Origin of the sequence: Micromonospora sp. DH14 (assembly GCF_029809455.1) — a bacterium.
GTDB lineage: Bacteria > Actinomycetota > Actinomycetes > Mycobacteriales > Micromonosporaceae > Micromonospora > Micromonospora parva.
In genome coordinates this window covers 113,392-228,734 of the sequence record NZ_JARVKT010000004.1, presented here as the reverse complement: position 1 = coordinate 228,734, position 115,343 = coordinate 113,392, and the positions used below count along the sequence as shown (strand labels likewise).

Below are 115,343 nucleotides of genomic sequence, written 5' to 3'. Positions count from 1 at the left end.
GCTGGATCTCACCGGGGACGGCCGGCCCGACCTGCTGCTCACCGGGGACACCGTGCTGACGTGGCACGAGTCGCTGGCCGAGGCGGGGTACGGCCCGGCGCGATCCGCGCTCTGGCCCGCCGACGAGGATCGCGGCCCACGGCTGCTGCGCTCCGACGACCGGCAGAGCGTCTTCCTCGCCGACATGTCCGGCGACGGCCTCACCGACCTGGTCCGGGTCCGCGACGGATCCGTCTGCTACTGGCCCAACGTCGGCTACGGGCGGTTCGGCGCCAAGGTCGAGATGGACGACGCGCCGTGGTTCACCGGGCAGGACGAGTTCGACCCCGCCCGGGTGCTCCTCACCGACGTGGACGGCACCGGCATGATGGACCTGTGCTACCTGGGCCGACGGGAGATCCGGCTCTGGTACAACCAGTCCGGCAACAGCTGGTCCGCCCCCGCCGACCTGCCCGACCTGCCGCATGTCACGCCCGACTCGACGGTGACGGTGACCGACCTGCTGGGCACCGGCACCGGCTGCCTGGTCTGGTCGTCGCCGCTGCCCGGCGACGCCACCGGTCCGGTGCGTTACCTGGACCTGGCCGCCGACGGCAAGCCCCACCTGCTCAGCCGGGTGGTGAACAACCTGGGCGGCGAAACCACCATCCGGTACGCCGCCTCCACCGCCTTCCACCTCGCCGACCGGCGAAACGGCCAGCCGTGGGTCACCCGGCTGCCGTTCCCGGTGCAGGTCGTCGAGCGGGTGGAACAGGTCGACCGGATCGCCGGGACCCGGCTGGTCACCGGCTACCGCTACCACCATGGGCACTACGACGGCGTCGAGCGGGAGTTCGCCGGCTTCGGCATGGTCGAGCAGTTCGACGGCGAGTCGTTCGTGGACCACGTGCTCGGCGTCGAGGCGGTCGACGGGAATCAGGACACCTCGCCCGAGCTGTTCCAGCCACCGGTCACCACGAAGACCTGGTACCACACCGGAGCCCCGGTCGACCTGTCCGCCGAGTGGTACGCCGGCCGGCACCTGCCCACCGTGGAGCTGCCGGTCGGAGTCTCCGCCGCGGAGCTGCGGGAGAGCCTCCGGGCGCTGCGCGGCCTGCCGCTGCGGCAGGAGGTGTACTCGTACGACGGCACTGCCGCGCAGGAACACCCGTACGGGGTGGTCGAGCAGACGTACGAGGTGCAGCGGCTGGACGCGCGGGTGTTCGTCGCCGTCGAACGGGAGGCGGTCAGCCTCTCCTATGACCGGGAGCCGGATGAGCCCCGGATCAGCCACCGGCTCAACCTGGTCCTCGGCCCGTACGGCACCGTCGTGCAGGCCGCCGCGGTGGTCTACGGCCGCACCACCCCCGACCCGGACCTGCCCGCCGAGGTGACTGCCGAGCAGCGGCGCCGCCACGTCACGTACGGCGAGCAGAGCTACACCCCGGACATCGACGACACGGTGCCCGTGCCGGCGTACCGGATCCGCACCGCGTACGAGGCGGTCGGCCACGAACTGACCGGGCTGGCCCCGGCCGGCCTGCTGTTCACCCGCGCCGAACTGCTCGCCGGGATCGCAACGGCCACCCCGATCGGGTACGAGGTGGTGGCCGACGGCCTCAGCGCGCAGCGGCGGTTGCTGTCCCGGTCACAGGTGCGGTTCCGGGACAACGCGTTGGCGCCGCTGCCGGCCGGGCAGTGGGACAGCCTGGGGTTGGGACACCAGACGTACCAGCTCGCCTTCACGCCGGCCGCGCTGGCTGCCGGCTACGGCACGGCAGTCACCGGCGCGGACCTGGCCGCCGCCGGATACGTGCAGCTCGACGGCGGCCCGGACTGGTGGATCCCCTCGGGCGAGCTGCGCTATCCCGCCGATGCGGCCGCGCACTTCTACCTGTCCAACGGGGCCCGGGACGCGCTCGGCCTGGCGACGGCGGTCACCTTCGACGACTACCACCTGCTCACCGAGCGGGTGACCATCGACCAGGCGGCCTGGTCGGTCACCACCGCCGTCAACGACTACCGGGTGTTGGGCCCGAGCCTCGTCACCGACCCGAACGGGCAGCGCCGCGCGGTGCGCTACGACGAGTTGGGCCGGGTGGTGGCCTCGGCGCTGCTCGGGCGGCCCGGCGCCGGGGACGGTGACACGCTCGACGATCCGACGTTGACGTTCACCTACGACCCGTTCAACTGGATGGTCAACGGCCAGCCCGCCTACAGCCGGGGCCTGCACCGGGAACGGCACGGCCCGACCAACACGCGCTGGCTGGAGAGTTACGAGTACAGCACCGGCACCGGTGGGGTGGCGATCACCAAGTCGCGGGTGCATCCCGGCAGGGCCCTCGAGGTGGGGGAGGACGGGGTGGCCGTCGAGGTGGACGCCGACCCACGCTGGGTCGGCACCGGCCGCACGGTGGTCAACAACAAGGGCAACCCGGTGAAGCGGTACCAGCCCTACTTCAGCACCACCCACGAGTACGAGGACGCGGCGGCGCTGCGCGAGATCGGCGCCACCGCGATCCGGTACTACGACCCGTTGGGTCGGGCCGTGCTGACCCGGTATCCGGACGGAACCCTCAGCCGGGTCGAGTCCACTGCCTGGTCGAACCGGTTGTTCGACGCCAACGACACGGTGCTCGACAGCCAGTGGTACGCCGAGCGGGGCAGCCCTGCCGTCTCCGATCCGGAACCGGTCGACCCGGCCGTCCGCGCCGCGTGGCTCGCCGCCGCGCACGCCGACACGCCGTCCGTGGTCCACTTCGACAGCCTGGGTCGGGCCGTCTACTCGGTGGCCGACCGGGGCGCCGGTCAGCGCTTCGGCGTACGCACCACCGGAGACCTCACCGGCCGGTCCTCGGACGGGTACGACGCGCTGGGTCGGCACATCGCCAGCGCGGCCACCGCCATGCACGGCGCGGGGGTGCGCTCGTGGAGCGCGGAGAAGGGCGAACGGTGGGTGTTCCAGGATGTGCTCGGCGGGGTGCGCCGGATCTGGGACGAACACGGTCGGACGTTCCGCACGACGTACGACGCCCTGCACCGGCCGGTGGGCGTGTACGTCACCGAGTCCGCCGGCGCGGAGCGCTGCGTGCAGTACGTGGTCTTCGGCGACCGGCACCCGGACGCGGCGACGCTGGGCCTGCACGGCGTGCCCTATCTCGTGTTCGACCAGGCGGGCCAGGTGCGGGTCCCCGCTGTCGACTTCAAGGGCAACCCGCGGCGGGCCGAACGCAGGCTCGCCACCGATGACGTCGCGGGCCCGGACTGGTCGCCGGTGGCCGCCGCGCCCGACCACGCCGCGCTGCTGGCCGCCGCGGCGCCGCTGCTGGAGAGCGAGGTCTTCGGCACCGCCGCCGAGTACGACGCGCTCAACCGCCCAACACTGGTCACCCTGCCCGACGCCACCGAGCTACGACCGACCTACCTTGAGGGCGGCATGCTGGGCCGGCTCACCGCGCGGCTGCGTGGCCAGGGCGCGGAGGTGGAGTTCCTGTCCGAGCAGGACTACGACGCGCTGGGCCGGCGGCGGTTCGCCCGGCACGGCAACGGCCTGGTCACCGAGTACTTCTACGACCCGATGAGCTTCCGGTTGGAGCGGCTGCTCACCGCCGGGGTACGCGACCTGCGCTACACGTACGACCCGGTGGGCAACCTGACCCGGGTGGCCGAGCCGGGCGCGCCCACCTTCTTCGCCAACGCGGCGGTGCCGGCCGGCAGCGACTACGCGTACGACCCGCTCTACCAGCTGGTCCGGGCGAGCGGGCGGGAGCTGGCCGGGGCGCCGAACGACGCGATCCGCGACCACACCGACGTGCCGCCGGCCGGCAGCCTCACCGACGCCGGGGCGGTACGTGCCTACACCGAGGAGTACGAGTACGACCCGCTCGGCAACCTCACCGTGCTCCGGCACCGCTTCCGGACGCAGGCCGGGGTGGGTGCCGGCTGGACCCGGCACCACCGGTACGCGTACCAGGACGACCCGGCCGACGCCACGAACCGACTGGCCGCCACGAGCGTCCCCGGTGACGCCGAGGGTGGCCCCTACTCGGCCGGGTACGCGCACGACGCCGTCGGCAACCTGACCGTCATGCCGCACCTGCCGGCGCTGGAGTGGAACGTCCGTGACCAGCTCAGCCGGGTCGACCTCGGCGGCGGCGGTGAGGCCCGGTTCGTCTACGCCGCGAGCGGGCAGCGGCTGCGCAAGATCGTGGACCGGCCGGGCAGCGTCCAACTGGAATGGATCTTCCTGGGTGCGGTCACCGTGTTCCGGCGGCGCAACCGGGTCACCGGCACCCTCCAGCACGAGCGCTGGACCACCACGATCGCCGACGACACCGGCCCGGTCGCCCAGGTGGACGTCAAGACCGTCGACGTCGGCGGCTTCGACCCGGCCAACCCGCTCGGCGTTCCGCTGATCCGTTACCAGCTCACCAACCACCTCGGCTCGGCCGCGCTGGAGACCGACGCGGCCGGGGTGATCATCTCCTACGAGGAGTACCACCCGTACGGCACTACCGCGTACCGGTACGGCCGGCCGGGCGTCGACCTCAGCCTGAAGCGGTACCGCTTCGGCGGGCACGAGGCGGACGACGAGACCGGCTTCTGCTATGCCGGGGCGCGGTACTACGTGCCGTGGCTGGGCCGGTGGGCGAGCACCGACCCGGGTGGCTTCGTCGACGGGGGCAACCTGTTCCGGTACTGCCGCAACAATCCGGTCGGGATGGCCGACCCGGCGGGGTTCAAACCCATCACGGTCAAGGGGCCGGAGACCCACGACATCTCCATCTCGGAGCCCCACTTCACCGGATCCGAGAACCCCACGGTGGAGGACTTCCGCCGCTATCTCAGCAGCCACGGCGCGACGCTCGATCCCCGGATCAACAACAAGAACTCGGTCATCTACTACCAGCCCAACGTCACCCTCAACCTGGAGGGGGGCACCTGGTCCGAGCACCCGGGCGGCACCTGGGTGCTGCACGCCGTACTTCCGCCGCCGGCACCGCCGAAACCGAAGCCGGCGCCGCCTCCGCCCCCGCCGGAGCCCCCACCGGCCGAGCCGCCACCACCCGCACCGGCTCCGCCACCCGAACCGCCGCCGGCCGCGCCGCCGGCCGACCCCGGCGGCGAGACGCCGGCCGCACCCGGCGTCACCGGTGGCGCCGCCGCGCACACCGCGCCCGCCGCCGAGAAGTTCATCTGGAACTTCAAGTTCAAGGGCGGCCGGGGGACGTTCCGCGGCAACATCCTCGAATGGCTGTACGGCATGCCGTGGCGCGACAACACGGCGGACTTCGACCTGGAGACCGCGACCACCGTCAAGCAGATCAAGTCGACCGACGTGTACGACAAGGCCGGTGACATCGCCCGGGCGGCGACCCGGGACGCGGACGCCGCGATCCAGGCCAACCCGAGCGGCACCATGGCCGGCAAGCGGTCCCAGGCCGTCATCATCACCGAGACCGACGCGCCGGCCAGCGTGGGAAACGCGATCCGCACGGCGACCAACCCGGGACGGGGACGGAAGATCCCGGCCACCGCCACGGCGCCGGAGCACGTGCGCGGACTGCCGGGCCGGACCGGCATGGCCGGCAAGGGGCTCAGCGTCGTCGGGTTCGGCCTGTCGGCGTTCGCCCTGTGGGGTGACTACCAGCAGGGCGACTGGGAGATGGGCGTCGGTGACGCGCTCGGCGCGGTCGGCGGTGGCCTGGAGTTGTACGCCATCGCCGTGCCGGGCGCCACGGTCGCCACCGTCAGCGCGATGACCGCCGGACTGGTGATCGGTGGCATCGGTCTGGCCGCCGTCTCGTACGTCAGCATGAACCGGGCCGCCGAGGCTGGCGACACCCCGGGGGTGGTGGCCGGCGCCGTCGGCATCGGCGCGGGTCTGGCCATCGCCGCTGGTGCCATCGGCGTCGCGGCCGGCAGCGTGGTGATCGCCCCGGTCGTGCTCGCGGTCGGCATCGTCGCCGCCATCGGTGTGGGGATCTTCCACGCCGGCCGCTACTTCGACTGGTGGTGACCGACGGCGCGTACCGGGACGCGCGCGGCCGAGGGTCTAGGCCCGGAACCGTCGCCTACGGGCGGCGACGGTTCCGGGCGCGGGCATTGACGTTCTTGACAGGCTCCAGATAGTACGGTTAACATCACCGAAACCTTGTTAGCGCTAACAGCTGCCCGTCGCTGATCCTCGCTCGCTGGGCGAGACCGAGCCCATGAACGTGCGCGCTGAGCGCCCAGCTGGTCGAGCGGACCCGCCTTCTCCCACCCTTCTCGGCTATTCGAAGGGTGCCTCACACCCAGCAACCGACCACGTGAAGTCGGTTGTCCGAAAATCGGGCGACGCCGTTTGTTGTTAGCGCTATCACGACCAGAAGGAAGGTGGGACCTGATGGTTATCGAGAGGACCGCCGGGAAACGACGTCGAGGGTTGGCAGCCATTGGCCTCGCTCTCCTGGTGGGAATTGGGGTGGGTCAACTGGCACCGATCGTGCCGGCCGCGGCGGAGAAGCCCGTGCCGTCGGCACCGCCGGGCGTCGGACCGCAGACCCCGTCCGCCAAGGTGCCACTGGCCGGTGTCGACATGGCCCAGACGTACGTCAACCCGATCAACCTGCCGGGGATGGCGGTGCGCAACATCGTGGGGACGATGCCACCCACCGACGCGAACGTCGCGAACACGTCGCAGATCCCGGCCAGCTTGAACCTGGAGACGTGGACGGCAGCGTCCGGGCGGACGCTGGCGGGCCGATCCACAGTTGGCTTCAGCAGGATCTCGGAGAACTCCGCCCGGACCGGGGCGGACTGGTCCGCGCTGAACGTCGACGGGACCATCTACCTCTACGCGTCAGGTGCCATGCAGAACGCACCGAACAACAACCGCACCGTCTGGTCCACCACCGACTACCTCACGTGGACACCCCACCAGATGAACCTGGGCCTGGTCGCGCCGACCGTCGTCCAGCTCGGCGACAAGTTCTACATGGCCGGCAACAACACGCCGGTCTATCAGGCCGACTCGCCCACCGGGCCGTGGACCAGCATGGGCAACTTCCTGCGCCCGACCGGCCAGACCCTGAGCGTCGGCGACGTGCAGTTCTTCCCGGACACCGACGGTCGGCTGTATCTGACGTACAACATCGGCTCACCGATCATGGGCGCCGAACTCGACCCGAACAATCCTCGCCAGCTCATCAGCGACCCGGTCGTGCTCTGGACTTTCGACCCGCGCCAGGAGTGGCAGCACATCGGTGACAACAAGGCCACCTACACGCACGGGTACGTGGAGGGCTCGCAGCTGTTCAAGGTGGGGGACACCTACTACCTCTCGGTCGCGTCCGGCGGCACGGAGTTCACCACGTACGCGACCGGCGTGATGACCTCGGACAAACCGCTTTCCGGATTCAAGGTCACCCAGCAGAACCCGATCGGCTACGGGAACAACCACCCGAGTGCGGTGTACCCGAACGCCGGGCACGGCAGCTTCGTCCTCGACAACTCCGGAAACCTGGTGTTCTTCTACACCTATGTCATCGCCTACGAGGAGTTCTTCGAGCGGCGACTGGGCATGGACGTCTGCACCGTGATTCCCGCCGGTCCGAAACGGGGAGCGATCGACTGCGAGTTGTCCAACACGCCGCAACTGGCCCCGGGGAAGAAGATCTCGGGCCGGGACGATGTCGGGCTCTACAACGTGGCCACCAACAGCCAGGCGTACTGGGCAAGCAGCTATGCCCCCGGGCGTAACCCGTACTACGGATCGGACCGTTCCCTCTCCACGTGGTGGGAGCCGGCGGACAGCGACGCCGCGCCCACGTACATCAGGGGCTTCGGGACCGTCTTCCACATCTCCGCCGCGCAGATCCAGTGGAAGGAGCTCGGGCGCACGTTCACCAGTGACAACGCGGTGCGGTACACGCTGGAGTACAAGGACATCCCCACCAACACGTGGCGGCCCCTGGTCGACAGGAGCACGAACACCACCGCGTACACGGCTGACTACGTCACCTTCGACCGGGTGCTGACGAACGCGGTCAGGCTGAAGGTCCTGGGTACGACCGAGAACGTCAAGGTCGGCGTCCACGAACTCAACGTGTTCGGCGAGAACTACAACCTGGCCGTCTCGAAGGGCATGATCACTCCGTAGTCCGGTCGCGGGCCGAGCACGAGGGGAGCGGGCGGGATGATCCCGCCCGCTCCTTCCCGCGCCACCCCTCAGCGGTGCGGGTTCCTGGGCTGGCTACCGCACCGTCAACTTCTGATAGTCACCGGCGTGGGGCTGGTAGGTCGGGTTGCCGGAGTAGGCGACGTGGACCCGGTACGACCCGCGCCGCAGACCAGCGGTCGGCAACTCGACGACGGCCTTACCGTCCGCCAGCGGCACGACCTGCACGGTGCCACCGAAGGTGACGGTGACCTCGCCGGTCGGGGTCGGAGCGTTCTTCTTGGGCCCGCCCGCCGGCCCCACGCTCACGTTCAGCGTGAACGTGTCCCCGCGGACAACCGACGCCGGCGTGGCCTTCGCGTGGACCTTGACGGCGGCCGTACCGGAGGGCACCTCGAACGACGCCGTGGCCTCCGACGCCTTCAGGTAGTCGAAGCCCAGGTATTCGGCCTTGACCGTCCGGGCACCCGCAGGCAGGCCCGTCGGCAGCGTGACCGTGGCCGCGCCGTCGCTCAGGTGGGCGAGCGTCGACCACGAGCCGACGCTGAGCCGCACCTGACCGCCGGTCTCGAACCCGTCGGCTGCCGTGACGGTCACGGTGGCCGTGGTCGCCTGGGCACCGCTCGCGTACGGCTGGACGGCCACCTCGGTGGTGGTCGCGACGTCGCTGTTCGGGATCCCGCGGATGTCGTTCCACTCGCGCACGGTCAGCGGGATCACGGTGCCGTGACGCGGACGGACGACACCCGCGTTGGTCATCGTGATCGCCTTGGCGTTCCAGGTCGGCGCCTCGATGTTCTCGTGGCACGCGGCCTGGTACCCACCGCCGTTCGTGTACCGGTCACCCCAGAGGTAGAACTGGCCGGGGCAGGCGGTGTCACCGGGGTTGGCCTTGAAGATGACCGGTCCCTCGTACCCCTGGTTGGCGACCCACGTCGTGCGCCCCAGCGCCGGCGCGACCAACGTCCAGTTGTCGATGTTGCTGTCCAGGAAGTCGGTGTGCTTCTCCGAGAAGATGTCCGAGCCCTGGTTGCCGGCCTCGTTCTTGGTCACGCGGTAGTAGTTGTCGCCGACCCGGATCGCTGTCGTGTCGATCCGCGACAGCGGGGCCGGGTTCTGCCAGACCTGTGGAGCGGAGAACGTCTGGAAGTCCCGCGTCGTGGCGTACCACATCTGCGCGTTGCCCTGACCCGTGCGGTTCACCGGGTCGCTCCACAGCGACTGGGCCCAGAACACGACGTAGGCGCCGATCTCCTCGACCCACAGCGACTCCGGCGCGAAGGCGTTGCCCGCGTTGTCGGGCGCGACCTTCACGTGCCGCTGCGGGGTCCAGTTCACCAGGTCGTGCGACTCGAACACCTCGATGTACTGGGTGTCGTTGATGGCGTATCCGCCCTGGTCGTACCAGTTCAGGTCGGTGGCGATCATGTAGAACGTGTCGCCGTCGGGTGAGCGGACGATGTGCGGGTCACGAAGGCCCTGGTCGCCCAACTGGGAGATGAGCGACGGCCGACCACCGGTCAGGCCGGTCCAGTCCAGCGCGGTGTTCCCGTTGGATGTCGCGAACATGATCTGCTCGCCGTCGGCGATCCCCTCACCCTTGAAGTACCCCATGAAGTACCGCTCGTACTCCTCGGAGCGCGGCATGGCGACGACGCGCACCGGGAACGACTTCGTCTGCGAGGTCGCGCCCTTGGTGATGGTCGCGGTCAGGGTGGCGGCAACATCCGCACGGCCGAAGGCCGGGCGGGTGACCACACCCGTCGGGGTGACGAGGTCGGTGGTCGACCTCCAGGTGATCGTGGAGCCGAACTCGCCGCTGGCGGCAAGGTCGAGGTTTCCGCGTACGTCGTTGGTGGTGTTCAGGGCCAGGTCGAAGGTGTCACGGTCGACAGCCTGCGCATCGTCGAACTCGGCCTTCACCACGACGGGGATGTCCCGCGTGCCGACCTCCTGGGCGCCCTTGCGGACAGTCGCCGTGAGCGTGGCCGTCGCGTCCGGCTGCCCCTGCGCGGGCCGGGTGATCCTGCCGGTCACCGCCACCTTGCGGGCGCTGGCGACGGCCGGCGGGGTGTGGACCGCGACGACCGACGGGTCGGAGCTCGTCCACGTGATGGTCGAGCCCGCCACGGAGCCCACCTTCGGCAGCGTGATGTCACGGACGATCGCACTGGTCAGACCGAGGTCGATGGCGTCGGTGTCGGCGCGGACGCCGTCGGAGACGGTCCGCTGCGCGAGGGCGAGTGTCTCGTCGAGACCCACCGCCCGGTCGTACACCCGGAAGTCTCGGATCGTCCCGCGGAACGAATAGTGGCCGGACGTCTGCGAGCGACCCAGGAAATTGCAGTTCGTCCCCGCGGCGTTCACCGAGGGCGGCGTGGTCAGGTTCGTCGACGTCGCGTGCAGCACGCCGTCGAGGTAGAGCCTGCCGGTCCAGCTCGTACCGGTCGAGTTCAGTGACTGGGTGAAGGTGACGTGCGTCCACGCTCCCTCCAGCATGCGGACGCGGTTCTGCTGGACGTTCGCCGAACCCACCGCGACGCGGAACCGCTGGGTGTTCGACGCGAAGATGGAGCCCTCGGCGCCGGTGTCGACGTCGCAGGAGCCGGACTTGCGACCAAAACCCCACATCTGGTGCTCGCCGACGTTCGCCGGGTCAACCCACACGTCATAGTCGACGGTGAGGTTGGACATGCCGGCGGTGATGTCGTTCGGCAGCTTCACGTACGCGCCGTCGAGGGCGCTCTCGTAGGAGCCGGGGTTGAACCTGACTCCCTCGCCGGTCAAGGTCGCCTTCCCGGGGTTCACCAGTGTGGCGTTCGCCGCCGAGCCCGCGCTACCCGAGTTGACCAATGTCGTCCCACTGGTCTCGTCGAGCGCGAAATGGTGCACCAGACCGTCGTCGAGTTGCTCCTCGGCAGCGTGCGCGGGCACCGTCGCGAACGAGACCGAGAGCAGCGCACCCAGTGCCAGGACCGCGACACCTCTACCTCTCCGACTCAACCCGAGACGTGGCCTTCGCTGTCGCAGTCTCAATGGACCCTCCTTGACCGGTGGATGGCTCCCTCTGATGTGGACGGGGGTTGTTAACGCTAACTACGCTGTGCTGCCGGGTCAACGCAGCACGTTGCGGCCCGGCGCCACGGACTGCGTGGTTGACGGTGGGCACTCGGGGTCGGCCTCACCCAGAGCGACGAGGAGGCCCATCCCGCGCCGGCGACGACGGCCGAGGGTCAGGGCAGCGGCTGACCGGCGGCCAGGCCGCCCTCGTCGCCGGGCTCCGCCAGCCCGCGCGACACCGGTGCGGGTGGTGCCAGCCGCGCCGCAGGCGGCAGCGGCGAGGCATCCGGGCTGGCGCGGAATGCCTGGATGGCGAGCGCGGCGAAGCGCCGGGACGCGGCGACCCTGGCGGCCGGCGACGGCGCGTGGATACCGCTGTTGGCCATGAGTACGAGGATGACGTCGTCCAGGGCGAAGTCGGGGCGCAGACGACCGGCTTCCTTCGCCCGGCGGGCCAGCTCGGCGATCGACCGAAGAGCGTATTCGCGGCGCGCGTCGAAATCCACGGCATTGGGAAACGTCGAGATCAAAGCCGCGGTAAAACCCCCGTCGCGGGCGTTCAGCTCACACATCTTCTCAATGACAAGACAGAAACCGTGCCACGGATCCGGATCGGCGAGACCCTCGTCGACGACGGCGCGGCAGGCGTACATCTGCTCTGCGAAGGCCTCGGTGACCAACGTCTCCTTGGTCGGGAACCGGCGGTACAGGGTGGCCGGCGCCACTCCGGCACGCCGTGCGACCTCCCGCATCGGCACGTCCAGACCCGCAACGGCGAAGACCGCGCGGGCGGCGTCGAGGATGCGCTCGCGGTTGTCCAGCGCGTCGGAGCGAAGGGTGTGAGACAAACGGGCGGTCACTGCTCTCACTTTAGCGAGGTGAACGGCGCAGGCGCGTTAGCGTCCCCGCACATGAGGGCTCTGCAATTTTCCCAGTACGGTCCCGCCAGTGTGCTTGCCGTCTCAGAGGCACCGGAACCGCACGCCGGACCCGGGCAGATCCGGGTGGCGGTTCGGGCCTCGGGGGTCAATCCGGCCGACACATACGTCCGCGCTGGCCGATTCCAGGAGTGGATTCCGCTTCGTCTGCCGCACGTGCCCGGCGTCGACGCGGCCGGAGTGGTGGATGAGATCGGTGACGGGGTGACCACGGCTCGGATAGGCGACGAGGTGTTCGGGATCACGGACTACGCCCAGATGGGCGGAGCGAACGCCGAATACGCCGTCCTGGCCGCGTGGGCACCGAAGCCGGCCGCCCTGAGCTGGGAACAGGTGGGCGGCGCGGCCGGCAACATCGAGACGGCCACCCGCGTGCTCGACCTGCTGGGCGTGCGGGCCGGCACCACGCTGTTGATCGAGGGTGCGGCCGGCGGGGTCGGCACGACGGCGATCCAACTCGCTGTCGCTCGCGGCGCGGCCGTCATCGGCACGGCCAGCGACCGCAACCATGGCTTCCTCGCCTCGCTCGGGGCCATCCCGACCACCTACGGCTCCGGGCTGGCCGGGCGGGTCGACGCGCTGCTGCCGGGCGGAGTGGATGCGGTACTCGACTGTGCCGGCTCCGGCTCGATACCCGACCTGGTCCGGCTGGTCTCCGGCCCGGACAGGGTGGTGAGCATCGCTGACATCAACGCCCCGGAGTACGGCGTACACCTGTCGCGGGGCTCTGGTCCCGGCGCGGACTCACCGGCTCTCGAAGGCATCGCCGCCGCCGGCGAACTCGCCGAGCGGGGCCGCTTCATGGTGCCGGTCGCCGCCGTCTTCTCCCTGGAGGAAGCGGCCGCCGCCCACGAGTTGAGTGAGTCCCGCCACGCCCGAGGAAAGATCGTGCTGAAGCCGTAGCGCGCCCGACCGCCCGCCCCCTGGGGCGGGCGGTTCCGGAGTTCTGCTACTCAACGGCCAATCCATCAAATCCGCTTGATGCATCACTTCTGCTTGATGTACCTTCCGGTCATGGTGCTGTCGAGTCAAGCCGCCCCGGCGTTCGTGCGTCTCGCCGCCCATCCGCTGCGGTGGAGGCTGCTGACCGCGCTCGCGGCCAGCGACTACCGGGTCCGGGAACTGGTGACGCTCGTCGACGAGCCACAGAACCTGGTCTCCTACCACCTGCGGCTGCTGCGCGACGGCGGGCTGGTCACCACCACACGCAGCAGCTTCGACGGCCGCGACAGCTACTACCACCTGGACCTGGAACGCTGCGCCGAGGCGCTGACCGAAACCGGCAGCGCGCTGCACCCGGCGCTGCGCCGCGAGGCCCTCGTGCCCCACCTGGACCTGCGGCGCGTACCCCGCCTTGACGTGCTGTTCGTCTGCACCGGCAACAGCGCCCGCTCACCGATCGCCGAAGCCCTGCTCCGGCAGCACACCGGTGGTCACGTCAGCGTGGCCAGCGCCGGCAGCCAGCCCAAGCCGCACCTGCACGCCAACGCCGTACGGGTGGTGCGCGAGGATTACGACCTCGACATCACCGACCAGCGCCCCCGGCACTGGGACACGCTGACCGGCCGCCGGTTCGACTACGTCATCAGCCTGTGCGACAAGGCCCGCGAGGCCTGCCCCGACTTCCCCGACCACCCGCGCAGAGTGCACTGGAGCATCCCCGACCCCGCCACTGCCGGCGACACTGAGCAGGCCAGCTACCCCGCCTTCCAGCGCGTCGCGGCCGACATCGACACCCGCGTCCGACACCTGCTGCCTGCCCTCAACGCCACCCGAACCTAACGGAGAGATGCCGCCATGACAGCGACTGAGCAGCACGCCAGCGTCCGTTACATCGTCGATGACGTCCAAGCGGCCCTCGGCTTCTACACCACCCATCTCGGCTTCACAGTGCACACCAGCGCCGTGCCCGCCTTCGCCGACGTCGTACGCGGCCCGCTGCGGCTGCTGCTGTCCGGACCGGCCAGCTCCGGCGCCCGCGCCACCCCCGACGACGCCGCGGACGCCGGACGCAACCGCATCCACCTCACCGTCGACGATCTGGATGCGGAGATCGACCGACTACGCGGCGAGGGAGTGTCGTTCCGCAGCGACGTGATCGCCGGCCCCGGCGGGCGCCAGATCCTGCTCGCCGACCCCGCCGCCAACCTCATCGAACTGTTCCAGCCCGCCCCCCGCCCCGCCACCCAATGACCTCGTGGTGACCGGCCGGCGACACGGTGGACCCTGCCAGCGCGCGTCGGCGCTGCCAGGCCGTACGCGCTACCGGCCGTGGGGCCGGATGTTGTGGTTGAGGTGGAACACGTTGTGGGGGTCCCAGACCGTCTTGAGGGCGGTGAGCCTGGCGAGCTTGGCGGCCGGGTACGCGCGGCGTACCCCGTGTTGCCCCTCGTCGGCGGCGAGTGAGTTGACGTAGACGCCGTCGGCGTACGGGCCCAGTGCCGCTCCGGCACGGCGCGCCGCTGCCATCCGAACGTCGTCTTCGGACGGATCGGTCCAGCGGGAGCCGGCGCCGAACTCGAACGCCGTACCGCGGTGACTGAATGCCGCGTCGGCATCCGCGACGTCAGCGATCGCGCCACCGTACGCCTGCAGGCCGACGCCGGGCAGGTGGGCGCCGGCGTGCAGGTCTGCCGCACCGCGCAGCAGGAACGCCTCGATCGCGGCGGTGGGGAACTGCCGCAGGTAGTGCGCGCTGGAGTACCGGCGGTAGGCGTGGCCGCCGACGGTGTCGTCGCGTTGCTGCAACTGCAGGTACGACGGGGTGGTGACCCGCTCGGCGACCGGGCGCCCGAGGGCGCGCATCGCCGGCAGCAACCGGAGACCCGGTGCCGGGTCGCCGACCCACACGAAGCCGACGGTGGCGATGGGGCCGCTGGCGGCGTCGTGGACATCAGCGGTGAAGGTGGCCTGCCGTGGCGCGACGGCGTTGAGGTCCCGCCAGCCTTCGAGCACCGCCACGGCGTCCTCGGCGCGGAAGTCGAACTCGGCCACCAGGGTCCGCGTACCGATGTGGTGCAGTTGGAACTCGAAGTCGGTGACGATGCCGAAGTTGCCGCCCCCGCCGCGCAGGCCCCAGTAGAGGTCGGGGTTCTCGCTTCGGCTCGCGGTGACCACCTCCCCGTCCGCGGTGACCGTCGTGTAGGAGACGACGTTGTCGCAGGCCAAACCGTGCTGGCGGGCGAGCCAGCCCATGCCGCCGCCGAGGGTCAGGCCGCCGACCCCGGTGTGCGAGACGTTGCCGGCAGTCGTGGCGAGGCCGTACGGCTGTGACGCCCGGTCGAGTGCGCCGAGCAGCGCGCCGCCCTGGACCCGGGCGCGTCGCCGGATCGGGTCGACCCGAACGCCGTTCAACGGGGTCAGATCGATCATGAGGCCGTTCGCGGGGACGGCGAAGCCGGCCACGTTGTGCCCGCCGCAGCGTACGCCGATCTCCAGGTCGAGGTCGCGGGCCAGGCGCACCGCGGCCACCACGTCGGTGACGCTCGCGGCCTGCACGATCATCAGCGGTTGCCGGTCGATCATGGCGTTCCAGACGGTACGGGCCGCGTCGTAACCCGGATCACCGGGGATGAGGACGCGGCCGTCGAAGCGAGGACTGGTCGTTGTCGTCATACAACTGAGCCTGGCGGAAATCGGTACACCCGGTAAGGTCCGATTCCATGGGGCGAACCAGGACCAATTCGAGCACCGCGGAGGACCTGCTCATCCATGTCGACCGGTCCGCCGGCGAACCGCTGCACCGCCAGATCGCCGCCTCGATCCGGGGCGGCATCCGGGCCGGCCGGTTGCGTCTCGGAACGTCACTGCCGCCCACCCGCACCGTCGCCGCCGATCTGGGCGTCGCCCGTGGGGTCGTCGTCGAGGCCTACCAGCAACTCGTCGCCGAGGGCTACCTCACCAGTCGGGCGGGCGGGTACACCCGGGTCGCGGTCGAGCCGGCCCCACCGCCGGCAGGTCGGAGCGGCGAGGACCGACCGGCGGCACAGATCGACTTCGGGTACGGCCGCACCGACGTGTCGTCGTTCCCTCGGGCCGCCTGGCTGCGTTCGGTGCGAACGGTCCTCACCACCACCCCGAACGAACGCTTCGCCTACCTCGACGGGCGCGGCGTACCCGAACTGCACGTCGCCCTGACCGACTACCTCAACCGGGTCCGCGGCACATCCGCCCGTCCGGAGAACGTCGTGATCTGCAGCGGCTACGGCCAAGGCGTCGCGCTGATACTCCAGGTGCTCGCGGCGCGCGGCACCCGCAGGGTGGCCGTCGAGGACCCGTCCGCCGACGACGACGCCCGCCTCGTCGCGGCCGTGGCCGGCCTGGACGTGATCGGCGTCCCGGTCGGGCCGGACGGCCTCCTCGTCGAGGAGCTGGAACGGACCGACGCGGACGTCGTCGTGCTGACGCCCTCGCACCAGTGGCCCACCGGCGGCGTCCTGTCGGCCACCGCGCGGGCCCGGGTCATCGGCTGGGCCCAGCGCCGCGGCGCCGTGGTGATCGAGGACGACTACGACGCGGAGTACCGCTACGACCGGGCGCCCGTCGGCGCCATGCAGGGGCTGGCACCCGACACCGTCGTCTACTGCGGCACAGCGAGCAAGACCCTGGCGCCAGGGCTGCGCCTGGGATGGCTGCTCGCGCCGGCACACCTGGTCGACGAGATCACGGCGGCCAAGGTACGGGCCGACCGCGGTTCTCCGGTCATCGACCAACTGACCTTCGCCGACTTCCTCACCCGCGGCGAATTCGACAGGCACCTGCGGCGCATGCGCCCGGTCTACCGCCGCCGCCGCGACGCGCTCCTGGCCGCGCTGCGCGCACGCCTACCCGAACTGGAGCCGGTCGGTGTCGCGGCGGGCCAACACGTCGTGACCTGGCTCCCGCAGGACCTCGACGAGGCCTCGGTCGTGGCCGCTGCCGCCCGGCGCGGACTGGTCGTGCAGGGCGTCTCCCGGTACCGCGTGAGCCCTGCCGGGCTCGGCGGGCTGATCTTCGGCTACGCCACCCTCACCGAACGCTCCATCGCCGACGGAGTGGAAGTCCTGACCGACGCGATCGCAGAGGTCCGCGCGCAGGTCCGCCCCGAGGTGCCCGCCACCGGCAGTGGCGTGGTCGCGGGTTCCTGAGCGAGCCGGGACCACAACCACTGACGACTGTCGATGTTGCCCGAACGGTCGCAGCTGTGCTGGAATGGCGACCATCGCTGCAGCGCGGGGGCAACCGCGCTGGGAACGGTCAGCGCGGGAGCAGCACAGTGCTGGCAGAGCGCCGCCCCGGCGGACGCGCGCCGCACCGCCGAACCATCTCCACGACGACGGGCAGATGCCTGCCGTGAGGTCCGAAAGCACTGATCCGGCCCTGCCCGCGCGGCAGGGACCCAACGCCATGAAGGATGACCATGCGCCGTTCCCTCGCGGTGATCACCGCTGCCCTGATCCTCGGCACCACCGCCGGCAGTGTCCCGGCCGGCGCGTCGGGTGCCCCCCACCGCTCGTGCGCCGGTGGCCTGCTCTTCTGTGAAGACTTCGAGCGCCTGCCGCGAGGTGGCGCCAGCACGTTGGACTGGGGCGTCGACACCCGCAACGGCACGCTCACCGTCGAGCGTGCCCGCCACGGCAACCAGGTATTGCACGTGCACACGGTCGACAACGGGCGGGCCTTCCTGCGGGTCGACGATTTCGCCGCGCCGGGCAACCGCTTCTACGGCCGGATGCGGCTGCGCGTCGATGCGTTCCCCACCGCCCCCGACTGGGCGCACTTCACGCTGGTGGAGGCGACCGGCACCGGTAGTGCGGAGGTCGTCCGGCCGGTCGGCGGCCAGTACGCGCCCACAGTCCCCGGCATCTTCTGGGGCGTGGGCGCCGACGGTGGCCCGACCGGCGACTGGACCAACTGGCGGGAGTCCGCCCCGGTTGCCGAGGACACCTGGCAGTGCTTCGAGTGGAAGCTCGACCCGACCGACAACCGCGTCACGGTGTGGATCGACGAGGTGGCGATCCCGGGGCTGACCGCGTCGACGACCGATCACGGCGGCAACGACGTGCCCTTCGTCCTGCCGACGGTGAACACAGTGAAGATCGGCTGGCAGCTCTATCAGGGCGGCACCACACCCCGCGACTTCGACCTCTGGATCGACGACATCGCGCTCTCCACCAAACGACTGGGCTGCTGACGTCGCTCGTCACCGGGGGCGTCGAGCGTCTCGACGCCGGCGCCCCCAGGACTGCCGTCGGCTTTCCGACTCACCTGCTCGGACCCTCACCGCTCTGGCCACCGTCGCCGCCTTCGCCGGGCACCGTCATCACCCGACGTGGCCCAACCGTGCCATCCGCGCCTCGCGCCGATGCACGTGGACACGACTCCCACCTGCGACTACGTCAGGTGACGCCGGTGCCCGGCCGGTCAGCCCGGCACGACGACCTGGACGGCCTGTGCGCCGTCGCCGGTCCTGTTCACCTCGAAATGGCCGTGACCTGGGCTCCGCCGGGACCGGTCATGGGGTCGAAAACATCGCCCAATCAGACGTTTCTATGCCGAGTCCCCTCCAATCACAATGGTTCCCTTGGATACGGGGGGTGATCGCCGCATGACAACTCTGATCTTCGTGCACGGTACGGGCGCGCGCACCCAACGGTACGAACCGGTGCTCAAGAGGTTCGATGCCGCGATGCGTGACCGGTGTCCGGACACGACAGTCATCCCGTGTCTCTGGGGTGACCGGCTCGGCTCTCCGCCACCGGCCCCGCGCAGGTCCATCCCCCGATACCGGCCGAGCGCCACCGCGCAGTCCCCGGTGTCCGGGTGGCCGACCGCCCGATGGACCATCCTGGACCTGGATCCCTTGCACGATGTCCGGGTCTGCGCGGCGGTCAGCGCTCGTACCCGCCCGGCGCCTCGCCTGCCGGGGCAGCCCAGTAACGCGGACCGCATCTCCCGCGCCGTGGCCCAGATGTCCCAGGCGGCCACGCTGAAGGAGGATCTGGTCGCGACCGGGCTCGCCGAGGGGTTCGACATGGCGGTGGACTCGGTGCTGCGTTCGGCACCGGCCCGCGAGGCGATCGCCCAATCCCAGGGCGACGCCGCCTGGGGTGAACTGGTCGACGCGCTGGCCGAAGCGATCATCGCGGAGACGTTGCGCCACCAGTCCTCCACGACACGCCTGGCGCCCGCCGATCGGCGGCGGCTGGTCGAGTCGGTGATCGACGCCTTCCAAGGCGGTCAGCTCGGCGTACTGGGCACCGCGGCCAGGATCAGCGCGGAGCTCGCCATGCGGATGGGTGGCGCGTGGGCGCTCGACCACTGGCGCGGCCCGCTCAGTGACAGCGCCCACCCGTTCGTGGGCGACATCCTGCGTTACCTCGCCCGCGGCGAAGCGATCCGGCGGCTCATCGCCGACTGCGTCCGGGACGCCGCCGGCCCGGTCGTCCTCGTGGGGCACAGCCTGGGCGGCATCGCGGCGCTGGACACGCTCGTCCTTCGGTCGCTGCCCGCTGTCGCGGCGCTCGTCACGGTCGGGTCCCAGGGGCCGCTCCTGCACGAGATGGGCGCACTGCCGAGTCTCGACGCCGGCGAGGACCTGCCCGGATCGGTGCCCCGCTGGCTCAACGTCCACCACCGACGGGACCTCCTGTCCTACCTGGCCGAACCGATCTTCCCGGGGCGGGTGGAGGATGTCGAGATCGCCGGAAACGAGGTCATGCCGGAGGCCCACAGCGCCTACTTCGACCGGAAGGACTTCTACGACCTACTCGCGTCACTCGTCGAGGAGGTGGGGAGGGTCGCCCCATGAGCACCGCGCCGGCTCTCGTACCCGGGGGCCTTTCCCAGCGGACGTTCGCGCTCGTCGTCGGGGTGCAGGACTACCCGGATCTCGGCCCTGACTTCGCCCGCAAGGGCATCGCCGACGACGCCGTCGGCTTCGCCGAGGTCCTGGTGAGGTTCGGTGTTCCGGCGGCCAACGTCCGGCTCCTGCTGTCGGCCGAGGAGATTCCGCCGATGCCGCACGCCCTGGAGGTCGCCGGTCCGGCGACGTCCGCCGCAGTTCGTGCGGAGATCCTCCGGTTGCCGCAGCACGACGGGGACCTGCTGTGGGTGTTCTGGGCCGGCCATGGTTGGTACGCCGACCTGCAGTCGCGTCTCCTCCTCGCCGACGCCACAGCGGCACACCAGATCAATATCAGCTTCGAGGAGTTGGTGACGCTCTGCGGCTCCGAGTTCCTGCCCGGCTTCGGCCGGCAGATCTTCACCGTGGACGCGTGCCGCCTGCCGAACGCGCGGCTCCCGAGGCCCGAGTCGCTGCCGGAGAAGGAGGAGGGCAAGAGCGAGTGCTGGCAGGCGATCATGTACGCGGCACCGCCCCGTCGCGCCGCCGGGTACTCGTACGGTGACCGTGGTGGGCTCTTCTCCCGCTCCCTGTTGGACGCGTTGAGGCGCGCCGACACGGCGGTGTGGCCCCCCTCGCTCGCCGACCTCTCGACCACGGTGCTGGCCGGGATGAAGGACCGGGGATCGTCCGACAGTGAGCCGACCACCTGCTACTTCAGCCCAGAGACCGGAGTGAACGAACCCGGCCGCCAGCTTGTCGCGGGCCCGGCGGCCGACGCTGCCAAGGCCTACGAGCTGGCGGGGTACGTGATCCCCTCCGGCTGGTCGCCGGGACGGCTGGTGCCGGGTTGCAGCGAACGAACGGCGGTCCGGCTCGACCTGCGGTGGATCCTGGACCGCGCACCGGCCCATGCAGTGGTGGCGGAGCCGTCGAATGCCGACCTGGCGACCGACCTGAACGGCGCGGAGCTGGTGCTCCGGGAGCACTCCCGGATCACCGTCACGCAACGCCGATGGCTCACCGTCGAACCGGGACGGTCGGGCGATCCATGGCGGCTGTCCGACGCCGACTCCGCGTTTCTCGACGCGGGCGGGCCTGACGAGGATCGGGCCTTCGTGCTCCGCGTCGACGTCGAGGTGGCCGCGGAGGGCCCGGACGCCGCGACGGCGAGCCTGTGCCGTGCCTGGACGGCGTACCTTCGGGACCGCTTCCCCGCGTCGTCGGTGGTGGTCGCCGTACGGGCCCCGACGCCGGTCGACGCCATGCTCACCGCACAGCGGTTGGCCGAGGCGCTGACCAGAGACGGGACCGGCTGGTTGACGGTGACCCGCTTCCGGCCGGGCGAGCGACCGACCACCGCCACCCCGCTCCCGTCGGGCAGCACCCCCGCGACGCCGGTGCTGCCCGCTGTCGTGCACCGGCTGCGCCAGGAGGCCGTCCGACGTGGGCTGAAGCCCGTGCTCCCGCCGCTGCCCGGCTACGCCGGGCCGGACCTCGACAGCGTTTCCCCTTCGCTGCTGGCCGATCTGGTCATCAGCGAGTTGGAGGACGGCGACGGCCGGCTGGTGGAAACCGACCTGATGTGTGCCGTCCGCGACTTCCTGCCGGGCTGGTATCCGCAGTTCCTGACCGCTTCCGGCGCCCGGCGCACCGGCGCCGGCTGGGTCGCCGGGCTGACCGTGGCCTGCGCCTTCGACGCCGACGTTGTCAGGTGGCTGGACTCAATCGGTGATCGCCGGGTGGCACCGACCGACCTGCCCGCCCCGCTGACCGAATCGGTCGTCGAGGCGCTGGTGCTGGCGGCCCTCCGCGATCCGGCCGCACGCCCGAAACTGCCCGGCTGGGAGTCCGCCTTCGCCGGCCGCGCCATAGCGGACCTGGTCCGGGTCATCGCCGGCCACCCCGCCACCCCGGGCGACGGCACGGCGTCGGCGCCGACACCGGCCGAACTGAGCCGGGAAGCGGCACTTCTCACCGGGCGCATCGGCGTGGCCGCCGCGATCGTGCGCGCGGCCCGACCCGCGGACCGGCTGACCGACGCCTACATGGCTGCCCTGCGCGCCTGCCCGATGAGCGCGGATCTGATCGAGCTTCTGACCGGGCCGCCGGACGTGCCGTCCGCCGTGGCGATGGCGGTGGGACTGCGGCCGGTGGATCCCCGCACCGAACAGGTGCTCATTGACCGTATCGCCGAACTCAGACGCGTCCTTCACTACCTTCCGGCTCACCCCGACGGAGAATGCGCATGATCGAGACCTGGTACTTCTGTTCGGCGGTGCACGCGTCGCCGCACCACGCGGAGGCGTTCATCTCCGTCACGGAGGCGCTCACCTCGCGGCACTCCGGCGCTGACCTGCTGAACGCGGCTCTGCGTCAGCTCGCCAACTGTGAACCGGCAATGCGCCGGTACGCCGCCCCGCAGGTGCTGGCCGTCGCCGTGCGGCCCGGTGTCGAACCGGGCACGGCGGCCCTGGCGCGCAGTGCGCTCGACGACACGCTGGCCGTGCTGGACGGGTCGATCCGCACCGCGGTGGCGCAGGCGGTGGAAGCCATCTTCACGGCCCGGTCGGCCGAGACCGTCGCGGGTCATCTGTCGGAGGCGGCGCGACGAGCGCTGGCGCGCGTGCGTCCCGGCCGCGCGGCGCACCCCTATCTCGACATCGAGAGCTTCACCGCCGAGGTGGTGGTGCTCGCCGCCTGCGTCGAGGCGGCACGGCGCATCCCGGCGTCCGCGCGACTCGTCGTCGACGAGACGATCGGCAAGCTCAGCCGGGACGCGCTCGCCGGCCACTGCGGCCGCCGAGCGCAACTGCTCGCCGTGGAACTCGCCGCCATGGTCGGCGACGAGCTGATGAGCTCCGACGACGTCGTCACCCAACTCCTCGATCCGCGCATCGGCGCGGCGTTCCAGGAGCCGGACCTCCTTGCCGCGATCGCCCGGCTCACCTTCGGATTCCCCGGGACGTCCGCTCCGGCCGGCCCGGCGCCCGGTGCGGCCGGCCTGATCTCGAACGAGGTCGTGACGCTGTCGCACCTCCGCCGGCTGCGGCGCGGGCGACCCGATCCGTCGACCGCGTCGGAGGCCCTGTCACGGCTGGGACTGTCCGGTCAGCACCCGGCCACCATCGCCATGGTTCTCTGGCAGGCCGTCCTGGACGAGCTGTCGGCCGAGATCGATCCGCAGGGGACGGCGGACGCGCTGGCGCACCGGTGGATCGCACCCCACCGGGAGATCAACAAGCCGATCCGGGTACGGATCCCGCTGCCGACCCACGAACTGAACGCGTGGCAGACGAGCGCGGCGTCGCTCGCCCGACTGCGGACCGGGAACGAGAAGCCGGTGGAGTTCGTCGTCCGGTCCGGGCCCCTGCAACTGTCGAGCTGGTTCTCCGTCGCCGTGCTGTCGCCGTGGTTCAACCGCCAGAACAGCGCGTACAACGCCCGCTTCACCCGAGATCCGGACGAGCAGATCAGGGACTCGCTGTTCCCGATGGGTGGTGACTCCGTCCTGCTGCTGCGGCTGATGCTCGCGGTGTGCACCGCCGTACGCCTGCTCCGCAGCGTCGAGACCGGCCGGGCCGAACATCTCGCCGCACTCGCCCTGCACGCCGCGGACGTGCTGTCCGACACCCGGCACCGGTCCTTCCTGAGCGAGCTGGCGTACCGCCTGGAGTCGCCGAACCCCTCGATGTCCCTGCCGCTGGCCGGGCTGGCCCTGCACACCTACCGGGAATACGAGCGGGCCGGCGACGGCAGGTACCCCGAGATCGAGCCGTCGGTCTTCGCGGATCTGCTGCTCGCCGACCACCACGAGGAGGCGCTGCCGCAGCAGGAGCGGTGGTTGCGCGGCCGACCGGGGGTGTCCCTGGTGACCGGCTGGATCGAGAACGCCCTCAGCGGCACGGTGCCGGACCTCGACACCGGTGGCCAGGGGCGATGGCGGCAGCCGGTCGCCGGTGGGCTCAGCCTCGCCGAGCGGGTCCTGATCCGCGCCGTCCAGATCCTGCCGCCGTCGCTGACCAAGCGACCGGCAGCCCTGTTACGGCTGCACTTCGGGCGCGACGAAGAGGGCGCCGCCCTGACGCCGTGGTACGAGCGCGACGTTCACCCGTCCCGCGTCTCGAACCAGTGGGAGGTCCTGGCCGTTCCGCCGCTCAGTGCCGACGGCTGGCGACGCTACCCCAGTCTCGTCAACGATCGGCACGGCGTTCAGCTCGCCCTGCTGACCGAGCGTCTGGCGGCACTCCTCGCCGAGCCGGACCTGATCTCTGAGGCCGAGCGCACCGACTGGGTGGAGCAGTGGCGCACCGCGATCAACGCCGTGACCAAGGTGCGCGAGCTGTCCCGGCCGGTCCGGATGCGCCTGCTCGCCGCGCTCGACCAGGACATCGAGGGCCACTCCTGGCAGCGGTTGATCCTTGAGGACATCATCGACACCGAGATCGAGTTCGGCCTCGGCACCCCACTCGACCGCTGGCTCATGTTCGAGCGGCTCGGGCCGACAGCGGTGCTCCCGCCGTACCTGGCCGAGGCTCTCCGGCATCGTCTGCTTCGCGGCCTGTACCAGCGGCAGTCGGTGGACCAGCAGGAGCGCCTGCTCAACAACCCGTGGCTGTCACTCGGTGTTCGGCGGAGCAACGCGCTGCTGACCATGCTGATGCAGCGACTCGTCTTCGAACTCGGTCCCGCCGACGTCGTCATCGGTGGGCACACGCTGTCCGACTTCGTCCTGCAACTGTGGCAGGACGCCCATCAGAACCTCCGCCTGACGGAGCTGAGCATCCCGGTGGACGAGGATGAGGGGGCACACGGCCTGGTCGACCCCCGGCTCCTCGCCGGGCTCACCGTCGACCCGGTGGACGGCGTGCTCCGGGTCCACTCGCGACGATCGCCGCAACTGCGGACGTTCTCGGGGGCGAGCGTCGAAGACCCGTTCCGGCTCTCACCCGAACAGTTCGGGCGCCTGCTCGGCAACGACCCCTCGTACGTCATCGGCATGGTCTGCGCGGCCAGGGACGGTCAGGTCTGGGTGAACTGCGGCCTGGCCGACCCGCTGGCGGTGCCTGCGCCGGTCGACGTCGTCCGGGTCGGCGACCAGGTGGCGGTTCCGCTGCGCCGGAGCATCGCCGGACCGGCGGCAGCGGGTCCGATCGAGCGGCTGGCGTCGTTGCCGGTCGTCGGCGACCTGCGGCCCGCGACGATCGAGCGGCCGGCCAACGGACGCCTCGTCGTCCGGGTGGCCGACGCCATGCCGTTCGATGTGGCGGCCCTTCCGCAGCAGGCACGGCGGAGCTGGGATCCCGATCTCCTCGGTGAGCTGGAGGAGCTGCCGGTGGGCGAGTACCCGGCCCTCGCGCGATGGGAGGGCGAGCACTGGCTGCCCGTCGACCGTGAGTACGTCGAGTTCCTGGCGATCCTCACCGGTCGCGGCGAACCAGCGCCGATCCGGCTGGTGGTGATCGAGCTTGTCCGGCAGGGCCGCTCGATCCGGTTCTCGGCCGGCCCCGGCTGCAACGTGGTGCTGGACAACCAGGTCTGGGACGACGGTGACCGCGCGGACCTCCTCGCCGCCGTCCGCGAGGCCGCCGGTGACCCGTGCGGCCTTGTCGTGACGGCCGATCTGCACGGCGACGACGTCGGCGCGCCGCGGCTGCGCCTGCGCCGGGAACCCGGCCGGCCGGCCGAGGATGCGCTCGACGTGCGCGCGTTGCGGTGGCGTGACCTGTTCCGGGACGGCTCGGACCACGAGGCGCGCCTCGTCGACGGCACGTGGCGGTTCGACCCCCGGTTGGCGGACCTTCCGGACGTCGTCGTCACCGGGCTCGACGCGCCCGGAACCCTGTGCCGCTTCACCCCCTCCGCCTGGGGGGAGGAGCAGCAGCGGCGGCGGCAGGTCGCCGGGCGGGTCGTGCCGGCCCGTCATCTGAACCTGCCGGATCGGCCGGATCGGGAGCTGTTCGAACGGCTCGTCGATCTGGCCGACGGGCATGTCGTTCACCTCCGCACCACCGTGGCGGAACCGCAGTGGGGCATGCGGCGCGGCTACACCGTCGAGGGGATCGCGGTCGACGTGGAGGCGGAGTCGATCTGGCTCGGGCCGGTCTCCGCCCGACACAGGGTGCATCAGCGCCTGCGACAGAACCGTCAGTCCCAGGTCTGCGACGTGCGGACCTTCGAGCTGCCCACCGGTGACGGCGAGCCGGCGCCGGTACCCAACATCAACCTCACCGCGGGCCTCGCCGAGGCCGACCGGGAGGCCGGCGAGGACGCCCTGGTGCGGCAGCACGAGTTGCGCGGCATCGTGGTCGACGCGCCGATCACCCGGAGCCGGGCCGACGTCTACACGGTCCTGCTCGACCTCGGAGTGGACATCGCGGTCTGCTCTCTGCGCCGGGAGAACTTCGACCGCCCGCCGACCGGCGTCGGCGCGATCGTGCGTGGCCGCCGCAGCCGGCACGGCTGGATCTTCACCGCGTACCGCCGGCGTATTCGCGTCCGGGCGGTCTGGGAGTACCAGAACGAGGTTCCTCCGTCGGACGCGATCGGCCTCGGCGTCGTGCAGTGGCGAGGACAGCGCAAGGCGCTGGCCCAGTCGACCAACCGGCCGGTCCTCTACCTGTACGACGACCTGTCCGCCACGGCGCATCTGCGACCGGTCGGAGCGAACGGCGAGGAACCCGCGCTGAGCGCCGGCACTGTCGAGATGTCCCGGGTCTACCCGGACCGCGACCGGCGTCGCATGGCGGTCCGGTATGCGGACCGGCGTGGATCGGCCGAGGTGCACGGTGAGACGCGCTACGTCCAAGCCGGTCCGTTCTCCCGGGTCGTCGGTGTCGACGTGGCGCTCGAGGACGTGGATCCGGGACATGTCGTGGTCCGGCGCAGCTTCAGCCTGTCCACCGGGGTCGCGCAGCAGCCAGCCGCCACCCCCGCTCCGGGGCAGTCGAGCACCGACGGTTACTACCGCTATCTCGCCGGTGAGCGCTCCCCGTTGACGGCGACGCTCAGCGGCTCCACGGTGACCCTGCAGACGGAGTGGACGGTGCCGACGCCCACCGGAGGGTCGACGTGGCAGATCCCGCTCGCCGAAGGCGAGGAACCCTGGGTGGCCGTCGCGTACCGCAGCAACGACGTGCGGGTCGTTCTGCTGGAGTTGGCCGGCGGCGTGTTCGCCAGCTACCGGACCGCGCCCGCGCTCTCCATGGCGGAGTTCTTCCGGCACTTCCAGCGACAGGGCATCCGCCTCGGGATTCGTTCGGATCTGCGCGGGGCGCGGCTGCACTACGTCGACCGCCGGGAGACGGCGCAGGGGGTGATGCACCGGTTCGAGTGGGGCTACGGCCACACGCTGGAACTGAACGAGCAGGCCCTCACCATCGACGGCAGACCGGCGGCGGACAACGCCGTCTCCCTCTTCCACGGCGACTTCGTCACCGACGTCCTGATCGACCAGCGCGCCGGCACCCAGGACCTCGTCCTGGACATCCGGATGGAACACATCCGCTGGGGTTGGTACGCGCAGCTCCACCGGGAGGCCGCCAACCAGGTCATCCACCTCGCCGACATCGTCGCCGACCAGGACGGTGGCCGCCCACGCATCAAGGCGCTGCACGTGCGCTGGCGCAAGCAACCCGCCGACGGCCCGGTCTACCGGGACACCCAGACGGTGGTGCTGCGCCGGCTGCGGCTGGCGCCGGAGGCCAGCCGCCGCATCACCGACGCCTGGCAGGCGGAACGGCGCGAGGCCCGGCCGGACCGCCCGAACCAGGCCCTCGTCCGGCTCGACGTCGACAAGTTCAGGCGCAGCGGTGGCGCGCAGGTCGAGTTCCACTTCATCAGTCCGACGTTCGACAACGGCGAGCTTCCGCAGGGATGCCGCCTGTTCCTGACCGCTGACGAGATCCGCCCGCTGCCCAACGACGTCGCCCTCACGCTGCGCGGTGGCGATCTCATCGGCGGCGGATCGCGGACGGGTTTCGAGGTCGCGGTGCTGCGCCGTGACTTCTCCCGCCGGCAGGCGCTCCTGCAGCACATCCACCGCAACGCCGAGCCGGGAACCCACCCGCTGCGTGGCGCCGTCTACCTCGTCAAGCTGACGCGCATTCATCCGGCTGACAATCGCGCCGAGGGCTCGATCGTGGGCGGCCCCGGACGCCCGCACGCCGCCCTGATGAGCCGGCTTGCCAACGACGAGACCCCGTGCTTCGCCACAGTCGTCCGGCAGGGCGACCGGATCGAGCTGGAGGTACGGCCGAACGTCGTGTTCCGCTTCAGCGCCGATGCCGTCGCCAACGCGGACGAGGCGCGCAACGGATCGATCGTCCGTCTGCTGCGTGGGCCGGACCGGTCACTCATGGTTCGCCAGGCGCTGCTCGGTGACGCGGCGTATCTGCCACGCGAGGGCCGGCCGGTCCAGCTGCTGCCGATGCAGAACCTGCTGAGCCGGCGCGATGACGGCGCGACAGCGCTCGGTCGGGGCTCGTACACCGTCGTCGGACTCCCGTCGGTCATCGTGCCGGCCTCCCGCCGGGGTCGTGCGCCGGACGCCCAGGCCCGGGAGTTGATCGCGACGCCACATCCGAAGCTGGGCATCGTCCGGCGGGAAGCCCGCAACTCCTACCACCTGGAGCGGATCGGCAGCGACGTTCGCGTGGGCATCCTGCGCCGCGAAGCCGATGGCACCCTGTCCGCCACTGGCAGGGGCGCCGATGGGGTCGCCTGGCGTACGCGGGTCCGCTGGGCGCAGGTGTCCTTCTTCGACCGTGGCGCGAATGGAATCCGGGAGTGGTGCGACAAGTCGTCCTGGGAGTACCACGACAGCACGACCGGGTACCGCGAGGGCGAGCGCCTGGAGACGGTCACCACCGAGCGGCTCAATCCGTCCGCCACGGTCTGGACCGACCCGGTGTTCCTCGGCAGCGGCGGGATGCTGCGGTACAGCGCTGACGAGCTACGGCAGTACGGTCTGCCCGCCACCGAGCTGGTCGACGGCGGCGCCGGTCGGAAGGTCGGTCGCCCCCGTACCTACGCGGTCGGCGGCGTCACCCACCGCGGCGGCCGCCCGAGCGGCCTCTGGATCGAGGTCGCTCCGGGCCGCCTCATCGAGGTAACCGGTCCCATGATGTCCACACCGGACGGAAACAGCCTCGACGGTGTGGACTGGTCGAGCTTCGCCCCCGGCGACCGCGTCACCCTGTCGGTGCAGCGGCACGATCCCACCGAGATCGGCGGCCTGGTGCTGCACGAGTGGATCTCCGGCCCCCGGGGCGCGCTGGGGCGGCGCGCGCTGCTGCCGATCGGGCAGACCGACACCGCCCGCCGCAGCGTACGGATGGGGGTCGGGATCTGGTCGGCCACCCTGCCCACGGAGCCCGACGAGGCTCACCGAAAGGACTCCCTGGTCTGGCTCACCGACCGGAACGAGGTCACGCCGGCAGGCGAGAGACCTGTGGTCGGTCGCGGTGACACGGTCCTTCTCGCCGAGGGCGAGGCCGGCCTCAGCATCGTTGGCCTGCCGGATCGTGTCCCCGTGGTGGCCGGGAGCGACTCCATGGCGGGATGGCTCGTCGCGACGTTGAAGGACCCGGCGGATCGTCGGGCGCTGTTCGAGCTGTGCGAGGGTGCTCTGCCCGTCACGGTCGAGGAGGTGTCCGGGACGACGATCCGCTGTTCCCGGCGCCGGCACGACCGCGACCTGAGCCCGGGTGAACTGACAGTGCTTCAGCCGCTCGGTGTGCTGCCGTCCGGTGAGCTGCTGCTGCGCCGGGGATTCCGGCTGGCTGTGGGTGCCGTCGGTGACCTCGTTCCGGGTCTTCCGCTTCCCCTGGTCGACCAGGCCATCCAGACGATCCGCCGCACGAGGCAACCGCTCTGGGCGTACGCCGACCGGTCGACGGGAGTCCGGCTCGGGTTGCCCGACGAGCCGAGCCGACCCGCCGAGGAGATCACCGTCAGGCCGGTGGGAGTGATCGGCACCGGTGCCGACGCCGGCATCATCTGCCTCGAACGGCGCACGAACCGGCCCCGCTGGCTGCCCGCCACCGAGGTCGGCTGGACCCCTCTGGACGCCGAACACCTGCACCACTACCTGGGCCGACCGAACAGCCGGCAGCGCCTGCGCGAGCTGTCCTGTCGGCTGCTACCGGACGGCACCGTCTCGCTGGTCCGCACGGCGGCGAACCTGCAGCGCTTCGAACAGCTGAGGTTGGGCGACCCGCTCCGGGTGGAGGTGGTCGGCGAGGAGGCGACCGATCGCCTGGCGGACGGACGGCACCGGTACATCGTCCGCGCGTACATGTCCGACATCCTGCTCGACATGCGGCTGGAAGGGTCGGCTCCTCCGCTGACCGCCGAACCCCGCCTGTGCGAGGTCGACAGGCGTCTTCTGGACCGTGGTTCCCCACGGATCAGCGTCTGCGACCCCGACCAGCGTCACCTCGCTCTCGACCTGCCGGCGTGGTTGATCCCGCAGGCGCCGGACCGGTCATCCGCGGTGGATCCGTCGGCACGGGGCGAGTACCAGGCGTTGCTGGCCGGCGCGGGTGCGGTCGTACACGGGGACGCCGGGCCCAGCGAGGACCATCAGGCTTCCCTCGGGCGCTGGCTCGCGACTGACGCGGCGGCCGCTTTCGGGCTGGGCGCACCCCGCGACATCGAGCTGGCGCCCGCGGTGGCAGCCGCGCTGCTGCTCGACGCAATGCGCGGGCACCCGTCGGTCGGGGCGACCGCCGCGGCCGCGGCCGTCCACCTGTGCCGACAGTTGGCGCTGCGGGCGATCCGGTCCCGGCACCTCGAGCCGCTCCTGCACGACTGGATCGGTGACCCGGACACGGCGGTCAAGACCGACCTGTGGCGGCGGTTGGATCAGGTGAATCTGGGCCCGGTGCTCAAGCCCGCCGATTTCCGGACCATCAAGGACGTGCAACGAGGCATCCGGGCCCGGACCGCCCTTCGGCCGGACCGGGCGCTCAGCATCGTCATGGAGAGCCTCGCCGCGAGCGCCGGCGCGCACGTCAGCTATGACGAGATCGAGGGGTACGAGGGCGTACTGGGCAGCGTCGCCGCGCTGGGCCGGCCGCTGGCGCCGTCGCCGGGGCAGGTGACGGCGCAGCGGGAGCTTCTCCCGGCGCAACGGGACGCGCTCGGGCGGGTGTTGTGGGGGTCGATGCAGCGATGGCATGGCCTGACGCTGCTTCCGGTCCCGCCGATCGTGCAGGATCCGGACTGCGCTCGCAGTGCGCAGCTGCTCGAGGGTCTTGTGGGGGTGATACCGGCAGCGGAACCACCGGCCAGCCAGGCGTGACGGGCTGAGTCCGTCCGCCACGACGCTTCCGATCGACATGCCGTCGTGCGCGAGCTGATCGATGGAAAGACGGGGCTCGGACCTCGATAGCTGTTCTCCCTCGACCGTCGCCGAGAAATTTCCTGCGAAAGGCGGTAACCAAATCAGCTGACCAACCCGTCTGGTCAGCGACGGATCACCGCAGCGGGTGGTCGGCCGGGGAGAGGGGTTCGGGACATGGGTGACGTCCGTGTGCGTTTCACTGACGATTTGGCCCGGCACCCCGCCCCGCCGTTGGGTGATCTGGTTCAGCAGTCGATGGTCCAGGGCCGCCGGCTGCGCCGTCGGCGCCGCCTGGCGCAGTTCGGCGCGGGCGGCTCGGTGTTGGTGATGGTGCTCGTGGTCGGGCTGGCTGTCGGGCCGTTCGGCGTCGGCGCGAATGACGTCGGTCCACCAGGCGGCGCGGCCGGTGGCTCGCCGGCCAGGCCGACCGGCTCCGCCCCGCCGTCCCCGGTTCAGCGCTCCGATGGGCCGCCGGGTCCCATGGGCGTCGACGACGAGGGGCGGGCGAACCCCTTCCGGGCGGGCCTGCCGACTTCCTCGACCACGGTGATCGGCACTGTGCGGATCGGCGCGGTGCCGGACGGTGACCTGCTGCCCACCACACCGCAGGGGGCCCTGGAACTGCTCACCCGGCTTCTGCCCGAGGGCAAGACCAGCGGTTACGCGAGTCTGCAGGGCAGCGGGGCGGGCCCCGGCACGCCGTACGTGCAGCTCTACCTGGATCGGGGCGCTGGCCCGGGGATGCTGCGGCTCTCCGTCTACCAGGGCGGCCTCGGCGGCGCCCTTGCCCCGGGGACGGTGGAGCTGACCGAAGTGCCCGACAACTGCGTACAGAACAAGATGGTCACGGTGCATCACCCCAGTGGTGTGCAGGTCAACGTGATGATCTCGTCGTGTGTGGACTAGGGCGCCAAGGGGACCTTGCCGGCACGACCCGTCCTGTCCGTGGACGAGGCGACCGCTGTCGCCGCGAGCCCGATGTGGGGGACGAAACTGCCGGCGGAGTTCGTCGTCACCGGTTCCAAGAGGTTCCCGTCGCTGGCCCGGTCGAATGGCTGACGAGGAGTTTGTCGAGTTCGCGCAGGCTGCCGCTGGCCGCCTGCGCGACGCCGCGTTCCTGATGTGCCGCGACTGGCATCTCGCCCAGGACCTCACCCAGACGGCGCTGGCCAAGGTGTACGCCAACTGGCGGCGGGTCCGCCGCGCCGACGACCCGCACGCGTACGCCCGCAAGGTGCTGCTGCGGTGTCTGATCGACCAGCAGCGTCGTCGTTCCAGCCGTGAGTTGGCGATGTCGGCTCCGCCGGACCGGGGCGAGGAACATCCGGCCGAGCTGCGCATGACGCTGCTGGACGCGGTCGCCACCCTGCCGTTGCGGGATCGGGCGATCATCGTGCTGCGCTACTGGGACGACCTGAGTGTGGAGACAGTCGCCGAGGTCGTGGGCGTCTCCGCCGCGGTGGTCAAGAGCCAGAGCATGCGCTCGCTCAATCGTCTGCGCGAGTTGCTCGGCGAGACCCGGGCCGAGCTGTTCGCCGAGGAACGGCATTGATCGGTCCGGCTGCGGCCGACGGGCGGCGGGTCCCGCTGGTGTCGGGGCGCGCCTGCCGTACGGCGGCGAATGACCACCAGGCGCGGTCGTCACGAACGCGACCCACGGTGGCGAACATCTGTGTTGGGGGAGGTCCATGGTGTCCGTATCGAGCAGCGGGAGGGGCCGAGGCCGGCCTCGCGGCCAAGGCCGTGGCTCGGCCGCTGTCGTCCCGTTGATCCTGACGGCGTTGGTGCTGAGCGCCGGGGGGTGCCATCGGGGGGAGTCCGGCGTCGGCCCCGCGGGGCGGCACACCGCGAACGCCGAACGGGGTGGTTCGGGCATGCTGCTGGGGGCGGGTGAACTGGGTTCGGACTGGCGGGAGGACGACGCGCGAACCGGTCTGCCGCCCTGGCCGTGGGAGCAGGACAACTGCCCCGACTATCAGAGCGGCGACTACCCGGCCAAGTCGCATCGGCGCGCGGCCGTGCAGCGCTACTACCGGCCGTCTGATGGCTCGTCGCAGGCCCACCACGTCGTGGAGACGTACGAACCGGGATGGGCCGAGCGGAATGTCGACGACGTCCGTCGCGTCCTGCTGCGGTGCGCGAGCTACCTGGCGTTCGGCTCGCGGGTCACGTTCGACGTCGTCGATCCGCAGTATCTCGACGGCACCGGCATGCTCATCCGAGGTCGTATCGCGCATGCCGACGCCCGGACCACCGTCAGGTGGTTCGTGATGCTGAGACGGGGCGAGACGGTCTCGACGGTCAGCGTGCCCGATCCGGGCAGCCGGGCCGCGGTGGACGTGATCGCGGCGAGGGTGGTGGCCCGCCTTGGCCGAGCGGAAAGGCAGGCAACTGCCGCGCCGCTGGGTTGTCTCCACTGTCGCCATGTCCCTCGCCGGTGTGGCGACGGCCGCCTTCGGCGCCACTCGCGGTCGCCTCGGCGACCACCCCGGCCCGTCGGTCGGTCCTTCCCCTGCCAGTCCGATCCCCACCACACCGGCCGTCGACCGGGTCGCCGAGGCGAGGACGCGCATCGAGGCCTACGTGGACCGCTTCGACGGCCACCTGGCGGTCGCGGCACTGGACCGGCAGGGAACGGCTGCGGTGACGGCGGGCACCAAACGCTTCGAGACCGCCAGCATTGTCAAGGTCAACATCCTGGCGGCCCTGCTGCTGCATCAGCAACCGCCGGGCAAGGCCCTGGGGGCGAACACCCGGCGATTGGCCGAGGACATGATCGTGTCCAGTGACAACGATGCGGCGGTGGCCCTGTGGCAGCGGATCGAGGGCTCGCGCGGCCTGACCGCCGCGAACCGCGCCTTCGGTCTGCGGGAGACCAAGCCCAACTCGCACTGGGGGCTCACCACGACGACGGCCGCCGACCAGCTCCGTCTGCTGACCGCGCTGACGTCGCCGACCGGACCGCTGACCCCGCAGGACCGTACCTTCATCATGGGCCTCATGACGAAGGTGATCCCCGAGCAACGATGGGGGATCACCGCCGCCCGAGAACCGGGCAATCGTTCCGTCTACGTCAAGAACGGCTGGGACACCGCTGATGTCGACGGCGGTCGTTGGTTGGTCAACAGCATCGGACGGATCGTCGAGGCCCGTCATGACTGGCTGATTGCGGTGCTCTCCGACCGTCACGTGAGCCAGAAGGGCGGCATCCGGGTCGTCGAGAAGGCCGCCACGTACGTGCTCAAGGAGCTGCGTGCCGCCACTGCCGACGACGGCCCTGCTCAGGGATAGGCCGCCTCACCTGGCACACCGACGGGGTGACGGAGAGTGTGGTTCCTCAGCCTCGGTAGCCGTTCTGCCGGGTGCCACTCGACGGGGGAGGGCCGTACGAGCCCGGGAAGCCGCCGCCGACGGGCCCGATGCGCAGCACCGCCGTCGGAGCGTCGGCCATGCTCCCACCGGTCGGCGTCAGCAACTCGGTCGTCGCCGGCGTACCCGCCTCCGGTGCGTTCCTCCGACGCATCACGACCAGTACGAGCGCGCCCAGGCCGGCGGCGACTAGTAGGCCGCCGAGGAGGAAGAACGGCGACGTGCCGCCTGCCTCGTCGCTGACGGCCTTGAACGTCGGTGGCGCAGCCTCCAGGGGGCTGTCGCCCGCCGCCGCGACCGGGCTCGCCTCCGCGGCGGGCGACGGCGACGCCTTGGTGGGCGCCGCCTCCACGGAGAGGGTCAGCCGCACGGTCGCGACGTCACCGGCGCTGCCCCGTACGGTGGTGCGAGCGGTGCGGTAGCCGTCCTTGGCCGCGCGGACAGTGATGGACCCGGCGGCGATCGTCCTGCCGGCGCTCGACGTGATCGAGAACTGGCCGCTGGGGCTGCTGGTCGTCCGGTATTCGTGCCCGGCGCTGTCCTGGATGGTCAGGGCCACGCCGCCGATCGCCTTACCGTCGGCGTCGCGGACCCGGCCGGAGACCCCACGCACGCCGGCCGCCGGCTTGTTGTCGCCCGACGACGCCGCACCCGGGCCGTGGACGTACACCATCTTGTGGGCGTAACTGTTCTGCCCGGCAAGACGCACACCGACCGAGATGTTGAGGCCGGTGATCTCACCTGGGCGAGCGTCGGGGGCGACGAGCGTCGTGTCGAACGTCTGACTCCGGCCGGGCCCGAGGTTCGGTTCCACCCGGCATCCGGAGGTGCATCGCAGGCCGCCGCCGATCACCACGATGGCCGTCTCGGCCTTGCGTCCGTTGTTGGTGACCCGGTAGCGCAGGCGCACCGTGTCGTTGGGTTTCACGTTCTCCGCCGACACGCTCAGGATGCTGACGGTCTCCGGGGCCGCCGTCGCGGGCGCCGCCGACACGGCGAGCGTCCCGCCGGTCAGCGTGATCAGTGCGGCCACGGTCCAGCGGAGACGTAAGCGCGTCGTCACTTCCCACCACCTCCTGCACAGCGAGCAACCCCGTCGATGGCGCCGCGGGCCACTATGCTCTGTCCGGAACGGGTTGCGCGACCCGCCCCCGACGGTTGGCCGGGGACGGGGTGTCAGCAGGCGGGCCGTCGCGATCAGAGTGTTCGGGAAGCTTCCAGGTCGCGGCGGGTGAGGGCGGCCCGGAGTTGCAGCGCCTCGGCCGCCAGATTCTCGCTACCGCCCTGCTCGCGGTCGATGGCGCAGACCACCGTCTCCACCCGGGCACCGATGGACCGTAGCTGTGCGCACGATGCCAGTAGTGCCCCTCCGGTGGTGACGACGTCCTCGATCAGCACGACACGTCGGCCGTCCACCGGACCGCCCTCGGCGGCCTTGTTGGTGCCGTACTCCTTGGCGTGCTTGCGTACGAAGACTGTCGGCAGACCTGTCAGCTGTGACATTACCGTGGCGAGCGGGATGCCGCCCATCTCCATCCCCGCCAGCACGTCGCACTCCGGCAGCAGGGCCACCATCGCTGTGGCGACCTCGCGCAACAGCTCCGGTTGCCCTTCGAACAGGTACTTGTCGAAGTATTCCTCGCTGACCTGCCCGGATCGCAGCCGAAAACGTCCGGTGAGATGGCAGGTGTCGTAGACGCGGCGCGCGAGAGGGTAGGTCACCTGCTCAGCCTCGCATCCCGCCCGGCTCGGGCGTCGCGGCCCCACGGGCGGCCGGTGTTACGTCCGCACCTGTTGTGGGCCAGCGCCACGCGTTGTCGCCGTGCCAAGCCCGGCCGAGACTGTCAGTATCGTGGTTTGTGGAGCCGGTCCGCGCGAGCGAGGAGAAGGCATGAGTGACTGGAACGACAAGATCATCGCCGAGTTTCGCGCCAACGATGGGCAGGTCGGCGGCCAGTTCGCCGGCGCGCCGCTGCTGCTGTTGCACACGGTCGGTGCCAAAAGCGGCCAGCCTCGGGTGAACCCGATGATGTACCAGAAGCTGGATGGCGGCTACGCCGTGTTCGCGTCCAAGGGCGGTGCGCCCACCAATCCGGACTGGTACTACAACCTGCTCGCCAATCCGCGGGCCCAGGCGGAGATCGGCACGGACAAGGTCGAGTTGGTCGCCAGGGTGGCCACCGGGGACGAGCGCGAGCGGATCTGGAGCGCGCAGAAGGCCGCGTATCCCGGCTTCGCCGACTACGAGCGGAAGACCGCCCGCCAGATCCCCGTCGTCGTACTGGAACCCGCGCCGTAGCCGACTCCGGTCACCCCACCTGCGACCATCAGGGCTTCACCGGGCGTGACCGGGCAGATCGCCGCGCAGGCGGTCCAGCTCGGCGAGGTACATCGCCTGCATGCGGTGGTAGTGCCGGACCAGCAGTTGGACCTCCTCGACGCTGTAGCCCTCGACGAGCCATCCCGCCCGCTCGGCGAACCGTTCGTACGGTCGCTCCAGCTCGGCGACCCGGTCCGGCCGCAGGGTGACGATCACCCGCCGGCGGTCGGCCGGGTCGCGCTCGGTCGTCACGTAGCCGGCCTGTTGGAGCCGGCGGAGCATGCTGGTCACCGCCCCGGTGGTGAGGTTGGTCCGTTCGGCCACCTGCCCCGCGGTGGCGGATCCGACGTCCGCCAGGTGGTCCAGGCATTCCAGGTCGCTCACGGTGAGGCCGAGCCGCTCCGCGATGGCGTACCGGAACACCATGGACAGCCGCGACATCTCCCGCCCGGCGCGCATCAGGTCGGCGATCGCGGAGGCGGGGGCCGGCTCGTGGGGCATGCCCGCAATCATGCCTCCGGTACGGTGACCCGGTGCAGCCGAGGTAACACGCGGGTCAGCACCCAGTGCGGTGCGGCCGCACCCCCGGTGAGGCGGCGCATCAACCCGGCGGCGGTGTCGACGGCGCGGAACGCGTACGGCACCATCTCGTCCTGGTAACCGGCGATCGCCTCCTCCACCGACGTGCCGCCGGAGCGGGCCGCGACCAGCTTGCGGCCGAGCAGGGCGGCGTCGCGAAGCGCGGTGTTGCCGCCGTGTGCGCCGAACGGCGGCATGACGTGCACGGCGTCGCCCATCATCGTCGCCCGGGGCACCGCCCACCGGCGCGGGCGCCGGCCGGTGGCGAAGAGGTTGAGCACCGTGGCGTCCAACTCGGCGGTGCCGACCAGCCGTCGGATGACCGGGTGGAAGTCCACGCTCCTCTGGGAGGCCAGCCTCCACAGCGCCAGCAGGTCCCCGCGGCTGTCGACGGGCACCTCTTGCTGCTGGAGCAGCAGTCCCCACATGACGTAGTCGTAGCCGGTGGGCGCGTAGTTGCCCGGGGCCAGGCGCCCGAACGCCTCCTGCGGGCTCTCGCCGAACCGCATGGAGGTGAAGAAGAAGGCGCGGCCGGGCCGGTCGGCGAGGGCCAGGACCCCGCTGGTACGCAGCGCCTCCGGGATGACGCTTTCGCCGTTTCGGTGGAGGGGCGACCGGCCGTAGATGCCCGCCATCGGGGTGTTCGCCGGGTCCGCGTCCGGCATGAGCTGTGGGCGTAGGGCCGAGCCGACGCCGTCCGCGCCCACGACGACAGTTGCCGCGGCGGCCCCGCCGTCGGAGAACCGCAGCCGCAGCCCCGCCGGGCCGCCGGTGTCGACGGCGACGGCGTCCTTGCCGTAGTGGATGCGCCCGTTCAGCCCGGACTGCAGGATCGACCGCAGGGTCAGCCGGTCGACCTGGCGGGTCGCGTGCGGCTCATCCTTGAAGGTGATGGTGAACGCGTCACGCAGCCGACTGTCGGTGAAGCGCAGCTGGCCGCCGGGCTCGTCGCCGGTGGCCAGCGCCAGCTGGTACAGCGCGCGCGGCAGGCTCTCGCGCAGCGCCTGAAGCCCGTGCCGGTCGAGAATGATGCGGTAACCCTGCCGCCGGACGAAGGGGCCCGCGTCCCGCTCGTAGACGTGCACGTCGATGCCGGCGCGCATCAGGTACTGGGCGAGGCAGAGGCCGGAGAGGCCGGCGCCGGCGATTGCCACCGAGAAGTCAGTCGATGTGCCCATGCAATTATCTTAATGACTAAGATGATTTGGGCAAGGGTCCGGCGCCGCCGCGTGTCAGCGGCCCTGCAGGCGTTTCACGTTGTCGCCGAAGGTCCACCCCTTCGACCCGTCCCAGTTCGCCGACCAGGTCATCAGGCCCTTCAGGCCGGGTACGGAGTTCCAGGCCTGGGTGACCAGCGACGTCGACAGGTAGCCGCCACCCGCCCCGATCTGCGCGGGCAGACCCGGGACCTGCTTGTCGTACGGCACCCGGATCGTGGTGCCCTGGATGGTGAGGCCGTTGTTCAGGCACTGGGTCTGCACCGTGAAGCCCTGCACGGTGCCCGCCGGGTAGGAGTCGCCGGCGCAGCCGTACATGCTGCCGTTGTAGTACTGCATGTTCAGCCACCAGAGCCGGCCGTTGTCCACGTACTTCTTGATGATCGGCAGGTACGAGCCCCAGATCGAGCCGTAGACGACGCTGCCGCCGGTGACGTAGGCCGTTTCCGGTGCCATGGTCAGGCCGAAGTTCGAGGGCATCCGGGCCAGCACGCCGTCGATGATCCGGATCAGGTTGGCCTGCGACGTGGACAGCGTGTTGATGTTGCCGCTACCGGTCAGGCCCGGTCTCGATGTCGATGTCGATGCCGTCGAAGTGGTACGCCGTCAGGATCGGCACGATCGTCGCGATGAACCGGTCGGCGACCGCGCTGGAGCTGAGGTCGATGCCCGCGGCGGCCCCGCCGATCGACATCAGGATGGTGGCGCCCGCCGCCTTGGCCTGGCACATCTCGGCCGGGGTGGCGACCTTTACGCCGGCGTCCATGCCGTTCTCCCAGAGGACCGTGCCATCCGCGCGGATAACCGGGAACGCCGCGTTGATCACGTTGTAGCCGTGCTGGTTGAGCCGGCTGTCGGTGATCGGGATCCAACCGAGGCCGGGGTGAACGCCGTTGGAGGCGCCGTCCCAGTTCTCCCAGTACCCCTGCAACACCTTGCCGGTGGGCCGCGACTTCACCGCGCAGGTCCCGCCGGTCGGGGGAGGCGTGGTGGGCGGCGGCGTGGTCGGGGGAGGCGTGGTGGGCGGTGGGGTGGTCGGGGGAGGCGTGGTGGGTGGCGGCGTGCTTCCCGAGCACGCACCCAGGTCACGCCAGAGCGACGGCGTCGCGGCGGGGTTCCAGCCGGCCCCGGGGTGCGCCGTGTGGGTGACCAGTGCCTGGTAGAGCCTTCCGCCGTAGGTGATCTGGGTGCCCGCCTGGTAGGTGGTGCCCTCGGCCCAGGCCGGGGCGGTGCAGGCGGCCATCGCGACGGCGTTGGCCGAGGGTGCTGCCGCCATGCTGCTGGGGAGGAAGGCGACGGCGGCCGTGACGGTCATCGCCGCCCCGGCCAGCACTGCGAAGATCCGACGGCTTCTCATGGCTCACTCCCCAAGGGTTCGACGACCCGCGACCTCCACATATTGACGTTCGTGACCGTGAATATCAAGGGTTGTTTACAGATAGCAGGTGGCCGTGCCGCGTCGTGCCCCACGCGGCACGCCGAGGGCCGTTCCAGGCCCGGCCCAGACCGGGCCGGCGGCAATGGGAACGGCTGCCGCCGGCCCGGCTCGGCGTGACGTCAGAGTCGGGAGGTGAAGGTGGCCAGGAAGCGGTGCGGGGTGACCGCGCCGGTGTTGTCGAAGCAGATGACGTCGACGTCGGCGTTGGTGGTGTACGTCCAGGGCTGGGTGAGGTGGCAGTAGTTGCTGCCGGCGCCCTGCGCCACCACCTGGGCGTGTGTCTCCTTGAGGCCGACCTGCGGGAAGGTCGCGAGGTAGCGGCCGGCGGGCGCCAGCGGCGCCACGGTGTTCGCGCCGACGCCGAGCACCGAGTTGTCGTTGGTCGGCCCGCCGACGGCGGTACCCAGGTAGCCGAAGTACGACGGCGGGCCGAGGGAGCCGATCACCGGCCGGCGACGGTGGTACGAGAGGACGAAGTCGGTGTTGACGAACGCGCCGGCCTGGTCGTAGCAGAAGACGTAGACCTGCACGTCGCTGCCGACCGCGCCCCAGGAGTAGACCTTGCACCGGCGCGGACCGGCGTTCGGCTGCACGGCGGTGACCTGCGGGTTGCCGGCGAGCACCCCGGCCAGCCCCACCCCGGGCAGTCGCACCAGGTACTGCCCGACGCCCAGCGGCCCGACAGCGTTCGCGACGCCGGTGGAGTTGTACGACTGCGTCATCAGGCCGCTGCTCCACTGCACGTACGCGTGGGAGGTGCCGGCCGGCAGCACGCCCGAACTGGTCGTCCAGAGCACCGTGAACGGGGTGTCGTCGCGGGTGCCGCCCGGCTTGTGGCACTGCACGTCGACGATCTCGTCAGCGCCGGACTGGAACCAGCGGACCACCTCGCAGTAGTGACCGGTCCGGTTCACCGGGGTCACGTGGGGAACGCCCCGTGAACTGGCACCGATCTGCGGGAAGCGGACCTGGAACCGGCCGGGTGCGAGTTTGACGCCGTCGGCCCAGGCGGCCGGGAACGCGGTTTTCCAGCTGCCCCACTGCCGGCTGGTGTCCAGCACCGTCCAGACCGGCACGGTGGGGTCCTTGACGTACGCGAAGCCCCAGCGGTCGGCGGTGGCCGCCGCGGCCGGTGCCGCCGGCACGAGCGCGCTGGCGGCCAGGACGGTGGCCAGTGCTGCGGTGACAAACGATCGGAGACGCATCTGTTCCTCCAGTCGACGGGAACATGTCGCAGAGGAGTGTGCACGTAGTGACCCCATGGTCACAGTCGGCTACCTCGCGCTCCGGTGTCGGCTGTCCGCCACTGGGCGCCCCATGGCCGACCGGTGGTTCGGGTCGACGGCCGGCTCCGGTGCTGCTGCGCGCCGTCAGACGGGGCGGGTGACGATGGTCAGCGTCTTGCGGACGAATTCCAGTGCCTCGTCGCGGAGCGCCGGGGTTTCGGCCGAGACGATGAGGTAGCCGGCGCGTTCCGCGCTCCAGGTGGCCGCCGGCACGACGTCACCGGGGTTCTTCCACCAGCCGCACGAGACGAACGCCGGGTGTGCCTCGATCTCGGCCATGCCCCGCATCTCGACCAGGATGCCGGGTGGCGCGATGGGGAGATAGCTCGCCGCGTACGCGACGGGGCCCGACGGTGGCTCGGGCAGGGGCATCGCCATGGCGAGCCGGACGACCATCTCGAACCAGTCCAGGCCGTAGGTGAGGCTGAGCAGATCCATGAGGTAGTCGCCGGGGGTCCGGACGGCGATCTCCATCAGGGTCGGCCCGTCGGCGGCGAGCCGGAACTCGAGGTGCACGATGCCCGTACGCATGCCGAGGGCGGTCACCACCGCGGTGCAGAACTCCGTCACCTCGGCGGCGGCCTCGTGGTCGAGCTGGACGCCGGTGCGATGCGCTATCTCGACGAAGTGGGGCGGCTCGGCGGTCTCCTTGGCGGTGAGGTTGGCCAGCCACACCTTCCCGCCGCTGATCAGCGCTTCCCAGCTGTATTCCGGGCCGTCGACAGCCGTCTCCACCAGGAGCGGACCCTCGTCGTTCCGGCGCGCCACAGCGTCCTGGAAGGCGTCCAGGCTGTCGACCAGCTCCACTCCCTCGCTCCCTGCGGCGGACAGTGGCTTCACGACGACCGGCAGGCGGGCGGCGGTCCACTCGCGCGCCGACTCCAGGTCGCCGGTCATCAGATATTCCGGTTGGCGGATGCCCGTCGCGGCGAACAGGCCCCGTTGCAGCGCCTTGTTGCGGGAGACGGTCGCGGCGTGCAGGGACGGGCCGGGAACGCCGAGCCGGTCCTGCAGCAGGGCCGCGCCGAGCACGTTGTTCTCGGTGAACGCCACGACTCCCGCCGGCCGGCGGTCTGCCGCTGCCGCCCAGGCCCCTTCGGCCCACTGCTCGTCGTGGTTGCCGGGGGCCACCCGGATGTGGTCCACGAGCCCGCCCGTGTCGGCGGCTCGTGCCGCGCCTTCCACGGCGGCCACCCGCAGGCCCAGCCGTCGCGCGGCGGCGAGGTACGGCCTGCCCATGAAACCGACCCCGACCAGCAGCAGCTCAGACATTGTTGTCCGCCTTGCCGGCAGCCGTGACCTTGACCGAGGCGAAGATGTCCCGCAGGAACTGTTCGAGCACCGCCGTGGGTGCCGGGCCGACGATACCGGCGATGGGCACGTCGTACTCGGCGTAGCTCAGCGCCTGACTGACCGGCTCGTCCTCGGTGCGCTGCACCCAGCGCCAGGTCAGCGGGCTGCGCCGGAACTCGTCCGCGCCGTCGACGGTGCAGAACCTCGCGCCCAGGGTGTGACCGGGAACGATGAACCAGCCGTACCGGGCGTCCGGGCCGGAGTCGTGCGCCTCGGGGGCGGAGGCGCCGGGCGTCGAGAGGGCCCGCAGTTGCACCGACGGCATGTGCACGCCGGTCGCCAGCTCGAACGTGTCGGCCACGCCGGCCCCGCCGAACCTGCTGGCCACCTCGAGGAAGACCAGGCCGTCGGGCGTCTCGATGCCTTCGAGGTGGAACAGGCTCGTGGTGATGCCGACGGCCTGTAGGCAGGCGGTGGTCCACTCCACGACGGCCGGCGGGGTGTCCGTCTGCACCGAACCGAGCGGGCTGCCCTCGGCGTACCCGAGGCAGGTGCCGACGTACCGGCTGGCCTGCAGCGTGACCGGTGTGCCGTCGACGGCCAGCCCGTCGACGTGGATGATCGGGCCGCCGACGAACTCCTCGATCTCGAAGCCGCTCGGGTCCGCGTCGGAGGGCAGGCCGTCGCGGCGTACCGCTTCAAGGGCGGACGCGGCGGTGTCGAATACGCGTACGCCCTGGCTGGAGGCGCCGTCGAGCGGCTTGAGCACCGTCCGGCCCGACCACCCGATGTGGTCTCCGGCGAGGGCCGAGGCCAGCGGGAGATAGCGCGGCACACGCAGACCCGCCCGGGCGGCGGCGGCCTTCATCATGACCTTGTCCCGGACGGGAAGCACGTCTGCCTCGCGTGGGCCGGGCACGTCGAGCGCCTCCCGGATGCGCGCCGCGGCGATCAGGTCGAACTCGGACTGGGCGATGACCAGGTCGGGCTTCGGGTGGCCGGCGAGCGCCGCCACCACCTCGGTCTCCGTGGCGCCCGTTCCGGGCCGCTCGATCCGTGTGCCGGGCAGCCGTGCGGGCAGTGTCGCCATGCGCTCGGCCGTACCGATGAACGTCACCTCGTGGGCTTCGAAGTCGAGGCCATCCGCGTAGCGGATGATGTCATCGGTGATTCGGTGCAGGATCAGGATGCGCATGCGGATACCTCAGTTGAAGGACCAGTGGGAGCAGCAGAACGGCGACGAGAACGGATCCGAGCACCGCGCCGAGCAGGACGGCCTGCGGGCCGTGCGCGGTGGCGAAGACGGCGACGACGAAACCCGAGACCGGCAGGGAGACCTGGTTCAGCAGGACGATGAGGCCGATCGTCTTGCCGAGGTGTTCGCGGGGGATGCGGCGGATCCGTTCGGCGCGGATGAAGACGTTCAGGATGCCGACGGTGCCGATCAGCAAGGTGTAGCCGATGGCGAACTGCGTGAACGTGTTCGCCTGGCTGATCGTGAGCCCACCCAGGCAGATGATCACGAAGGTGCCCAGGATGGCGACCAGTGGGGTGATCCGCCGGGACAGTCGCGGGATGATGAAGAAGATCAGCAGGGAGAGCACGCCCTCGGCGAAGGACAGCACCCCGAAGTAGCGGTCGGGCTTGCCGAAGGTGCCGGTGGTGATGGCGGCGCTGGTCGCCATGCCGACGCCGACCATGAGGTTCACCATCATCGTCAGCCCGACGAGGCCCACGATCGCGGGGAGCTTGAACAGCGTGCGCGCACCCTCGGCCACTGAGGCCAGCACGCCGCGTACCGTCGTGGGCTCGGTGTTGGTGACCGCGCTGCGCAGGCTGCCGCGCAGCGTCAGGACGTTGATCGTGGTGAGCGCGAAGAGCACCCCGGTCACCAGCAGGAGATCGGTCGTTCCCAGCAGCGTGGCCAGCAGGACCGCGATGGCCGGCCCGAGCACGGTGCTCGCCTGCTCGGTGCCCTGGATGACGGACTGGGCGCGCACCATGTGCTCGGGGGGCACGAACCGGGGGAGAGTGGTCTCCATCGCGATGTACGCCTGGGCGCTGGCCAGGGACATGGACGCGGCGAGAACGCTGAGCGTCACCACCGTCGCGCCCGGCCAGGCCAGGACGGCGGCGAAAGCCCCGACGGCGAGCAGTGCCCGGACGCTGTCGGCGATCAGATAGAGCCGGTAGCCGTCGACCCGGTCGGCGAGCACCCCGGCAACGGGGACGAAGATGACCCGGGGCAGCCACTCGACCAGGAAGACGAGCCCGCTCGCGGCGACACTGCCGGTGGTCTTGAAGACCAACAGGGGAATGGCGAACAACAGAAACTGGTCGGCCAGCGCGGCGACCCCCCGGCCCCCGACGAAGCGCACGATCTGGTGGGGCCGGATGTCAGTTGTCGGGGACTCCCTGGCGGGGGCACGCAATGGTCCATTCACGCAGAGCTCCCCCGTCTGTCCATCGAGGAGCGTAACAGCGGCCGATCAGTAGCGACAACCCCGTCCAAACGGCGCGCGGTGAGCAGACCGTGGCCGGTGGCCGGGTTCGGGCTCTGCGCACCGCACTCGTCCCCGGTGATGGAACGACCCTGGATGACCGGGACACAGTGGACGGCCAACGACTCGGCGGTGCACGGCAGACCCTGCTGAATCGCCAGCGCCACCACGCCGGCGGCGTACGCCGTGGCACCTGACGTGCCGCTCGACACCAGCCAGCCGTCATCCGCCCCCGTACCGTCGTACTTGCTGTTGCGGCGGTCGAACAGGCAACCGGGTTGGGTGGGGAAGAGGATGTAGTTGCCGTTGGGCAACATGCCGCACGGGCCGGACACGTCCGGCACGGCCCGCCCGGGAAAGACCGCCGACCGGTAGCTGGAGGCGAGGTCCGCGGCCCGCAGCTCGCCGTCCGGGCCGACGTGCACGCCCCCGACGGTGATGGCACCAGGGGTGGCGACGGACTGGAACATCGCCGTCGGCCGGTCGGTCGAGCCGTTACCGGCGGCGAACAGCACTGTGCGGCCCCGCCGGATCGCGTTGGCGACCTCGAGATGCAGATGGGGTTCCGCGCGCAACGTCCCCCAGCTGCAGGAGATGACGTCAGGTTCGAGCTGTACCGCCCGCTGGAACGCGGCGACCGGAAACGAGAAGCCCTCGGTGGCCATCTTGACCATGGTGAGCGACACGTCGGGCGCCACCGCCAGCAGCAACGCCGACATCGCGGTGCCGTGACCGCGTTCGTCGACCGCGGGATCGAGCTGCGCCAGTGCGGCGACGACCGAGGTCCGGTAGCCGTGCTGGCGGTGATGAGGGTGGTCGTAGAGGCCGGTGTCGACCATGACGACCCGGACGCCGTCGCCGCGGACACCGGCAGTGTGCAGCGCTTCGGCTCCGGCCACCCGCACCGCGTCGCCGGGGAGGCGGAGGTGGTGCCCGGTCCCGCGCACCACCGGCGGCGACGCGGTGGCGGTCAGCTCGAACCCGGAACGTGGCACCGAGACCGCACTGATGAGGTCGGTGCACACCCGGGAACGCAGTGGACCCCGCGCCACGAGCTCGTAGCGGGGGGAGTCGCGGATGTACTTGTTGCGGCACACGGCGACGGTGCTGCCGAAGACGTCCCCGAGCAGGCTCTGCTCACCGCTGACGGTCAGGCCCACGTCGGTTCGGGCCTCGATCGCGAGACCTTCCCGGAGCAGCGCCTCGGCGACCCGGTCGACGGTGGCCGGCGTGGGAAGGAACTCCTCGACACCGTGGCGCAGCAGTTCGGCGGGGTCGGTGAGGCTGCGCCCGCTCGCCGCCCGTGGGACAACTGTCAGCACACCCCGCCGGGTGAACGCGGCGATCTCGTCATCGATCATCGGAGGTCACCAGGTCGCGCAGGCGGGAGCGGTCGAGTTTGCCGGTCGGTGTCAGGCCGACGTCGCCCTCGTCGATCATGATGATCCTGGCCGGGACCATGTACGGCGGCAGCACCCGCGCCAGCTCGGCCCTCAGGTCGGCCTCGGCGCCGCTCCGGTCGGCGGCCAGGACGAAGAGGGTGATGGCCCGGCCGGCGACCCGGTGCCGGGTCACCACCGCGCAGCAGTCGACCACCCAGTCCACGGCCAGCGCCGCGGCTTCGACCTCGGAGGTGTGCACGAGGTTTCCGGCGATCTTCACGGCATCGTCGCGGCGGCCGACGAAGACGAGCTGACCGGCGCCGGTGCGCCGGACGAAGTCGCCCGAGCGGTAGTACCGGATCTCGGGGGAGCCGCGCGTGATCAGCACCTGCTCGGTCCTCGCCCGCTCCTCGCAGTAACCCAGCATGACCTGCGGTCCGCCGATGAGCAGCTCACCCGTGTCGCCGTCGGGCACCGGTCGCAGGTCGTCGTCGACGATCAGGACGTCGACGGCGGGCAGCGGGGCCCCGATCGGCAGATACTCGTCATCGTGACCGGCGATGTCGTCGGTCACGTACAGGGTGGCGCTGTGCGTGGTCTCGGTCGGGCCGTAGCCGTGCACATAGGTCAGACCCGGAAGCTTCTTGTCCATCGCCCGCAGCAGCGAGGTCGGGCACGACTCGCCTCCGAACCACAGGCGTCGCAGGGAGCTCAGATCGCGGCGGTCGATGTCGCTGAACCGCCCGAGCAGCATCCGGATGACCGAGGGCACCAGCAGTACATCGGTGATGCCCCACCGCTCGCACGCCTGCGTGACCTGGCCGGCTATCGACAGCCGGGGCAGCAGGTGCACGCTGCCGCCGACCAGGAAGGTGGAGTACAGGTCGACAAGAGACGCGTCGAAGAACAGCGGCGCCACGTTCAGGTATCGCATCCGTTCCGGGAAACCGACCACCTGCTGTACGCCCTCCAGCAGCGCGCACACACTGCGGTGGCTGATCATGACGCCCTTCGGGCCGCCGGTCGATCCCGAGGTGAAGATGACGTACGCCTGGTCGTCCGGTGTCCTGTCCCCGTACGCCGACGGCCGGTAGTCGGCCTCAGCCGACACGTCCCAGGAGTCACCGGCGACCACCACAGTGCCCGCCGCCGCCTCGGCGAGCAGCCCGAGATACCGCGGATGCGCCACCGTCACCGTCGGGCGGCACCTGGCGAACAGCACCGCGGTCCGGGCCGGCGGCAACGACTCGTCGACGGGGACGTACCGCGCGCCGAGTCGAAGCGCCGCCACCATGCAGACCACCGAGTCGATGGACTTGTCCATCACCATCGCGACGGTGCCGTGCCGCCCGACGAGGGGAGCCAGCAGGTCGGTCAGGGCCTGGACCCGCCGGGCCAGTGTCCGGTAGGACACCTGGACGCTGGTGGCCAGATCGACCACCGCCACGGCGTCGTCGTCGTGGCGGCGGTCGATGACCTCGTCGACGAAGCGGAGCGGGCCACCGCTCACCTGTCGACCATCTCGAGTTGCTGGCACACCGCCTCCAGCAGTTCCGGGAAGGTGTCCAGCTTCTGGTCGTACGACCCGAAGTGGCCCATCCCCTCCATCACTGTCAGCCGGCTGCCGGTCAGTTGGTGCAGCTCCCGGGCCACGTCGAGGGGGACCCACGGATCGTCCGTCGAGTGGAACTGGACGATGAAGCGTTGGTTCCGCTTGATCGCCGCCCAGTCCCAGGGCTGGTCGAAGAATCCGCTGCGCCGTTCGAGTTCGAAGCCGCAGTCGGTGTGGTGCCCGGCCACCACGAAGGTGCCCAGCAGCGGCGCCGACTCCGCGTACCGCAGTGCGGTCAGTGCTCCCGACGAGTGCCCGACGATGACCGTCTGGTCGTCCGGACGGATGACGTCGGTCAGGTAGGGCAGCCAGTACCGCATCCGACCCTTGATCGGATCGGGGAAGGTCTGGGCCACCACGTTGTGGCCCCGAGCCTCAAGCTCCCGTTTGAGGTACGGGAACCAGATGCCGTCGATGGTTGCTCCGGCGTTGCCGTGCACCAGGACGACCCGTACCCCATCAGACATAGGAGTCGTCGTTGAGCTGGTCCTCGAGCATGGTCGCGAGCGAGCCGAGGGTGGCGAAGTGCTCCACCGTCAGCAGCTCCGGTTCGAGCTCGATGTCGTAGTACGACTCGAAGGCCAGCGTCAGCTCGATCATCTGGGTGGAGTTCAGCGAGAGCCCGCCGTTGAACAGGGGCGTGTTCGAGGTCAACTCGACGTCGTGGTTCGGGAAGACCTCGGCTGCGATCTTGCGCAGGTCGTCCTCGATGTCGGCGCGGGTCTTCCGGTCGATGCTCGTCACGTCAGCCCGCCTTCGGCGCGGTGCTGGAGTCGGCTGGCCGGGTCGCCAGCTTGGACTGCAGGAAGACCGGTGTGCGGGGGATGTTCATCTCGTCCTGGTGGAACGGGTTGCGCTTGTTCTTCAGGGAGAGGTACATGGTGCGCCGGGCCCGTGCCTTCTCCTCGTCGGAGTAGAACAGGAAGGCGATGTTGCCGGCGTTCTCCCGGCCGACCTCGGTGAGGGTGATGTCCTCGTCGGTCTCGATCGCGTACCCGCTCTCGACCATCCAGTTGATCTCCCGGCGGTACTTCTCCAGGTTGGCGACGTCCGCCTTGCGTACGGTGCCGAAGACCGGGAAGAACACCATCACCCGGTTCTCGACCTCGTCCTCACTGCAGATCCGGCCCTGCTCGATCGGGATGATGCCGTCCTCGACATCCTTGATCCAGCGGTCCACGTTGGTGTGGTTGCGGTAGCTGCGCTCACCCATGTAGTTCTCGGCGGCCGGGCCGATGCCCAGGGTGTAACTCGCCCGGTAGCCGTTGCCGCCGCAGGCGTGGTCCAGCCCGATCGGGCCGGTCTCGTCGAGGTGGGTGAAGAAATTGATCAGGAGCTGCTTGTCGTACCCGTAGTCGGCCAGGCTCTCCTTGATCTGGCGGTACTGAACCCGCTCGATGCTGCCGGACGGCAACACGTCGCTCACCTTGCCGGCCCGGATCTGCTTGTCGAGCCGGGTGCCCTCCCACTGGTTGAACCGGTACGTCTGGACGAAGCTGGGGCGCAGCTCGGCGCAGATGCCGTGAATGTCGGAGGCGAGGATCTCGTCGGTCTGACCGGCGAGGTTGTACATCAGGTCCAGCGCGAAGGTCCTGATGCCGGCCTTACGGATGTTCTCCGCCGTCTGGTAGACCTGCTCGACGGTGGCCTTGATGGTCAGCTTGCGCCGGATCTCCTCGTTGAGCGTCTGCACGCCGAACGAGATGCGGGTGATCCCCAGGGACTTGAGCATCTCGATGTAGCCGTCCGTGGACAGGCCGAGCGGGCTGCCCTCCAACGAGATCCCGTCGACCTCGCTCAGGTCGAACTCGCGGTGTACGGCCTGGATGATGGTCGCCATCGACTCCTGGTCGAGCGCCGACGGCGTGCCCCCGCCGAACTGCACGTACTTGATCTTCGTGCCCTGGAAGTACGCCGAGCGGGCGTTGCGCTCGATCTCCTTCACCATGGCCTTGACGAACCGCACCCGCTGCTCGCCCTGGTACTTCGCCGAGGACTCCTTGAAGCAGGCGCAGAAGTTGCAGAACGCCTCGCAGAAGGGGATGTGGAAGTACAGCAGGATGTCCGTCTGCTGCGGGTGCGTCTGACGGTCGAGGAAGGAGAAGTACTCCGCCTTCTCCTGCTCGGTCCGCAGCGCGTCCTGGAAGCCGCAGATCTTCGGGTAGAACCAGGTGACGTTGGTCCGCTTCTCCGGGCTCTCGAAGTCGTCCTTGAGGTAGAAGTTCGAATCGAGACCGAGCATGAACGAGTTCTCGATGGTAGTCATGTCTGTCGATCCCATCCCTTATGAGGCGGACTTCTTGCTGACGGAATTGGCGTCGCTCTGGTAGATCACCGGGTACTGCTGGCTCATCTCACCGTTGATCAGGATCCACTCGAACTTGTCCTCGGGCAGCTCGACATCGGCCCAGATGGCTTCCGGCGGACATTCGGCAACGCAGGCGTTGCAGTCGATGCACTCCTCCGGATCGATGTAGAGCATCTCCGGGCCTTCGTGGAAGCAGTTGACCGGGCAGACGTCCACGCAGTCGGTGTACTTGCACCCGATGCACGCATCGGTGACGACGTAGGCCATGATCTAGATCTCCTGACGGATTGCGCTGCCGTGGTCAGGCGTGGACGGTCGACACTTCGGTGAGCCGGCGCATCCAGCCGAACCGGTCGATCACCTCGCCGCGGTGCAGGCCCCCGAGCACCTCCCGGAGGTGCGACGCCACGGCGACACTGCCGGGCAGTCGGTATTCCTCCCCGCGATAGCCGAGGCCGTTGATGGACACGACGCCCTCGACCGTCCCGGTGCCGAAGCACTCGGTGATCCGGCCGTCGCTGATGCCCTGCAACACCTCCGCCAACGGAACCGGCCGTTCGTCGACAACGGTCCCGGCGTCACGGGACAGCTTGATGATCGAGTCGCGGATGATCCCCGGCCGTACGGTGCCGTCCAGCGACGGCGTGGTCAGGACGCCGTCGATGACGAAGAACGCGTTCATCGCGCCGATCTGCTGGACAGTGCGCTCCGGATCGCCGCCCACCCACAGCACGTGGTGGTAGTCGTAGTTGGCGGCGATCTCCCGCGGGACCAGCCCCGGCCCGTAGTTGCCGACGGCGTTGATGTCGCCCGTGCCGCCCGGCCACGCCCGCACGTAGTCGTTCACCACCATCGCCCGCACCGGCACGTCGCTGGGAGCCGGCCGGGTCAGCGGGCTCGCCACGATCGTGAACAGGCACTCCTCGGCCGGGGCGACCTCGAGCGACGAGCCGTTGCCGGCCAGGACGGAGTGCAGCAGCAGCGCCGACCCGGGCTGCGCCGGGATCCACGCCTCGTCCAGGTCCACGAGCCGGCGGATCGCGAGCCAGACGCGGTCGAAGTCGAGTTGCGGGAGCGCCATCCGCCGGGCCCCGTTGTTGAGCCGCTTGATGTGGCTGTCCGGGCGGTACACCGACACGGACCCGTCGGTCATCCGGTAGGCCGCGAGGTCGTCGAACACCGCCTGCCCGTGGTTCAGGGCCGAGGACGTGGGCCGTACGGACGGCAGCGCGTCCCGGTCGGCGATGACCATGCCCTGCCAGGACCGCCGCCTGCTCCACCGCATCGAGTACGCGTGATCGGTCAGAACGCCGCCCGGGCGCGTCGGCGCGTCGGCCGCCGGCTTCGAACGGGGTGCGGTCGTCGCCTCGACGATCAGATCGTTGTCCTTGCTCACGATCAGCTGCCTTCCTTGTCGGATATATCGACCCGCACGTCGCGGAGCACGGCGCCGACCAGGTACTCGACCCGGCCGGGATCGCCGACGAAATAGACCTGCGCGACCCGGTTGTGGAAGATGTCGTCGGGATCGAGCGCGGCGCCGCGCTCGGCCTCGAAGACGATCCGGTCGAACTCGTCGACATCGAGAAACGGCTCGATGCCGGACACACTGCCGGCGAAGGCGCCCGGCCGATCGGTGGTGACGAAGGCGACCCCGGCGCTCGCCGACGAGACCGGCTCGTCCGGGTAACGGCCGCCGCGAGCCGCCTCAGCCGTCGCCAGGTAGAGATCCACCCCGGGACCCGCCATGATCAGTTCGGGGATGCAGTCGCCGGCCAACCGGGCGCCCACCTCGATCAGCACCGGACGGCCGTCCGCGGCGATGCGGGTCTCGATGTGGAACGGCCCGACGGTGATGTCGAAGGCGGCGACCACCTGCGCGGCGAACTCGTGCAGCAGCTGTCCGTGCGGCGAGCTCCGCGGCGGCGTGGCGACGTGGCCCATCTCGAAGAACTGCGGCAGCGCGCTGACGAGTTTCGTGGTGATGCTGACGAGATGCAGCCCGGCCGCGTCCACCCAGCCCTCCAGGGAGAACTCGGGGCCCTCGACGTACTCCTCGACCAGGGCGACCCGCCGCGGATCGTGGTGGAACTTGACCTCGCCGTACCGGTGGATTTTTGCGCAGGCGCGCTGGTATTCGTCCGCGTCCCGGACGAGGCGCACCATCAGGCTGCCGCCCCAGTCGGCCGGCTTGACGACCGCCGGGAACGCGAAGGGGAATTCGCCCACGTCGTCGGCCGAGATCGTGATCGATGCCGGGACGGCGATGCCGTGCTTGACGCAGCGCTCCCGCATCACGTCCTTCTGCCGGACGGCCTCGGCCGTGTCCTGGCTCAGCGCCGGCAGCCCGAGGGCGCGGGCCAGCTCGGCCGCCGGGCCGACGGTGTACTCGAAGCCCGCGATCACGCCGGTCGGCGTCACCCCCAGCCGGTCGACGAGCGCCAGCAGAGCGGGGACGCCGTGGTCCGGATGCCAGTCGACGACGCGCGCGCCGGAGTGGACCTCCGCCGGCAGCAGGTCGGGAAACTGCGTCGGGATCAGGCACGGGACACCGGCCGCCACCAGCCGGCTCGCCAGCTGGATCCCGGCCGAGAGCGGCTGGACGACTATCAACACGCGGCGCCGGCCTTCCCCACGTGCAGGGTGAACACCATCGGCACCGGACCGAAGTTCTCCAACGTCCGCAGCCCCTGGGCCTGGGCCGCGCGGTCGGTGGTCACGCAGGCGTCGTAGTCGCCCGCGGCGCAGGCGGCGGCGGCCACCGAGTTGCTGCTCGCGTACGAGATGGTGCCCCGATTCGTCACCAGGCAGCTGGGGGCGGGATGGGTGACGATGGTGGTGACGGACTGCTGGCCCGGCCGCGCGGCGAGCACCATGTCGTACGTGTCCAGGATGAAGCTGTCGGCCATCGTGAGCCGATGCAGGTTGCCGAACACCAGGTCGTGCAGGCGCGGATAGACGGCACAGGCGAGAATCGCCTCGCTGCCGTCGAACGTCATGACGTCGAGCCCATCCTCGACCTCGGCGTGCAGGACCACCCGGCCCGGGCGCTGTCGGTCGGCGAACCAGCGGTGCGCGGCCTTCTCCAGGTTGGTGCCGGTCGGCCCGAGCGTGTGGATGGTGGTGACGTGCGGCAGTTCGGTTGAGCTGGAACCCGCTGTGGAACGGCCGTTGGCGTCAGGCATCCGCCATCTCCCTTACTGTCGGTCGGTCGAGCTGTGAACGGATGCAAGGTCTTTGCGTACGCTCCGCAGCCATCCGTGGGTGTCCGGGCGGCTGCCGTGCTGGATCTCCATGAGCGTGTGCCGCACCCGGGCGGTCACCACGCCTTCCTGCCCGTCCCCGATCGTCACGTCGTCGTCTCCGTCGGCGATCCGGCCCACCGCCACGACCACGGCGGCCGTCCCGCACGCGAACATCTCGACGAGTCGCCCGGACCGGGCGCCGGTCATGAGGGCGTCGATCGGGGTCGGCTCCTCGGTGACCGGAATGCCGAGCTCACCGGCGAGGGTGATGACGCAGTCGCGGGTCACGCCCCGCATGATCGTCCCCTGGCACGGCGGGGTGGTCAGCCGCACGCCGTGCCGCTCGTCGTCGTCGCGCCAGACGAAGAAGACGTTCATGCCGCTGAGCTCTTCGACCCAGCGGAACTCGAGGCCGTCGAGCCACAACACCTCGTCGTAGCCGCGCGCCTGGGCCCGCTTGCGGGTCAGCAGGCTGGCGGCGTAGTTGCCGGAACACTTCGCCTCGCCCATCCCGCCGCGCACCGCGCGTACCGTGTCTGCCGAGGTCAGCACGGAGATCGGGGTGAAGGCCCGGCCGAAGCAGGGGTCGGCCGGGTACGCCAGGAAGGTGCACCGGTAGCGCCGCGAGTCGCGCAGCCCCAACTCGGCTTCGGTCGCGATCATCAACGGGCGCAGGTAGAGGCCCTGGCCCGGCTCCTCGGGAAGCCAGCCGTCGTCAGCGGCGACGAGCTGAGCGCAGGCGTCCAGGAACAGGTCGGCCGGCATCTCGGCCATCGCCAGCCGACGCGCCGACCGGGCCAGCCTGCGGGCATGGTCGGCGGGGCGGAACAGCGCGGCGGAGCCGTCGGGCTGGCGGAACGCCTTCAGGCCCTCGAAGACGCTCTGTCCATAGTGCAGCACGAGGGTGCCGGGATCCATCGTCATCGGGGCGTACGGCGCAACGGAGAGGTCGGACCAGCCGCGCTCGGCCGACCAGTCGACGGCCGCGGTGTTGTCGGTGTGGAACCGGCAGAACCCGGGATCGCGAAGGGCAACGGCACGGTCGGTGATGGTCAGGATCCCGTCAGACATGGACCTCACTGCCCCAGAGGCTCAGGGATGCCCGGGGGCCGCCGTACCTGTCCGCCTTGCTCTCCGGCTCCAGTAGCAATCTCTCGTACAGGAAATCGGTGACCTTCTCGCGATAGGACTCGTCGTCGGTGACCGCCTCGAATTCCTCGATCGTCCGGACGAGTTCCTTGGCCGACGCGACGATTTCCGCCTTGCCGGCCAGACTGCGCCGGCCGTCGTCGCCGATGGTGAACAGGCCGTGCTCGGCAAGCCAGGTGCCGAGGGCGAAACCGGTCCCGGAGTCGAAGTTGCGCAACGGGCGTGGCTCGGCCGGGTAGCGGAAGAGCCGTTCCAGGATGATGTACTCGAAAATGATGTCGCCGTAGGGCACCGACTCCTCGTGGCAGGCGATCGCCGACTTCAGGTCGACCTTGAGCTCCTCGGCGAGACCGGGACGCCATTTCGTCTTCAACGCCAGGTGCTGATCCAGTGGACGGGGCCCGGTGTGGTGGTAGTAGTCGTGCAGGTAGCCCCAGACGCAGCGCGCCTGATAGACGTCCTCCGGGTCGACGTCGGCGGACGCCAGCACCTTCGCGTCGGCGAACGGGGAGCCGACGCCGCAGAGCCGCGCCACGATTTCCAGCGTCCGGGCGTAGATGGCGGTGTGCCGGTTGAAGAAGAACCAGGCGAACGACTGATCCACCGTGGGAGTGGCCGTCGGAATGTTCTCCGGGAAGAAGACGACGCAGTTTCCGTCGCGCAATCCTGGGGAGGCGGAAAGGAGTCGGGTCGACTGGAAAACCGCTTTGTCGTGCGGATAGCGCGACTGAAGTTCGGTGGTGCAGTCCGGGTCCTGGCGGACGACGGTGAACGCCTCGAGGAAGGCGCCGCGGGAGCCGTCGCCGTTGGGTAGGGTGACCGGTCCGACGAAGGCGGCGGCTTCTCCGTCCTCCGGCGCGGGAACGGTGTCACGGGTCGCGTCGAAGGCCGGCTTCTCCAGGAAGCCGGAGTCTGACCAGGCACGCAAGTCGTGGACCGTGGCCTCGATCTGGCGCGTCGGCATCAGCGGAGCGAGTTGCTCGATGTCACGGCAGAGCTGGTCGAGGTGCGCGAGGGCCTGATCGCCGTCGCCACGGATCTGGGCCGCGCGGACCAGGCCGGCGGCCGGCACTATGCGACGCTCGAATTCCAGGAGCTGAGAGAGCGTGCGTGGTTCCACAATATCCCCTCGGCAGCAGCATCGACGCCGTTACGGCGTCCCACCCGTGATGCACCTCGAAGTATGCACGACTGTTGCCCATCCCCCGAGGAACCGCTTGATCGAAATCCTCTGGGGCTGATCCGGGTCCGTCAAACGACTCTCGGTATCTGGGATATAGACAGGAATGACTAACAGTATTGCCGATCTTGACTGCCCCTTGTTTTGCCCGATTGCGAGGTAAATATCGGCTGATGGCCAGCGTTGAACCTCCACACCGAATAGCTAAAGTCAACAATGTGGCATCGACGGTCAATCAAATGGTATGAGCCGTATGTCCAACTTGGACGAATAGTAATAGGAAGCCGTTCAGGTCGGTTGGCCCACGCCCGCGACGAAGGCGTGCGCCAGATGTCGGCTGTGCGTCAGGGTGATCAGCCAGGAATGGACGCCGGCCGCCTCGGCGAGCGCCGCCGCGCGTCCGGCCAGGGCCAGTTCCGGCTGCCCGGAGGGCCGGCGCACCACCTCGATCTCGCGCAGCGCCGCCCCGCTCAGGCCGGTGCCGAGAGCCTTCAACACCGCCTCCTTGGCGGCGAAACGGACGGCGAAGCGTTCCGCCGGGTCGCGTTCGAGCAGGCAGTACGCGCGCTCACCCGCAGTGAAGTGCCGCTGCGCGAAGCGCGGCTGCCGGGCCAGTAGCGTTCGGATGTCGTCGACGTCGACGAGGTCCGTGCCGGCACACACGACCACCCGGCCCACCACCTGGCGGGCGGCGCTGTCGGCGGCCGCGACGATCCGCTCGTCACCCCGGCTCACCGGCGCACCGTCCCTCCCGCGTCGCCGCAGTCTGCCTATGACCGGCGACAATACGGTCGGTATTCTGCACCTGTCATCCGACAAACTTCCCCTGCGTGTTCGTTCTCGATGACTGAGCGCCCAGGGATGCGGCCATTGAGAGGACCCGGCCCATGAGCCTGCCGTTCCCGTTGCAGCAGAATCCGCACCCGGCCAGCGCGCAGCGGCGAGCCGAGATCATGGCGAATCCGGGGTTCGGCACCTACTTCACCGACCACATGGCACGGGCGGTGTGGAGGCCGGACGGCGGCTGGCAGGATTCCGAGATCATCCCTTTTGGCCCGATCCTCATGCACCCGGCCGCGGCGGTGCTGCACTACGCGCAGGAGATCTTCGAGGGGATGAAGGCGTACCGGCACGCCGACGGCTCGATCTGGTCGTTCCGGCCACAGGCCAACGGCGAGCGCTTCGCCCGGTCCGCCCGACGGCTGGCACTGCCCGAACTGCCGGTGCCGGACTTCATGGCCTCGGTCGAGGGACTGGTCCGGGCCGACCAGGTGTGGGTGCCGGACGAGGACGAGTACAGCGTCTACCTGCGACCGTTCATGTTCGCGTCCGAGCCGTTCCTGGGGGTCCGCCCGGCGAAGGAGATCACCTACATGGTGATCGCCTGCCCGGTCGGCGCGTACTTCTCCGGTGGTGTCAAGCCGGTCTCCATCTGGCTCTCCACCGAATACACCCGGGCGGCGCGCGGCGGCACGGGTGAGGCGAAGTGCGGCGGCAACTACGCCTCCAGCCTGGCGCCGATGGTCGAGGCCGCCGAGCACGGCTGTGAGCAGGTCTGTTTCCTGGACGCCGCCGAGGGCCGCTACGTGGAGGAGCTGGGCGGCATGAACCTCTACTTCATCACCGCCGACGGCAAGATCATCACCCCGGAGCTCGGCACCATCCTCGAGGGCGTCACCCGGGGGTCGATCCTCATCCTCGCCAAGGACCTGGGCCTGGAGGTCGAGGAGCGCCCGGTGGAGATCCGGGAATGGCAGGAGGGCGTGGCGTCCGGCGCGATCACCGAGGTCTTCGCGTGTGGCACCGGCGCCGTGGTCACGCCGGTCGGGCGTCTGGTCTGGGACGGCGGCGAGGTGACGGCTCCGAAGGCCGGCGCCGAGGACTCGGTGACCATGCGGCTGCGCCGGCATCTGCTCGACATCCAGTACGGCCGGGCCGCCGACCCGTACGGCTGGATGACCCGCCTGGTGTGACGAGGACCGCCCGCCCGCCCGCCCGGTCGCGTCGCTGTTCGCGGGCCGCGCCACGGGCGGGCGGCGTCACGGTGTGCGGTAGTGGCCGGTGAGCCGACCGAGCTTCATGGCCAGGTGCAGGCACAGGCGTTCGTTGCCGTCCTTGAGGTCGGTCCCGGCGAGCTGTTCCACCCGCTGCAGCCGGTAGTACAGCGTGGTCCGGTGCAGTCGCAGTCTCTCGGCGGTCGCGTGCGCGTTGCCCGCCAGGTCGAGGTAGGCCTCAAGGGTCTCCAGCAGCACCTGGTGGGCGTCGTCGCGCAGCAGCCGCTCCAGCCCGGGATGGACACCAGCGACGTCCAGATGCTGGCTGTCCAGCTGGGACAACACCCGGTAGATGCCCAGGCCGGCCCAGGAGATCACCCGGCCGAGCGCGGGCAGTTGGGTGCCGACCCGGGCCGCCTGGGCGGCCTCCTGGTAGGACGCGACGGCGCTGGACAGCTCGGCGCGGGGCTGGCCGATCCCGGTCACGGTCCGGTCCACCGACGCCAGACCCCGGGTCGCGGTGCTCAGCGCCGCGTCCAGGTGCGCGGCGGAGGCCTCCGGCGTGGGGCGGCCGGCGATCCGGTCGCCGCAGACCAGCAGCACCCCGTGGTCGTGCCAGACGAGGTGCAGCGTCTCCCGTACGCCGATCCACCGGCGGGTGGTGACCAGGGCCTGCTCCAGGGCGATCCGGGCCACCTCGTCGGGTTGCCGCCCACCGGTCGGCACGAGCTGCGCGACGAGCGCGACGGTCGACCCGTCGGCGGCCACCACGCCCTCGTCCAGCAGTGCCCGCGCCGCGTGCTCCCGCGCCTGCCGGCCCTCCACCAGGAGGGTGCGGGTGGCCTCGGTCTCCCGCTGTGAGGCGAGCTCACCGAGCAGGTTCTCCCGGTAGAGGGCCAGGGACAGATCGGCGAAGGCGCCAGCCGCGGTGGCGATGTCCGCATCGGTCATCGAACCGTCGGCGTCGATGAACCAGACGAACCCGAGCAGCAGGTCGTCGTGCCGGATCGGCACGCAGACCCGCGCCAGCAGGTCCAACTCGGCGCACGCCGGGGTGCGGATCGGTGCGCGCGCCGTGAGCACGCCCTTTCCCCGGAACCAGGCGATCACCTCCGGCGTCGTCTGCCGACGCAGGATCGACATCCGGCGGACGTCGTCCATCGGGCCGTCGTGCTCGCTGTAGGCGACCACCCGTTGCCGCCGGTCCTCGATGAGGGCGGGTCGCCCCACCCGGGCGGCGACGGCGTCGACGATTCGCTGGAGCTCACCGTGCATGTATCTCCCATGGTTGCGCTGCGTGACAGGGATCGCGCGACCGTCAGTCCTTACCCTCCGGTGCGGATGGGCCATTGCGCAAGGTCCACTGTCGAAGTCGCGACATAAGGACGGACGGCACCGCGACTGTTCCGGCATCTGTCCGAAGACCGGGGATGACAGACGTTCCTAAGGTTCCGGTACGGACCGCACCGGTGCCCCGCGCACGATGCGGTCACGATGACGGGCGTTGCCGGCGGGGAGGGGATATCCGAGTGGGAACTGGTAGGCCCTGGCGGGGCGTGCTGGTCGCCATCACCACACCGTTCCGCGCCGACCTGTCGGTCGACTTCGACCAGCTCCAGGAACACGTCCGCTGGCTCGCCGCCGAGGGATGTCACGGGGTCGCGCCGTGCGCGTCGATGGGGGAGTACCGGGCACTCTCCGACGACGAGCGGGCCGCCGTGGTGAAGGCGACGGTGCAGGCCGCGCCACCCGGCTGCGCGGTGGTGCCCGGCGTCGGCGGTTACGGCAGCAGGCAGGCCCGCCACTGGGCGGAGCAGGCCGCCGCGGTCGGCGCCGACGGCGTGCTGGCACGGCCGCCCGACGGGCCCGCCGCCCGGCCCGCCGACGTGGTCGCCCACTACCGGGAGGTGGCGGCGGTCGGCCTGCCGGTGGTCGCCCACAACGACCCGTACGACACCCGGCTGGACCTCACGCCGGACCTGTTGGCCACCGTCGCCGAGATCGACGGGATCGTCGCGGTCAAGGAGGTCACCGGCGACGTACGCAGGTTGCACCGGCTGCGGGACCTCTGCCCGCACGTGGACGTGCTGGTCGGTGCCGACGACGTGGTGCTCGAACTGGTGTTGTGCGGCGCCACCGGATGGGTCGCCACCCTGCCCAACGCGCTGCCCCGCCAGGCCGTGCGCCTGTACGAGCTGTGCGCCGCCCGCGACCTGGCCCGGGCGCTGCCGCTCTACGCCGAGCTGCACCCGATCCTCGGCTGGGCCTCCCGGCCGGAAGCCGTACAGGCGGTCAAGCTGGCCATGGAGTGCGCCGGGCGGTTCGGCGGACGGTGCCGCCCCCCGCGCGGACCCCTGTCCGGCACCGCCGTGGACGGGGTGCGCCGCGACGTGCTGCGGGCCCTCACGGCGACGGCCGGTCCGGCGTTCGGGGCCGGCAGTGGCTGAGCCATCGGGCGCGCCGGTCCTTCAGGTGTCGGAAGTCGCCGGCCCACCTGCCGACATCTGCACGGTGACCGGCACCGGCCCGCCCTCCTAGATTCGCTGCGCGGCCTGCTGACAGGTGTCGCGCGGTACCCCCACCGGGACGCCAGCGCCGCGTTTTCCTCCGACGAGAGGTGGTTCCGTGCACCGTGCTACCCCCCATCGAACCCGGCTGAGGCGGTCCGTACTGGCCGCAGCCGTGGTGACCACCCTGGTGGCGACCGGGGCGGCGCAGGCCGCCGCGGCCCCGGCCAACCCGGCCGGCGGCACCGCGCCGTTCCAGGTCCTGGACCCGCAGGCCTGGCAGAACCCGGACACGATGACCTGGAACGACTACAAGGCTGTGCCGGGCAAGAACTGGGCCGACCCGAGCGTGTCGGGCTCGGTCCGCAACTTCAAGATCGCCCTGGTGGCGCTCGACTATCCGGATGAGACGTTCGCGGTGTCCCAGCGGGCCCGCTCGACGGTGTTCGGCAACCCGCAGTCCGTCGCGACGAACATTCCCCGGGTGGACGTGCCGAAGTTCTACCAGGACTTCCTGAACACCCCGAACACCCTGAACAAGGGCCACACCCTGCACGAGTACTGGATGCAGGACTCCAACGGCCGTTACGGCGTCGACCTCACCGGGTTCGGGCCGTACCAGATGCCGGCCAAGTCCTACCAGTACGGGCTGGACAACGGGTTCAACCCGGGTGCCTGCCCGAGCGGGGACGTGTGCGGCAAGAACATCCGCACCGACGGCCTGGGCGCCTGGCGGGCGGCCGTCGGCGAGGAGGTCGCCAACCAGTACGAGTTGGTGTTCATCCTCAGCGCCGGCCAGGACGAGTCGTCGACCTGGCAGGAGTTCGGGCAGATGATCTTCCAGAACAAGGAGGACGTGCCGGACGCCTGGGGTCCGCCGGACCCCAACCTGCCGAACTGGGCGAAGACCCGCTACGTGGACTGGACCTCGTGGAAGGCGGCGGCGACGCTGTGGCCGAACGCCGGCGGCGGCTCCTCGACGCAGGGCGAGAGTTCCGGCATGGGCGTCTACGCCCACGAGTTGTCCCACCTGCTCGGCATCGGTGACAACTACAACAACCCGTACGGCGAGCCGCTGCGCCGGGCGTACACCGGGATCTGGAGCATGATGTCGCGCGGGTCGTTCAACGGCCCGGGCGGTCCGCACACCCGTTGGCAGATCCCGCCGACAAACGGTGGCTCGATGGGCTCGCTGCACACCCTGCGGGACAAGATCAAGATCGGGCTGGTCGGCGAGGAGCACGTGCTGCGGTTGTCGCGGGAGTCGCTGGCCTCCTCGGGCCTGGTGGTCGCGCAGGTCACGGCCCGGGCGGTCGACGCCGGCCCGAAGGGTCTGAGTGGCGTGAACATCGCGCTCAACAAGGACCTGTCGCCGACCTGTGCGGTCAGCACCGACCCGCTCTGCGACGGCGGCAACTTCAACAACTACACGGTCGAGGTCGTCGACCGGATGGGCGCGGACTCCTTCACCCCGGACAGCGGCGTGCTGCTGAGCAAGACGAAGAACGCCGACAGCGCCCCGTTCCAGTGGGTGGTGGACGCCAACCCGCAGGACATCGACATGATCGACTTCTACCGGCCCGACGGCACCCCACAGAAGATCACCATGGGTGACTACCGGCAGCTCTCCGACGCGCTGTTCCACGCCGGCGCGGACACCGGCAGCCAGTACGAGTACGTCGACGAGGCCAACCGGCTGCACTTCTACATCATCGATCTCAAGCGGGACGCGGCCGGCTCGCTGTTCTACACCGTGGCGGTGCGTTCCCTGGACGGCACCGGCGGGCCGAGCAGTCACGGCGTGAACCTGGGCAAGGGCGAGGTGACCAGCGGCGGCAAGCCCACCAACCGCGGCGTGACCTGCTCGTTCGAGCTGACCAACACCGGTACCTACTCGGCCGGCGGGCAGCAGCACCCGGAGAACGTCAGCGCGTACCTGAAGTCGGACGTCTACCGCCTGTCGGCGGAGGTGGCCGGCAAGGGTTGGCGGACCTGGCTGCCCAACCGGCTTGCCACCGCGCAGTTCGGCAAGGCCACCACGGTCACGGTGTCGGTGGGTGCCACCGCCGCCGCTGCGGAGACCGGCTTCGTGAAGCTCACCGCGACCTCGGAGAGCGACCCGACGAAGACGGTGACCAAGCAGTGCCGGGTCGAGAAGTCCTGACCGACGTCCGAGGCTGACCCCGGCCCTGCCGGGTCCGCGGCGATAGGCCGCCGCGGACCCGGCAGGCGGGCCGAAGGAGGATGACGTGCGGCGAAGCATCATGACTCTGCTGCCCCTGCTGCTGGCCGGCGCGACCGGCTGCGGCGCCGTCGGCGCCACCCAGGAGGCGGTCTCCCCGACGACCGTCCGGGTCCTGGTCCGCGACATCAACATCCGGGCCGCGGGTGTGGACTGCGCCGGCACCGGCCCGTACACGCACTTCCACAACCGGGCGCCGTACCGCGTACTCGACCCGGACGGGGCGGCGGTGGCCAGCGGTCAGCTGCCGGCGGGAACCGCGGTGGCCGCCTTCGCCGAGGACCTGGGGGTCGAGCGCATGCCCACCTACTGCGAGTTCGCCGTTGCGGTGCGCGTGCCGCAGCGGGCCTCCTACCGGCTGGAGGTGGACGGCCGGCCGGCGCTCGACCTGACGTCGGACAGCAGCGAGGGTCCGGCGCTGGTGGCGGTGGTCCCGTCATGAGGCGGGCACTCCTGCCGCTGCTGCTGACGGTGGCGCTGCTGGGCGGATGCAGCGCGCCCACACCCGAGTCCGGGCCCCCGCCGGCGCCCGCCGGTGGTGCGGCGGCGCTGCCCGGGCCGGTCCCCGCCGACCTGGCGTTGCGCCCGGCGCCCGGCACCGCCCCGGCCGCCCCGGCGTTCACCGGCGCGCTGACCGACGGCACACCGTTCGCCGCCGCCGAACTGTGGGCGCAGCGCCCCGTCGTCTTCACCTTCTTCAACTCCTGGTGCACCACCTGCGCCAGTCGCCAGGCCGCCCTGAGTGAACTGGCCCGCAGCTATCGGGACCGGGTGGTCTTCGTCGGGGTGGCCGGCGCGGACCAGGCCGACGAGGTCCAGGACTACCTGCGCGCCCACCAGGTGGAGTATCCGGTCGTCCTGGACGACCAGCAGACGATCTGGCGTTCGTACGCGGTGCGGGAGCCGCCGGCCGTCGTGCTGGTGGCCAAGGGTGGCGCACTGCTGCGCGGCTGGCCGGGTGGCCTGGACGCCCCGACCCTCGACCGGCGGCTGCGGGAGCTGGTGCTGGCCGGCCAGCCGTAGCCCCGTCACCCAGACACCCCGGCGCGACGCCGGCCCGGCACCGGTCGGCGTCGCACCGGGGTCTTGCCGTGCCCGCCGCACGGCTGCCCGCCGGGCGACTGACGCACCCCGTCGAAGCACACCCGACGAACTTCCTACACGTGCAGGTGGTGGCACCGGCCGCCGGCTCGTAGCGTACGCAGCCTCGGACACATCAAGGAGAATGCATGGCTACAGTGGGAACGCGGTGGCGCAGAGGCGTGGCCGTACTGTCCGCGACAGTGCTCGCCGCCCTCGGCGCGGCACCGCAGGCGCTGGCGGCGGACGGCCCGCCGTCGATCGTCGTCCAGGACGGCGTCACCCAGCCGGTGTTCGGCTACGCCGACGCCATTCGGGAACGCCTCTTCATCGACTCCACCTTCGACAGCGACAACGACGGTCTGCGCGACATCATCGCGTTCGACCTGATGCGGCCGGCGGCCACCGCGCAGGGGCTCAAGGCCCCGGTCGTGATGGACGCCAGCCCCTACTACTCGACTGTCTGCCGGGGCAACGAGTCCGAGTGCAAGGCGGACCTCGACGGTGACGGGCTGCTGGACAAGTGGCCGCTGTTCTACGACAACTACTTCGTGCCGCGCGGCTACGCGGTCATCCTGCTGGACATGGTCGGCACCAACAACTCCACCGGCTGCCCGACCACCAACGCCAACCAGGACAACCTGAGCGCCAAGCAGGCCATCAACTGGCTCAACGGCCGGGCCACCGCCCGCAACGCCGCCGGTGAGATCGTCAAGGCGGACTGGCACAACGGCAAGACGGGGATGATCGGCAAGTCGTACGACGGCTCGCTGGCCATGGCGACGGCGGTGACCGGCGTGAAGGGCCTGACCACCGTCGTGCCGATCAGCGGACCGACCGAGTACTACGACTACGTGCGCAGCAACGGCGTGGTCACCCGCGGCAACAGCTACGTGTCGTCGCTGGCCAACACGGTCACCAACCCCGAGCGTCGGGACTACTGCAAGCCGGTACGCGACGCGATAGGCGCCGCCGACGGCGACGAGCACGGCGACTACACGTCCTTCTGGAACGAGCGCAGCTACGTCAAGAAGGTCCCCAACGTCACCGCCAGCGTGCTGCTCTACCACGGCCTCAACGACGACAACGTCCGCCCGGACCACTTCAGCAAGTTCTGGTACGCCCTGGCGGAGAACAACGTGCCGCGCAAGCTGTGGCTGTCGCAGGAGGGCCACGTCGACCCGTTCGACTCGCGCCGCGCGGTGTGGGTGTCGACGCTGCACCGGTGGTTCGACTTCTGGCTGCAGGGCGTCGCCAACGGCATCATGGACGAGCCGAGGGTGGACCTGGAGCGCTCCGCCGACGTGTGGGAGACCCACGCCGACTGGCCGATCCCCGGCAAGGCCGACACCGAGGTGTTCCTGCAGCCCGGCACCACCGGCGCGGGCGGACTCGGGCTGGTGCCCACCGCGAAGCCGGCGACCGGTGCGTTCCAGGACAGCCGCACGCAGAGCCAGAACACCATGATCCTCAACCCGGACGTGGTGCAGCCCAACCGGCTGGCGTTCCTCTCCGCGCCGCTGACCGCGCCGCTGCACATCTCCGGCACGCCCACCGTGCAACTGCGGGCCTCCGCCGACCAGACCGACACCAACCTCGGGGCCATCCTGGTCGACTACGGCACCGACGAGCGGGTCGCGCACCGGGCCTCCGGCGAGGGGATCATCACCCTGGACACGTCGGACTGCTGGGGCGAGAGCAGCCCGACCGACGACGGCTGCTACAAGCAGACGGCGAAGCGGGTGGCCACCGCCGACTACGAGCTGGTCACCAAGGGCATCATGGACGCCCAGAACCGGCAGTCGATCCGCGTCGCGGTGCCGCTGGTGCCGGGGGAGTCGTACAACTTCAGCTTCCCGCTGCTGCCGGAGGACTACGTCTTCAAGCCCGGCCACCGGATCGGCGTGATCATCGTGGCCAGCTACCCGCAGTACTCCAGCCAGGCGGACACCACCGCCGCGAACCTGAAGGTCGCGTTGAAGAGCAGCAACATCGTCCTGCCCGTGGTCGGTGGCACCGCCGCCGCACACGCCGCCGGCCTCTGACCGGCTGATCGCCGGGCCGCCCCGCGTGGCTCACCACCGGGGCGGCCCGGCGATCACCTCTCCGGGCTGCCCACCCCACCTCGCGGCTCCTACGCTCTGGGCGGCCGGGCGACTGCGCCGGCCGTGCGTTCCCGCTCGACGGCCTCTCGTACGGCAGGTGCGATCTCGGCGCCGAAACGCTGGATGACGCTCGGGTCGTCCCCACCGATGATGAAGGCGCTGATGCCGCCCCGGAGCGCCAGGTCGACGATCTGGTCGACCCAGGCGGCGGGCGGGCCGTTGAGAAGCCCACGTGGGGCTGACGAGAGCTGGACCTTCATGAAGTTCATCAGCCGTCGTACGGCTGCCGGGTCGCGGCCGGCGTCGTGCGCCGCGCCGTCGATTCGCGCGTTGAGTTCGGGGATCGAGTCGGCGCCCCGGGGCAGGTACTCGATGCTGGGCAGCCAGCCGTCGGCGACCGCGCCGGTGAGCGCGAGCATCTTGGGCTTGTACGCCCCGACCCAGATCGGGATGTCGTGGGCGGGACGCGGTCCGCGTCGGGCGCCCTTGACCGAGTAGTACTGCCCGTCGTAGCTCACCTCGCCGGGGGCCGTGGTGTCCCAGATCTCGCGGATGATCTCGATCCCTTCGCGCAGCGCGGTGACGCCCTGGGCGGCGCCGAGCCGGCGTCCGCCCATGGCGGCGATGCCGTCCCAGAACGCACCGGCGCCGATGCCGAGTTCGAGGCGGCCGCCGCTGAGGATGTCGAGCGAGGCGGCGGCCCGGGCCAGGACGGCCGGTGGCCGTAGCGGCAGGCTGGTGACGTTGGCGTTGAGGTGGACGCGCTCGGTGCGGGCCGCGGCGAAGGCGAGCAGGGTCGACGTGTCCAGGTACGACGCCTGGTACGGGTGGTCCTGGAAGCTGACGAGGTCGAGGCCGGCCCGGTCCGCGGCGACCGCCAGGTCGACGACCTGTCGGGCCTGTTGTGCGGCGGGGGTGATGAAAGCGCCGAAGAGCAGGTCGTGTCCGTAGTCGGTCATGCCTGTGCCTCCTTCGTTGTCTGCGGGTCGATGGCGAAGTTGTCCCGGAAGAGGTTGTCCGGGTCGTAGCGGTGTTTGAGTGTTCGAAGGCGCTCCAACACCGGTGCCGGGAAGGCGTCGAGCAGCCGCTCCGGACTGCGGTCGGTCTCGAAGCTGAGGTAGAGGCCGTCGAAGTGCTGACGCAGTGGCTCCCATACGGCGTTGAGGCGCTGATTGTTCTGGCCCATCGCCGTCAGCTGGAATGCCGGCGTCCGATGGCTGAAGGACGCCTCGCCCGGTGCGACGTCGGCGATCGCGCCGCCCATGGCCCGCAGCTCGAAGAAGTAGACGCCCCCGGTGCGGAGCATCGCCGCGGCATCATGGGCGAACTCGGGGGTCAGTGTGGGCAGGAAGGCCGACCGCGAGTTCGGCTCGCCGAATCCCTGGTGGCCGTTCGGCCCGACGTCGGCGGCGTTGCCCATGACTCCCGAGTACGGCGTCATCACCACCTGCTGACCGGCGAGCGCCCCGAGTTCCAGGAACGGTGTCAGGCGCGCCACGACGGTGTCGGGATCCGGGTTGTCGACCACAGCGAAGAGTTGGATGGTCGACGTGCCCGCACGCGGCTGCCCGGTCACGAGGAAGACCGTGGTGTCCCGTGGTGCCGAACCGGCCAGCTCCGCGTAGCGGCGCAGCGACTGCTCGATGTCGGTGGAGAGCAGGACGAGTTGTGCCCAGCCGACCTCGCCCACCTCGTCGACCTCGAATTCGAACGAGGTGGCGATACCGAAGTTGGCGCCCGCTCCCCGTACGCCCCAGAACAGGTCCGGGTTGTGCTCTCTGCTCGCCCGCACCTGCCGTCCGTCGGCGAGTACGAGGTCGACCGACCGGAGGTGATCGATCGTCAGGCCGTGGTTGCGCGAGAGCAGGCCGATTCCGGCCGCGGTGGCGAGCCCACCGACGCCGACGCCGCCGTAGTCGCCCGAGCCGAGTGCCCACCCGTGCGGGGTCAGGGCTTCGGCGACCTGCTTCCAGGTCGCTCCGGGGCCGATGCGTACGAGCCGGCGGGCGGGGTCCACCACACTGATGGTGTTCATGGCGCCCACGTCGATCACCAGGCCGCCCCGGTTTGTCGATCGGCCGCTGATGCCGTGGCCGGCGCTGCGGATGCCGAGGGGCAGGTGCCGGTGTCGCCGGGCGAACTCGATCGCGTCCGACACCTCGGCCGGTGTCGAGGGCCGCAGTACGAGCCCGGGAGCACCGCCGCGCAGATAGGTGGAGGACAGGGAGCGGTACCGCGGATCGCCGGGTTCGACAGCGGTGTCGGCGAGTGACGCTGGTACGCCGTCGTAGTCGATGTCGGGCTTGCGCTGGGCGCGCACCGCCGCCGAGCGTCGGCGTACGCCGCTGCGGTGGTCGCCTCCGGCGGTGAGCGCTGCGAGGCGTTCGACGTCCTCGCGCGAATCCACCGGGACCACGACGGGCAGATCGGCCTCGGCGAGGCTGGCCAGCTCCTCCGGCTTCGCACCCCGTGGCGCGACGACCCAGCCTGAGGGGTCGGAGATGATCCGCCCCTGCGCCAGCAGGTCGATGCTGTCCTGCGCCTTGGCGATCACGCTCGGGTACTGCGCTTGCGGGTCGGTCGGATCGGGAGCGGTGGTGGCGCCGGCGGGCGCCCCGATGGCGATCCGGCGCGTCGATCCCGCGAGCCAGACCGCCGCGGTCCAGGGGTCCAGGCCGGCTGATGTCCCGGTCGCCGCGTCGGCGACGACCACAAGGTCCAGGCCGCGTTCCTCGGCGAGGCGGGCCAGTTCGACTGTCTCCAGCGGCGCGCGGGCCAACCGTGACGCGTCGAGGACGATGCCGATCTCCATGATCATCTGATGTTCCCCATCCCGACTCGCGCGAGCAGTGCGGTCACTCGCGCTCTGAACCCAGTCGCGGCCGGTGTCTGGTGCCGGTCGTCGCTCAGTTGAATGCTCGGGCTGGGAGATAATATTCCACGCAGACGATCTGCTCGGCAATGCGTACGACGATCACCCGGGCGGCCCGGAAGGGGACGCCGTGACCTGGGGGTTCAGTTCCGCCCGGGCGGAACGGACGACGCGGTGCACCCCGCGCTTGACGACGTTCGACAGTCGGGACAGCGAGCAGCTGAGGTGGCTGGCGAGGTCACTGAGTCGCATGGTTCGCCCCGGCGCCATGGACAGGCCGCTGAGCACGAAGTAGTCGAACAGCGTGAGGTGGTTGTCCCGCAGGAGTTGGGCGTCGAGGGCGCTCGGCAGATTGAACATCAGTTTGGCCAGCGCAAGCCAGGCGTCGCGCTCGTGGTCGGTCAACCACCGAGGTTCGTCGGCCGTGTCCGCCGGTATGACGCCGGCCGAGGAACACACCGCCGAGCAGCGGGAGGCGGTCGCCCTCGCCGCGACGTTGGTGGACGAGTTGCGGGCCGCCGACGCGTTGCTGTTCGCCGTGCCGCTCTACAACTTCGGCGTCTCCCAGCATTTCAAGACGTACGTCGACGTGGTGCTCGCGGACCCGCGGGCGACCACGGAGCCGTTCCTGGCGGGTAAGCCCACAGTGCTCGCCACGGTGCGTGGTGGCGCGTACGGTGCCGGCACGCCTCGGGAGGGTTGGGACCACTCGACGCCGTACCTGCGCCGGATCATCGGTGACTGCTGGGGCGCCGACCTCACCGTCGTCGAACGCGAGTTCACCCTGGTCGGGGTCAACCCGGCACTCGACGCGTTCGTCGACCAGGCCGCCCAGATGCACGCCGGGGCCCTGCAGTCCGCCCGGGAGGCCGGTCGTGCCCTCGGCGCGCTGAGCGTCCCGAGCTGAGCCGTCTCTTCCCGAGAACCGGAAGCGCGTCAAGCGGTCACCCCGAAGCTGCCGGCTTCAGCTGGTTGATGTCGGGGTGACCGAACCGGCGACGGGCGGCCAGGCTGACGTAGACGAGGGCGACCAGCACCGGCACCTCGATCAACGGCCCGACGACCCCGGCGAGGGCCTGACCGCTGGTGACGCCGAACACGCCGATCGCCACGGCGATGGCGAGTTCGAAGTTGTTGCCGGCGGCGGTGAAGGCGAGCGTGGTGGTGCGTTCGTAGCTCAGGCCGATCGCCCGACCGATGGCGAACGAGCCGAACCACATGATCGCGAAGTACGCGAGCAGCGGCACCGCGATGCGGGCCACGTCCCAGGGCTGGGCGGTGATCGCGTCGCCCTGCAGGGCGAAGAGCAGCACGATGGTGAACAGCAGCCCGTACAGGGCGACCGGCCCGATCCGCGGCAGGAACCTTGCCTCGTACCAGTCGCGGCCCTTGGCGTGTTCGCCGAGTCTGCGGGTGAGGTAGCCGGCTGCCAGGGGGATGCCGAGGAACACCAGGACGCTGCCGGCGATGTCCCAGCCGGAGACGGAGAGCCCGGCCTGCTCCAAGCCGAGCCAACCGGGCAGCACGGTGAGGTAGAACCAGCCGAGCAGGCCGAAGGCGAGGACCTGGAAGACCGAGTTGAGGGCGACCAGGACGGCGGCGGCCTCGCGGTCGCCGCAGGCCAGGTCGTTCCAGATGATGACCATCGCGATGCAGCGGGCCAGGCCGACGATGATCAGGCCGGTGCGGTACGCGGGCTGGTCGGGTAGGAGCAGCCAGGCCAGGGCGAACATGACGGCGGGGCCGACGAGCCAGTTGATCACCAGGGACGAGATCAGCAGGCGTCGGTCGGAGGTCACGGTGTCGAGGCGGTCGTAGCGGACCTTCGCCAGGACCGGGTACATCATGATGAGCAGACCGAGGGCGATGGGTACGGAGATCCCGCCGACCTTGACGTGGTCGAGGGCCTCGTCGAGGCCGGGGATCAACCGGCCCAGGAGCAGGCCGGCGACCATGGCGGCGCCGATCCATACCGGCAGGAGCCGGTCCAGCGTCGAGAGTCGGGGTGCGGTGCTCGACGGGGTGGTCGGCGTCGTCATGTGCCTGGTTCCTCTTGGTCTCTGGGTGGGGGTGCGTCCGGGCCGCAGGGCCGTCTGCCGTCGACGCCGGTGGGCGCGTGGTCGGCGAGCGCGGCGATGCCACCAGAGCAGTGGGCAACCGCCCGGCTGCGACGGCCGGCGAGCGGGGGGCAGGGTCAGGCGGCGGTGTGCAGTTCGCCGAGGAGCTTCTCCACCCGGGTGCGGATCTCGTCGCGGATGGGGCGGACGGACTCGACGCCCTTGCCGGCGGGGTCTTCGAGTTTCCAGTCCTCGTAGCGCTTGCCGGGAAAGACCGGGCAGGTGTCCCCGCAGCCCATGGTCACGATGACGTCCGAAGATTCCGCAGTGGTGTACTCGAGCAGCTTTGGCGTCTGGTCGGTGATGTCGATGCCGACCTCACGCATGGCCTCGACGGCGGCGGGATTGACAGTTTCCGCGGGGACGGAGCCGGCGGAGCGGACCTCGACGGTGTCGCCGGCGAGGTGGCGCAACCAACCGGCGGCCATCTGGGAGCGGCCGGCGTTGTGCACGCAGACGAACAGGACGCTGGGCTTGTCGGGCATCAGGAGCCTTCCGTGCAATAGGGGTTGCGGAGCCGGCTGACCGGTGCCGGGGCAGGCGGCCTCATGCTCATGCGCGGTGGTTGGGCGCCGGACTGCGTTCGGCCGTCGCGCAGGAGGCTGGTGTCAGTCATGACGGTCTGGCGACCTCAGGGTGGAGGTCAGGATGGGGGCGACGCGGTCGATGCGGGTGGCGAGGTCGGCGAACGCGGCCTCGAACGCAGCATCGGTGTCGACGCGGACCGGGTCGGGTACCGACCAGTGCAGTCGGGGCCGGACCGGGCCGGTGAGTTCCTCGTGGGCGTTGTCGCAGACGGCGATGAGCAGGTCGTCGTCACGCACGATGTCCGCGACGTGCGCGGTGCCGGTCGCATCCAGATGCAGACCGTGGCGGTGGGCCACGGCGACGGCGCGCGGGTGCACCCGCTCTGCCGGCTGCGTTCCGGCCGATGTCGCAGAGGTTTGGGCGCGGTCCGACCAGAGGGCGGCGGCCATTTGCGAGCGGGCGGAGTTGTGGGTGCAGACGAAGACCACCCGACCCACCCCGGCCATCAGCGCTGGCGTCAACGAGGCCAGGGCCTCGGGCCGCAGCTGCAGGTAGGTGCGACGGCGGTCTCCCTCGGATCGGCGGCGGACGACGAGGCCGGCTTCGGTGAGGACCTTGACGTGGTGGGCGACCAGGTTCGTCGGCATGCGAAGGTCATCGGCGATTTCGCCAGGGGAGGCGTCGCCCAGGGTGAGCGTGTCGACGATCGCCAGGCGCGCCGGGTCGCCGAGCGCGGCATGGGTCCGGGCGCGCGCCTGCAGAGAGGCAAGCTCAGTAATCATTGACTCAACTATTGCTGAGCAACTGGTGTGCTGTCAAGCGGCGTCGAGGTCGATGGGCCGGATTCAGGTCTGATGTCCCGGCTCCGCCGGGGAGTCGCGGTCAGCAGCAGGTCATCAGGTACGACTGCAGCTCGGTCAGCGCCGCGACGGCGCCGTCGCGGTCGGCGCGGTAGTACACCGTCTTCCCCTCGCGCCGCGAGGTCACGATCCGCCCCCGACGTAGCAGGGTCAGCTGCTGCGACGCCGTCGCTTGGCTGATGCCCGTGCGCTCGGCGACTTCCCCGACGGACAGCTCGGCGCCCTGGGAGAACAGCATCATGATCCGCTGTCGCGTCGGGCTGCCCAGTGCCTTGAGGAACTCCTGGGTGTCCGGCCCGAGCCCGGTTGGTGCGGCGGCGGGCGCGACCGCTGTGGGCTGCGGCTGATCCATGGCCCCACCTTCTCGCATCATCATCATATTGTCATTCAACGAAACGACAATATGATGATGGAGTGACCACCTCCTCAGAACCAGTCGTCATCGTCGGCGGCGGCCAGTCCGGTCTCGCCGCCGCCCACGCCGCCCTCTCCGCTGGCCTGCGCCCCGTCGTCCTGGAGGCGGGCGTCGAGCCGGTCGGGTCCTGGCCCGGCTACTACGACAGCCTCACCCTGTTCTCGCCGGCCCGATACAGCTCGCTGCCGGGCATGGCCTTCGGCGGGGGAGACCCCGACCGCTATCCGACCTGCGACGACGTCGTCGCCTATCTGCGCCGCTATGCCGCCAGCATCGATGTCGAGATCCGCACCGGCACCCGGGTCACCGCTGTTCACCCGCGCCCAGGCGGTGGCTACCTCGTCCACACCGACAGTGGCGACGAGATCGGCGCTACGGGCGTGGTCGCCGCCAGCGGTTCCTTCGGCAATCCGTACCTGCCGGTGCTGCCCGGCCACGACACCTACGCCGGCGAGGTGCGGCACGTCGCGCACTACCGGCGGCCCGAGCCGTATGCCGGTAAGCGGGTCTTCGTCGTGGGCGCCGGGAACTCCGCCGTCCAGGTCGCCTACGAACTGGCGCCACACGCGCGGGTCACCCTGGCCACCCGGGCACCGATCCAGTTCATGCCGCAGCGCATCCGAGGCCGGGACCTGCACCACTGGCTCCACGTCACCCGCGCGGACCTCCTGCCCCGGTCGGTGCTCACCCGACTCGTCCGCCACGCCGCCGTGCTCGACACCGGCGTCTACCGCGACGCGATCGCCTCCGGCGTGCTCGCCCGCCGGGAGATGTTCACCGCCTTCACCGCCGACGGCGTCATCTGGGCGGACGGTACGCACGAGGCGGTCGACACGGTGCTCTTCGCGACCGGCTACCGCCCGAACCTGGACTACCTCGCCCCGCTCGGAGCCCTGGATGACAGCATGCCCCGCCACGTGTCAGGTGTCTCCACGACCCACCAGGGGCTGGTCTATCTCGGGTTGGAGTTCCAGCGATCGTTCTCGTCGAACACCCTGCGCGGCGTCGGGCGCGACGCGGCGCATGTCGTTGCCGCCTTGGCCGGTGGCGTGTCCGGCCGGTCGCTGCGCCGGCTGCCGCCTATGAGGCGGCGGTTGCCGGTTCGACGGTGAGCAGCGCCGCGAGTTGGCGCAGGACCGCCGGTCGCGCCCGGTAGTACACCCAGGTGCCGCGCCGTTCGGCGTCGACGAGGCCGGCCTCGCGCAGGGTCTTGAGGTGATGCGAGATGGTCGGACCGGTGAGGTTGAAGGCGGGGGTGAGGTCGCACACGCACGCCTCGCCGTTGTCGGCGGAGGCGATCATCGACATCAGCTGCAGCCGGACCGGGTCGCCGAGGGCCTTGAACGCCGGCGCGAGCAGCGCGGCGGTCTCGGCCGGCACACGGTGCTGCGCCAAGGGTTGGCAGCAGAACCCCTCGCTGGTCACGTCGGTGAGGGTGAGCGGCGCAGCTTGTTTCGACATTCCTCTAGGTTGACATCTCTCTAATCAACGTGCAACCGTTTGTTTCGACGGACGTCAAGACAGTGGGAAAGGGAGGGGATCATGTTCAGGCTTACGCGCCGACCGAGGGCATCCACGACCGGTGTCCGATTTTGCGACTCCTGCGCCGAGGTCAGCACGGTCGGGCAGCGCGCCCAGCGCCGCTTCGACGCGGCACGGGCCGCCCACGCAACCTTCGGTCGATGATCATCGCTAACGGTTATAGTCTTAATCGTCTATCGCCGATTAACGATGAAGGGGGGCGGGATGGCCGAGTTACTCGACCGGACGACGGCGCAGACGTACGCGTCGTGGTTCCGGGCACTGGCCGACCCGACCCGGGTGCAGATCGTCGAGTACCTCGCCCGGCAGGCTCAGGCGACGAGCGTGGGGGAGATCGTCACCGCGATCGGCCTGGCGCAGTCCACCGTCTCGCAGCACCTGAAGATCCTCACCGAGGTGCGGTTCGTCCTCGTCGAGCCGGTCGGCACCGCCCGTCACTACCGGATCAACGTCGCCTGCGTCGACTGCTTCCCCTCCGCCGCGGACGTGGTCATGGGTCGACCCGCCCCCAGCCCGAACGGAACCTGCTGATGACCGACATCACCGTGCGCGCCCTGCGGGACGAGGACGCCGAGCGGGTCCTGGCCATCTATCAGGCCGGGCTCGACGCCGGAAACGCCAGCTTCGAGATCACCGCACCGACCTGGTCGGCGTTCGACGCGGCGAAGCTGTCCGACCACCGCTTTGTCGCGGTGGACGCCGATGACAGGGTGCTCGGTTGGATCGCCGTCGCACCCACCTCGGCCCGCGACGTGTATGCCGGGGTGGTCGAGCACTCCGTCTACGTCGATCCCGCCGCGCAGGGCCGCGGCATCGCCCGGCTGCTGCTGGACCGGCTGATCATCTCCACCGAGGCCGCCGGTATCTGGACCATCCAGTCCGGAGTCTTCCCCGAGAACGCCGCCAGCCTCACCCTGCACGAGCGGGCCGGCTTCCGGGTCATCGGCGTACGCGAGCGGATCGGTCGTCACCACGGCCGCTGGCGCGACGTCGTCCTGCTCGAGCGGCGCAGCCCCGTCGTCACCTGACCAACCGCAGGCCCTCACCCGTGGGCCCCGTCCATCTTGTTGATTCGACAGCTGTCAAAGTAGAGGAGTCCTTCTGATGAGCACCCTGAACGAGCTGCCCGTCATGGTCGTCGGCGCCGGCCCGGTAGGCCTGGCCGCTGCGGCGCACCTGCACGAGCGGGGCATCGCCTTCACCGTCCTCGAAGCCGGCGACACCCCGGGCGCCGCCGTACGCCAGTGGGGGCACGTGCGCGTCTTCTCGCCGTGGCGCTACAACATCGACCCGGCCGCCCGCCGCCTCCTCGACGCGGCCGGTTGGGTCGCCCCCGATCTGGAGGCGCTGCCCACCGGAGCGGAGCTGGCCCGCGACTACCTCCAGCCCCTCGCCGAGCTGCCGCAGCTCAAGCCGCACCTGCGCTACGGCGCCCGGGTCGAGGCGATCAGCCGCCGGGGCCTGGACCGGCTGCGCACCGTCGGTCGTGACTCCACCCCGTTCCTGATCCGCCTCAGCGACGGCGAGGAGCTCCTCGCCCGCGCCGTCATCGACGCGTCCGGCACCTGGGGCACCCCGAACGTCCTGGGCGCGTCCGGCCTGCCCGCTCACGGCGAGACCACCGTCGCCCCGTTCCTGGAGCACGCGCTGCCCGATGTTCTCGGCGCGGCCCGGGACCGCTTCGCCGGCCGGCACACCCTCGTCGTGGGGGCCGGCCACTCCGCCGCGAACACCCTGCTGTCCCTGGCCGAACTGGCCGAGTCCACGCCCGGCACCGCGGTGACCTGGGCGATCCGGACCGCCTCACCGGCGCGTACCTACGGCGGCGGGGACGCCGACGCCCTCCCGGCGCGTGGCGCCCTGGGCTCCCGGCTGCGCGCGCACGTCGACGCCGGTCGGATCCGGTTGCTCACCGGCTTCTCCGTGCACGCCCTCACCCCGACAGATGGCCGGGTCACTGTGCTGGTGCGCCACGCCGACGGCGAAGAGGAGTCCGTCACCGTCGACCGGATCGTCGCCGCCACCGGCTTCCGCCCCGACCACTCGATCGCCGCCGAGCTGCGCCTGGACCTCGACCCGATCATGGGTGCCACCCGCGCCCTCGCGCCGCTGATCGACCCGAACGAGCACTCCTGCGGCACCGTTCCCCCGCACGGCGTGAACGAGCTCGCCCACCCGGAGACCGGCTACTACGCCGTCGGCATGAAGTCCTACGGCCGGGCCCCCACGTTCCTCATGGCCACCGGGTACGAGCAGGTCCGCTCCGTCGTCGCCGCCCTCGCCGGCGACTGGGACGCCGCCCACGCCGTCCAGCTCGACCTGCCCGAAACCGGCGTGTGCAGCAGCAACCCCGCCGACTCCGCCACCGGCGACAGCTGCTGCGGGCCGGCGTCCGCAGCCGAGCCGGCGGCACGCGGACTCGCCACCGGCATCTCCGGCGGGTTGCTGTCCACGTCGCTGAGCCTGGTCACCCTCGACGCCGCCCCCGCTCAGGCCGGCGGCTGCTGCGGCTGATCCCCACCACCACGACGGTGCCCGCCGACTCCAGAGCCGGCGGGCACCCTTCGGCCGACCCGATGGCGGGCTCCCGAACCTTCCCCTACGCCGGTACCACCTGCCGATCGTCGGCGGCGTCGTGGACGGCCATCGAGTCCTGCCGGCCGGGCTCCTCTTTCAGAATGGCGCAGTTCAGCCAGGCGTCCGGGATGGCGAAACCGTCCACGAGGGTGCGCATGTGCGGGCGCAGCTCCTTGAGCAGGCCGTTCACCACGGCCGTGATCGCCTTGGAGCGGGCCGGTGTCAGCCGGCCGTGCTCCAGGAACCAACCCTTGTTGGCCTCGATCACGCTGAGCGCGTACAGGTCACCGACCCGGGAGAGCAACGCCCGGACCGCGGGGTCGGCGGTCTCCTCGATGCCGGCGACGAACGCCTCCAGGGTGACCCGGTCGATGTGCGCGGTGGCGACCGCGAGGACGTGGTCCTGGACGTCGTTGAAGATGTCGAAGGAACGGTCCTTCTTGGTGGCCGCGCCGTTGCGGAGCCGACGGACAGCGCCGTCGAGGAGGTGCCGCTCGCGGTCCTCGAAGGCCTTGAGTTGCCAGCCGCGATCGGTGACCGCGACCTCGTCGTCGCGGCCGGGCACCGCGCTGATCAGCCGCTCGATGAGCGAACGCGCGGCGGTGCGCTCGAGCACCATCTCGCGGACCTGGTCGGCGACGAAGGAAGCGCGCCCCCAGCCGTCCAACGAGCCGAACGCGTCCCGGTGGCCGGTGAGCAGCCCCTTGGCCACCAGTTGCAGTAACACCGTGTTGTCGCCCTCGAACGTGGTGAAGACGTCGGTGTCCGCCTTCAGACCGGGCAGGCGGTTCTCGGCCAGGTAACCGGCGCCGCCGCACGCCTCGCGGCACATCTGGATGGTGCGGGTGGCGTGCCAGGTCTGCGCCGCCTTGAGACCGGCGGCCCGGGACTCCAGCTGCCGCTGTCGCTGCTCGTCGACCGGGCCGTCGCCGCCCTGCACCTCGCTGAGCGAGGTGAGCAGCTCGGTCTGGGCGAAGTGCAGCGCGTACGTGGTGGCCAGGGCGGGCAGCAGCTTGCGCTGGTGGGCCAGGTAGTCGTTGATCAGCACCTCCCGGTCCGCGCCGGGCGTGCCGAACTGGCGGCGGATGTCGCCGTAGCGCACCGCGATGGTCAGTGCCGACTTGGTGGCCGCGGACGCGGCGCCGCCCACGCTCACCCGGCCGCGAACCAGGGTGCCGAGCATGGTGAAGAAGCGTCGGGAGTCGTTCTCGATCGGGCTCGAGTACGAGCCGTCCTCGGCGACCTGACCGTACCGGTCCAGGAGCATGTCGCGGGGCACTGTCACGTGGTCGAAGCTGAGCCGCCCGTTGTCCACGCCGAGTAGCCCGCCCTTGGCGCCGGCGTCGCCGATGCTCACGCCGGGCAGCGGATCGCCCTGGGCGTCGCGGATCGGAACCAGCCACGCGTGCACGCCGTGCCGTCGTCCGTCGGTGATCAGTTGGGCGAAGACCACCGCCATCCGCCCGTCCCGTGCGGCGTTGCCGATGTAGTCCTTGCGGGCCGCCTCGTGCGGCGTGTGCAGGTCGAAGGTCTGCGTCTGCGGGTCGTACGTGCAGGTGGTGCGCAGTTGCTGGACGTCGGAGCCGTGGCCGGTCTCGGTCATCGCGAAGCAGCCGAAGATCCGGCCCGAGATGATGTCCCGCAGGTAGGCGTCGTGGTGTCGTCTGGTGCCGAGGGCGGCGACGGCGCCGCCGAACAGGCCCCACTGCACGCCTGCCTTGACCATCAGCGACAGGTCGACCTGCGCCAGCATCTCGCTGGCCACGATCGACCCACCGACGTCGGACCTGCCGCCGTACTCGGGGGGAAAGGCCGAGGCCATGCCCAGCTCGGTGGGGAGTTCGGTGAGCAGTCGGGTGATCCGCTCCCGTGCCTGGTCACCGGTCTCGCCGTACACCGGGAGGAAGCGCGCGTCGAGGTGGTTCCGGTGGGCGTTGCGGACGTCGGCCCACGGTCCGTCGAGCACGTCTCGCAGGCGAGTGAGGTCGATGTGATCGGGCATGATCCCCCCTCAGCTAACGGGCATAAGGTGCAGACTGGGCCTAATCAAGAATACCGACGCCACGGTGAATAGCTGGGGAAGATCGTTGTGAGAGGGGACACCCGGGGTCGTTGTTTGATTCTTTCCATCAATCCAGGTCACTTTCTGGAACTGCCCTGCAGGTCAGGCGCACAGGTCGCGGCGGCGGTAGCCGATCGTGCCGGCGACCACTCCTGCTGCGGCGATGCCGGCCATCACCGCACCTGCCGGCCAGGCCGGTGCGGTGGCCGGCACCGCGGCCAGGTGCGCGAACGGGGACAGCGCACGGACCCAGGCGGGGGCGTCGACGCTGTCGGCGATGACCTGCCACACGAACCCACCAGCGGCCGGAAGAGCGCCGACCGCCGCCACGGTACGCGGCCTCCAGCCGAGGGCCAGGACGCCCGCTCCCAGACAGAGCACCACGATCGGCGCGACGTTCCAGGCGCCGGCGAGCGCGTCGGCGGCCCCGAGCCCGGCATGGACAGTGGCCGTGCCGGCCCACATGGCGAGGCCCGACAGCGTGATCAGGACCAGCGCGGCACACCCGGCGACGGTCGCCTCGGCGGCCAACAGGCGCAGTCGGGTCACCGGGGCGGCCAGCACCAGTGTGAGACGCCGGGCATTCTCGTCCGCGGCGGTGGCGGCGAGCCGCACCGAGACGAACACACCGACCGGGACGGCCAGCAGCGCGAACATGGTGGCCGCGTAACCCTCCACAGTGCCCAGTGCGGGGAAGCCGGCCTGGGCCGCCATGGCCGCGAACTGGGGATTGCCGGTCAGGAACTCGGCCATGGACCGGGCGATCAGACCCAGGAGCAGGAAGTACGCGCCGATTCCGGCAGACCACGCGGCCAGCGGTCGCATGGTGCGCCGTACCGCGAACGCCGGCACCGAACCGAGCAACGCGGTACGCGCCGGCCGGCTGTCGGCCGTCGCCAGAATCCCCGCGCCGACATCACGCCGCGCCGCGAGCCAACCCGCGAGGGCCAGTAGCAGCAGCGCGGCGCATGTCAGCACCACCACCGGCAGCCCCCGACCGGTGTCGAACGGGCGGGTCAGCGCCACCAGCCCGAACGGGGACAGCCACCGAAGCCAGGCCAGCGCGGGGACACCGTCGCCGACCATCCGCATGAGTAGCCCGACCATCAGCACAGCGGCAGTGGCACCGTTGGCCGCCGACCGGCTGGAGAACAGCTGTGCGCCGACTCCTCCGACCGCGACGAAGAAGAGGCCGACGGCAGCGAGGCCGGTGCCGTGCAGCACCGAACCGGTGCTCTCCGCTCCCGCGGCGATCATCGCCGCCGCTGTCGCCGCTCCGACGACGACCGGCACGACAGCCAGGACACCGAGGTGATGGCGGACAGCCTCGGCAAGGATGACCCGGCCGGACAGCAACAGGCTCCACCGGCCGGCGTCCTCCTCCCCACGGGTGATCCGGGTGGCAGCCAGCATCGCCCACACACCGAGCAGCACCGCCAGTACGGTGCCCGTACGCCACACCGTGAACCCGCCGGCCCGGTCGAGCGCGACCGGATCGCCGAAGAGGGTACGGATCGCGGGGTTGCGGGCCAGCGCCGACACGGCGGCCGGATCCAGCGCGTCCGCGCGGTAGCCGACCACCACCAGCGCGGACATGCCCGCGCAGACGGCGGTCACGACCACCGCACCCCGGCGTACCTGTCGTACCGCGAGCCCTCGCAGCGCCGGCTGCGGGCGGGTTGCCGGCGTCGCGGTCGCTGTCATCGGGGGCTCTGCCCGTAGTAGGCGAGGAAGATCTCCTCCAGGCTCTGCTCGCGGACGACGATCGTCGCCACATCAGCGTCGGCGAGGGCGCGCAGCGCCGCGGCAGGGGAGCCGTTGAGGGTGAATCGCACTGCCGCCGGGCCGTCCTCGCGCAGGCCGTCGACGCCGAGGACGCCGGTGAGGTCCGGTGGCGCGCCGGTGAACGTCGCGGCCACCTCGGTGTGGTGCAGTCGGCGTAGCTGGGCGACGGAGGCCACCTCCACCAGTTGGCCGGCGCGCAGGATGCCGACGCGGTCGCAGACGGCCTCGACCTCGGCGAGCTGGTGGGAGCTGAGGAAGACCGTCTGCCCGTTGTCGCGGGCAACCCCGACGGCCTGCCGGAACTGTAGTTCCATGAGCGGATCCAGGCCGCTGGTGGGCTCGTCCAGCACCAGCAGAGGCGCCCGGGTGGCGAACGCCGCGATCAGGGCGACCTTCTGCCGGTTGCCCGTCGAGTAGGTGCCGGCCGGTTTGGACACGTCGAGCGCGAACCGTTGGATGAGTTCGTCGCGGTAGGCGGTGTCCGTACCGGGGCCGATGCGGGCGAGCAGGTCCAGCACCTCGGCGCCGGTCATCCGCTGCCACAGCGCCACATCCGCCGGTACGTAGGCGAGCCGGCGATGGGCGGCGGCGACGTCGGCGGCGTCGGTGTCGAAGATCCGCGCTCGGCCGGAGGTGGGTCGGGCGAGGCCGAGCAGCAGCCGGATCGTTGTCGACTTTCCGGCGCCGTTGGGGCCGAGGAATCCGAACACCTCGCCCGCCGCGACGTCGAGGGTGAGGTCGTCGAGGGCGAGTAGGCGTCCGTACCGCTTGGACAGATTTTCGGTGCGCAGGGCAGAAACGCCCATCGGAGCCTCCAGGAGTCGCAGCACGACATGACCTGCCGACCAGACTTCCCGGCGCACCTGATGGGAGAGTACTCCCGGCGCTCGCGGCTCGGGGACCCGCCGGGCAGCGGTTCGGGCTACTGCTTCCGGTGTTCGGCAACGGCCTCTGCGAGATGTCGGCCGGGTGCTGACCTGGATGCCGGGCGGGAAGGCCGGCGACGATGTGGGCATGACAAGCGACATCGCTCTGCTCACCGAGGACCTGACCAAGTTCTACGGCCAGCGTCGCGGTATCGAGGGGCTCAGCCTGGAGATTCGTACCGGGGAGGTGGTGGGTTTCCTCGGCCCGAACGGTGCAGGAAAGACCACCACCATCCGGCTGCTGTTGGACTTCCTGCGCCCCACTCGTGGACACGCGACCGTGCTCGGGCTCGACCCGCGTCGGGACAAGGCCGCACTGCACCGTCAGATCGGCTATCTGCCCGGTGAGCTGGTGTTTCCCGGGCGGGACAAGGCGGAGGACCTGCTGCGCTTCTTCGCCGCGGCACGCGGCGGCGTGGCCTGGTCGCAGGTGACCGAGCTCGCGGAGCGGCTCGACCTGGACCTCTCCCGCCCGGTACGCACGATGAGTAAGGGCAACAAGCAGAAGGTCGGGTTGGTGCAGGCGTTCATGCACCGGCCGGCGGTGCTGGTCCTGGACGAGCCGACCAGTGGGCTGGATCCCCTCATGCAGCAGGAGTTCCTGGCCATGGTCCGCGACGCCAGAGTGGCGGGGCAGACCGTCTTCATGTCCTCTCACGTCCTGGCCGAGGTGCAGCAGGCGGCCGACCGGGTCGCCATCGTCCGCGCCGGCCGGCTGGCCGCGGTCGAGCGGGTCGAGTCACTGGGGAAGCGGGCGGTCCGCGCCGTCGAGATTCACTTCGATGATCCGGTGGACCCGGCAGAGTTCAGCGGCCTGCCCGGCGTGAGCGACGTGGTGGTGTCCGGGCCGGTGCTGAAATGCACTGTCGACGGCCGCATCGACCCGCTGATCAAGGCGGCGGCGCGTCATCAGGTGGTGGACATGTTGTCGGCCGAGCCTGACCTGGAAGAGACGTTCCTGTCGTTCTACTACCACGGGGAAGGAGCCGGCGATGCTTCCCGCGCTGGTGCGTAAGACCTGGCGGGACGACCGCCTGGCATTGGTCGGTTGGGCCGGTGGCGTCGCCGCCTTCACCGCCATCTACACCTCGTTCTACAGCCAGTTCCAGGGAGCCGCGGAGTTGAAGCAGGATGCTCTGCCCCAGGGCATGCTGGACTTCCTCGGCATCGCCGACATGCTGTCGCCCGCCGGCTATCTGCAGGCGACCATCTTCAGCCTGGTCGGCCCACTGCTGGTCCTGATGTGCGCCATCACGCTGGCGGCCCGCACGATCGCTCGGCCGGAGGAGGACGGTGGCATGGAGCTGATGCTGACCAATCCGGTCTCGCGCGCCGCTTTCGCCTGGCAACGGCTCGCCGCCACCGGGAGCGCGCTCACCGGAATCGCCGCCATCCCGTGGATCCTGCTGATGATCATTGTTCCCTGGATCGGCATGGACATCCCCCTGTCCAACGTCGCTGCCGCGTCCGCCGGCCTGGTCGCCCTGGTGTGGTGTTTCGCCGGCATCGCCTTCCTCGTCGGCGCCGCCACCGGGAAGCGGGCTGCCGTTCTCGCGATCACCGGTGGCCTTGCCGTGGCTACCTACATGGCCAACGCCATCGGCGGCATGGTGGACGGGTGGCACTGGATTCGCTGGCTGTCACCGTTCCACTACTTCATCGGCACCGACCCGCTGCATACCGGTTGGCACCCGGCCGAGCTTCTCGCCCTCGTGCTCCTTGGTGCCACCGCCACAATCGCCGGAGTTATCGTCTTCGACCGCCGCGACATCGGTGTGTAAACCTGAAGTTGGTGGCCGCCGTCGGCGGCCACCGCCATGTGGACAAGGAACAGCCCATGAGCGACGACACCTCGCTGGCGGCCGACTGTAAGGATCTGCTGTCCGTCCCGGCCGGCGCCCGGCGTCAGGCGGCGGTCAGCCTGGGCGCCCACGCAGCGGGTCAAGGGCTCAAGCTGCGCGAGCTCGTTACCGGTCTGCTGGATGCCACCACCGCCCACTGGAGCGCCAGCCCGGTCGCGTCGACCGACACCGCGGCGGCCGTGCATTCCCGCGCCGAGACACTCCTGGACACCGCGCGCGTCCTGCTCACCGCCGCCCTGGACGGGTACGCCCGGCAGAACCGTGCCGAGCTTGACCGCCACGACAACGAACGGGCCGTGTTCGTCAACGACCTGCTCACCGGTAGGGCCGATCCCGGTGACCTGGCCGAGCGCGCACACCGGTATGGCATCCGCCTCTCGGCCACCCACACCGTCCTCATCGCCCGTGCGGCCGGCCTGACCACCGGCATCACGCACCGCATCGATGCCGCACTGGCCTCCAGGTTCGGCGAAGGCAACACCCTCACCACCCTCCGCGACGGCGACGTGGTCTGCATCAGCGCCGGCGGCCTACGCGGCATCGCGGCCGAACTCGCCCACCTGCTCCTCACCGAACTCGGTGCGGACAACTGGCAGATTGCCGTCGGCCGCACCCAACCAGGGGTGCATGGCCTGGCCACGTCCCTCGACGAGGCCCGCCACACCCTCGACCACGCCGCCAAGCTCGGCTTCACCACGCCCGTACTCAATGCCGCCGATCTGCTGGTGTTCCCCGTGCTCCTGCGTGACCGCGACGCCATCACCGACCTGGTGACCACGGTCCTCGGGCCACTGACGACGGCGCGCGGCGGTGCCGAGCCGTACCTGGAGACCCTGTCGGTGCTCTTCGACAACCAGGGCAACCACACCGCAACCGCCCGTCAGATGCACCTGTCCGTTCGTGCGATCACCTATCGCCTCGACCGCATCCGGGACCTGACCGGCTACCACCCCGGGGAGCCAACCCAACGGTTCACGTTGCAAACAGCCGTCCTCGGCGCCCGACTGCTCGGCTGGCCGTGATTGCCCGGGAGCGCCAGATCAGGAAGGCGTGCGAGCAGGACCCCGTTGACCAGACGACGACCATCAGGGTGTCACCGTCGCCAGGGCACGAGAGCGGCCGAACCGCTGTTACGCAACGTGCGGTGGGGTCACCCCTGGTAGTGGCTGCGCCGTGGGCCACTGAGCCGCAGCGTGTTGCAGATGTCGAAGACGCCGGGCACGTCGTAGGCGAGTTCCGCCGCGACCTGCCGGGTGTTCGGGTCACTCACCACGCCGGCGAGGATGACGACCCGGTTCTGCACGGAGACGACGATCTGCTGGCGCCGGGTGGTCCAGTCGATGCTCAGGCGCTGCGCGACGAGCGCCTCGATGCGTCGGTCCTCGTGATCCGGTTCGGGCCGGTTCGAGGTGTCGCCGAACCAGTTCTCGTCAGGTAATGGCCAGGGCAGGTACACGGTCAGCTCCTTGGTCGTGGCGAAGCGGGGGCGCAATCGCGGCCGGTGGGAAATCCACGTCGGGCACCGGTGCCGCCGCTGCGTCGCGCCCGGTTCACGGGGCGTCGGACGGTTGGGGCTTGGCGGTGGCGACGACGAGCACGACGCCGGTGCCGGCGAGGCCGACCTGGATGACCAGGGTCAGGAGGTTGAGGGTGCCGGTGTCGACGCCCGCGAGACGGGCGAGGATGGTGCCCGCCAGCGCGGCGACCACCCCGACGGACACGGTCAGCCAGATCGGGGCTTCCCGGCGTCCCGGAATGACGAGCCTGCCGAACAGGCCACTTGCGACGCCGACGAGGAGCGCGGTGACGAGACCGGCGATGCTCATGGGCTTCCTCAGGTGTCCTTGGAGAACGGGTGCGGGGGCGGGTGGCGGCCGGTCTCGACGTACGCCACGGGGAGTACCGGCCGATCGAGGTCGGTCAGGAACGGGCGGCCGTCGCGGCGGAGGTCGTGCGCTGCGACGCCGAACCCTCGGACAACTGGGCGAGGGCGTCGTCGCGGCTGTCGAAGATGGGGAATGCTCCGTCCAGGCGCATCGTGTGCAGGACGGTGCGGACAAAGCGTGACGGCGCGGCCAGGCAGAGCGTGGCCCCACGCTCCCGCGCGTCGCGGTGGGCGCGGACCAGGAGGCCCAGGCCGGTGGAGTCGATGAGGTGTACCCGGCTCAGGTCGACCACGACGTGCCCGCCCATCTCAGCGGCGTGCCGCAGGGCGTTGCGCAGCGTGTCACCGGTGTCGAGATCGACGTCACCGGCGGCGGCGACAACTGTCACGTCGTCCACGTGGTCGATGCCGAGGATCCCGCCAGGACCGTGGTCCCCGCACGACGCGTTGCCGCCACCGGCGGGCGGCAGCAGGCTGCAGTGCGGGCAGCGGTGCGGGCCGGTGGCGAACGGGGAACCGCTCCACCCCTGTTCGGATACCAGGGTCCAGACGACCTCCGCGTCGGGGAGCACGCACGCGGTGGCCTTGACGGAGTCGCCGCAGGTGTCGCAGATCAGGGTCATCAGGTGGTCGTCCGGGACAACTGTCATTCTGCTGGTCCTTCCTGGGGCCGCGTCTTCGCGTGCGGTGGGACACGGCGTTCGTGCAGAGCCGGAGCTGGGCCGCTCCCGAGCTTGATGGTCGGCGACCCGGATAGCTGTTCAGCCCGAGGTGGAAAGGTCTGACGCTCCGTCAGGTCGTGGCTCGCACCGAGGCGCGGCCATGAGCGACCAATGCCGGCGGTGCGGCGGTGGGTTCCTGCTCCGCCGTCGGCGTGCCGGGCGGCGACGAGGGGGCGGTGTCGACTATCGGCAGGATCTGGTCGAGCCGGGCGGTGTGCAGGATGCGCCGGATGCGCGGGTTCGGGTTGCGGACGGTGAGGACCCCGTCGGCCCGGGCGAGCCGCCGGTGCACATCGAGCAGGAGGCCGATGGCGGCGGCGTCGATGTGCCGGCAGCCCGACAGGTCGACCACCACCTGTGCGGGACGCAGGGCCACCAGTCGGTCGAACACTGCTCCGGTCGCCGGCAGGCAGGCCAGGTCGAACTCGGTGACGCACACCTCGACCAGCGGCAGCGTGCACGGCGTGGTTGCCAGCGGTCCGGTCACGGGCACACCCCCTTTCTTCGCGGACGCGGTCGCCTAGGACCCTGCCGTGCCCGCTTGGCGGTCACCACGCGGATCTGTGACAGTTCCGTGACAAATCTGCCAACCTGCCGTCGCGGTTGGCAGCCGAGCCGGTCGTCTGGGGATGATGCCCGGTATGACGGCCGTACTGGTGATCGAGGACGACGACCGCATCCGTTTGGCGTTGCTGCTCGCACTCGAGGACGAAGGCTATGACGCTCTCGGCGCGGCCACCGCCGAAGAGGGTCTGCGCGTGCAGCGCCGCGACCCGGCCGACTACGTGCTCGTCGACCTGATGCTGCCCGGTCTCGACGGGTTCGAGTGCATCCGGCAGCTGCGCCGTGACGATGACGTGCCGATCGTGGTGGTCAGCGCCCGCGACGACACCCACGACATCGTCGCGGCCCTCGAAGCCGGCGCCGACGACTACGTCGTCAAGCCGGTGGCGATCAAGGAACTCACCGCCCGGCTGCGCGCCCTGCGGCGCCGTGCCCGTACCGGTGTCGCGGGGCACACGCCCGATCCCGTGCCGGTGCTCGTGGTCGGCGAGCTGGAGATCAGCCCCGACGGGGGAGAGATCCGCCGCGCGGGCCAACCCGTACCGGTCACCCGCACCGAGTTCCGGCTGCTGTGCGAGCTGGCCGAGCACGCCGGCCGGGTGCTGTCCCGCCAGCAACTGCTGGAACGGGTCTGGGGTTACGACAGCGGAGACGAACGGCTCGTCGACGTCCACGTGGGCCGGCTGCGGCAGAAGATCGAGCCGGACCCGGCGAACCCGCGGCACCTGGTCACCCTGCGGGGTCTGGGCTACAAGCTGCAGCGATGAGACGCCTCGGACTGCGTACCCGGGTGACCGCCGCGTTCGCCGTCGGCGCGCTCCTGCTCTCGGCGTCGATGGCCCTGATCTCCTACGATCTGACCCGCCGGTCCCTGCTCGACGAGCGGGAACGCACCGCCCTGCGCGCCGCCTACTTCGACGCCACGGTCGTTCGTGCCGGGATCGACACGGACACCCCGGACGTGGTGGAGGTGCTCCGGTCGTTGGACACCGGGGGTAGCCGTCGGCCGGTGCTGCACCTCAACGGCGAGTGGTACGCGCGCGCCGCCGATCCGGGCACCACCGCCGCCATCCCCGCCGAGCTGCGTCGGGTCGTCGCCGCCGGGGAACCGGCCGTGCAGCGGGTACGCGTCGACGGGCAGTCCGCCCTGGTGGTCGGGGTGCCGCTGTCCGCGTCCGCGGCGTACTTCGAGGTCAACTCGCTGCGGGAGCTGGAGCAGACGTTCCAGGTCCTGGCCCTCGCGCTGACCACCGTCGCGATCATGGTCGCCGGGTCCGGGGCGGCACTCGGCTGGTACGCCACCCGGCACGGGCTGCGCCCGCTGACCGCTGTCGCCGACGCGGCCGAGAAGATCGCGGCCGGCGACTTCACCGCCCGCCTCGACACGGCCACCGACCCCGACCTGACCCGCCTGTCCTCCTCGTTCAACCAGATGGTCGACCGCCTCGCCCACCGCATCGAACGGGACCGCCGGTTCGCCGCCGACGTCAGCCACGAGCTGCGCTCGCCGTTGCAGACCCTCGCCGCGGCGGCCAGCGTCCTGGCCCGCCGTCGGGAACACCAGGACGAACGGACCGCCCTCGCGGCCGGACTGGTCGCCGACGAGATCGACCGTTTCCAGCGGCTCGTCAACGACTTGATCGACCTGGCCCGCAGCGACCAGCCCGCACACCGGGCGTCCGTGGACGTCGTGGCGCTGGCCCGCGACGCCTGCCGCGCCCTCGACCTGCCCACGACGCTCGTCCACCTCGCCGCCGACGTGCCGGCGACGTGGCTGGTGGAGCGGCGCCGCGTCGCGCAGGTCCTGGCGAACCTGCTCGACAACGCGGTGACCTACGGGGGTGGTCCCGCCGGCGTCCGGCTGGGGCGCGACGGCGCCGCCGGAGTCATCGAGGTCGAGGATGACGGACCGGGCGTGCCCGTCGAGGACCGCGAGGCGATCTTCGACCGGTTCGTACGGGGGCGAGCGGCGCACACCCGCGGCACCGGCGACGGCACCGGGCTCGGGCTCGCGCTTGTCGCGCAGCACGCCGCGGCACATGGCGGACACGTCACCGTCGGCGACCGGCCCGGCGGCGGCGCCCGCTTCCGCGTCACCCTTCCGGAGAGCCTGCCGTGAGACATCGTTCTCTCGTCGTCCTGGCGGTTGCCGCGCTGCTGACCGGCTGCAGCATCCCGACCGATGACGCCCCCCGGGTGGTGCAGGCACCGCAGGGGCCATTCCAGAGTTCCGCGTCCGCCGACACGAGCGCGCCGGTCGGCCCGGCCGCCGAGACGCTCTGCTTCGTGCGGGACAACCGGATCATCCCGTTCGTCCGGCGGGTCGACCGGTCACCCACCGTCGAGGAACAACTGCGTCATCTGCTGGCCGGACCCACGGCGGCCGAGCGTGACACCGACCTGACCACCGCGCTGGCGGGAGCGGTCAACGCCGCCGGGGTCACGGTCACCGGCACCGAGGCCCGCGTCGTGGTCGACAAGCCCGGTGAGGACGCCGGCCGCAGCGACGAGGTCCTCGCGTTCGGGCAGATCGTCTGCACCCTCACCAGCCGTGACGACGTCACCACCGTCACGTTCTCCCGTGATGGCCGGCCGCTCCGGGTGCCCCGCGCGGACGGTTCACTGTCCGAACAGCCCCTCACCCGCGTCGACTTCGCCCCGCTGATCGCGCCTCGTTGACAGCCGTCCCTCCTGCGCCGGCACGGGCAGCGCGCCGGGTGGTGCGGGCGGGCCCGGCATGACGCCGAGCCCGCCCGTCTCAGCTGATCAGGCGAGGGGAGCGAGCCGAAACTGCTGGTTGGTCTGGCCGTGGCAGTCGTACAGCTGGATCTGGGCGCCGTTGCTGGTGCTCCAGACGTCCAGGCATCGCCCGGACTGGACGTTGCTGATGGTGCCGTTGGAGTTGACGTTCCACTGTTGGTTGGTCTGGCTGTGGCAGCTGTAGATCTGCACCGCCGCGCCGTTGCCGGAGCCGGCGGCGTCGAGGCACATGGTGCCGTACACCTGAAGTTGTTTGCCCGAGGTGTAGGTCCAGGCCTGGTTGGTCTGCTTGTTGCAGGTGTAGAGCTGCACCCGGGTGCCGTTGGTGCGGGAGGCGTTGGGCACGTCGACGCACCGGCCGGACTGGGTGCCGACGATCTCGCTGGCCGAGGCGGGCGGGTCGGTGGGCGGGTCGGTGGGCGGGGTGGTCGGCGTCGTCGGCAGCAACGGGCAGGTGCTGCGGGAGGTGACCACACCGCTGGAGTCCAGCAGCGGGCAGAGGAACTGGCTGTACCGGGCGTCGTTGTCGATGAACATCTTGAGGAACGGCAACATGGTCCGGATCATCACCGGGTTCGACCGGCCGACCATGAACCCGTGGTCGGCGCCGGCGACCTCCAGGTAGACACTCTCCGTCGTGCTCGGCAGGCTGTTGTACAGGCCGGTGGCGTAGGACGGGGTGACCACCGTGTCGGCCTGCCCGGAGAAGATCATTGTGGGCACCCGGTCGTTGGCCAGGTTCGATGACGGCGAGTACGGCGCGATGCCGACCACGGCCTTCAACGACGATCGCCGGATGGCGGCGCTCAGCGCGCCACCGCCGCCCATGGAGTGACCGGCGACCGCCAGCCGGGTGGGGTCGACGCGGTCGCGTACCGGGCTCTGCTGGGTCAGGTAGTCCAGTGCGGCGAGCAACTGGGTGCCGCGGGCCGTGTCGAAGTCGTTACGGCTGTTGGTCTCGATGCCGATCACGACGAAGCCGTGCGAGGCCAGCCACGGCCCCATCCAGGCCAGTTCCGCGGAGAACAACGCCGTGTAACCGGGCGAGATCGCGATGGCCCCGAAGGTGCCCTGGCTGGTGTCGGTCGGGTAGTAGATCCGGCCGCCGTTGAAGCCGTACCCGGTCGGGACGCTGACGGAGGTGTTGGCGAACGGGCCGTTCTCGGTGGCGACGCTGGTCCGGGTCGGGTCCGGGCCGCGCTGGTACGGGTTGTCGGCGGCCGACGCCGATCCGGTCGCCACGGTGATGGAGAGCAGGCCGACCGCGGCGGCGAGCCCGGCCGCGGCGAGCGTGAAGATCCCTCTCCGGCGCCGGGGGGACACCCGGGCCGGGTTGGCGTCTCCCGGGGACGGGGGACGGTTGGCGTGTTCGGGCACTGTCGTACCTCCTGATGGTGGTGGATGGATGCGGGGCGGGTGGGCTCGCGCGAGCCCACCCGCCCCGGCGGGGTCCGATCGTCAGCGCTGCAGGGTCAGCAGACCCGGCCGGTACGGCAGGAGGCCGTAGTCGCCGCCGGAACTGGGGGAACGACCCTGGTAGAGCAGTTGCAGGTTGCACGCGTCGACGGTCATGGTCTGGTCGGCGCTGGTCCGCAGCAGCTCACCGTGGCTGATGTCGTTGGTCCAGGTGGCACCGCTGTTGGCCTTGCCTGCGAACGGGTTGCTCTCACTGGTGGCCTGCGGCGTCCACGAACCACCCAGGCTGGTGGCGGTGAACGACCGGAAGTAGCGGCCCTGCGACCCGATCGCCTCCACGATCATGAGGTACTTGTTCAGGCCCTGGAGCTTGTAGACCTGGACGGCCTCGAAGAGGTTGTTCGTCGAGTCGGTCATGATCGTCGTGTAGTTCGAGCCGAAGCTGCCCGGGAAGTTCCCGATCGGCATGCTCGCCCGGTAGATCCGACCGTTGTCGCCGGCGAAGAACAGGTACATGTTCTGGTCGTCGCCGATGAGCGCCTGGTCGATCGGGCCGGTGTTGGAGTTGGAGATGCTGCCGGTGAACAGCGTCTGCGCCGCCGACCATCCGTTCGGGTTGGTCGGGTCAGTCGAGGTCCGGTACGAGAAGGCCGTGCCGCCCCACTGGTAGGCCAGCACCCAGATGTTGCGCGGGGCGAAGTAGAACAGCGACGGCGCGACGGTCGCCGAGTTCATCGCGTTCTGGCTGGCCGAGCCCATCTGCGAGTAGCTGCTGAAGAGGCCGAAGTTCATCGAGCCCCAGGTGGTTCCGGTGTCGTGCGTGGTGGCGTAGACGAGCTGCTGACCGTTGTACGGCGCGACGGTGAAGTCCTTCAGCGACACCCATCCCGACCTCGGCTGGGCCAGCGCACCCGTCGACGACCACCGGTACGACGAGGGCAGGTCGCACGCGCCGCCGGTCGGCGGTGGCGTGGTCGGCGTCGGGGTGGGCGTCTGGGTGCCACCGCCGAGGGAGGCGAGCCGGAACTGCTGGTTGGTCTGGCCGTGGCAGTCGTACAGCTGGATCTGGGCGCCGTTGCTGGTGCTCCAGACGTCCAGGCATCGCCCGGACTGGACGTTGCTGATGGTGCCGTTGGAGTTGACGTTCCACTGTTGGTTGGTCTGGCTGTGGCAGCTGTAGATCTGCACTGCCGCGCCGTTGCCGGAGCCGGCGGCGTCGAGGCACATGGTGCCGTACACCTGAAGTTGTTTGCCCGAGGTGTAGGTCCAGGCCTGGTTGGTCTGCTTGTTGCAGGTGTAGAGCTGCACCCGGGTGCCGTTGGTGCGGGAGGCGTTGGGCACGTCGACGCACCGGCCGGACTGGGTGCCGACGATCTCGTTGGCCGAGCCGGGCGGGTTGGTCGGCGGGTCGGTGGGCGGGTCGGTCGGCGGGTTGGTGGGAGTGGCGCTGTTCAGCGCCTCCAGGGTGGCGTTGTAGGCAGCCTTCTTGTTGCCGTTGCACTCGAAGAGCAGCGGGGTGCCGCCGGAGCGCCACGAGTCGCAGTCCCGCACACCCCACACGGTGACCCCGTTGCAGCGGGCCACGGCCAGGCAGTCGTTGACCACGTTGCGGTAGGTGTTGGCCTGCGTCGTGCCGGAGCCTTCGATGTCCAGCTCGGTGACCTGCACGTCCACGCCGAGGGCGGCGAAGCTGGACAGCGTCGTGCGGTAGTTGCTGTTGTACGGCGAGTTGGCGTTGAAGTGCGACTGGAACCCGACGCAGTCGATCGGCACGCCCCGGGACTTGAAGTCGCGCACCATGTTGTAGACCGCCTGGGTCTTGGCCCAGGTCCAGTTGTCGGTGTTGTAGTCGTTGTAGCAGAGCTTCGCGTTCGGGTCCGCCGCGTCGGCGGCGCGGAACGCGGCCTCGATCCAGTCGTTGCCGGTGCGCTGCAGGTTCGAGTTACGACGGGCGCCGCTGTTGCCGTCCTCGAACGCCTCGTTGACCACATCCCACGAGTGGATCTTGCCCCGGTAGTAGGTGGCCACCCGGGTGACGTGGTTCAGCATCGCGCTGCGCAGCGCGGAGCCCTCCATGCCCTGCATCCAACTCGGCTGCTGGGAGTGCCAGGCCAGGGTGTGGCCCCGGACCTTCCAACCCCGGGAAGTTGCATGGTTCACGATCCGGTCCGCGTTGCCGAAGGTGAAGTTGTTCTGCTGCGGCTCGGTCGCGTCGATCTTCATTTCGTTCTCGGGCGTGACGCTGTTGAACTCGCGGTTCAGGATCGTCGTGTAGGCGCTGTCGCCGAGCTTGTTCGCGGCGACGGCGGCGCCGAAGTAGCGGCCGGACTGGGCTGCGGCGGCACCGAGGGTCGTCTCGGCGGCCTGGGCCAGATTGGGCAGCAGCGACACGATCAGGGTCAAAATTATCGCGGCGGTTCCGGAAAGAATGAGCGTTCGCAGTCGGGTATGCCCGGTGGGACGGGTCCGGGAAGGCATGCTGATCCTCCGGTGGTGGGATAGGAAGAGCTCTGGCGCTGTTCGAGTGGGTGGCCCCGCCAGATGGCGGTGGTCACCGTGCTGAGTCCGCCCGAGCGGGCCGGCAGCGGTCTCAGGTGGTGGCCCGGATGCGGGTCGCTCGGGCTACTTGACCAGCGGGTGGAGCGTTGCGATGAGTGGGTCCGGTCGCCCGCCGGGACATGGTTGCGGGCGCTGGTGCCGCAGGGTGGTGGATGTGGTCACCTGGCAGGTGGGTAGGCCTGACGGTTGTGTGAGGCGCCTCCTCCGCGGAAAAAGTTGTTAACATTCGAACATGTCGATGGCTCCCAGGCTGGCAGAAGATTACCGGGTTTTCAACCGGTAGTTTCGGACCTGTTACGGATCAGGGCGCCACGATTCGCGTGCCTTCCGGCGCACAGGATCGAACGATGCGTGGCCGGTGGGTGAGCCAGCCGTGGACCAGCTGCCCGATCGGCTCAGTCCGACGGCGGTCGACGGCGGATGACCAACAGGGCGATGTCGTCGTTCGGGTGTTCCTCCGCCGTGGTGGCCATGATGTGGTCGCACAACGCCTCGGCCGGCCCGGGCCGTACGGCGCCGGCGAGGCGCTCGATCCCGGTGTCGATCACTTCGCTGCGACGCTCGACCAGCCCGTCGGTGTAGAAGACCAGTGCCGCGCCCGGCGGCAGGTCCAGAACCGTGGTGCGGCGACGACTCAGCGGCCGGCCCACCCCGAGTGGCCGGTCCACCGCCAGGCTGACGGGCACGCTGGGCAGGTCGGGAACCGCCAGCAGCGGGGGAAGGTGGCCCGCCGAGGAGATGTGCACCCGCGTGCGGTCGGGTGTGATCAGGGCGTAGACGGCGGTGGTGAGAGTGCCCGCCTCGAAGTGGTGGATCTTGCGGTCGAGTGAGGTCAGCGCCTGCGCGGGGTCGTCGGAATCCAGGGCGTACGCGCGTAGCGCGCTGCGGATGCGTCCCATCACGACGGCGGACGGCAACCCGTGACCGGAGACGTCGCCGATGACGGCGCCCAGCCACCCCGAGGGCAACGTGAACACGTCGTACCAGTCGCCGCCGATGCCCAGGTCGTGGCCCGGAATGTAGCGGGCGGCCAGGTCCAGGCCGGGAACGTCGGGCAGCCGGCCCGGTAGCAGGCTGTGTTGCAGCGCCAGCGCCGCCTGCCGGTCGAGGACCTGCGCGCGGGCCTGACCGGCGAGGCTGGCCCGATCGGCGACGAGCTGCAACAGCTGCACGTCGTCGGGACCGAACCGCCGCAGCGTCAGGGAGCCGACGTGCAGTACGCCGACGAGGTTGCCGTTGACGAGCATGGGCACGCCCAGCAGGACCCGGATGCCCTTGGCGAGCAGGATGGGATTGACCACGTCGTCCGGCCCGACGTCATAGATCATGATCGGCGCGCGGGTCGCCGCCACCCGACCGGCGAAGCCGCGTCCGACCCGGATGCGGAAACCGCGGCGTACCTCCTCCTCCAGGCCCTTGGCCGCCGTCGCGACGAGCTCGCCGGTGTGGTCGTCGAGCAGCAGGACGGTGGCGGTGTCGACCTTGAGCAGGTCCCGGATCCGTTCGAGCAGCTCATCGAGCAACTCGGCGATGTTCAGCCCTGACAGGGCCGCGTCGGTGATCGCCTCGATACGACGCAGCCGCTCGTCAGTCGTCACCAGCTCGGCATCGGCCACCCGGGAAGCCTAGTCGCCCGCCCGCCGCCGTCGGCGCGCCAGCAGCGAGACCAACAGTGTCGCGCCGCGCGACGGTGGGCACCTGCCCCTGTCCGCGACCCTCGCCGACCGGGCGCGGCCGTGCGGGCCTGACTAATGTCATGTGTGCCTGTGCGCCACGCATCGAAGGTCATGACTAAGCGCACTGGAGACCGCACCGTCCTGTCGATGAGACTCGATTCAACGCCGGAACAAGAGCCGGCCGAGTTCGAGGGGCGGCGAGACGGTGGACGAACGCTACGACAGCTACTGCGCCGCAGATCGGCTGTTCTACGACTCGCTCGGCAGCGCCGTCGCGCAGCCCGTCTTCCCGGCCGCCGACCGACCGGTGCCGGCCGGCTGGCGCCGCGAGCCGCTCGACGACTGGCTGATCTACGCGCCCGACGGCGGCTCGCTGCCCCAGCAGGGCTGGAAGATTCACGTCTCCGCAGGTCTGGCGAACGCCGAGCGGGTGCTGGACGCGGTCTGGAACTACTGCGTCCCCCGCGGCCTGTCCTTCAAGTTCCTGCGCGGGCCACGCACGTTGCTGCTGCGCAACTCCAAGTACGCCGCCCGGGCCGCCAGCGGCAAGTTCGTCACCGTCTACCCGCGCGACGACGCGGAGCTGGAACTGACCTGCAAGGAACTCGACGAACTGCTCACCGGCGAGCCCGGACCGTACATCCTCAGCGATCTGCGCTACGGTGCCGGCCCGGTCCACGTGCGCTACGGCGGCTTCGCCGCCCGCTACTGCCACTCTGCCGACGGCCAGGTGGTCCCGGCGATCGAGGACGACTCCGGCACGCTGGTGCCGGACCGCCGTGAACCCGTCTTCCACGTGCCGGCCTGGATCACCCTGCCCGACTTCCTCGGACCGCACCTGGCCGCCCGCAACGACACCAGCACCAACCAGGTGCCGTACCGGATCGAACGGGTGATCCACTTTTCGAACGGCGGTGGGCTGTACGTGGGCCGGGACCTGCGTACCGACACCGAGGTGGTGCTGAAGGAGGCCCGGCCGCACGCCGGCCTGGACGCCGACGGCACCGACGCGGTCGCACGGCTGGCCCGCGAGGCGCAGGCCCTGCGGCAACTCGCCGACCTGCCGCAGGTGCCCCGGGTGCACGACGAGTTCGTCCTCGGCGAACACCGGTTCCTCGCCCTCGAGTTCATCGACGGCAAACCGCTGAACAAGGTGCTTGTCGACAGGTACCCACTGATCGACGCCGACGCGACCGACGGCGACCGGGCGGCGTACGCCCGATGGGCCCGCCATGTCTACCAACAGGTCGAAACCGTCGTCGCGGCGATCCACGAGCGCGGCCTGGTCTACGGGGACCTGCACCTGTTCAACATCATGATCCGGCCGGACGACCAGGTCGCCCTCGTCGACTTCGAGGTGGCCGCCCCGATCGCCGGGCACCGCCGACCCGGGCTGCGCAACCAGGGCTTCGCGGCACCGAGGGACCGCAGCGGCCCGGCGGTCGACACATACGCCCTGGCCTGCCTGCGGTTGGCGCTGTTCCTGCCACTGACCCAGCTGGTCCGGCTCGCCCCCGCGAAGGTGACCCACCTGGCCGACATCGTCGCCGCGAACTTCCCGGTGCCGAGGTCCTTCCTCGACGCGGCGATCGAGGAGATCACCGGCGGCCCACCGGTCACCACCGACCCACCCATCGGCCCGGATGACTGGCCCACCATGCGTCACCAGCTGACGACGGCGATCGTGGCCAGCGCCACCCCCGAACGCGACGACCGGCTCTTCCCCGGCGACATCGAACAGTTCCGCAGTGGCGGCCTCAACCTCGCCCATGGAGCGGCCGGAGTGCTGTACGCGCTCGACAAGAGCGGCGCCCGGCGGTGGCCCGAACACGAGGACTGGCTGGTGCGGCGGGCGACAGCACCAGCGTCCGGCACCCGCTGCGGCTTCTACGACGGGCTGCACGGCGTCGCGTACGCACTCGCCCACCTCGGCCGCCGACAGGACGCGCTGGACGTTCTCGACATCTGCCTGCGGGAACCACTGGACGGGCTCGACCACAGCCTGTCCGGCGGACTGTCCGGGATCGCGCTCAACCTCGCCGAGCTGGCCGGGCGTACCGGGGAGGCGTCGTTGCGCGACGCCGCGTGGCGGGCCGCCGAGCGGGTGATCGGCCAGCTGGCCGACGACCCGGGCCCGGACGTCAGCGGCGGACACCACCCGTACGCCGGGTTGCTGCGCGGGCGGACCGGACCGGCGCTGATGCTGCTGCGCCTCTACGAACTCAGCGGTGACGACGAGCTGTTGGCGCACGCCGCCACGGCCTTGCGTCAGGACCTGCGCCGGTGTGTGCTGCGGCCGGACGGTGCGCTGGAGGTCAATGAGGGCTGGCGCACCATGCCCTACCTGGCGCACGGCAGCGTCGGCATCGGGTTGGTCCTCGACCAGTACCTGCGTCACCGGGCCGACGACCGGTTCGCCGAGGCGAGCGCGGGAATCCGCCGCGCGGCCCGCTCACCGTTCTACGCACAGTCCGGGCTCTTCGCCGGACGGGCCGGCATCATCGCCTACCTCGCCGCCTCGACCGACCACGCCGACCGCCGCGAACTCGACGCGCAGCTGGACCGGCTGAGCTGGCACGCGCTGCCGTACCGGGACGGGACCGCGTTCCCCGGCGAGCAGTTGCTGCGGCTGTCCATGGACTTCGGCACCGGCACCGCCGGCGTGCTGTACGCGCTGGCCAGCGCGCGGCACGACCAACCGCCGGCGCTGCCTTTCCTCGCGCCCCTGCCGGGCGCGCAGAGACTCCCTCGCCACAGCGAGGGCGACCTGATCAGCGAACGGATGGAAGGGAGGTGAACGACATGGCGCTTCTGGACCTCCAGGGCCTGGAGATGGCTCCGGCCGACCGCACGGGTGGCGGTAGCCGGGCGAGCCTGCTGCTCTGCGGCGACAGCTCGCTCTCCGTCACGACCTGCAACTGATCCACACACGGGGCCCTGGGTGGGTAGACGTGCCCACCCAGGGCAACCGCGTACCAACGGGAGGACCGATGCCGACGTTCGCCTCGGGGGACAGGCTGCTGCGGCAGACGGTCCTGGCGGGCGGCGGCTGGACCGCCGGACTCGCGACGGTCGCGCTGCTCGGCGCGGCCGCCGAACTGTTGCTACCCGCGGCGCTCGGCCGCGCCGTCGACGCCGCCCTCGGCGGCGGTTCCGGTTGGTGGGCGGTGTCCGCCTGCGGCCTGGTCGTCGTCCTCATCGGCGTCGACACCCTGACGGACCTGACCAGCGGGCACGGTGCGGCCCGCGCCACCGCCGGACTGCGCCGGCGTCTGCTGCGTCACCTGTTCGCCCTGGACGTCCGCGCCACGCGCCGGCACCCGGTGGGTGATCTCGTCGGCCGGTTGGTCGGCCAGGCCGCCGACGCGGGACAGGCCGGCAACGCCGTGGTCCTGGCCATCGTGGCGGTGCTTCCGCCGCTCGGCAGCGTCGTCGCGCTCGCCATCCTGGAACCGGTCCTCGGGATCACCCTGCTCGCCGGTCTCGGTCTGCTCGCCGTCCTCATGCGCGCCTTCGTGGCCGACGCCTCGGCGGCGACCGCCGGGTACCAACGGGTTCTCGGCACCATCGCCGGACGGCTGCTGGAGTCGCTGACCGGCGCCCGGACCATCGCCGCCGCCGGCACCACGCACCGCGAGCAGGACCGGGTGCTGGCGGCCCTGCCGGAGCTGGACCGGCACGGCCGGCGTTCCTGGGAGCTGCTGGCCCGGGCGAGCGCCCGCACCGCGGCCGTGGCGCCGCTGCTGAACCTGAGCGTCATCGCGGTCGGCGGGTACGCCCTGACCGCAGGCTGGCTCACACCGGGTGAACTGGTCGCCGCCGTCCGGTACGCGGCCATGGGCGCCGGCCTCGGTGGCGTGCTCGCCACCCTGAACCACCTGGTCCGCAGCCGCGCCGGAGCACACCGGGTAGCCGAGCTGCTGGCACAGCCCGCCGCGCCGGCGGGAGATCGGCCCCTGCCACCCGGCGCAGGTGCCCTGCGACTGCGCGGGGTTTGCGTGCACGCCGACGACGGTCGACCCATCCTGGACGGTATCGACCTGGACGTGCCGGCCGGCGCCACGGTGGCCGTCGTCGGCGCGTCCGGTGCCGGCAAGTCGACCCTGGCGGCCGTGGCCGGCCGGCTGTACGACCCTGACCGCGGTGAGGTGCGACTCGACGGTGTGCCGCTGCGCGACCTCGACGCGGCGGCGTTGCGCCGTGCCGTCGGCTACGCCTTCGACCGGCCGGTGCTGATCGGCGCGACAGTCCACGACGCGATCGGGCTGGCGCTGCCGGTCGACGCGGCGACACCGCCGGCCGATCGGAGCCCGGCCACACCGGCGGTGCTGCGGGCGGCCCGCACGGCGGCGGTCGCCGATGTGATCGACCGTCTGCCCGGCGGCTACCGCACCCCGCTGGTGGACACACCGCTCTCCGGGGGCGAGACCCAACGCCTCGGCCTGGCCCGCGCGTTCGCCGCCGAGCGGCTGCTCATCCTGGACGACGCGACGTCCAGCCTCGACACCGCCACCGAACACCGGATCACCGAGGCGGTCCTCGGGCGGGCCGGGGAGCGTACCCGACTGGTGGTCACCCACCGCACCGCGGCGGCCGCGGCGGCCGACCTGGTCGCCTGGCTGGACGGCGGTCGGCTGCGCGGCCTGGCGCCGCACCGGCAACTCTGGGCCGACCCGGACTACCGGGCGGTCTTCCAGCCGTCCGGCGGCGGATCGTGAGCCGTTCCGGCGTACGCCGGGTGACCTGGCGGGCGCTGCGGGCCCGACGGCGGGCGCTCGCCGGGCTCGGCGGCTGGTCGCTTGTCGAGTCGCTGCCCGCGCTGCTCGCCGGCTATCTGGTCGCCCGCGCCGTCGACGAGGGCTTCCTGGCCGGACGTCTGCTCAACGGCCTGGCCTGGTTGGGGGTCCTCGCGGTGGCCGTGCTGGTGGGCGCGGCGGCCACCGGGCGGACGTACCGGAGCCTCGGCGCCGTGGTCGAGCCGTTCCGCGATGAGGTGGCCGCCCAGGTGGTCCGGGGTGCGCTGGGCGACGCCACCCGGGCGGGTGGCCGCCCGGACAGCGCCGCCGTGACCCGGCTGACCCACCAGATGGAGATCGTCCGCGATACCTTCGCCGGCCTGCTGATGGTGACCCGTGGTTTCCTCTTCTCGGCGGGCGCCGCCCTGCTCGGCCTGCTCGCTCTGGCGCCCGTGGTGGCGGCGCTGGCCGCCGTGCCGCTGGTCGCCGGTCTGGGCGTGTTCCTCGCGGCGCTGCCGGCGATGGTCACCCACCAGCGGGCGTACGTCCGGGCCGGTGAGCAGCTCGGCCAGTCGGCGGCGACCGCGCTGGCCGGTCACCGCGACGTGCTGGCCTGCGGCGCCCAGACCCGCGTGACGGCCGAGGTGGCCCGCTCGGTGTCGGCGCAGGCCGTCGCCGAACGCATGCTCGCCCGGATGGCGGCGATCCGCAGCCTCAGCCTCGGTATCGGCGGCTGGCTGCCCCTGCTGGTGCTGATGGTGGCCGCCCCGTGGCTGGTCGAGCGTGGTCTCACCGCCGGCGCGGTGCTGGGAGCGCTGATCTACGTCTCCACCGGGTTGCAACCCGCCCTGCACACACTGGTGCAGGGTCTCGGCGGCGGCGGGCTGCGCTACGTGGTCACGCTGGAGAACATCCTGCGTACCTATCCGGTGTCCGACGACCAGCGCCCGCCGGCCCCCGCCGACCGGACACCCCACCGCCGGCCGGCGACCGACCCCGCCGGACGGTCGCCAACCGTCGAGGTCCGGGGACTGACCTTCGCCTACGGTCCGCGCGCCCGACCCGTCGTGCGGAACTTCTCGCTGACACTGGCGGACCGGGACCATCTCGCCGTGGTGGGACCGAGCGGCGCCGGCAAGTCCACACTGGCCGCCCTGATGGCCGGCCTGGTGGCTCCGCAGGCGGGCACCGTCCGCCTGGCCGGCGCACCGGTCGCCGCTGTCGATCCGGTCGGTCTCGCCCGGATGCGCGTGCTGGTACCCCAGGAGGCGTACGTCTTCACCGGCAGTCTCGCCGACAACCTCCGCTACCTGCGGCCGGACGCCGACGAGCACACGCTGGAGGTCGCCCTCGACGCGCTCGGCGCGCGTCCGCTGGCCGCCCGTCTGGGTGGCCTGGGCGCTCCGGTCACGCCGGCCCTGCTCTCCACGGGCGAGCGGCAACTCGTCGCGGCGGTCCGGGCCTGGCTGGCACCCGCCCCGCTGGTGCTCCTCGACGAGGCGACCTGTCACCTGGACCCGGCGCTGGAAGCGACGGTCGAGGCCGCCTTCGCCCGGCGGCCCGGCAGTCTCGTGGTGATCGCACACCGGATCAGTTCCGCCCTGCGGGCTGATCGGGTGCTGGTCCTCGATGGCGACGAGCCCCTGCTGGGCACGCACGAACAGTTGATGGCCCGCTCGGCCACCTACCGGATGCTCGTCGGCTGCTGGGACGACCCGGTGGCGCCGTCCCGGGCGACGTCGGCGCGGCCGGGCTGAGCCCCGCCCGTCAGCGCCGACGCGCCGGTCAGATCCACCCCGCCTCGCCCGCCATCCGCACGGCCTCCACCCGGGTACGGGCACCCACCTTGCGGGCGATCCGGGCGAGATGGTTACGGACGGTGCCGCGGGTGAGCCCGAGCGACGCCGCCACCTCAGCGACCGGCGCGCCCGCGGCCGTCAGCCTCAGCACCTCCGTCTCGCGGCTGGTCAGTGGGCCGTCCGAGCGCAGTGCCGCGACGACGAGATCCGCGTCCAGCACGGGCTCCCGGCGGGCGAGCCGACGGATGCCGTCGATGACCCGGTGCGGCGCGGCGTCGTTGCGCAGGATGCCGACCGCCCTGCTCGGGCAGAGCATGCCTCGCAGTCGCCGCGCCCGGTGCGGGTGGGCCAGCAACAGCAGGGGGCACCCGCCGAGGCGGCCGGGATCGATTCCCTCGACGACGTCGAGGTCGGCCACCACCACGTCGGGGCGTTGGGTGTACACGGCAGCGGAGACCGCATCACCGCGATCCACCTCCGCCACGACGCGGATGTCGTCCTCGGCGGCGAGGACGAACGACAGCGCGCCCAACACCAGGGCGCCGTCCAGTGCGAGCAGGGTACGGATCACGATGGACCTTCCTGCACTCCGGTAGTGATCACTCAACGTCAACATTCAAACACGGGTCCGGTGGGTCCGCGCGGTGACGGGGCGGGTCCGGACTGTCTCCACCGGACCCGCTCCGACGGCTACAGCCAGCCGTTACGCCGCGCGCGCGACACCGCCTCCAACCGGTTGCGGGCCCCGGTCTTGCGCAGGATCACCGACAGGTGATTGCGCACCGTTCCGTGCGCCAGGTAGAGGCGGACCGCGATCTCCTTGAGGGGCAGGCCCTCGGCGGCCATCCGCAGCACGTCCATCTCCCGGGGCGTCAACGGCGTCTCGGTGGGACTCAGCGCCGCGACCGCCGCGCTCGGATCGATCGCCCGCTCACCGGCCGCGAGGGCGCGGATCGCCCGCACCAACTCGGCCAGCGAGCTGTCCTTCCCGACCAGGCCCCGTGCGCCGGCAGCCAGCGCCGCCTCCACCAGGGCTGGGCTCCACCGAGGGCTCATCGCCAGCACGGCGGTCTCCGGCGTTTCGACGTCGATGCGGGCGACCACCTCCACCGGGTCGGGCAGCTCCGGCGTCAGCGCCAGCACCACCACCTGTGGCCGGCACCGCCGAACCACGGTCAACAGCTCGCCGACACCCTCGACGTCGGCGACCACCTCCATGTCCTCCTCTCGTGACAGCGCGGCGCAGAGCGCCCCGCGAAGCAGTCCCATGTCCTCGGCGACAACAACGTGGATCACCACGTCTTCTCCGATCTCAGGTACGCGTCACGGCGGCCACCGATCCCGGAGCGTCCACGGGTTGATCGGGGCGGTCGTACGCGACAGACGGGCAGGCAGCGGCCCGCGGCGCCGTCGCTGTGGACGGGCGCGGGCACTGGTCGACCGGCCGGCGGGTGGAGCGGGCCGGGGAGGCCCGCCACCGGGGTCGGTCGACCTGCCCTCAGCCCGGGCGGGCGATCGCAGCCGGAGTGCGGCTCTCGACCACGAGCGGTACGAGATCGCCGGGCTGCGCGGCACCGAGGTGCGACTGCCGGTCCACCGGCCGGGCCAGTCCCGGCCCGGGTTTTGATCGGTCGTCGACACCGGCGGCGTCCTGGTCGACGGGCATGACGGGTTGGCCCGAGAACTCGCTCGCGGTGTCCACCGGCTCCCGTGGCGCGGCCCGGTGCCCCGTCGTCGAGGCGGTGGGCGGCGCGGGGCCGACGACAGACATTTGCGCTGGCGCGGCCGGTGTCGGCGGCGCCGCGGCGGGCGCGGGGGGCACCGGCGGATCCGCCGGCGGCGTCGGGACTGTCGGTACGGCAGCCGGGTCGGTCACCGCGACCGCGCCCGGCCCGAGCGCCGGCGGAACGGGCGGCGGGGGTGTCGCCGCGGGAACGACCACCGTGTCGAGAACCGGTGGGAGCACGGCGTCGACGACGTGCAGGAGCGCCGTGACGAGGGGTCGGATCGGCACCGCGCGGACGATGTCGACGACGTACGGCAGCGGGGCGGTGATCAGGCCCACCACCGGCGAATCGCCTGGCACGTGCAGCGTGGGCAGCTCGGGGACGGCGGTGGCCGGCAGGTCGGGGACGGCGGTGGCCGGCGGTCGCGGTGCGGCAGAGCGCGGCGGCTCGGCACGGTGAGTCGCCCGATGGGCCGCGCGGGCGACCGGGGCCGGCTGGAGCGCGTCGGGCTCTGCCGCGCCGGGTGGGACGGACGCGTCGGCCCGGGGCGGCGGCACGGACGCGGGCGGTGCGTCCGGCCCGCGTCGAGGCTGCGTGGTGGGTGTCTGCTCGCGGGGAGCGACGACGTCACCGACGAGCCCGGCCAGTGGGGCGCGCGGCCGGTCGCGGTGGCGCTCGTCGGCGCGCGTGGCGCGCTGGCGGTCCTCATCGGGGCGCTGCGCGACCGTCAGGCGCACAACCGGCTCGACCAGGCGGCCGAGCTTCCGTTGCGACTCAGCGCCGGGCCCGCTGTGCGCGCCGTCGGCGGCGGCCGGCCCCTGGAACAGGGCGGCCACGACGAAGCCGGCCCCGACGGCGACCGCGATCAGCACCATCCGCCGGGCGATGCTGCGCAGCCGGTCAGCGGCAAGCGGCGCAGATCGGCCCGGCGCAGACGCCGGCGCGGTTCCGTTGACGGGACTTCGCACGCGGGCACGACCCCTTCCTCTGGATTGCTGACCCATCGTAGCGACGCGCTTACCGACCCGCATCCGGTGACGTGTCCTGTGCGCAGCGGCGCAGGCCCGGTTATCGGGCGGTTTCGGGTCAGTCCGGGCCGGCGCCGGTGACAACAATCTGACTGATTGCTCAGGGCGTCAGGCCCCCGCCCGCTCTCCGATGTGACGGTCGACTGGCCGTTCGACGGCAGCACGCCAGCGGGCACCGTGCGACGGTCCATCGTGGAGCGCGAGCGGGTGTACCGTCGCCGCATGACGGTGCTGCAGGAGTTTGTCGCCGCTCTTTCCAGCGGCCGGATCCAGGTTGTCGACCTCACCGCTCCGCTGTCGGACCAGACCCCGATCCTGGGTCTGCCCGAGCAGTTCGGCCAGACCTGGCCGTTCCAGCTCAGCGAGATCAGCCGGTACGACGACAGGGGCCCGGCCTGGTACTGGAACAACTTCTCCACCGGCGAGCACACCGGCACCCACTTCGACGCCCCGGTGCACTGGGTGAGCGGTCAACAGGGCGCGGACGTGTCGCAGGTCCCGGTGAGTCAGTTGATCGCCCCGGCGGTGGTGATCGACCGCTCCGCCGACGCCGCCGACGACCCCGATTTCCTGCTTCAGGTGGAGCACGTCAAGGCGTGGGAGGCGGAGCACGGGCCCCTGCCCACCGGTGGCTGGCTGCTCTACCGCACCGGCTGGGACGCGTACGGCGACGACCCGCAGCGGTACGCGAACGACGGGCGTACCCCGGGCATTTCCGTGGAGTGCGCCCGCTGGCTGGCCGAGGAGTCGCCGATCCGTGGCGTCGGGGTGGAGACGGTCGGGACCGACGCGGGCGCCGCGCACTCGTTCGACCCGCCGTTCCCGTGCCACTCGTTCCTGCTCGGCCAGGACAAGTACGGTCTGACCCAGCTCCGCAACCTGGGGCAGTTGCCGACCACCGGCGCGGTGCTGATCGCCGGCCCGCTGCCGATCGTCTCCGGCTCCGGCAGCCCGTGCCGGGTCCTCGCGCTGGTCGAACGCTAGGCCGGGCCACCGATGCGGGTAGCCGAGGTGGTCGGGCGGGTCCTGCACGGACACGGCGCACGGCACGTCTTCGGGGTGGTCGGCAGCGGCAACTTCCACGTCACGAACGCCCTCGTGGCGGCCGGCGCCCGGTTCGTGGCCGCCGCCCACGAGGGTGGCGCGGCGAGCATGGCCGACGGGTACGCGCGCACCTGCGGGCGGGTGGCTGTCCTCTCGGTGCACCAGGGTCCGGGCGTCACCAACGCGCTGACCGGCCTCACCGAGGCCGCGAAGAGCCGTACCCCGATGGTGGTCCTGGCCCCGGAGGCCACCGCACCGCTGTCGAACTTCTTCATCGACCTGCCGGCACTCGCCGCCGCGGTCGGGGCCGACTTCCACCGGTTACGCGCGACGCACGCGGCCGAGGACGCGGGCGCGGCGTACCGGGCCGCCGCCCGGGGCGCGACGGTGGTGCTGGGCCTGCCGTTGCAGGTGCAGAGCGCGGAGACCGAACCGTGGTCCGGCCCCGTCCCCGTGGTCGCGCCGACCCTGCGCGCGGTTCCGCAGGTCGAGCCGTTGCTGGCCGCGCTCCGGGCCGCCCGCCGACCGGTCTTCATCGCGGGTCGGGGCGCCCGGGCGGCCCGGGAACCACTGATCCGGCTCGCCGACGCGTGCGGCGCACTGCTCGCGGTCTCGGCAGCGGCCAGGGGACTGTTCGCCGGGAACCAGTGGAACCTCGACGTGGCCGGCGGCTTCGCCACCCCGCTCGCCGCCGAGCTGATCGGCGCGGCGGACCTGGTCGTGGCGTGGGGCAGCACGCTGAACATGTGGACCACCCGGCACGGCGAACTGATCCCACCCGGCGCCGTCGTCGTCCAGGTCGACAGTGACCCGGCCGCGTTCGGGGTGAACCGCCCGGTCGACCTGACGGTGGCCGGCGACGTGCCGGCGGTCGCCGAGGCGGTGCTCGGTCGCCTGGACGCCGACACCACCGGGACTGCGGACGCCGGTTGGCGTACGCCGGCGCTCGCCCAGCGGATCCGCGACCACGGCCGGTGGCGGACGGTCCCGTACCGGGACGAGAGTGACGCCGCGACCATCGACCCGAGGAGCCTCTCGGCTGCCCTGGACGACCTGCTGCCGCCCGACCGCACCGTGGTGGTCGACTCGGGCAACTTCATGGGCTACCCGTCGATGTGGCTGGACGTCCCGGACGTGGCCGGGTTCTGTTTCACCCAGGCGTTCCAGTCGGTCGGGCTCGGTCTGGCCAGTGCGCTCGGCGCGGCGGTCGCCCGGCCGGACCGGCTCACCGTCGCGGCGGTCGGCGACGGTGGCTTCGTCATGTCCGCCACCGAACTGGTCACCGCCGTCCGGCTGGCGCTGCCCCTGCTCGTGGTGATCTACGACGACGCGGCGTACGGCGCCGAGGTGCACCACTTCGGCCCGGACGGGCACCCGTTGGACACGGTCACCTTCCCGGAGACCGACCTGGCCGCGATCGCCCGTGGCTACGGATGCGACGGGCTGACAGTCCGGACCGTCGACGATCTCCCACCGGTACGCCAGTGGCTCGCCGGTCCCCGTACCCGACCGTTGGTGATCGACGCCAAGGTGTGCGCGGCGGGCGGCTCCTGGTGGTTGCAGGAGGCCTTCCGTGGCCACTGAGTCGGCACCGCTCGCGTACGGTGGCGCGGTGGCCACTTTCTGGACCGGGGCCTGTCGATCGGGCAGCACCTCTTCGGGGCCACGGCTACGCGCCGCCCGGGACAGGACCCGGGCGGCGCGTCCGCGACACCGCGTGTGGTACTAGGTGCGCGTGCTCCACTGCTGGTTGGCGCCGCCGTGGCAGGCCCAGAGGTGAAGTTGCGTCCCGTTGGCGGTGCCGGAACCGATGGCGTCGAGACACAGCCCCGACTGGGCTCCGGTGATGGTGCCGTTGGCGTTCACATTCCACTGCTGGTTGGCTTGGCCGTTGCAGTCCCAGATGATCACTGCGGTGCCGTTGCTGCTGCCCGCTCCGCTGGCGTCCAGGCATTTGTTGCCGTAGACGGTCAGGGTGCGGTTGGCGGTGTGGGTCCAGCGTTGGTTGGTGCCACCGTGACAGTCCCACAGTTGCGGACGAGCGCCGTTCGTCGTGCTGGAGTTGGGGATGTCGATGCACCGGCCGGACTGGCCGCCCGCGATCAGCACGTTCTGCTGGCCGGGCGGTGGGGTCGTCGGCGGGAGAGTGGTGGGCGGCACGTCGGAGCCGAACTGGGTGAAGAACCGCCACACCTCCTGCTTGACCCAGCTCCGCGCGCCGCTCTCGCAGCCGGCGCACCCGTCCACCGGGCCCTGCTGGTGGCCACCGTCGAACGCCGCCCAGAGCACCGGGTATCCGGGCTGGCAGGAGTAGGCGGTGGTGATGTGGGTCAGGCTGCCCGCCCTCGGTTCCGGCGGGGTCTGCGCGGCGCAGCCGTTGTTCCGGACGAACCTGTCACGCAGCGACCGTCCGCTGGCGATGTTGTCGTTGATGCCGTGAATCCCCAGGTACGCCACCGGTTGGGTGCCGCCGCTGCATCCGCTGATCGCTCCCGGGGCGGCGATTGCGGCGACCGCCCGGAACACCGTCGGGCGGGAGCACGCCAACGAGTAGCTCATCGCGCCGCCGTAGCTGAAGCCGACCGAGAAACGTTGGGTGGTGTCGACGCAGAGGGCGTTGTCGATCACGCGGATCATGTCGTCGGTGAAGGTCACGTCTTCACCGTTGGTGTTGCCCCAGCCGTTGTTGAGGCCCTGCGGGGCGACGAAGATCGTGCTGTTGTTGGCCTGCGAGAGCATGCCGTAGTAGGCCCAGGCGGCCCCGTCGGTTCCGCCCGAGGCGACCTGGCTGGCGGTGCCGCCCAACCAGTGGAACCCGAAGGCCAGCCGGTGGGCGTAGGTGTTGTTGTAGTTGTCCGGCAACCGGAGGATGAAGCTGCGGCTCTTCCCGCTGCTCTGGATGGTGTGGGTGCCACTGGTCAGCCCGGGTGCCTTGCCGCAGCCGGCAGTGGTGGCCGCGGCCGCCGGTGCGACGGTCGTGACGACGTACGTTCCGACGGCGATCAGAACCAGGACCGCCAGGACTGCCCCCATCCAGGGGGCGGACAGTTTGCGAAGTGGCACGGCTAGGCCTCCTTGTGCACGAGTGGACATCGGCTGGATGGGATCGTCACGGGCTCAGCTCCGGCTCCATCGTTGGTTGGCCGCGCCGGTGCAGTCCCAGATCTGGATGCGCGTGCCGTTGGCCGTGCCGTTGCCGACCGTGTCCAGGCACCGGCCCGAACCAACTCCGGTGATCGAGCCGTCGGCGTTGAGCCGCCACTTCTGGTTGGACTGGCCGTTGCAGTCCCAGATGATCACCGAGCTGCCGTTCGCGGTGCCGGCGCCGTTGACGTCGAGGCACTTGCCGCCGAAGACGCGCAGCTCCTGGGCGGCGGTCGAGGTCCAGCTCTGGTTGCTCTGGCCGTGGCAGTCCCAGATGATCGCCGCCGCGCCGTTGGTCTGCGAGGCGCCGTTGACGTCCAGGCACCGTCCGGAGGACGTGTTGCGCAGGGCCGACGTGCCGCTCGGCGGCGGGGTGGTCGGCGGTGGCGTCGTGGGGTCGGTGCTACCGAACTGGGTGAAGAACCTCCACACCTCGCCCTTGGTCCAGGTCCTGGCGCCGCTGTCCCCGCCGCCGTCCACCGGGCCGGGGGTGTGCCCGCCGTCGAAGGCGGCCCAGACCACCGGATAGCCGGCCCGGCAGCCGGAGTACGTGGTGGTGATGTGGGTCAGGCTGCCCGCCCTCGGCTCGGGTGGGTTCTGTGCGGTGCACCCGTTGTTGCGCACGAACGTGTCGCGCAGGGACCGTCCGGCGGACACGTTGAGCACCGGGTCCCCGATGCCGTGGATTCCCATGTACGCGACCGGCTGGGTGCCGCCGCTGCATCCGCTGAGCTGCCCGCCGGAGTAGACCGCGACAGCGCGGAAGACGGTGGGCCGGGAACAGGCGAGGGAGTAGCTCATGCCGCCGCCGTAGCTGAAGCCGAGCGCGAAGCGTTGCGTGGTGTCGACGCAGAGGTCCGCCTCGATCACCCTGATCATGTCGTCGACGAAGGTGACGTCCTGGCCGCCGGGGTTGGCCCAGCCGTTGCCGTTGCCCTGCGGGGCGACGAAGATGGTGCTGTTGTTGGCCTGCTGCCGCAGCCCGTAGTAGGATCAGGCAGCCCCGTCGGACCCGCCGCCGTCGACGTCGTTGGCGGTGCCGCCGTTCCAGTGGAATCCGAAGATCAACCGGTAGGCGTGGTTGCGGTCGTAGTTGTCCGGAATCCTCAGGATGAAACTGCGGTTCTGGCCGCTGCTCTGGATGGACCGTTGGCCGCTGGTCAACGTGGGCGCCTTGCCGCAACCGGCGGTCGCCGCTGCCGCCCCGATCTCCGCGGCCGACGCGGTGCTGCGCACGCCACCGGCGAGCGCCGCCGCGCTCACGGTCACGACGACGGCCGCCGCCGTCGCAAGAAGACCAAGGATGGGTCTACGTCTTGTCATGAAGGGGCTCCCGCCACTCGGCACGAACTGATGGAAAGGGGGTCCGCGGGGCCACCCGCACACCGCCACGACAGACCGGGTCACCCGCGCCGACCGCGTTCGCCCCGGGAAGAAACCCAGCGGATGTGATGTGTCCACGGGCCCCGGCCGGCTCATCGACACAGGTTTCCGCCGCCGGTCTCGCCGCCCACGCGGGACCAGTCGGCCGTCGAATCGATTCGCTCAGACGCTAGAGCGGACAGTGAAAGATGTCAATGCCGTGTCCGGTGCGTTGCGCTCCCGGTGACAGCGGTCAGGCGCGCGTGAGCTCGGCCGCGCCGAACGAGACCGCGAATCGCTTGCACCAGATGGAGACGCTCCGGAAGTCACGTGGATCAACCGACGCTGGTAGCTCGTACACCTGGTTGCCCTTGTTGCCCTTGAGCCTGGCCAGCTCGACCCATTCGCCGTCGTCGAACACGCGCCAGCCGGCAGTGCCCCGCAGGACGGGTTGGTCGGTCAGCCACACCCGCAGGTCCGGACCGTTCGATGTGTTCAGCTCTCGAATGACGAGCTGGTGGCGCCCGTCGGCGCGCCGGTGGATCTCGGCCGTGCCGGTCGTGCGGTGCTCATGGGTGACGAACTCGCCGACGGTCAGGATCTCGTTCGTCGCCGGGGCGGCTGCCGAGGCCGCGAGGGTCGGGGACGTCGGGGTCGGGGACGTCGGAGTCGGGGTGGCCGATGCCGGCGTCACCCCGGGCAGCGCCTCGTCGACGTAGGTGTCGGTGACCAGCTTCCACGGCTGGAACCAGTAGAGGGCCAGCACCGCCACGACGACAGCTGCGGCGAGACCAGCCCGGACCACCGGCGACCGGAACATCCGTTTTCCCACCCCCGCAGCGTACGGCCGCACATGTCGTCGAACGCGTCGCGAACCCTTTCGGAACTCTTACGACGGGGTGTCCGCCAGAGCCTGGCCGCACGGGCACGCCCCCTGGCCCGCCGGCAACAGTCTCACCGCCTCGCCGAGCAGGACGCGCAGCCGATCGACGTTCCGGGCGAAGACGGTGAACACCTCCTGCTGCGTCACCCCCTGGCCGACCTCGACGCCCGAGTCGAGGTCGGTCACCAGTGACAGCGCGGTGTAACACAGTGCCAGCTCACGTGCCAGCACCGCCTCGGGATGGCCGGTCATGCCGACGACCGACCAGCCCTCCCGGCCGTACCACTGCGATTCGGCGCGGGTGGAGAACCGCGGCCCCTCGATGACGACCATGGTGCCGCCGTCGACCGGCCGCCAACCGGTCGTGCGGGCGGCGTCCACCACAGTGGCCCGCCCGACCGGACAGTAGGGGTCGGCGAAGGGCACGTGCACGACCTGGGGGAGTTGCCCGTCCACGCCTGGCCGTCCGTCGTAGTAGGTCTGCTCGCGGCCGCTGGTCCGGTCGACCAGTTGGTCCGGTACGACGAGGGTGCCGGGGCCCAGCTCCGGGCGTAGACCGCCGACGGCGCCCGGTGCGAGCACCTGGCCGACGCCGAGTGCGCGCAGCGCCCACAGGTTGGCCCGGTAGTTGATGCGCTGAGGAGGAAGCGTGTGCCGGCGTCCGTGGCGGGGCAGGAACACCACCGGCCGTCCGGCGAGACTCCCGACGGACAGCAGGTCGCTGGGCGCTCCGTACGGTGTGTCGACGCTGACCTCGGCGACGTCGTCGAGGAACTCGTAGAAACCGGAACCGCCGATCACGCCGACCGGCGCGCCATCGGTCGGGCTGATCTCTGCTGCTGACATGGGGCCTCCTGGGCGACGGGTGGCAGAAAACGTGGGGCGGGTTCAGCGACTGTCGCTTCGTCGATGCCTGACGCGCCGGTCGACGGCGGTGGCGACGACCAGCACGAGCGCGATCGCGGTCCAGACGACAGCCAGCCCGACGGCGAGCCCCAGCGGATAGTCGCGGTCCGGCAGGCCCGGGTTCGGCGGTGCCGACGGCGGTCGCCACAGCAGCGGCACCGCGATCAGCAGCAACGTGGCGCTGGCCAGCAGGCCGGCGGCGATCCAGGCCCGGCATAGCCGGTCGGTCACCAGTCGGCCCAGCGCCAACCCGACGAGCCCGACCAGCGGTGCCACCAGCACGTCGTGCAGCGCCGGGCCGCCGATCAGCCACGGCAGGGCGGTGCCGAGCTGGGGGAGGAGCAGCCAACCGCCGTACGCCGTGGCCGCGGCGCCGAGCACGAGCAGGAGTAGCCGGACGGCTCTCACCGCCACACCTCCAGCCGGGCCACCCACTTGGTCTGCAGGACGCCCGGGCGGCTCGGGGCGATGAGCCGGCAGGGGTAACCGTGGTCGGGGGAGAGCTGTTCGCCGTTGATCCTCAGCGCGAGCAGAGTCAGCGGGTCGCCGGCGTGGGCGGCGGGGAGCGTGCTCGCCGCGTACAGGCCCTCGGTTTCCAGTGAGGTGAACCGAACCGGTCGGCCGGTGGGCGCGCCGGCCCACCGGAGCAGCTCGACGACGGGCACGCCGGTCCAGTGGGCCGAGGCGCTCCAGCCCTCGACGCAGGCGATCGGCAGTCGCGCCGTGCGTTGTGGCAGGACCGCCAGCTCGGGCAGGGACACCGTGCGTCGTCCGCCCGGCCAGACGATCTCCAGTCGCCAGTCCGGTGGAACGACGATGCGCGCGGCAGCCGCCGTCCGGTTGATCGGAACGCCCTGCGGCCCGGTGACGGAGCGCCACGCCAACGGCGACACCCGACGTAGCCACGGCACGGTGACCCCGGCGGTGGCCAGCACGGCGATGCCGGCGACCCCCGCCGACGTCCGCAGGAACGCGCGTCGCTCGAACGAGTCGTCAGGCCCGGGTGCCGGGGCACCGCGCCGCAGCGGCGTCTTCAGCGCCGCGCGGGCGACCGGAAGCTTCACCGCGACGTGCAGCAGCACCGCGCCCGCCACCAGCCAGGCGACCGCGTAGTGCGCCGTCGGGAAGAAGAACCCCCACGGGTACGACTGGGCGACGTTGAACAGGCCGGTGACCAGTTCGAAGAACGCGGCGCACACCAGCACCAGGACGGAGATCCGTTCGAGGGCGTGGGCGGACAGCCGGATCGGCTGGCGCACTGGCGGACGGACGAACAGTCGCGGGTAGACGCTCCACAGTTTGGCCAGCAGCAACGGGATCGCCGCGACACCGGAGAGCACGTGCACGCCCTGGGTGATCCGGTAGAGGTTGACCGGTCGGGTCGGCCAGCTGAACCAGCCCGGTGGGTGCTGGATGTAGTGACTGAGCAGTCCGGTGCCGAAACACAGCCCGAACGCCACCCCGAGCCAGAGGCCGAGCCGGGCGGCGACCAGCGGAGAGTGCGACGGCGCGGTGAAGTCCTCGGGAGCGGGGATGCGTGCTCGGCGGATCATGCGCGGGCCAGCTCGGCGAACCAACGGGGGCCGCACCGGAAACGGTCCGCGACCCGCAGGCCGGCGGCGTCGGCGGTACGCGCCACCGCCTCCGCCCCGACCCGCGCCCACCGAAACGCCGAACCCCGCAGCTCCCGTTCACCGCAGCGCCCGGACAGGACGTACGCCTGTCCCCGCCACAGCCCGACCCCCGGGGGCTCCAGCTCCACCATCAGCGTTCCGTCGGCCGCGATCAGGGCGCCGCAGCGGCGCAGCAGTCGGACCGGGTCACCACCGATGCCGATGTTGCCGTCGATGAGCAGGGCGTGTGCCCATCTCCCCTCACCGGGCAGGGGTTCGAAGACGTCCCGGCGCAGGGCGATCACGCCCCGGCCCTGGGTGAGCCGTACCGCCTCGGCGGAGATGTCCACCCCGAGGGCGACGAGACCTCGCTGGGCGAGCGCCCTGGTCAGCCGGCCGGGGCCGCAGCCGAGATCGATCGTGGGTCCGGTGCAGCGGGCGGCGACGGACTCGACCGCCGGTTCGGGCGGGCCGTGCCAGCGCCGCACCGGCAACAGATCCCGCCGCCCGTCGGTGTGCACCAGCCAGTGGTCGGGTTGGGCCGCCGGTAGCGGGCCGACCGGTGTACCGCCCGCGTCACTGTCGACGGGCCACCCGTCGGGCCGGCCCAGCGCCACGTCGAAACCGTCGAGGCTGATCGTCGCGTTCACCGGGGGCGTCCGCTCGCCAGGTGGCCGCCCACCGACCCGACGGCCTCCGCGAACCGGGTGCCGGGCAGGTCGGCCGCGACCGCCAGCGCTGCCGACCACTCGTCGACATCGCGCTGAACGGGCAGGATCGCCGGGTGCAGACCGCGCCCGCGCAGAGCCGCGAGGGTGCGGCGACCGGTGTCCGCCGTCGACATCGGTACCTCGCGCAACGCGCTCGCGTACGACGGGTCGCGCAGCCCGAGTGCCCACCAGCCGCCGTCGAGCGCCGGCCCGAACACCGCCCCGTGCGCGGCGAGCCGCTCCAGCGCGGTGCTGAGCAGGGCCGGACGGATCTGCGGCGTGTCCATGCCGATCTGCAGCACCGGTCGGCCGGGAAACGCCTCGGCGGTGTCGGCGTGGGCGTTCGCGAGGCGGTCGGCGAACGTGCCGCCGCGCTGGGCGAGCAGGTGCCAACCCCGCAACGCGGCGGTCAGTTGCGCGCCGTACTCGGCGTCGGCGAACCGACCGGTGTGGGCCAGCACGGGAATGGTCGACGCGGTGGCGCGCACCGCCGCGAGGGTGTCCAACAGCGACGCCGCCGCGACCCGGGCCGCCTGGGTGGGATCGGCGGGTGGGCAGAGGCGGGTCTTCGCCAGCCCGGCAACCGGTGCCTTCGCGACCACGAGCAGGACGTTCACCGGGCACCGCCGGCGTCCGCGCGCAGCACCCCGGCGAAGTCCCGGGTCGCCCGCAACGTGCCCCGGACCGACCCGGAGACCTTCGATCTGGTGCCGGCGGCCCGGGGCGCGTACCCCACGTCCAGTTCGACGATCCGCCAGCCCGCCCCGGCCGCGCGGAGCAGCAGTTCCAGGGGGTAACCGAACGCGCGGTCGTTGACACCGAGTCCCAGCAGCGCCACCCGGCGGGCCACCCGGATCGGGCTGATGTCGTACACCGGCACACCACGACGCCGCAGCAGCGCGGCGACCAGCGCGTTCCCGGTGCGGGCATGCCACGGCCAGGCGTCCGTCGAGACCGGCCGACGCCGCCCGACGGCGAGATCGGCCCGACCGTCGAGCACCGCCGCGGCGAGCCGGGGCAACTCGGCCGGATCGAACGAGCCGTCCGCGTCGAGCACGCAGACCAGCTCCGCCCGCGCCGCCAGCAGACCGCTGTGCACGGCCGCGCCGTACCCGCGTCGCGGTTCGTGGACAACCTGGGCGCCGTGCT

The 115,343-nt window shown here is 70.9% G+C and carries 92 protein-coding genes and 1 pseudogene (2 of these 93 only partly in view); 37 read left to right on the top strand and 56 right to left on the bottom strand.

The features are described from left to right. Both QCZ28_RS08435 and QCZ28_RS08430 read left to right on the top strand, forming a co-directional pair. Window positions 1–5,998, top strand: partial view of a SpvB/TcaC N-terminal domain-containing protein gene (locus QCZ28_RS08435; protein ID WP_279516047.1) — the 3' portion only. The gene continues 1,661 nt to the left of window position 1, outside the view; 5,998 of the gene's 7,659 nt are visible here — the last part of the coding sequence; its start codon lies beyond the left edge, outside the window; it ends in the stop codon at window positions 5,996–5,998. Between the two features lie 369 nt (window positions 5,999–6,367). Next, on the top strand, window positions 6,368–8,122 hold the full coding sequence (locus tag QCZ28_RS08430) for a family 43 glycosylhydrolase (RefSeq protein ID WP_279516046.1): 1,755 nt from the start codon (window positions 6,368–6,370) through the stop codon (window positions 8,120–8,122). A 93-nt stretch (window positions 8,123–8,215) separates the two neighbouring features. Here QCZ28_RS08430 and QCZ28_RS08425 read toward each other — a convergent pair whose 3' ends face one another. Both QCZ28_RS08425 and QCZ28_RS08420 read right to left on the bottom strand, forming a co-directional pair. Continuing rightward, a complete protein-coding gene (locus QCZ28_RS08425; RefSeq protein ID WP_279516045.1) occupies window positions 8,216–11,074 on the bottom strand; it encodes an immunoglobulin-like domain-containing protein in 2,859 nt (952 codons plus the stop codon). A 299-nt stretch (window positions 11,075–11,373) separates the two neighbouring features. Beyond that, on the bottom strand, window positions 11,374–12,060 hold the full coding sequence (locus QCZ28_RS08420; RefSeq protein ID WP_279516044.1) for a helix-turn-helix domain containing protein: 687 nt from the start codon (window positions 12,058–12,060) through the stop codon (window positions 11,374–11,376). Between the two features lie 51 nt (window positions 12,061–12,111). On the opposite strand from QCZ28_RS08420, the gene QCZ28_RS08415 reads away from it, so the two are divergent. From QCZ28_RS08415 to QCZ28_RS08405, 3 genes are all read left to right on the top strand, one after another. Next, window positions 12,112–13,041, top strand: a complete 930-nt coding sequence (locus tag QCZ28_RS08415; RefSeq protein ID WP_347815094.1) for an NADP-dependent oxidoreductase — start codon at window positions 12,112–12,114, stop codon at window positions 13,039–13,041. A 111-nt stretch (window positions 13,042–13,152) separates the two neighbouring features. After that, window positions 13,153–13,920, top strand: coding sequence for an ArsR family transcriptional regulator (locus QCZ28_RS08410; protein ID WP_279516042.1), 768 nt, complete (start codon window positions 13,153–13,155; stop codon window positions 13,918–13,920). 15 nt (window positions 13,921–13,935) lie between these two features. Further along, window positions 13,936–14,331 (top strand): VOC family protein, encoded by a 396-nt coding sequence (locus QCZ28_RS08405; protein ID WP_279516041.1) that lies wholly within the window; start codon window positions 13,936–13,938, stop codon window positions 14,329–14,331. Window positions 14,332–14,400: 69 nt separating this feature from the next. On the opposite strand, the gene QCZ28_RS08400 is transcribed toward QCZ28_RS08405, so the two are convergent. Further along, on the bottom strand, window positions 14,401–15,753 hold the full coding sequence (locus QCZ28_RS08400) for an FAD-binding oxidoreductase (protein WP_279516040.1): 1,353 nt from the start codon (window positions 15,751–15,753) through the stop codon (window positions 14,401–14,403). Between the two features lie 47 nt (window positions 15,754–15,800). Here QCZ28_RS08400 and QCZ28_RS08395 point away from each other — a divergent pair, with 47 nt between their 5' ends. From QCZ28_RS08395 to QCZ28_RS08360, 8 genes are all read left to right on the top strand, one after another. Then, window positions 15,801–17,264: a PLP-dependent aminotransferase family protein gene (locus tag QCZ28_RS08395; protein WP_279516039.1), complete on the top strand. Its 1,464-nt coding sequence runs from the start codon at window positions 15,801–15,803 to the stop codon at window positions 17,262–17,264. 272 nt (window positions 17,265–17,536) lie between these two features. Continuing rightward, window positions 17,537–18,310 (top strand): hypothetical protein, encoded by a 774-nt coding sequence (locus QCZ28_RS08390; protein ID WP_279516038.1) that lies wholly within the window; start codon window positions 17,537–17,539, stop codon window positions 18,308–18,310. 414 nt (window positions 18,311–18,724) lie between these two features. After that, on the top strand, window positions 18,725–19,927 hold the full coding sequence (locus tag QCZ28_RS08385; protein ID WP_279516037.1) for a hypothetical protein: 1,203 nt from the start codon (window positions 18,725–18,727) through the stop codon (window positions 19,925–19,927). Then, window positions 19,924–22,212: a caspase family protein gene (locus QCZ28_RS08380; RefSeq protein ID WP_279516036.1), complete on the top strand. Its 2,289-nt coding sequence runs from the start codon at window positions 19,924–19,926 to the stop codon at window positions 22,210–22,212. Before QCZ28_RS08385 ends, QCZ28_RS08380 begins: the two co-directional genes overlap by 4 nt. Beyond that, window positions 22,209–31,265, top strand: coding sequence for a hypothetical protein (locus QCZ28_RS08375; RefSeq protein WP_279516035.1), 9,057 nt, complete (start codon window positions 22,209–22,211; stop codon window positions 31,263–31,265). The genes QCZ28_RS08380 and QCZ28_RS08375 overlap by 4 nt, the downstream gene beginning before the upstream one ends. Window positions 31,266–31,481: 216 nt before the next feature. Further along, on the top strand, window positions 31,482–32,213 hold the full coding sequence (locus tag QCZ28_RS08370) for a hypothetical protein (protein WP_279516034.1): 732 nt from the start codon (window positions 31,482–31,484) through the stop codon (window positions 32,211–32,213). Between the two features lie 145 nt (window positions 32,214–32,358). Continuing rightward, window positions 32,359–32,859, top strand: a complete 501-nt coding sequence (locus QCZ28_RS08365) for a SigE family RNA polymerase sigma factor (protein ID WP_279516033.1) — start codon at window positions 32,359–32,361, stop codon at window positions 32,857–32,859. 887 nt (window positions 32,860–33,746) lie between these two features. Further along, entirely contained in the window at window positions 33,747–34,598 is an 852-nt protein-coding gene (locus tag QCZ28_RS08360) for a serine hydrolase (RefSeq protein ID WP_279516032.1), read from the top strand. 46 nt (window positions 34,599–34,644) lie between these two features. Here the strand turns inward: QCZ28_RS08360 and QCZ28_RS08355 are convergent, their stop codons facing one another. Both QCZ28_RS08355 and pyrE read right to left on the bottom strand, forming a co-directional pair. Further along, a complete protein-coding gene (locus QCZ28_RS08355) occupies window positions 34,645–35,739 on the bottom strand; it encodes a carboxypeptidase-like regulatory domain-containing protein (protein WP_279516031.1) in 1,095 nt (364 codons plus the stop codon). A gap of 134 nt (window positions 35,740–35,873) precedes the next feature. Next, window positions 35,874–36,398, bottom strand: a complete 525-nt coding sequence (gene pyrE, locus QCZ28_RS08350; RefSeq protein WP_279516030.1) for an orotate phosphoribosyltransferase — start codon at window positions 36,396–36,398, stop codon at window positions 35,874–35,876. Window positions 36,399–36,567: 169 nt separating this feature from the next. Between pyrE and QCZ28_RS08345 the strand changes: the two genes are divergently transcribed. Next, window positions 36,568–36,975, top strand: a complete 408-nt coding sequence (locus QCZ28_RS08345; RefSeq protein ID WP_279516029.1) for a nitroreductase family deazaflavin-dependent oxidoreductase — start codon at window positions 36,568–36,570, stop codon at window positions 36,973–36,975. Window positions 36,976–37,011: 36 nt separating this feature from the next. On the opposite strand, the gene QCZ28_RS08340 is transcribed toward QCZ28_RS08345, so the two are convergent. The 20 genes from QCZ28_RS08340 to acpS form a co-directional block, all read right to left on the bottom strand. Next, on the bottom strand, window positions 37,012–37,497 hold the full coding sequence (locus tag QCZ28_RS08340) for a MarR family transcriptional regulator (RefSeq protein WP_279516028.1): 486 nt from the start codon (window positions 37,495–37,497) through the stop codon (window positions 37,012–37,014). 8 nt (window positions 37,498–37,505) lie between these two features. Further along, window positions 37,506–38,753 (bottom strand): FAD-dependent monooxygenase, encoded by a 1,248-nt coding sequence (locus QCZ28_RS08335; RefSeq protein ID WP_279516027.1) that lies wholly within the window; start codon window positions 38,751–38,753, stop codon window positions 37,506–37,508. Window positions 38,754–38,807: 54 nt separating this feature from the next. After that, window positions 38,808–39,284 (bottom strand): hypothetical protein, encoded by a 477-nt coding sequence (locus tag QCZ28_RS08330; RefSeq protein WP_279516026.1) that lies wholly within the window; start codon window positions 39,282–39,284, stop codon window positions 38,808–38,810. 58 nt (window positions 39,285–39,342) lie between these two features. Beyond that, window positions 39,343–40,149: a carbohydrate-binding protein gene (locus tag QCZ28_RS08325; RefSeq protein WP_279516025.1), complete on the bottom strand. Its 807-nt coding sequence runs from the start codon at window positions 40,147–40,149 to the stop codon at window positions 39,343–39,345. Window positions 40,150–40,349: 200 nt separating this feature from the next. After that, window positions 40,350–41,435 (bottom strand): hypothetical protein, encoded by a 1,086-nt coding sequence (locus QCZ28_RS08320; protein ID WP_279516024.1) that lies wholly within the window; start codon window positions 41,433–41,435, stop codon window positions 40,350–40,352. 165 nt (window positions 41,436–41,600) lie between these two features. Continuing rightward, window positions 41,601–42,788: an ATP-grasp domain-containing protein gene (locus QCZ28_RS08315; RefSeq protein ID WP_279516023.1), complete on the bottom strand. Its 1,188-nt coding sequence runs from the start codon at window positions 42,786–42,788 to the stop codon at window positions 41,601–41,603. Beyond that, on the bottom strand, window positions 42,781–44,004 hold the full coding sequence (locus QCZ28_RS08310; RefSeq protein ID WP_279516022.1) for a hypothetical protein: 1,224 nt from the start codon (window positions 44,002–44,004) through the stop codon (window positions 42,781–42,783). The genes QCZ28_RS08315 and QCZ28_RS08310 overlap by 8 nt, the downstream gene beginning before the upstream one ends. Continuing rightward, window positions 43,970–45,253: an MFS transporter gene (locus QCZ28_RS08305; RefSeq protein ID WP_279516021.1), complete on the bottom strand. Its 1,284-nt coding sequence runs from the start codon at window positions 45,251–45,253 to the stop codon at window positions 43,970–43,972. Before QCZ28_RS08305 ends, QCZ28_RS08310 begins: the two co-directional genes overlap by 35 nt. Continuing rightward, on the bottom strand, window positions 45,250–46,671 hold the full coding sequence (locus QCZ28_RS08300; RefSeq protein ID WP_279516020.1) for a S8 family serine peptidase: 1,422 nt from the start codon (window positions 46,669–46,671) through the stop codon (window positions 45,250–45,252). Before QCZ28_RS08300 ends, QCZ28_RS08305 begins: the two co-directional genes overlap by 4 nt. Then, window positions 46,661–48,202 (bottom strand): amino acid adenylation domain-containing protein, encoded by a 1,542-nt coding sequence (locus tag QCZ28_RS08295; RefSeq protein WP_279516019.1) that lies wholly within the window; start codon window positions 48,200–48,202, stop codon window positions 46,661–46,663. The genes QCZ28_RS08300 and QCZ28_RS08295 overlap by 11 nt, the downstream gene beginning before the upstream one ends. Then, complete coding sequence (locus QCZ28_RS08290; protein WP_279516018.1) at window positions 48,199–48,771, bottom strand: alpha/beta fold hydrolase; 573 nt, start codon at window positions 48,769–48,771, stop codon at window positions 48,199–48,201. The genes QCZ28_RS08295 and QCZ28_RS08290 overlap by 4 nt, the downstream gene beginning before the upstream one ends. Beyond that, window positions 48,764–49,048: an acyl carrier protein gene (locus QCZ28_RS08285; RefSeq protein WP_279516017.1), complete on the bottom strand. Its 285-nt coding sequence runs from the start codon at window positions 49,046–49,048 to the stop codon at window positions 48,764–48,766. The genes QCZ28_RS08290 and QCZ28_RS08285 overlap by 8 nt, the downstream gene beginning before the upstream one ends. Window position 49,049: 1 nt before the next feature. Further along, window positions 49,050–50,570, bottom strand: a complete 1,521-nt coding sequence (locus tag QCZ28_RS08280) for a radical SAM protein (RefSeq protein WP_279516016.1) — start codon at window positions 50,568–50,570, stop codon at window positions 49,050–49,052. Window positions 50,571–50,588: 18 nt separating this feature from the next. Beyond that, window positions 50,589–50,879 carry a ferredoxin family protein gene (locus QCZ28_RS08275; protein ID WP_279516015.1) on the bottom strand — a complete coding sequence of 97 codons (291 nt, stop codon included), beginning with the start codon at window positions 50,877–50,879 and terminating at the stop codon, window positions 50,589–50,591. 34 nt (window positions 50,880–50,913) lie between these two features. Further along, window positions 50,914–52,008 (bottom strand): aminotransferase class IV, encoded by a 1,095-nt coding sequence (locus QCZ28_RS08270; protein WP_279516014.1) that lies wholly within the window; start codon window positions 52,006–52,008, stop codon window positions 50,914–50,916. Between the two features lie 2 nt (window positions 52,009–52,010). After that, complete coding sequence (locus QCZ28_RS08265) at window positions 52,011–53,228, bottom strand: ATP-grasp domain-containing protein (RefSeq protein WP_279516013.1); 1,218 nt, start codon at window positions 53,226–53,228, stop codon at window positions 52,011–52,013. Further along, a complete protein-coding gene (locus QCZ28_RS08260; RefSeq protein WP_279516012.1) occupies window positions 53,222–53,797 on the bottom strand; it encodes a hypothetical protein in 576 nt (191 codons plus the stop codon). The genes QCZ28_RS08265 and QCZ28_RS08260 overlap by 7 nt, the downstream gene beginning before the upstream one ends. Before the next feature lie 12 nt (window positions 53,798–53,809). After that, window positions 53,810–54,928 (bottom strand): branched-chain amino acid aminotransferase, encoded by a 1,119-nt coding sequence (locus tag QCZ28_RS08255; protein ID WP_279516011.1) that lies wholly within the window; start codon window positions 54,926–54,928, stop codon window positions 53,810–53,812. Further along, the gene (locus tag QCZ28_RS08250; RefSeq protein ID WP_279516010.1) at window positions 54,921–56,126 is read right to left on the bottom strand and encodes a DUF6421 family protein; all 1,206 of its coding nucleotides are present in this window, start codon (window positions 56,124–56,126) and stop codon (window positions 54,921–54,923) included. The genes QCZ28_RS08255 and QCZ28_RS08250 overlap by 8 nt, the downstream gene beginning before the upstream one ends. Before the next feature lie 348 nt (window positions 56,127–56,474). Next, window positions 56,475–56,921, bottom strand: a complete 447-nt coding sequence (acpS, locus tag QCZ28_RS08245; protein ID WP_279516009.1) for a holo-ACP synthase — start codon at window positions 56,919–56,921, stop codon at window positions 56,475–56,477. 152 nt (window positions 56,922–57,073) lie between these two features. On the opposite strand from acpS, the gene QCZ28_RS08240 reads away from it, so the two are divergent. Next, a complete protein-coding gene (locus QCZ28_RS08240; RefSeq protein WP_279516008.1) occupies window positions 57,074–58,159 on the top strand; it encodes a branched-chain amino acid aminotransferase in 1,086 nt (361 codons plus the stop codon). 66 nt (window positions 58,160–58,225) lie between these two features. On the opposite strand, the gene QCZ28_RS08235 is transcribed toward QCZ28_RS08240, so the two are convergent. Next, window positions 58,226–59,455: a helix-turn-helix domain-containing protein gene (locus QCZ28_RS08235; RefSeq protein ID WP_279516007.1), complete on the bottom strand. Its 1,230-nt coding sequence runs from the start codon at window positions 59,453–59,455 to the stop codon at window positions 58,226–58,228. Window positions 59,456–59,709: 254 nt separating this feature from the next. Between QCZ28_RS08235 and QCZ28_RS08230 the strand changes: the two genes are divergently transcribed. From QCZ28_RS08230 to QCZ28_RS08210, 5 genes are all read left to right on the top strand, one after another. After that, the gene (locus QCZ28_RS08230; RefSeq protein WP_279516006.1) at window positions 59,710–60,627 is read left to right on the top strand and encodes a dihydrodipicolinate synthase family protein; all 918 of its coding nucleotides are present in this window, start codon (window positions 59,710–59,712) and stop codon (window positions 60,625–60,627) included. A gap of 178 nt (window positions 60,628–60,805) precedes the next feature. Continuing rightward, window positions 60,806–62,851, top strand: coding sequence for a M6 family metalloprotease domain-containing protein (locus QCZ28_RS08225; RefSeq protein WP_279516005.1), 2,046 nt, complete (start codon window positions 60,806–60,808; stop codon window positions 62,849–62,851). 85 nt (window positions 62,852–62,936) lie between these two features. Next, the gene (locus tag QCZ28_RS08220; RefSeq protein ID WP_156057442.1) at window positions 62,937–63,371 is read left to right on the top strand and encodes a hypothetical protein; all 435 of its coding nucleotides are present in this window, start codon (window positions 62,937–62,939) and stop codon (window positions 63,369–63,371) included. Further along, entirely contained in the window at window positions 63,368–63,952 is a 585-nt protein-coding gene (locus QCZ28_RS08215) for a redoxin domain-containing protein (protein ID WP_279516004.1), read from the top strand. Before QCZ28_RS08220 ends, QCZ28_RS08215 begins: the two co-directional genes overlap by 4 nt. 206 nt (window positions 63,953–64,158) lie before the next feature. Then, a complete protein-coding gene (locus QCZ28_RS08210) occupies window positions 64,159–66,054 on the top strand; it encodes a CocE/NonD family hydrolase (RefSeq protein ID WP_279516003.1) in 1,896 nt (631 codons plus the stop codon). Window positions 66,055–66,143: 89 nt separating this feature from the next. On the opposite strand, the gene QCZ28_RS08205 is transcribed toward QCZ28_RS08210, so the two are convergent. From QCZ28_RS08205 to QCZ28_RS08195, 3 genes are all read right to left on the bottom strand, one after another. After that, entirely contained in the window at window positions 66,144–67,073 is a 930-nt protein-coding gene (locus QCZ28_RS08205; protein ID WP_279516002.1) for an LLM class flavin-dependent oxidoreductase, read from the bottom strand. Next, a complete protein-coding gene (locus tag QCZ28_RS08200) occupies window positions 67,070–68,932 on the bottom strand; it encodes an LLM class flavin-dependent oxidoreductase (protein WP_279516001.1) in 1,863 nt (620 codons plus the stop codon). The genes QCZ28_RS08205 and QCZ28_RS08200 overlap by 4 nt, the downstream gene beginning before the upstream one ends. 156 nt (window positions 68,933–69,088) lie before the next feature. Beyond that, window positions 69,089–69,391 carry a hypothetical protein gene (locus QCZ28_RS08195; RefSeq protein WP_279516000.1) on the bottom strand — a complete coding sequence of 101 codons (303 nt, stop codon included), beginning with the start codon at window positions 69,389–69,391 and terminating at the stop codon, window positions 69,089–69,091. Between the two features lie 19 nt (window positions 69,392–69,410). Between QCZ28_RS08195 and QCZ28_RS08190 the strand changes: the two genes are divergently transcribed. Beyond that, window positions 69,411–69,893 (top strand): NAD(P)H-dependent oxidoreductase, encoded by a 483-nt coding sequence (locus QCZ28_RS08190; protein ID WP_279515999.1) that lies wholly within the window; start codon window positions 69,411–69,413, stop codon window positions 69,891–69,893. A 37-nt stretch (window positions 69,894–69,930) separates the two neighbouring features. Here QCZ28_RS08190 and arsB read toward each other — a convergent pair whose 3' ends face one another. From arsB to QCZ28_RS08170, 4 genes are all read right to left on the bottom strand, one after another. After that, entirely contained in the window at window positions 69,931–71,025 is a 1,095-nt protein-coding gene (arsB, locus tag QCZ28_RS08185; RefSeq protein ID WP_279515998.1) for an ACR3 family arsenite efflux transporter, read from the bottom strand. Window positions 71,026–71,180: 155 nt separating this feature from the next. Continuing rightward, window positions 71,181–71,588 carry an arsenate reductase ArsC gene (locus tag QCZ28_RS08180; protein ID WP_279515997.1) on the bottom strand — a complete coding sequence of 136 codons (408 nt, stop codon included), beginning with the start codon at window positions 71,586–71,588 and terminating at the stop codon, window positions 71,181–71,183. A 123-nt stretch (window positions 71,589–71,711) separates the two neighbouring features. After that, window positions 71,712–72,413, bottom strand: coding sequence for a helix-turn-helix domain-containing protein (locus tag QCZ28_RS08175; RefSeq protein ID WP_279515996.1), 702 nt, complete (start codon window positions 72,411–72,413; stop codon window positions 71,712–71,714). Window positions 72,414–72,513: 100 nt separating this feature from the next. Beyond that, on the bottom strand, window positions 72,514–72,843 hold the full coding sequence (locus QCZ28_RS08170) for a metalloregulator ArsR/SmtB family transcription factor (RefSeq protein WP_279515995.1): 330 nt from the start codon (window positions 72,841–72,843) through the stop codon (window positions 72,514–72,516). A gap of 62 nt (window positions 72,844–72,905) precedes the next feature. Between QCZ28_RS08170 and QCZ28_RS08165 the strand changes: the two genes are divergently transcribed. Next, window positions 72,906–74,018: an NAD(P)/FAD-dependent oxidoreductase gene (locus QCZ28_RS08165; RefSeq protein ID WP_279515994.1), complete on the top strand. Its 1,113-nt coding sequence runs from the start codon at window positions 72,906–72,908 to the stop codon at window positions 74,016–74,018. On the opposite strand, the gene QCZ28_RS08160 is transcribed toward QCZ28_RS08165, so the two are convergent. Then, on the bottom strand, window positions 73,987–74,367 hold the full coding sequence (locus tag QCZ28_RS08160) for a metalloregulator ArsR/SmtB family transcription factor (protein ID WP_279515993.1): 381 nt from the start codon (window positions 74,365–74,367) through the stop codon (window positions 73,987–73,989). The genes QCZ28_RS08165 and QCZ28_RS08160 overlap by 32 nt on opposite strands. A 285-nt stretch (window positions 74,368–74,652) precedes the next feature. Here QCZ28_RS08160 and QCZ28_RS08155 point away from each other — a divergent pair, with 285 nt between their 5' ends. The 3 genes from QCZ28_RS08155 to QCZ28_RS08145 all read left to right on the top strand — a co-directional run bounded on the left by QCZ28_RS08155 (window position 74,653) and on the right by QCZ28_RS08145 (window position 76,962). Beyond that, window positions 74,653–74,979: a metalloregulator ArsR/SmtB family transcription factor gene (locus tag QCZ28_RS08155; protein ID WP_279515992.1), complete on the top strand. Its 327-nt coding sequence runs from the start codon at window positions 74,653–74,655 to the stop codon at window positions 74,977–74,979. Beyond that, window positions 74,979–75,476 carry a GNAT family N-acetyltransferase gene (locus tag QCZ28_RS08150; protein WP_279515991.1) on the top strand — a complete coding sequence of 166 codons (498 nt, stop codon included), beginning with the start codon at window positions 74,979–74,981 and terminating at the stop codon, window positions 75,474–75,476. Before QCZ28_RS08155 ends, QCZ28_RS08150 begins: the two co-directional genes overlap by 1 nt. A gap of 76 nt (window positions 75,477–75,552) precedes the next feature. Further along, window positions 75,553–76,962 carry an FAD-dependent oxidoreductase gene (locus QCZ28_RS08145; RefSeq protein ID WP_279515990.1) on the top strand — a complete coding sequence of 470 codons (1,410 nt, stop codon included), beginning with the start codon at window positions 75,553–75,555 and terminating at the stop codon, window positions 76,960–76,962. Window positions 76,963–77,047: 85 nt separating this feature from the next. Here the strand turns inward: QCZ28_RS08145 and QCZ28_RS08140 are convergent, their stop codons facing one another. The 3 genes from QCZ28_RS08140 to QCZ28_RS08130 all read right to left on the bottom strand — a co-directional run bounded on the left by QCZ28_RS08140 (window position 77,048) and on the right by QCZ28_RS08130 (window position 81,678). Then, entirely contained in the window at window positions 77,048–79,027 is a 1,980-nt protein-coding gene (locus tag QCZ28_RS08140; protein ID WP_279515989.1) for an acyl-CoA dehydrogenase, read from the bottom strand. Between the two features lie 162 nt (window positions 79,028–79,189). Further along, on the bottom strand, window positions 79,190–80,791 hold the full coding sequence (locus QCZ28_RS08135; RefSeq protein WP_279515988.1) for a hypothetical protein: 1,602 nt from the start codon (window positions 80,789–80,791) through the stop codon (window positions 79,190–79,192). Then, the gene (locus tag QCZ28_RS08130) at window positions 80,788–81,678 is read right to left on the bottom strand and encodes an ABC transporter ATP-binding protein (protein WP_279515987.1); all 891 of its coding nucleotides are present in this window, start codon (window positions 81,676–81,678) and stop codon (window positions 80,788–80,790) included. The genes QCZ28_RS08135 and QCZ28_RS08130 overlap by 4 nt, the downstream gene beginning before the upstream one ends. Window positions 81,679–81,886: 208 nt before the next feature. Here QCZ28_RS08130 and QCZ28_RS08125 point away from each other — a divergent pair, with 208 nt between their 5' ends. The 3 genes from QCZ28_RS08125 to QCZ28_RS08115 are packed head-to-tail and all read left to right on the top strand — an operon-like array spanning window position 81,887 to window position 84,682. Next, window positions 81,887–82,813: an ABC transporter ATP-binding protein gene (locus tag QCZ28_RS08125; RefSeq protein ID WP_279515986.1), complete on the top strand. Its 927-nt coding sequence runs from the start codon at window positions 81,887–81,889 to the stop codon at window positions 82,811–82,813. Further along, the gene (locus QCZ28_RS08120; protein WP_279515985.1) at window positions 82,791–83,579 is read left to right on the top strand and encodes an ABC transporter permease subunit; all 789 of its coding nucleotides are present in this window, start codon (window positions 82,791–82,793) and stop codon (window positions 83,577–83,579) included. Before QCZ28_RS08125 ends, QCZ28_RS08120 begins: the two co-directional genes overlap by 23 nt. A gap of 56 nt (window positions 83,580–83,635) precedes the next feature. After that, window positions 83,636–84,682, top strand: a complete 1,047-nt coding sequence (locus tag QCZ28_RS08115) for a helix-turn-helix domain-containing protein (RefSeq protein ID WP_279515984.1) — start codon at window positions 83,636–83,638, stop codon at window positions 84,680–84,682. A gap of 128 nt (window positions 84,683–84,810) precedes the next feature. On the opposite strand, the gene QCZ28_RS08110 is transcribed toward QCZ28_RS08115, so the two are convergent. From QCZ28_RS08110 to QCZ28_RS08095, 4 genes are all read right to left on the bottom strand, one after another. Next, entirely contained in the window at window positions 84,811–85,116 is a 306-nt protein-coding gene (locus QCZ28_RS08110; protein WP_279515983.1) for a BON domain-containing protein, read from the bottom strand. A 94-nt stretch (window positions 85,117–85,210) separates the two neighbouring features. After that, complete coding sequence (locus tag QCZ28_RS08105; RefSeq protein WP_279515982.1) at window positions 85,211–85,486, bottom strand: GlsB/YeaQ/YmgE family stress response membrane protein; 276 nt, start codon at window positions 85,484–85,486, stop codon at window positions 85,211–85,213. 94 nt (window positions 85,487–85,580) lie between these two features. Beyond that, complete coding sequence (locus tag QCZ28_RS08100; RefSeq protein WP_279515981.1) at window positions 85,581–86,195, bottom strand: STAS domain-containing protein; 615 nt, start codon at window positions 86,193–86,195, stop codon at window positions 85,581–85,583. Window positions 86,196–86,337: 142 nt separating this feature from the next. Then, window positions 86,338–86,754, bottom strand: coding sequence for an STAS domain-containing protein (locus tag QCZ28_RS08095; RefSeq protein WP_279515980.1), 417 nt, complete (start codon window positions 86,752–86,754; stop codon window positions 86,338–86,340). Window positions 86,755–86,908: 154 nt separating this feature from the next. On the opposite strand from QCZ28_RS08095, the gene QCZ28_RS08090 reads away from it, so the two are divergent. Genes QCZ28_RS08090 through QCZ28_RS08080 form a run of 3 tightly spaced genes read left to right on the top strand, consistent with a single transcriptional unit; the run spans window position 86,909 to window position 89,510 of the window. Continuing rightward, window positions 86,909–87,598, top strand: a complete 690-nt coding sequence (locus tag QCZ28_RS08090) for a response regulator transcription factor (RefSeq protein WP_030330826.1) — start codon at window positions 86,909–86,911, stop codon at window positions 87,596–87,598. After that, a complete protein-coding gene (locus QCZ28_RS08085) occupies window positions 87,595–88,950 on the top strand; it encodes a HAMP domain-containing sensor histidine kinase (protein ID WP_279515979.1) in 1,356 nt (451 codons plus the stop codon). Before QCZ28_RS08090 ends, QCZ28_RS08085 begins: the two co-directional genes overlap by 4 nt. Continuing rightward, window positions 88,947–89,510 carry a GerMN domain-containing protein gene (locus QCZ28_RS08080; protein ID WP_279515978.1) on the top strand — a complete coding sequence of 188 codons (564 nt, stop codon included), beginning with the start codon at window positions 88,947–88,949 and terminating at the stop codon, window positions 89,508–89,510. Before QCZ28_RS08085 ends, QCZ28_RS08080 begins: the two co-directional genes overlap by 4 nt. Before the next feature lie 87 nt (window positions 89,511–89,597). On the opposite strand, the gene QCZ28_RS08075 is transcribed toward QCZ28_RS08080, so the two are convergent. From QCZ28_RS08075 to QCZ28_RS08065, 3 genes are all read right to left on the bottom strand, one after another. After that, the gene (locus tag QCZ28_RS08075) at window positions 89,598–90,968 is read right to left on the bottom strand and encodes a ricin-type beta-trefoil lectin domain protein (RefSeq protein ID WP_279515977.1); all 1,371 of its coding nucleotides are present in this window, start codon (window positions 90,966–90,968) and stop codon (window positions 89,598–89,600) included. A gap of 81 nt (window positions 90,969–91,049) precedes the next feature. After that, on the bottom strand, window positions 91,050–93,485 hold the full coding sequence (locus QCZ28_RS08070; protein WP_279515976.1) for a non-reducing end alpha-L-arabinofuranosidase family hydrolase: 2,436 nt from the start codon (window positions 93,483–93,485) through the stop codon (window positions 91,050–91,052). A gap of 476 nt (window positions 93,486–93,961) precedes the next feature. Then, the gene (locus QCZ28_RS08065) at window positions 93,962–95,182 is read right to left on the bottom strand and encodes a SpoIIE family protein phosphatase (RefSeq protein WP_279515975.1); all 1,221 of its coding nucleotides are present in this window, start codon (window positions 95,180–95,182) and stop codon (window positions 93,962–93,964) included. Between the two features lie 265 nt (window positions 95,183–95,447). Between QCZ28_RS08065 and lanKC the strand changes: the two genes are divergently transcribed. The 4 genes from lanKC (at window position 95,448) to QCZ28_RS08045 (ending at window position 101,735) form a co-directional block, all read left to right on the top strand. Then, a complete protein-coding gene (lanKC, locus tag QCZ28_RS08060; protein WP_279515974.1) occupies window positions 95,448–98,039 on the top strand; it encodes a class III lanthionine synthetase LanKC in 2,592 nt (863 codons plus the stop codon). 5 nt (window positions 98,040–98,044) lie between these two features. After that, window positions 98,045–98,164, top strand: a complete 120-nt coding sequence (locus QCZ28_RS08055; protein ID WP_013734295.1) for a SapB/AmfS family lanthipeptide — start codon at window positions 98,045–98,047, stop codon at window positions 98,162–98,164. Window positions 98,165–98,232: 68 nt separating this feature from the next. Continuing rightward, window positions 98,233–99,960, top strand: coding sequence for an ABC transporter ATP-binding protein (locus tag QCZ28_RS08050; RefSeq protein WP_279515973.1), 1,728 nt, complete (start codon window positions 98,233–98,235; stop codon window positions 99,958–99,960). After that, on the top strand, window positions 99,957–101,735 hold the full coding sequence (locus QCZ28_RS08045) for an ABC transporter ATP-binding protein (RefSeq protein ID WP_279515972.1): 1,779 nt from the start codon (window positions 99,957–99,959) through the stop codon (window positions 101,733–101,735). The genes QCZ28_RS08050 and QCZ28_RS08045 overlap by 4 nt, the downstream gene beginning before the upstream one ends. Before the next feature lie 28 nt (window positions 101,736–101,763). Here the strand turns inward: QCZ28_RS08045 and QCZ28_RS08040 are convergent, their stop codons facing one another. The 3 genes from QCZ28_RS08040 to QCZ28_RS08030 all read right to left on the bottom strand — a co-directional run bounded on the left by QCZ28_RS08040 (window position 101,764) and on the right by QCZ28_RS08030 (window position 104,379). Further along, window positions 101,764–102,348, bottom strand: coding sequence for a LuxR C-terminal-related transcriptional regulator (locus QCZ28_RS08040; RefSeq protein ID WP_279515971.1), 585 nt, complete (start codon window positions 102,346–102,348; stop codon window positions 101,764–101,766). Between the two features lie 119 nt (window positions 102,349–102,467). Further along, window positions 102,468–103,073 (bottom strand): response regulator transcription factor, encoded by a 606-nt coding sequence (locus QCZ28_RS08035; RefSeq protein WP_279515970.1) that lies wholly within the window; start codon window positions 103,071–103,073, stop codon window positions 102,468–102,470. 202 nt (window positions 103,074–103,275) lie between these two features. Beyond that, entirely contained in the window at window positions 103,276–104,379 is a 1,104-nt protein-coding gene (locus QCZ28_RS08030) for a hypothetical protein (RefSeq protein ID WP_279515969.1), read from the bottom strand. A gap of 375 nt (window positions 104,380–104,754) precedes the next feature. Between QCZ28_RS08030 and QCZ28_RS08025 the strand changes: the two genes are divergently transcribed. After that, entirely contained in the window at window positions 104,755–105,516 is a 762-nt protein-coding gene (locus tag QCZ28_RS08025) for a cyclase family protein (protein ID WP_279515968.1), read from the top strand. Window positions 105,517–105,528: 12 nt separating this feature from the next. Next, window positions 105,529–107,160: a thiamine pyrophosphate-binding protein gene (locus QCZ28_RS08020; protein WP_279515967.1), complete on the top strand. Its 1,632-nt coding sequence runs from the start codon at window positions 105,529–105,531 to the stop codon at window positions 107,158–107,160. A gap of 141 nt (window positions 107,161–107,301) precedes the next feature. Here the strand turns inward: QCZ28_RS08020 and QCZ28_RS08015 are convergent, their stop codons facing one another. The 9 genes and pseudogenes from QCZ28_RS08015 to QCZ28_RS07975 all read right to left on the bottom strand — a co-directional run. Beyond that, window positions 107,302–108,639, bottom strand: coding sequence for a ricin-type beta-trefoil lectin domain protein (locus QCZ28_RS08015; RefSeq protein WP_279515966.1), 1,338 nt, complete (start codon window positions 108,637–108,639; stop codon window positions 107,302–107,304). A gap of 54 nt (window positions 108,640–108,693) precedes the next feature. After that, window positions 108,694–110,043: pseudogene (locus QCZ28_RS08010) on the bottom strand (ricin-type beta-trefoil lectin domain protein). A gap of 292 nt (window positions 110,044–110,335) precedes the next feature. Continuing rightward, the gene (locus QCZ28_RS08005) at window positions 110,336–110,914 is read right to left on the bottom strand and encodes a DM13 domain-containing protein (protein ID WP_279515965.1); all 579 of its coding nucleotides are present in this window, start codon (window positions 110,912–110,914) and stop codon (window positions 110,336–110,338) included. A 57-nt stretch (window positions 110,915–110,971) separates the two neighbouring features. Then, complete coding sequence (locus tag QCZ28_RS08000; RefSeq protein ID WP_279516132.1) at window positions 110,972–111,796, bottom strand: S-methyl-5'-thioadenosine phosphorylase; 825 nt, start codon at window positions 111,794–111,796, stop codon at window positions 110,972–110,974. A 57-nt stretch (window positions 111,797–111,853) separates the two neighbouring features. Then, complete coding sequence (locus QCZ28_RS07995) at window positions 111,854–112,279, bottom strand: hypothetical protein (RefSeq protein WP_279515964.1); 426 nt, start codon at window positions 112,277–112,279, stop codon at window positions 111,854–111,856. Continuing rightward, window positions 112,276–113,424 (bottom strand): molybdopterin-dependent oxidoreductase, encoded by a 1,149-nt coding sequence (locus tag QCZ28_RS07990; RefSeq protein WP_279515963.1) that lies wholly within the window; start codon window positions 113,422–113,424, stop codon window positions 112,276–112,278. Before QCZ28_RS07990 ends, QCZ28_RS07995 begins: the two co-directional genes overlap by 4 nt. Beyond that, window positions 113,421–114,008, bottom strand: coding sequence for a class I SAM-dependent methyltransferase (locus tag QCZ28_RS07985; RefSeq protein ID WP_279516131.1), 588 nt, complete (start codon window positions 114,006–114,008; stop codon window positions 113,421–113,423). Before QCZ28_RS07985 ends, QCZ28_RS07990 begins: the two co-directional genes overlap by 4 nt. A gap of 122 nt (window positions 114,009–114,130) precedes the next feature. Further along, window positions 114,131–114,811 carry a DUF2064 domain-containing protein gene (locus tag QCZ28_RS07980; protein ID WP_279515962.1) on the bottom strand — a complete coding sequence of 227 codons (681 nt, stop codon included), beginning with the start codon at window positions 114,809–114,811 and terminating at the stop codon, window positions 114,131–114,133. Beyond that, window positions 114,808–115,343, bottom strand: partial view of a glycosyltransferase family 2 protein gene (locus tag QCZ28_RS07975; protein ID WP_279515961.1) — the 3' portion only. 142 nt of this gene lie beyond the right edge of the window; only the last 536 of its 678 coding nucleotides appear in the window; its start codon lies off the right edge, out of view; the stop codon is at window positions 114,808–114,810. Before QCZ28_RS07975 ends, QCZ28_RS07980 begins: the two co-directional genes overlap by 4 nt.

Coding starts and splice junctions, on each gene's coding strand:
- QCZ28_RS08430 (WP_279516046.1), top strand. CDS start 6,368: ATGGTTATCGAGAGGACCGCCGGGAAACGACGTCGAGGGTTGGCAGCC.
- QCZ28_RS08415 (WP_347815094.1), top strand. CDS start 12,112: ATGAGGGCTCTGCAATTTTCCCAGTACGGTCCCGCCAGTGTGCTTGCC.
- QCZ28_RS08410 (WP_279516042.1), top strand. CDS start 13,153: ATGGTGCTGTCGAGTCAAGCCGCCCCGGCGTTCGTGCGTCTCGCCGCC.
- QCZ28_RS08405 (WP_279516041.1), top strand. CDS start 13,936: ATGACAGCGACTGAGCAGCACGCCAGCGTCCGTTACATCGTCGATGAC.
- QCZ28_RS08400 (WP_279516040.1), bottom strand. CDS start 15,753: ATGACGACAACGACCAGTCCTCGCTTCGACGGCCGCGTCCTCATCCCC.
- QCZ28_RS08395 (WP_279516039.1), top strand. CDS start 15,801: ATGGGGCGAACCAGGACCAATTCGAGCACCGCGGAGGACCTGCTCATC.
- QCZ28_RS08390 (WP_279516038.1), top strand. CDS start 17,537: ATGCGCCGTTCCCTCGCGGTGATCACCGCTGCCCTGATCCTCGGCACC.
- QCZ28_RS08385 (WP_279516037.1), top strand. CDS start 18,725: ATGACAACTCTGATCTTCGTGCACGGTACGGGCGCGCGCACCCAACGG.
- QCZ28_RS08380 (WP_279516036.1), top strand. CDS start 19,924: ATGAGCACCGCGCCGGCTCTCGTACCCGGGGGCCTTTCCCAGCGGACG.
- QCZ28_RS08375 (WP_279516035.1), top strand. CDS start 22,209: ATGATCGAGACCTGGTACTTCTGTTCGGCGGTGCACGCGTCGCCGCAC.
- QCZ28_RS08370 (WP_279516034.1), top strand. CDS start 31,482: ATGGGTGACGTCCGTGTGCGTTTCACTGACGATTTGGCCCGGCACCCC.
- QCZ28_RS08365 (WP_279516033.1), top strand. CDS start 32,359: ATGGCTGACGAGGAGTTTGTCGAGTTCGCGCAGGCTGCCGCTGGCCGC.
- QCZ28_RS08345 (WP_279516029.1), top strand. CDS start 36,568: ATGAGTGACTGGAACGACAAGATCATCGCCGAGTTTCGCGCCAACGAT.
- QCZ28_RS08340 (WP_279516028.1), bottom strand. CDS start 37,497: ATGCCCCACGAGCCGGCCCCCGCCTCCGCGATCGCCGACCTGATGCGC.
- QCZ28_RS08335 (WP_279516027.1), bottom strand. CDS start 38,753: ATGGGCACATCGACTGACTTCTCGGTGGCAATCGCCGGCGCCGGCCTC.
- QCZ28_RS08325 (WP_279516025.1), bottom strand. CDS start 40,149: ATGAGAAGCCGTCGGATCTTCGCAGTGCTGGCCGGGGCGGCGATGACC.
- QCZ28_RS08320 (WP_279516024.1), bottom strand. CDS start 41,435: ATGCGTCTCCGATCGTTTGTCACCGCAGCACTGGCCACCGTCCTGGCC.
- QCZ28_RS08315 (WP_279516023.1), bottom strand. CDS start 42,788: ATGTCTGAGCTGCTGCTGGTCGGGGTCGGTTTCATGGGCAGGCCGTAC.
- QCZ28_RS08310 (WP_279516022.1), bottom strand. CDS start 44,004: ATGCGCATCCTGATCCTGCACCGAATCACCGATGACATCATCCGCTAC.
- QCZ28_RS08300 (WP_279516020.1), bottom strand. CDS start 46,671: ATGATCGATGACGAGATCGCCGCGTTCACCCGGCGGGGTGTGCTGACA.
- QCZ28_RS08290 (WP_279516018.1), bottom strand. CDS start 48,771: ATGTCTGATGGGGTACGGGTCGTCCTGGTGCACGGCAACGCCGGAGCA.
- QCZ28_RS08280 (WP_279516016.1), bottom strand. CDS start 50,570: ATGACTACCATCGAGAACTCGTTCATGCTCGGTCTCGATTCGAACTTC.
- QCZ28_RS08275 (WP_279516015.1), bottom strand. CDS start 50,879: ATGGCCTACGTCGTCACCGATGCGTGCATCGGGTGCAAGTACACCGAC.
- QCZ28_RS08260 (WP_279516012.1), bottom strand. CDS start 53,797: ATGCCTGACGCCAACGGCCGTTCCACAGCGGGTTCCAGCTCAACCGAA.
- QCZ28_RS08255 (WP_279516011.1), bottom strand. CDS start 54,928: ATGTCTGACGGGATCCTGACCATCACCGACCGTGCCGTTGCCCTTCGC.
- QCZ28_RS08240 (WP_279516008.1), top strand. CDS start 57,074: ATGAGCCTGCCGTTCCCGTTGCAGCAGAATCCGCACCCGGCCAGCGCG.
- QCZ28_RS08235 (WP_279516007.1), bottom strand. CDS start 59,455: ATGCACGGTGAGCTCCAGCGAATCGTCGACGCCGTCGCCGCCCGGGTG.
- QCZ28_RS08215 (WP_279516004.1), top strand. CDS start 63,368: ATGAGGCGGGCACTCCTGCCGCTGCTGCTGACGGTGGCGCTGCTGGGC.
- QCZ28_RS08210 (WP_279516003.1), top strand. CDS start 64,159: ATGGCTACAGTGGGAACGCGGTGGCGCAGAGGCGTGGCCGTACTGTCC.
- QCZ28_RS08205 (WP_279516002.1), bottom strand. CDS start 67,073: ATGACCGACTACGGACACGACCTGCTCTTCGGCGCTTTCATCACCCCC.
- QCZ28_RS08200 (WP_279516001.1), bottom strand. CDS start 68,932: ATGATCATGGAGATCGGCATCGTCCTCGACGCGTCACGGTTGGCCCGC.
- arsB (WP_279515998.1), bottom strand. CDS start 71,025: ATGACGACGCCGACCACCCCGTCGAGCACCGCACCCCGACTCTCGACG.
- QCZ28_RS08180 (WP_279515997.1), bottom strand. CDS start 71,588: ATGCCCGACAAGCCCAGCGTCCTGTTCGTCTGCGTGCACAACGCCGGC.
- QCZ28_RS08175 (WP_279515996.1), bottom strand. CDS start 72,413: ATGATTACTGAGCTTGCCTCTCTGCAGGCGCGCGCCCGGACCCATGCC.
- QCZ28_RS08170 (WP_279515995.1), bottom strand. CDS start 72,843: ATGGATCAGCCGCAGCCCACAGCGGTCGCGCCCGCCGCCGCACCAACC.
- QCZ28_RS08160 (WP_279515993.1), bottom strand. CDS start 74,367: ATGTCGAAACAAGCTGCGCCGCTCACCCTCACCGACGTGACCAGCGAG.
- QCZ28_RS08155 (WP_279515992.1), top strand. CDS start 74,653: ATGGCCGAGTTACTCGACCGGACGACGGCGCAGACGTACGCGTCGTGG.
- QCZ28_RS08150 (WP_279515991.1), top strand. CDS start 74,979: ATGACCGACATCACCGTGCGCGCCCTGCGGGACGAGGACGCCGAGCGG.
- QCZ28_RS08145 (WP_279515990.1), top strand. CDS start 75,553: ATGAGCACCCTGAACGAGCTGCCCGTCATGGTCGTCGGCGCCGGCCCG.
- QCZ28_RS08140 (WP_279515989.1), bottom strand. CDS start 79,027: ATGCCCGATCACATCGACCTCACTCGCCTGCGAGACGTGCTCGACGGA.
- QCZ28_RS08135 (WP_279515988.1), bottom strand. CDS start 80,791: ATGACAGCGACCGCGACGCCGGCAACCCGCCCGCAGCCGGCGCTGCGA.
- QCZ28_RS08130 (WP_279515987.1), bottom strand. CDS start 81,678: ATGGGCGTTTCTGCCCTGCGCACCGAAAATCTGTCCAAGCGGTACGGA.
- QCZ28_RS08125 (WP_279515986.1), top strand. CDS start 81,887: ATGACAAGCGACATCGCTCTGCTCACCGAGGACCTGACCAAGTTCTAC.
- QCZ28_RS08120 (WP_279515985.1), top strand. CDS start 82,791: ATGCTTCCCGCGCTGGTGCGTAAGACCTGGCGGGACGACCGCCTGGCA.
- QCZ28_RS08115 (WP_279515984.1), top strand. CDS start 83,636: ATGAGCGACGACACCTCGCTGGCGGCCGACTGTAAGGATCTGCTGTCC.
- QCZ28_RS08105 (WP_279515982.1), bottom strand. CDS start 85,486: ATGAGCATCGCCGGTCTCGTCACCGCGCTCCTCGTCGGCGTCGCAAGT.
- QCZ28_RS08100 (WP_279515981.1), bottom strand. CDS start 86,195: ATGACAGTTGTCCCGGACGACCACCTGATGACCCTGATCTGCGACACC.
- QCZ28_RS08090 (WP_030330826.1), top strand. CDS start 86,909: ATGACGGCCGTACTGGTGATCGAGGACGACGACCGCATCCGTTTGGCG.
- QCZ28_RS08085 (WP_279515979.1), top strand. CDS start 87,595: ATGAGACGCCTCGGACTGCGTACCCGGGTGACCGCCGCGTTCGCCGTC.
- QCZ28_RS08070 (WP_279515976.1), bottom strand. CDS start 93,485: ATGCCTTCCCGGACCCGTCCCACCGGGCATACCCGACTGCGAACGCTC.
- QCZ28_RS08055 (WP_013734295.1), top strand. CDS start 98,045: ATGGCGCTTCTGGACCTCCAGGGCCTGGAGATGGCTCCGGCCGACCGC.
- QCZ28_RS08050 (WP_279515973.1), top strand. CDS start 98,233: ATGCCGACGTTCGCCTCGGGGGACAGGCTGCTGCGGCAGACGGTCCTG.
- QCZ28_RS08030 (WP_279515969.1), bottom strand. CDS start 104,379: ATGGTGCTGATCGCGGTCGCCGTCGGGGCCGGCTTCGTCGTGGCCGCC.
- QCZ28_RS08025 (WP_279515968.1), top strand. CDS start 104,755: ATGACGGTGCTGCAGGAGTTTGTCGCCGCTCTTTCCAGCGGCCGGATC.
- QCZ28_RS08020 (WP_279515967.1), top strand. CDS start 105,529: ATGCGGGTAGCCGAGGTGGTCGGGCGGGTCCTGCACGGACACGGCGCA.
- QCZ28_RS07990 (WP_279515963.1), bottom strand. CDS start 113,424: ATGATCCGCCGAGCACGCATCCCCGCTCCCGAGGACTTCACCGCGCCG.